At 38.5% G+C, this 115,343-nt stretch carries 94 protein-coding genes and 3 pseudogenes (1 of these 97 cut by a window edge); 69 read left to right on the top strand and 28 right to left on the bottom strand.

Going from position 1 to position 115,343, the window contains the following annotated elements; genetic code table 11:
- From MMY79_RS12365 to MMY79_RS12325, 9 genes and pseudogenes are all read left to right on the top strand, one after another.
- Positions 1-758 (top strand): annotated as a pseudogene (locus MMY79_RS12365) (type VI secretion system Vgr family protein) (its annotated part extends 1,981 nt beyond the left edge of the window); the annotation flags it as partial.
- A 95-nt stretch (positions 759-853) separates the two neighbouring features.
- Complete coding sequence (locus MMY79_RS12360; RefSeq protein WP_252608951.1) at positions 854-2,548, top strand: polymorphic toxin type 15 domain-containing protein; 1,695 nt, start codon at positions 854-856, stop codon at positions 2,546-2,548.
- A complete protein-coding gene (locus MMY79_RS12355; protein ID WP_252608948.1) occupies positions 2,548-3,252 on the top strand; it encodes a GAD-like domain-containing protein in 705 nt (234 codons plus the stop codon). The genes MMY79_RS12360 and MMY79_RS12355 overlap by 1 nt, the downstream gene beginning before the upstream one ends.
- Before the next feature lie 273 nt (positions 3,253-3,525).
- The gene (locus MMY79_RS12350; RefSeq protein WP_252608946.1) at positions 3,526-4,509 is read left to right on the top strand and encodes a PoNe immunity protein domain-containing protein; all 984 of its coding nucleotides are present in this window, start codon (positions 3,526-3,528) and stop codon (positions 4,507-4,509) included.
- Between the two features lie 163 nt (positions 4,510-4,672).
- Entirely contained in the window at positions 4,673-5,650 is a 978-nt protein-coding gene (locus tag MMY79_RS12345) for a PoNe immunity protein domain-containing protein (RefSeq protein ID WP_252608944.1), read from the top strand.
- Positions 5,651-5,702: 52 nt separating this feature from the next.
- Positions 5,703-6,761, top strand: a pseudogene (locus MMY79_RS12340) (RHS repeat-associated core domain-containing protein); the annotation flags it as partial.
- Positions 6,762-6,778: 17 nt separating this feature from the next.
- On the top strand, positions 6,779-7,294 hold the full coding sequence (locus tag MMY79_RS12335) for a hypothetical protein (RefSeq protein ID WP_252608942.1): 516 nt from the start codon (positions 6,779-6,781) through the stop codon (positions 7,292-7,294).
- A 215-nt stretch (positions 7,295-7,509) separates the two neighbouring features.
- Positions 7,510-10,296, top strand: a complete 2,787-nt coding sequence (locus MMY79_RS12330) for a type VI secretion system Vgr family protein (protein ID WP_252608940.1) — start codon at positions 7,510-7,512, stop codon at positions 10,294-10,296.
- Entirely contained in the window at positions 10,297-13,263 is a 2,967-nt protein-coding gene (locus MMY79_RS12325; RefSeq protein WP_252608937.1) for an ATPase, read from the top strand.
- A 3-nt stretch (positions 13,264-13,266) separates the two neighbouring features.
- On the opposite strand, the gene MMY79_RS12320 is transcribed toward MMY79_RS12325, so the two are convergent.
- Positions 13,267-14,283: an SUMF1/EgtB/PvdO family nonheme iron enzyme gene (locus MMY79_RS12320; protein ID WP_252608935.1), complete on the bottom strand. Its 1,017-nt coding sequence runs from the start codon at positions 14,281-14,283 to the stop codon at positions 13,267-13,269.
- An 824-nt stretch (positions 14,284-15,107) separates the two neighbouring features.
- Between MMY79_RS12320 and MMY79_RS12315 the strand changes: the two genes are divergently transcribed.
- The 18 genes from MMY79_RS12315 to MMY79_RS12225 all read left to right on the top strand — a co-directional run bounded on the left by MMY79_RS12315 (position 15,108) and on the right by MMY79_RS12225 (position 36,737).
- Positions 15,108-15,797 (top strand): hypothetical protein, encoded by a 690-nt coding sequence (locus MMY79_RS12315; protein ID WP_252608933.1) that lies wholly within the window; start codon positions 15,108-15,110, stop codon positions 15,795-15,797.
- A gap of 16 nt (positions 15,798-15,813) precedes the next feature.
- A complete protein-coding gene (tssB, locus tag MMY79_RS12310; protein ID WP_003651049.1) occupies positions 15,814-16,317 on the top strand; it encodes a type VI secretion system contractile sheath small subunit in 504 nt (167 codons plus the stop codon).
- Positions 16,310-17,791: a type VI secretion system contractile sheath large subunit gene (gene tssC, locus MMY79_RS12305; protein ID WP_252608931.1), complete on the top strand. Its 1,482-nt coding sequence runs from the start codon at positions 16,310-16,312 to the stop codon at positions 17,789-17,791. The genes tssB and tssC overlap by 8 nt, the downstream gene beginning before the upstream one ends.
- A gap of 49 nt (positions 17,792-17,840) precedes the next feature.
- The gene (locus tag MMY79_RS12300) at positions 17,841-18,344 is read left to right on the top strand and encodes a type VI secretion system tube protein Hcp (protein ID WP_003651052.1); all 504 of its coding nucleotides are present in this window, start codon (positions 17,841-17,843) and stop codon (positions 18,342-18,344) included.
- Positions 18,345-18,422: 78 nt separating this feature from the next.
- Complete coding sequence (gene tssE / locus MMY79_RS12295) at positions 18,423-18,899, top strand: type VI secretion system baseplate subunit TssE (RefSeq protein WP_252608929.1); 477 nt, start codon at positions 18,423-18,425, stop codon at positions 18,897-18,899.
- A gap of 16 nt (positions 18,900-18,915) precedes the next feature.
- Positions 18,916-20,727: a type VI secretion system baseplate subunit TssF gene (gene tssF / locus MMY79_RS12290; RefSeq protein ID WP_252608927.1), complete on the top strand. Its 1,812-nt coding sequence runs from the start codon at positions 18,916-18,918 to the stop codon at positions 20,725-20,727.
- Complete coding sequence (gene tssG / locus MMY79_RS12285; RefSeq protein ID WP_252608925.1) at positions 20,691-21,689, top strand: type VI secretion system baseplate subunit TssG; 999 nt, start codon at positions 20,691-20,693, stop codon at positions 21,687-21,689. The genes tssF and tssG overlap by 37 nt, the downstream gene beginning before the upstream one ends.
- Positions 21,686-23,092 (top strand): hypothetical protein, encoded by a 1,407-nt coding sequence (locus tag MMY79_RS12280; RefSeq protein WP_252608924.1) that lies wholly within the window; start codon positions 21,686-21,688, stop codon positions 23,090-23,092. Before tssG ends, MMY79_RS12280 begins: the two co-directional genes overlap by 4 nt.
- Positions 23,093-23,122: 30 nt before the next feature.
- Positions 23,123-26,944, top strand: coding sequence for a type VI secretion system membrane subunit TssM (gene tssM, locus MMY79_RS12275; protein WP_252608922.1), 3,822 nt, complete (start codon positions 23,123-23,125; stop codon positions 26,942-26,944).
- 37 nt (positions 26,945-26,981) lie between these two features.
- Entirely contained in the window at positions 26,982-27,941 is a 960-nt protein-coding gene (gene tagF / locus MMY79_RS12270) for a type VI secretion system-associated protein TagF (protein ID WP_252608918.1), read from the top strand.
- A gap of 2 nt (positions 27,942-27,943) precedes the next feature.
- Entirely contained in the window at positions 27,944-28,711 is a 768-nt protein-coding gene (locus MMY79_RS12265; protein WP_252608915.1) for an OmpA family protein, read from the top strand.
- 16 nt (positions 28,712-28,727) lie between these two features.
- Positions 28,728-28,991: a PAAR domain-containing protein gene (locus MMY79_RS12255; protein ID WP_005304032.1), complete on the top strand. Its 264-nt coding sequence runs from the start codon at positions 28,728-28,730 to the stop codon at positions 28,989-28,991.
- Between the two features lie 148 nt (positions 28,992-29,139).
- On the top strand, positions 29,140-31,821 hold the full coding sequence (tssH, locus tag MMY79_RS12250) for a type VI secretion system ATPase TssH (protein ID WP_252608912.1): 2,682 nt from the start codon (positions 29,140-29,142) through the stop codon (positions 31,819-31,821).
- A gap of 22 nt (positions 31,822-31,843) precedes the next feature.
- Positions 31,844-32,938 carry a type VI secretion system protein TssA gene (gene tssA / locus MMY79_RS12245; protein ID WP_174765447.1) on the top strand — a complete coding sequence of 365 codons (1,095 nt, stop codon included), beginning with the start codon at positions 31,844-31,846 and terminating at the stop codon, positions 32,936-32,938.
- Positions 32,939-32,954: 16 nt separating this feature from the next.
- On the top strand, positions 32,955-34,319 hold the full coding sequence (gene tssK / locus MMY79_RS12240; protein WP_042897397.1) for a type VI secretion system baseplate subunit TssK: 1,365 nt from the start codon (positions 32,955-32,957) through the stop codon (positions 34,317-34,319).
- Positions 34,320-34,336: 17 nt separating this feature from the next.
- Entirely contained in the window at positions 34,337-35,143 is an 807-nt protein-coding gene (gene icmH, locus MMY79_RS12235) for a type IVB secretion system protein IcmH/DotU (RefSeq protein ID WP_252608909.1), read from the top strand.
- 12 nt (positions 35,144-35,155) lie between these two features.
- Positions 35,156-35,776 carry a hypothetical protein gene (locus MMY79_RS12230; protein ID WP_252608907.1) on the top strand — a complete coding sequence of 207 codons (621 nt, stop codon included), beginning with the start codon at positions 35,156-35,158 and terminating at the stop codon, positions 35,774-35,776.
- Between the two features lie 7 nt (positions 35,777-35,783).
- Positions 35,784-36,737: a M15 family metallopeptidase gene (locus MMY79_RS12225; RefSeq protein WP_252608904.1), complete on the top strand. Its 954-nt coding sequence runs from the start codon at positions 35,784-35,786 to the stop codon at positions 36,735-36,737.
- Here MMY79_RS12225 and MMY79_RS12220 read toward each other — a convergent pair.
- Positions 36,734-37,591: a LysR family transcriptional regulator gene (locus MMY79_RS12220; RefSeq protein ID WP_252608901.1), complete on the bottom strand. Its 858-nt coding sequence runs from the start codon at positions 37,589-37,591 to the stop codon at positions 36,734-36,736. The two genes, MMY79_RS12225 and MMY79_RS12220, sit on opposite strands and share 4 nt — an antisense overlap.
- A gap of 147 nt (positions 37,592-37,738) precedes the next feature.
- On the opposite strand from MMY79_RS12220, the gene MMY79_RS12215 reads away from it, so the two are divergent.
- The 4 genes from MMY79_RS12215 to MMY79_RS12200 all read left to right on the top strand — a co-directional run bounded on the left by MMY79_RS12215 (position 37,739) and on the right by MMY79_RS12200 (position 41,375).
- Complete coding sequence (locus MMY79_RS12215) at positions 37,739-38,407, top strand: ankyrin repeat domain-containing protein (protein ID WP_252608898.1); 669 nt, start codon at positions 37,739-37,741, stop codon at positions 38,405-38,407.
- Between the two features lie 16 nt (positions 38,408-38,423).
- A complete protein-coding gene (locus MMY79_RS12210) occupies positions 38,424-38,906 on the top strand; it encodes a nucleoside deaminase (protein ID WP_252608895.1) in 483 nt (160 codons plus the stop codon).
- Positions 38,906-40,087: a cyanate transporter gene (locus MMY79_RS12205; protein ID WP_252608892.1), complete on the top strand. Its 1,182-nt coding sequence runs from the start codon at positions 38,906-38,908 to the stop codon at positions 40,085-40,087. Before MMY79_RS12210 ends, MMY79_RS12205 begins: the two co-directional genes overlap by 1 nt.
- 130 nt (positions 40,088-40,217) lie before the next feature.
- Positions 40,218-41,375 (top strand): crosslink repair DNA glycosylase YcaQ family protein, encoded by a 1,158-nt coding sequence (locus tag MMY79_RS12200; protein WP_252608881.1) that lies wholly within the window; start codon positions 40,218-40,220, stop codon positions 41,373-41,375.
- 38 nt (positions 41,376-41,413) lie between these two features.
- On the opposite strand, the gene MMY79_RS12195 is transcribed toward MMY79_RS12200, so the two are convergent.
- Positions 41,414-41,869, bottom strand: coding sequence for a GNAT family N-acetyltransferase (locus MMY79_RS12195; protein WP_252608878.1), 456 nt, complete (start codon positions 41,867-41,869; stop codon positions 41,414-41,416).
- 110 nt (positions 41,870-41,979) lie between these two features.
- Between MMY79_RS12195 and MMY79_RS12190 the strand changes: the two genes are divergently transcribed.
- Positions 41,980-43,458: a PLP-dependent aminotransferase family protein gene (locus MMY79_RS12190; protein ID WP_252608875.1), complete on the top strand. Its 1,479-nt coding sequence runs from the start codon at positions 41,980-41,982 to the stop codon at positions 43,456-43,458.
- A gap of 276 nt (positions 43,459-43,734) precedes the next feature.
- On the opposite strand, the gene MMY79_RS12185 is transcribed toward MMY79_RS12190, so the two are convergent.
- Positions 43,735-44,394: an epoxyqueuosine reductase QueH gene (locus MMY79_RS12185; RefSeq protein WP_252608872.1), complete on the bottom strand. Its 660-nt coding sequence runs from the start codon at positions 44,392-44,394 to the stop codon at positions 43,735-43,737.
- A 439-nt stretch (positions 44,395-44,833) separates the two neighbouring features.
- Here MMY79_RS12185 and MMY79_RS12180 point away from each other — a divergent pair, with 439 nt between their 5' ends.
- The 3 genes from MMY79_RS12180 to MMY79_RS12170 all read left to right on the top strand — a co-directional run bounded on the left by MMY79_RS12180 (position 44,834) and on the right by MMY79_RS12170 (position 46,387).
- Positions 44,834-45,127, top strand: coding sequence for a hypothetical protein (locus MMY79_RS12180; RefSeq protein WP_252608869.1), 294 nt, complete (start codon positions 44,834-44,836; stop codon positions 45,125-45,127).
- A gap of 199 nt (positions 45,128-45,326) precedes the next feature.
- The gene (gene soxR, locus MMY79_RS12175) at positions 45,327-45,794 is read left to right on the top strand and encodes a redox-sensitive transcriptional activator SoxR (RefSeq protein ID WP_252608866.1); all 468 of its coding nucleotides are present in this window, start codon (positions 45,327-45,329) and stop codon (positions 45,792-45,794) included.
- 158 nt (positions 45,795-45,952) lie between these two features.
- Positions 45,953-46,387, top strand: coding sequence for an I78 family peptidase inhibitor (locus MMY79_RS12170; protein WP_252608862.1), 435 nt, complete (start codon positions 45,953-45,955; stop codon positions 46,385-46,387).
- Between the two features lie 70 nt (positions 46,388-46,457).
- Here MMY79_RS12170 and MMY79_RS12165 read toward each other — a convergent pair whose 3' ends face one another.
- Entirely contained in the window at positions 46,458-47,081 is a 624-nt protein-coding gene (locus MMY79_RS12165; protein WP_252608859.1) for a hypothetical protein, read from the bottom strand.
- 542 nt (positions 47,082-47,623) lie between these two features.
- On the opposite strand from MMY79_RS12165, the gene MMY79_RS12160 reads away from it, so the two are divergent.
- Entirely contained in the window at positions 47,624-48,559 is a 936-nt protein-coding gene (locus tag MMY79_RS12160; RefSeq protein WP_004793151.1) for a dihydrodipicolinate synthase family protein, read from the top strand.
- Positions 48,560-48,616: 57 nt separating this feature from the next.
- Here MMY79_RS12160 and MMY79_RS12155 read toward each other — a convergent pair whose 3' ends face one another.
- A complete protein-coding gene (locus MMY79_RS12155) occupies positions 48,617-49,522 on the bottom strand; it encodes a DMT family transporter (RefSeq protein ID WP_252608856.1) in 906 nt (301 codons plus the stop codon).
- A 421-nt stretch (positions 49,523-49,943) separates the two neighbouring features.
- On the opposite strand from MMY79_RS12155, the gene MMY79_RS12150 reads away from it, so the two are divergent.
- From MMY79_RS12150 to MMY79_RS12125, 6 genes are all read left to right on the top strand, one after another.
- Complete coding sequence (locus tag MMY79_RS12150; protein ID WP_252608853.1) at positions 49,944-50,627, top strand: GntR family transcriptional regulator; 684 nt, start codon at positions 49,944-49,946, stop codon at positions 50,625-50,627.
- A gap of 179 nt (positions 50,628-50,806) precedes the next feature.
- Positions 50,807-51,739 carry a 4-hydroxyproline epimerase gene (locus MMY79_RS12145; RefSeq protein ID WP_252608850.1) on the top strand — a complete coding sequence of 311 codons (933 nt, stop codon included), beginning with the start codon at positions 50,807-50,809 and terminating at the stop codon, positions 51,737-51,739.
- Positions 51,736-52,839: an FAD-dependent oxidoreductase gene (locus tag MMY79_RS12140; protein WP_252608846.1), complete on the top strand. Its 1,104-nt coding sequence runs from the start codon at positions 51,736-51,738 to the stop codon at positions 52,837-52,839. The genes MMY79_RS12145 and MMY79_RS12140 overlap by 4 nt, the downstream gene beginning before the upstream one ends.
- Positions 52,840-53,070 (top strand): (2Fe-2S)-binding protein, encoded by a 231-nt coding sequence (locus MMY79_RS12135; RefSeq protein WP_000615330.1) that lies wholly within the window; start codon positions 52,840-52,842, stop codon positions 53,068-53,070.
- Positions 53,070-54,332 carry an FAD/NAD(P)-binding oxidoreductase gene (locus MMY79_RS12130; RefSeq protein ID WP_252608842.1) on the top strand — a complete coding sequence of 421 codons (1,263 nt, stop codon included), beginning with the start codon at positions 53,070-53,072 and terminating at the stop codon, positions 54,330-54,332. Before MMY79_RS12135 ends, MMY79_RS12130 begins: the two co-directional genes overlap by 1 nt.
- Positions 54,333-54,376: 44 nt before the next feature.
- Positions 54,377-55,129, top strand: coding sequence for an AraC family transcriptional regulator (locus MMY79_RS12125; protein WP_252608840.1), 753 nt, complete (start codon positions 54,377-54,379; stop codon positions 55,127-55,129).
- Between the two features lie 67 nt (positions 55,130-55,196).
- Here the strand turns inward: MMY79_RS12125 and abaF are convergent, their stop codons facing one another.
- The 3 genes from abaF to MMY79_RS12110 form a co-directional block, all read right to left on the bottom strand.
- Positions 55,197-56,486, bottom strand: a complete 1,290-nt coding sequence (gene abaF / locus MMY79_RS12120) for a fosfomycin efflux MFS transporter AbaF (protein WP_252608838.1) — start codon at positions 56,484-56,486, stop codon at positions 55,197-55,199.
- Positions 56,487-56,636: 150 nt separating this feature from the next.
- Complete coding sequence (locus tag MMY79_RS12115) at positions 56,637-58,217, bottom strand: aldehyde dehydrogenase (NADP(+)) (RefSeq protein ID WP_252608835.1); 1,581 nt, start codon at positions 58,215-58,217, stop codon at positions 56,637-56,639.
- Between the two features lie 152 nt (positions 58,218-58,369).
- Entirely contained in the window at positions 58,370-59,941 is a 1,572-nt protein-coding gene (locus tag MMY79_RS12110; protein ID WP_252608832.1) for an APC family permease, read from the bottom strand.
- A gap of 450 nt (positions 59,942-60,391) precedes the next feature.
- Here MMY79_RS12110 and MMY79_RS12105 point away from each other — a divergent pair, with 450 nt between their 5' ends.
- The 4 genes and pseudogenes from MMY79_RS12105 to MMY79_RS12090 all read left to right on the top strand — a co-directional run bounded on the left by MMY79_RS12105 (position 60,392) and on the right by MMY79_RS12090 (position 63,652).
- On the top strand, positions 60,392-61,771 hold the full coding sequence (locus tag MMY79_RS12105) for an L-serine ammonia-lyase (protein WP_252608829.1): 1,380 nt from the start codon (positions 60,392-60,394) through the stop codon (positions 61,769-61,771).
- Between the two features lie 59 nt (positions 61,772-61,830).
- Positions 61,831-61,929, top strand: a pseudogene (locus MMY79_RS12100) (gamma carbonic anhydrase family protein); the annotation flags it as partial.
- A gap of 323 nt (positions 61,930-62,252) precedes the next feature.
- Positions 62,253-63,038 carry a glycoside hydrolase family 75 protein gene (locus MMY79_RS12095; protein WP_252608827.1) on the top strand — a complete coding sequence of 262 codons (786 nt, stop codon included), beginning with the start codon at positions 62,253-62,255 and terminating at the stop codon, positions 63,036-63,038.
- Between the two features lie 56 nt (positions 63,039-63,094).
- A complete protein-coding gene (locus tag MMY79_RS12090; RefSeq protein ID WP_252608825.1) occupies positions 63,095-63,652 on the top strand; it encodes a hypothetical protein in 558 nt (185 codons plus the stop codon).
- Between the two features lie 495 nt (positions 63,653-64,147).
- Here MMY79_RS12090 and MMY79_RS12085 read toward each other — a convergent pair.
- A protein-coding gene (locus tag MMY79_RS12085) for an IS3 family transposase (RefSeq protein WP_252608823.1) occupies positions 64,148-65,532 on the bottom strand; the annotation gives its coding sequence in 2 pieces (ribosomal slippage) (positions 64,148-65,064 and positions 65,064-65,532; 1,386 coding nt in all).
- Between the two features lie 415 nt (positions 65,533-65,947).
- Here MMY79_RS12085 and MMY79_RS12080 point away from each other — a divergent pair.
- Positions 65,948-66,499 (top strand): TetR/AcrR family transcriptional regulator, encoded by a 552-nt coding sequence (locus MMY79_RS12080; protein WP_252608819.1) that lies wholly within the window; start codon positions 65,948-65,950, stop codon positions 66,497-66,499.
- 86 nt (positions 66,500-66,585) lie between these two features.
- Here the strand turns inward: MMY79_RS12080 and MMY79_RS12075 are convergent, their stop codons facing one another.
- A complete protein-coding gene (locus MMY79_RS12075; RefSeq protein WP_252608817.1) occupies positions 66,586-67,497 on the bottom strand; it encodes a LysR substrate-binding domain-containing protein in 912 nt (303 codons plus the stop codon).
- A 98-nt stretch (positions 67,498-67,595) separates the two neighbouring features.
- On the opposite strand from MMY79_RS12075, the gene MMY79_RS12070 reads away from it, so the two are divergent.
- Positions 67,596-68,192: an NAD(P)H-dependent oxidoreductase gene (locus MMY79_RS12070; protein ID WP_252608815.1), complete on the top strand. Its 597-nt coding sequence runs from the start codon at positions 67,596-67,598 to the stop codon at positions 68,190-68,192.
- A 57-nt stretch (positions 68,193-68,249) separates the two neighbouring features.
- On the opposite strand, the gene pobR is transcribed toward MMY79_RS12070, so the two are convergent.
- Entirely contained in the window at positions 68,250-69,065 is an 816-nt protein-coding gene (gene pobR / locus MMY79_RS12065) for an IclR family transcriptional regulator PobR (RefSeq protein WP_252608812.1), read from the bottom strand.
- Between the two features lie 141 nt (positions 69,066-69,206).
- Between pobR and pobA the strand changes: the two genes are divergently transcribed.
- The 8 genes from pobA to phnX all read left to right on the top strand — a co-directional run bounded on the left by pobA (position 69,207) and on the right by phnX (position 78,698).
- Positions 69,207-70,421 (top strand): 4-hydroxybenzoate 3-monooxygenase, encoded by a 1,215-nt coding sequence (gene pobA, locus MMY79_RS12060; RefSeq protein WP_252608810.1) that lies wholly within the window; start codon positions 69,207-69,209, stop codon positions 70,419-70,421.
- A 176-nt stretch (positions 70,422-70,597) separates the two neighbouring features.
- Positions 70,598-71,320: a UTRA domain-containing protein gene (locus tag MMY79_RS12055; RefSeq protein ID WP_252608808.1), complete on the top strand. Its 723-nt coding sequence runs from the start codon at positions 70,598-70,600 to the stop codon at positions 71,318-71,320.
- Between the two features lie 91 nt (positions 71,321-71,411).
- Positions 71,412-72,449, top strand: coding sequence for a putative 2-aminoethylphosphonate ABC transporter substrate-binding protein (locus MMY79_RS12050; protein ID WP_252608806.1), 1,038 nt, complete (start codon positions 71,412-71,414; stop codon positions 72,447-72,449).
- Positions 72,450-72,471: 22 nt separating this feature from the next.
- Complete coding sequence (locus MMY79_RS12045) at positions 72,472-73,674, top strand: ATP-binding cassette domain-containing protein (RefSeq protein WP_252608804.1); 1,203 nt, start codon at positions 72,472-72,474, stop codon at positions 73,672-73,674.
- Complete coding sequence (locus tag MMY79_RS12040) at positions 73,668-75,377, top strand: putative 2-aminoethylphosphonate ABC transporter permease subunit (RefSeq protein ID WP_252608802.1); 1,710 nt, start codon at positions 73,668-73,670, stop codon at positions 75,375-75,377. Before MMY79_RS12045 ends, MMY79_RS12040 begins: the two co-directional genes overlap by 7 nt.
- A 101-nt stretch (positions 75,378-75,478) precedes the next feature.
- A complete protein-coding gene (locus MMY79_RS12035; RefSeq protein WP_252608800.1) occupies positions 75,479-76,633 on the top strand; it encodes a TIGR03364 family FAD-dependent oxidoreductase in 1,155 nt (384 codons plus the stop codon).
- Between the two features lie 65 nt (positions 76,634-76,698).
- Positions 76,699-77,847, top strand: coding sequence for a 2-aminoethylphosphonate--pyruvate transaminase (gene phnW, locus MMY79_RS12030; protein WP_252608798.1), 1,149 nt, complete (start codon positions 76,699-76,701; stop codon positions 77,845-77,847).
- 35 nt (positions 77,848-77,882) lie between these two features.
- Entirely contained in the window at positions 77,883-78,698 is an 816-nt protein-coding gene (phnX, locus tag MMY79_RS12025; protein ID WP_252608796.1) for a phosphonoacetaldehyde hydrolase, read from the top strand.
- Between the two features lie 215 nt (positions 78,699-78,913).
- On the opposite strand, the gene MMY79_RS12020 is transcribed toward phnX, so the two are convergent.
- Both MMY79_RS12020 and MMY79_RS12015 read right to left on the bottom strand, forming a co-directional pair.
- The gene (locus tag MMY79_RS12020) at positions 78,914-80,164 is read right to left on the bottom strand and encodes an MFS transporter (protein WP_134261503.1); all 1,251 of its coding nucleotides are present in this window, start codon (positions 80,162-80,164) and stop codon (positions 78,914-78,916) included.
- A 61-nt stretch (positions 80,165-80,225) separates the two neighbouring features.
- Positions 80,226-81,377 (bottom strand): acyl-CoA dehydrogenase family protein, encoded by a 1,152-nt coding sequence (locus MMY79_RS12015; protein WP_252608795.1) that lies wholly within the window; start codon positions 81,375-81,377, stop codon positions 80,226-80,228.
- 330 nt (positions 81,378-81,707) lie between these two features.
- On the opposite strand from MMY79_RS12015, the gene MMY79_RS12010 reads away from it, so the two are divergent.
- Positions 81,708-82,925, top strand: coding sequence for a CaiB/BaiF CoA-transferase family protein (locus MMY79_RS12010; RefSeq protein ID WP_252608792.1), 1,218 nt, complete (start codon positions 81,708-81,710; stop codon positions 82,923-82,925).
- 186 nt (positions 82,926-83,111) lie between these two features.
- On the top strand, positions 83,112-83,957 hold the full coding sequence (locus tag MMY79_RS12005; RefSeq protein ID WP_000996082.1) for an IclR family transcriptional regulator: 846 nt from the start codon (positions 83,112-83,114) through the stop codon (positions 83,955-83,957).
- A gap of 63 nt (positions 83,958-84,020) precedes the next feature.
- On the opposite strand, the gene MMY79_RS12000 is transcribed toward MMY79_RS12005, so the two are convergent.
- Complete coding sequence (locus MMY79_RS12000; RefSeq protein ID WP_252608791.1) at positions 84,021-84,830, bottom strand: enoyl-CoA hydratase; 810 nt, start codon at positions 84,828-84,830, stop codon at positions 84,021-84,023.
- Between the two features lie 229 nt (positions 84,831-85,059).
- Between MMY79_RS12000 and MMY79_RS11995 the strand changes: the two genes are divergently transcribed.
- On the top strand, positions 85,060-86,031 hold the full coding sequence (locus MMY79_RS11995) for a nitronate monooxygenase family protein (protein ID WP_252608789.1): 972 nt from the start codon (positions 85,060-85,062) through the stop codon (positions 86,029-86,031).
- A 46-nt stretch (positions 86,032-86,077) separates the two neighbouring features.
- Here MMY79_RS11995 and MMY79_RS11990 read toward each other — a convergent pair whose 3' ends face one another.
- The 6 genes from MMY79_RS11990 to MMY79_RS11965 form a co-directional block, all read right to left on the bottom strand.
- Positions 86,078-87,262, bottom strand: a complete 1,185-nt coding sequence (locus MMY79_RS11990) for an MFS transporter (protein ID WP_252608787.1) — start codon at positions 87,260-87,262, stop codon at positions 86,078-86,080.
- A 64-nt stretch (positions 87,263-87,326) separates the two neighbouring features.
- Positions 87,327-88,169: an IclR family transcriptional regulator gene (locus tag MMY79_RS11985; RefSeq protein WP_009391028.1), complete on the bottom strand. Its 843-nt coding sequence runs from the start codon at positions 88,167-88,169 to the stop codon at positions 87,327-87,329.
- A 111-nt stretch (positions 88,170-88,280) separates the two neighbouring features.
- Complete coding sequence (locus tag MMY79_RS11980; protein ID WP_252608785.1) at positions 88,281-89,486, bottom strand: 3-oxoadipyl-CoA thiolase; 1,206 nt, start codon at positions 89,484-89,486, stop codon at positions 88,281-88,283.
- Between the two features lie 14 nt (positions 89,487-89,500).
- The gene (locus MMY79_RS11975; RefSeq protein ID WP_252608783.1) at positions 89,501-91,024 is read right to left on the bottom strand and encodes a 3-hydroxyacyl-CoA dehydrogenase; all 1,524 of its coding nucleotides are present in this window, start codon (positions 91,022-91,024) and stop codon (positions 89,501-89,503) included.
- A 61-nt stretch (positions 91,025-91,085) separates the two neighbouring features.
- Complete coding sequence (locus MMY79_RS11970; RefSeq protein ID WP_252608781.1) at positions 91,086-91,847, bottom strand: SDR family oxidoreductase; 762 nt, start codon at positions 91,845-91,847, stop codon at positions 91,086-91,088.
- A gap of 29 nt (positions 91,848-91,876) precedes the next feature.
- Entirely contained in the window at positions 91,877-92,665 is a 789-nt protein-coding gene (locus MMY79_RS11965; RefSeq protein WP_252608778.1) for an enoyl-CoA hydratase, read from the bottom strand.
- Between the two features lie 311 nt (positions 92,666-92,976).
- On the opposite strand from MMY79_RS11965, the gene MMY79_RS11960 reads away from it, so the two are divergent.
- Genes MMY79_RS11960 through MMY79_RS11935 form a run of 6 tightly spaced genes read left to right on the top strand, consistent with a single transcriptional unit; the run spans position 92,977 to position 99,432 of the window.
- Positions 92,977-94,131, top strand: coding sequence for an acyl-CoA dehydrogenase family protein (locus MMY79_RS11960; protein WP_092705456.1), 1,155 nt, complete (start codon positions 92,977-92,979; stop codon positions 94,129-94,131).
- 57 nt (positions 94,132-94,188) lie between these two features.
- Entirely contained in the window at positions 94,189-95,472 is a 1,284-nt protein-coding gene (locus MMY79_RS11955) for an MFS transporter (protein ID WP_252608776.1), read from the top strand.
- Positions 95,473-95,519: 47 nt separating this feature from the next.
- Positions 95,520-96,188, top strand: a complete 669-nt coding sequence (locus tag MMY79_RS11950) for a 3-oxoacid CoA-transferase subunit A (RefSeq protein WP_000608703.1) — start codon at positions 95,520-95,522, stop codon at positions 96,186-96,188.
- Complete coding sequence (locus tag MMY79_RS11945) at positions 96,188-96,841, top strand: 3-oxoacid CoA-transferase subunit B (protein WP_252608774.1); 654 nt, start codon at positions 96,188-96,190, stop codon at positions 96,839-96,841. The genes MMY79_RS11950 and MMY79_RS11945 overlap by 1 nt, the downstream gene beginning before the upstream one ends.
- 38 nt (positions 96,842-96,879) lie before the next feature.
- Positions 96,880-98,196, top strand: a complete 1,317-nt coding sequence (gene dcaP, locus MMY79_RS11940; RefSeq protein ID WP_252608771.1) for an outer membrane trimeric porin-like protein DcaP — start codon at positions 96,880-96,882, stop codon at positions 98,194-98,196.
- Positions 98,197-98,214: 18 nt separating this feature from the next.
- Positions 98,215-99,432, top strand: a complete 1,218-nt coding sequence (locus MMY79_RS11935) for an MFS transporter (RefSeq protein ID WP_252608752.1) — start codon at positions 98,215-98,217, stop codon at positions 99,430-99,432.
- 20 nt (positions 99,433-99,452) lie between these two features.
- On the opposite strand, the gene MMY79_RS11930 is transcribed toward MMY79_RS11935, so the two are convergent.
- Complete coding sequence (locus MMY79_RS11930; protein ID WP_252613519.1) at positions 99,453-99,902, bottom strand: PaaI family thioesterase; 450 nt, start codon at positions 99,900-99,902, stop codon at positions 99,453-99,455.
- A gap of 303 nt (positions 99,903-100,205) precedes the next feature.
- Here MMY79_RS11930 and MMY79_RS11925 point away from each other — a divergent pair, with 303 nt between their 5' ends.
- Together MMY79_RS11925 and MMY79_RS11920 are read left to right on the top strand one after the other, a co-directional pair.
- A complete protein-coding gene (locus MMY79_RS11925; RefSeq protein WP_252608749.1) occupies positions 100,206-102,008 on the top strand; it encodes an acyl-CoA dehydrogenase C-terminal domain-containing protein in 1,803 nt (600 codons plus the stop codon).
- 195 nt (positions 102,009-102,203) lie between these two features.
- Positions 102,204-103,007: a thioesterase family protein gene (locus MMY79_RS11920; RefSeq protein WP_252608746.1), complete on the top strand. Its 804-nt coding sequence runs from the start codon at positions 102,204-102,206 to the stop codon at positions 103,005-103,007.
- A 73-nt stretch (positions 103,008-103,080) separates the two neighbouring features.
- On the opposite strand, the gene MMY79_RS11915 is transcribed toward MMY79_RS11920, so the two are convergent.
- Entirely contained in the window at positions 103,081-106,563 is a 3,483-nt protein-coding gene (locus tag MMY79_RS11915) for an indolepyruvate ferredoxin oxidoreductase family protein (protein WP_252608744.1), read from the bottom strand.
- A 205-nt stretch (positions 106,564-106,768) separates the two neighbouring features.
- On the opposite strand from MMY79_RS11915, the gene MMY79_RS11910 reads away from it, so the two are divergent.
- The gene (locus MMY79_RS11910) at positions 106,769-107,710 is read left to right on the top strand and encodes a LysR family transcriptional regulator (RefSeq protein ID WP_252608743.1); all 942 of its coding nucleotides are present in this window, start codon (positions 106,769-106,771) and stop codon (positions 107,708-107,710) included.
- Between the two features lie 250 nt (positions 107,711-107,960).
- Here MMY79_RS11910 and MMY79_RS11905 read toward each other — a convergent pair whose 3' ends face one another.
- From MMY79_RS11905 to MMY79_RS11885, 5 genes are read right to left on the bottom strand one after another with little or no spacing between them, the layout of a single operon-like run.
- Entirely contained in the window at positions 107,961-108,863 is a 903-nt protein-coding gene (locus MMY79_RS11905; protein WP_252608740.1) for a hydroxymethylglutaryl-CoA lyase, read from the bottom strand.
- Positions 108,860-110,851, bottom strand: a complete 1,992-nt coding sequence (locus MMY79_RS11900; RefSeq protein ID WP_252608737.1) for an acetyl/propionyl/methylcrotonyl-CoA carboxylase subunit alpha — start codon at positions 110,849-110,851, stop codon at positions 108,860-108,862. Before MMY79_RS11900 ends, MMY79_RS11905 begins: the two co-directional genes overlap by 4 nt.
- 11 nt (positions 110,852-110,862) lie before the next feature.
- Positions 110,863-111,666, bottom strand: coding sequence for an enoyl-CoA hydratase/isomerase family protein (locus MMY79_RS11895; protein WP_252608735.1), 804 nt, complete (start codon positions 111,664-111,666; stop codon positions 110,863-110,865).
- A gap of 9 nt (positions 111,667-111,675) precedes the next feature.
- Positions 111,676-113,277, bottom strand: a complete 1,602-nt coding sequence (locus tag MMY79_RS11890) for a carboxyl transferase domain-containing protein (protein WP_231763633.1) — start codon at positions 113,275-113,277, stop codon at positions 111,676-111,678.
- A gap of 24 nt (positions 113,278-113,301) precedes the next feature.
- On the bottom strand, positions 113,302-114,474 hold the full coding sequence (locus tag MMY79_RS11885; protein WP_252608733.1) for an isovaleryl-CoA dehydrogenase: 1,173 nt from the start codon (positions 114,472-114,474) through the stop codon (positions 113,302-113,304).
- 144 nt (positions 114,475-114,618) lie between these two features.
- On the opposite strand from MMY79_RS11885, the gene MMY79_RS11880 reads away from it, so the two are divergent.
- Positions 114,619-115,236 carry a TetR/AcrR family transcriptional regulator gene (locus MMY79_RS11880; RefSeq protein ID WP_252608731.1) on the top strand — a complete coding sequence of 206 codons (618 nt, stop codon included), beginning with the start codon at positions 114,619-114,621 and terminating at the stop codon, positions 115,234-115,236.
- Positions 115,237-115,343 lie beyond the last annotated feature (107 nt).

Here is a 115,343-nt window from a genome sequence, read left to right as displayed (position 1 = left end):
GCCTCAATAACGCCAAAGCACTCAGTGAAGTTGCTAAAAACCAGCAAACTGATCCATTGGAAGTGCTTGAGAACTTAAAAACGTTCATAGAACAAATTGAAGAAAAAGATCAAGACAAAGCTGCCGCTTTTAAGCAAGCCTTGATGATATTAACTGCACCTAACAGTATTGCTCTAGCCAGTAATGAAGACATTCACTTAAGCGCAGATGCTCAGTTAAGTCAAACTGCTGGAGACAGCATTAATCTGTCTACCCAAAAGAATTTAATTGCACATGCCCAAAATAAAATCAGCCTTTTTGCAGCTCAAGAAGGGGCGAGACTCTATGCAGGCAAAGGCAAAGTCGAAATACAAGCGCAAGGCGACGGAGCAGATTTAATTGCCCGTAAAGCTGTTCAAATTATTTCAACAGAAGACAAAATTGAAATTAGTGCTTCTAAAGAAATCGTTATCACAGCGGGTGGATCTCAAATCAAGATTAATGGCTCGGGCATTTTCCCAGTTACGGGTGGCAAGTTTGAGGTAAAAGCTGGGCAGCATTTGTTTATGGGGGGAGGGAGTGTTCAGCCTAGGTTACCATCATTACCTGTTTTTGAATCCAAGCCACAGGATTTATTTTTAGAATATTTTCATGCTGATGGTACGCCCGCAAAAGCTTCTAAATATACGGTAACACTCTCTGATGGTTCTAAAAGAACTGGATTTTTAGATGAGAAAGGGCAAGCTTTTATTCGAGATGTTCCTGTTGGAAAGGCACAAGTTCTTTACGAAACTGTATTTAGTGAAAATGAGAAATCAGGTGCAGTTGATGACAGTTGGTTTTCTAATTTTATTCAAACCCAAGGTGTTAAGTAATGGTTGAGCAAAATAAAACACCTGAAACAGGAAATGAACAGTTTTGGCAAGGTTTAAGTGGTAAATCAGGATATATTCAACAAGAATTTATCCAATCTTCTGAGTTTCTAAGCCTTGCATTAGGTGAGTCTGAATATGGTGTAGCGAGACATGCACCTTTAGAAAAAAAAGATCAAACCCAATATGCTTATGTATCTAGTCATTTTTCAATTGAAGCATTACCTGAATCCGCAGGATTTTTAGATAAGTTTCAACATGCGATACAACTTGCATTTGCAGTAAAAATACAAACAGATATTAATCTTGCAAATAATATTAATCAGATAATTGACGAAAATATAGAAGATATTCAATATATTTTTGGATTTATCAGCGGTGATTTTAATAAAGATCCTACTGTTGCCCAAGTCATTGTGGGTGGCCTCATCAGTATGATCCCTGTTGCTGATCAGATATGTGATATCCGGGATTTATTAGCCAGTGTTATTATTTTATCAGATGAAAAAGAAAGAACATCTGAAAATTGGATGGGTTTAGCCTTAGTTGGAATTGGCGTAATTCCATTCTTTGGTTCAGTTTTTAAAACTATTGCTAAGTTGATTACTAGTAAAGTTATTAAAACAAAAGATGAGTTATTTAAAGCAATTGAGCAGTTGGAATCTTATTGTCGAAAGCTTGGTTATAAACCATTTTGGGGAGATAACCCTGAACGGTGGCTGAAAACAAAACCTTGGACGGAAATAGGTACAAATGCAAAACTAGTCCTTAATCAATATCTTGCAAAACTACAATCACTTTTACAAATGTATGGTAGTCGTAATACTGCTAAAATGACTGGGTTTGATGCTCTGGCAGATAAATACGCGGCTGCACTTAAAAGTATCATGGCTCAGGTTGGACGGTATATTGATGACCTTTGTCGTCAGGTTGACAATGCCTGTCATGAGATTATGAGACAACCAAAATTGAGTGTTGCAGGTGGACATGGCAATGGGATGGATATCCATATTGCTGGGAGTCCAAGTCAACCGACTCGAGCTAGCCATACGCAGCCATCTAATAAAATTGCTTTTGCTAAGATGAAAGAGCATAAGGTCGGATGTTTTGATCCAGTAAATACTCCTAAAGCTCGAGCCAATGCCCGTAAAAATATTGATTTAGGACATCCGCCACAAGCCAAGCGTGAAAATTGGTCAGAAGATCAATATTTAAAGTGGGAAACCGATCGCCAGTTAGAAATGCAGCAGAATGCTTTAAATAGTATGACGGCAAAAGATTACGAGAAAGGTCGAGAACTTTTTAAGCAAAATGGGCGAGGGAATGGTCTGGATCAGGTTCAAGCTAGAACAAAATACGAAAAAGAGCTTAAAGATAAATACTATGAACAATATTCTAAAGACCCTAATATTTCAGCAATAGATGCTATGACTAAATCTGAGAAAGATGCTAAAGATGTAATGTCGACCATGGCTGCCTTACATAATCCAGATCAGATAGCAGCAGGAATTATGAGTGATGCGCCTATGGATATTGGCTTAAAGAATGTAAATTCATCTATTGGTAGCGGCTGGGGCAATAAAGCGACTGGAGAAGCCGTGAGTCGTGCAGGATCTATTGATAATGCTGTTAAAGGAATTGATCCAAGTGTGAAAGATGCAACTAAACTCAATGTCAAATTAGCGAGATGTAAATAATGTTATCAGAAGTTGTGTTAAAGAAAATTACTGATCATCTGGATTTTTTTAATGTTCGATTTTCAAATATTAAAATAGGTAAAAAGCCAACGCCTGAATTTATTGCTCAGCATCAACATACTTATCCTGAATATTTATTTTATATTTGGGAAAAATTAGGTTTCGCATCCTTTGAAAATGGCGGATTTTGGCTTGTTAATCCCTTGGATTATGAAGATATTTTAGAGCTTTGTTTAAAAGATACTGATTTCCCCCAATATGATGAATTTTATGTCATTGGTAGAAGTGCTTTTGGTGATTTACATGTAATAGGTAAAAGTACGAGTTCAAAGTTGACAATAGATATTATTAATTTAAGAATTTACCCATCAATTAAAGATATTCCAAACGTAGAAGATATAGACCATTTAATTTCATTTTTATCTACTATTGTCATGAAGGCGAAGAATGAAGATATAGATATTTATGATAAAAATGGCAAGTTTCTTTTTGATCGTTGCTTAACAAATTTAGGTGAAGTCAACGATAATGAAATCTATGCCTTTGAACCTCCAGTTGTATTGGGTGGGCCGCAAGTTATTGAGAATATGAAAAAAGTAGATTTATTCCAATACATTCCTTTTGTAGCTCAGCTAGATAAGTTTCAAGTCATGTTGGATATTGCCAAAGAGGTTGATCGTTTGGGTATCAAACCGAAAGGTTAATTTTGCCTAACAAACTATATGCTATAAGAGTAATTAGAAAAGGGAGCTAGGCTCCTTTTCCTATATATAAATTCTTCAAATAAAATTTGATAGCAGCCTTACATAATCCTGATCAAATTACCGGAGGGATTGAAAGTAATGCAGCAATGGATACCCATTGAACTTTTGGGGAGCTGCAAAGATTGATGAAGCTTTAAACAATCGAGTTACTCGAGCGAACATTAAAATGATCATACCAAATAAAATTAATTTATTAAAAATGAGAGCTAAGTAGTGTCAGACTCCACAGACCAACGTAGGCAGCAATTTCTAACTGAAGATTATTATTTAAAAACTAAAGAATACAATGAGGAAGGAATTTCTCTATATCTAGAAAGTGATGCATTTGAAGATGATCAATATAATTGTGGTGAAGCAAGTCGTTGGACTGCAATTACAGATATATATACTTCTTTATTGTATCTTTCATATACTGCTGGGCATTCTATACAAGAACTTATCCCCTTATTTGAAAAAGTTATCGTCGGTTATGAGAAGCAATCAGAAGCATTGGCACTTTTTCATAAATCAGAAAAACCTTCTGTTATTGCTAGCCAAAATGAAACTTTAAATATATTAAGCCTTGCTTTTTTACTACACCATAATGATCTTTTTCTCCGTATTCATTCTCTAGTCAATGGTGAAGGAGATAGTCATACAGGCGAAGATGAAATCATTAATAAGTTTTTTAAGTTGAATGATTCTACTCATCCAACTGTCAATGAAGGAAATTTATTTGCTTTAGGTTATGCCAAGTTATGTGATGTAATTGATAATGTTCTAGTAAAAAGTGATAAGAAGCATTCAGTAGATCTTTTAGATGAATACTTATCAAATTGGTATCAAATGAATAAAAATGAAATTTGGTATAATAGTCACTTGGACTTAGAAAATAAAAGTTCCTATGTTGGTTATTGGGCATTTGAAGCTGCTGCCCTAGTTTATTTGCTTGATTTAGATGATAGCTCCCTACATAAACATTTGTTCTACCCTAAAGATATTGTACAGTGGGCTAGAAATCAAACAAAAATAAAAGCAGTAAATGATGATGTAATGCAAATAAAATTAAAAGGAGGTGAGAAATGTACAAAAACTGGTTACTGGCAAACACCTGCACAGCCAAATTTACGTCGGTATTTTGTTCAGGATGAAGTTCTTCCCACACTTATTGAAATGGATTGGGGAGAGGTATATTGGTATTGGGATGGTGAGAATTAATTGAATGCCCAATAGGGCATTCTTATCTACAAAAGATAGTTATAAAATGTAGTAAATGATCAAAAAAGTTTTGAGCTAGGAATAAATATAGGAAATTAATGAAACTTACATATATTAAGTTTTTAAAATTTAATTTTTGAAATTTATTAAATGTAAGGTTGAAATGATGTTTATTAATCAGCAAAGACAAAAAATGGATGGAAAGTATTATCTCTCTACCAGAGCTGCTTTAATAAATGCTATTCAAGACTTTTTAAGTGAATTTAATAGTGGTGAGGAAGTTGAAGCGGGGTGGATTGATTCTTATTCTATAGCTGCAAGATATCAATTTGATCTATTTATACTAGACTATACTGCTGGAAGATCTATTGATCACTTACGTGTAGATTTTGAGAGTGTTATAAATTTATTTAATGTTTTATCTGAAAAGCAAAGAACTTATTATAAAGATCCAAATTTTAGTGTCTTTGATTTAGAGTTGCTTGATGAGTATTGCTTATATATTTGGTTAATTAGTCTTTGTTATTTATTAAAAAGAAATGACTTATTGATGAGTGTTGCCAAATTAGTAGATGGAGAGACTCAAGAAAATGGAGGTAAAGACTGGATCGTTGAAGAATTTTTAGCTTTTTCTGATGATAATCGTTTTGACTGTTCTGATGTTCTTTTTCCCCAGCCTTACTTTGAGCTTTCAAATGCTTTTGTAAGGCAGGATAATAAGGTTTCTCTGAAGCATTTACATAAATTTTTAAAGAAATGGTATAAAGATTTAGCAGGTGCACCTTGGCATGATACCCATAAAGCTGATGGTGGATATTATGGTTATTGGTCTTTTGAAGCTGCTTGTGCCGTTATTTTATTGGAAATAAATGATGACAAAGGATTATACGATTATCTTTATTATCCTAAAGATTTAATTGCTTTCTATCATTCATTCAATCCAACAGCAGGAGAGGAAAATTTATTAAATAATTATAATAGAATAGCGATTAAAGCAGGTGATAAGGCTCCTCAATCGGGTTATTGGTTTACAGTAGCTAGTAATAATTCTCGACAATATTTTAATGCTGGAGAGATTCTTCCAAAAATTAAAAAACAAAACTGGGGAGAAGTTTACTGGCAGTTTGAAAAAAAAGAATAAGAAATTAAAATATATAAGTAATAAAAACCCAATTATTTAATGGGGTTTTATATCATAAGAGTTAGATGAAACGGGTTATGGATATAATCGTCTAGTCAATAATGTAGTTAAAGAATATTTAGACCAACAGTACCAATATGATGCTTTAGGCCGCCGTATTCAAAAGCGGAGTAAACATCACCATACAGGTCAAGAACAGAACATTATTTATGGATGGGATGAGGATACGCTTGCTTATGAGTCCACAGAGGAACTGACCAAGCATTACATCTATGAAAAAGACAGCTTCGTACCGATGTTCCAGGCAGTTTATTTAAGTCCGATAGAACTCCATCAAACTCCAGATTGGTCAGATAAACCTTATAACATACACCGTGACCCGCTTTGGAAAACTGAAAAACAGGGTAAAGAATTTGATGATGTATGGTTCTATCACTGTGACCATTTAGGTACCCCGCAAGAAATGACCGACCATACAGGTGCAATTATTTGGAAAGCCGAATATAAGGCATGGGGCGAGTGTAAAGCGGAAAAAGCTAAGTCAAATTTCTTTGAGAATAGTGAAATTATTTCAAATAATATCCGTTTCCAAGGGCAGTATTTTGATGAAGAGACTGGATTACATTACAATCGCTATCGATATTATTTGCCATATGTAGGGCGGTTTATTAGTAAAGACCCAATTGGATTGTTAGGGGGGCATAATGTATATGCATATGCACCAAACTCAATGGTCTGGATTGATCCTTTAGGACTAAATAATAGAAACAAAAATAAAAATACACAACATAAAAAGAGTAAAGAAGAAACTTGTGGTCAAGGTAGGACTTCTAGACAGGCACGAAGAGAAGTTATGAGAAAAGCTGGTATTCCAACATCTTCTACGCCAATTAAACAAAGGGTAATTCCTAATTGGGAACAATATATGTATAGTGTTAGAACAGGAGAAGGAGAAAAAATTATGATAGTTTCTCATCATCCTAAAGATAAAGAGCATCCATGTTCGCATTGGCATGCAGCTCCAGCTATGATGGATAATGGTCAAGTTAGGACTAATAATCAAGGTGCTTGGAAATATATTTCAAGTGGGCCAGTGGTTACTCATGACTAGTGATAAGGAGCGCATGAATGAAAAGAATTACAGCACTTAAGATTAAACAAAGACAAAATCTGAATCTATCAAATTTTATTAAGGATACTAATTTAAAATTTAAATTTTTAGATAGTTCAGATAAGTTGTCTGTCGATGAAAGTATTGATTTTTATAATGAAATATTGTCTGTAAAAAAATCAAATCAGATGTTGATAGAAGCTACAGAAACGCAGGATAAGGTTTTAATAAGTAAAAATATTATTAATTTTATTAAGAAGATTTCTGATGAAGATCTTTTATTTAATGTATCTTTTAGTCAATATGAAACATTTTTAGATGATGGCGAATACTATAATATTTCGCCTTTACCTGTTTTTAAATTGAACAAGGATCAAATTTCATTTTTATTTGATTGTTATATACATAACAATCTTTATTTTCTGGCAATTATTTCTGATAATTTTAAGTTAGTGTTAGATAGTTATGCTGGAAATACAAATTCATTAGAACCTGATTTACCAACGTATGAATATTTTGAGGAAATTAAGTAAATTAAAAATGAATTTCTTAGAATACTAAAATATTAAAAAATTTTAAAAGTGAATTAATAGCGTAAGTTGTTAATTCATTTTTTTTTATATTTATCACGGATATCATCTTCATCCACTCTTGTATTCATATGGTTAAGTTTTCCTTTACAAAATAGACAGATGTTTCTGTATTTTATAAAATAATGCGAATCCTGACAAAGTTTTCATAAAAAAAGATGTTATCTCATATACATAGAATTCTAGAAGATTTGGGTATCAGCTCGCAAAAACGCGTGCTTCATGTTCAGTTTTCTAATCCATCATTGAATACTCAAGTCTTTTTACAAAGTATTGAAGGGCAGCATCAGCTAAATGAAGGACTGACTGCCGATTTATTTTGTCTTTCTACCAATGCCCATATTTCATTAAAACAATTTATTGGTTGTCAGGTTGCAGTCGATCAAGTAACTGATCAGGGGCAATTATTTAGAGCTACAGGAATTATTACCGAAGCCAGTCAGGGGCAGAGTGATGGTTCATTAACATTGTATAAATTGAGATTACAAGACCCGACCGCGCTATGGCATAAACGCCGAAATAGCCGTGTATTTATGAATAAAAGTGTACGGGACATCACTGAAATTCTATTTACTGAGTGGCAGAACAAAAGCCCGTTCTTTGCTTCTGCCTTAACTTTGGATTTAAAAAACCTAAGCCAAGACTACGATATTCGACCTTTTATCATGCAAAGTAACGAAACGGATTATGAGTTTTTAACCCGACTTTGGCGTAGTGAGGGCATTAACTGGTTAATTGATGAAGCTCAGTTGTTTGTCACTAATAGTTCAGATGAGCCTCAACCGCAAAAATTACGTTTAATTGATAATACTGAATCATATTTAGCATTAGACCGAAGAAATATCCGTTATCACCGTAGTAGCGCTGTTGAACAACAAGATAGTATGACAAGCCTTGTGCCAACTCGAAGCTTGCAATCTACAGCCGTGCATGTGCAACGCTGGCAGGCTGATGCTTTATGTCAAGAAGAAGGCATGGGCAGTGTTCAGTCAAAGCATAATCATAGTACTAATCAGGATAATGCGAGTTTAAGTCTAGAACATGCATGGCATATTAGTCCTGCTTGGATGCAAGACTTAAATGAGGAAGACCAAGCCACTGCATCGGGCCACCAGCAGCTAGAAAAACTCAATCAAAATCTATCTGATTATTATGCTTCTCAATCAAAATATTTCCATGCACAAACCACGGTACGTGATGCGCAAGTTGGTTATTGGTTTGAATTGAATGAACATCCAGAAATAGATACGCATAGCGGGTCAGACAAAGAATTCTTGATTATTGGGAAAAGCTTCTATCTGCAAAATAATTTACCTAAAGATTTGCAACAGCAAATCAATCAACTTTTTAGTCAAAGCCAATGGCAAAACAATCAATCAGGGCCAAATGACCAGACTGAGCGTCAGGGTAATGAGCTCATTCTGTCGCGTAGAAATATTAAAACTGTTCCTGAGTACCATCCGTTAGAGCACCGTCCAGCAGCTTACCCGCAGCGCGCTAGAGTGGTGGGCTTGGAAGGCGAAAGTATCCATGTTGACCAATGGGGGCGCATTAAAGTCCGTTTCCTATTTACCCGAGCTGATGACCATAGCCATGACGGTGGAGCGGGAAGTAACGATAATGATACCGACTCAGCTTGGGTCGATGTGCTGACTCCATGGGCGGGTGCAGGTTATGGAGCACGCTTCTTGCCACGTGTTGGTGAAATTGTTGTCATCGACTTCTTTGACGGCAATATTGACCGTCCATTTGTGGTGGGCCGTATTCACGAAGCCGAACGTCACCCAACGCAATTCGATCAGAAAGGCCAGCTACCCGACACTAAAAAACTCAGTGGTATCCGCTCCGAAGAAGTCGACGGCAAAGGCTTTAACCAGCTACGATTTGATGACACTACAGGCCAGATCAGTGCTCAGCTACAAACTAGCCATGCGGCAAGCCAGCTAAACTTGGGGAACTTAAGTCATCCCAAAGACGGTGCGACAAGTGATGGCCGAGGTGAAGGTTTTGAGATAAGAACAGACCAGTGGGGTGCAGTCAGAGCAGGTACTGGTTTACTCGTTAGTACCCACAAGCAGGATCAAGCTCAAGGTGTACATCTAGATGCAAATGAGGCCAAACAACAAATAGAAGGCAGCCTCAATAATGCCAAGGCACTCAGTGAAGTTGCCAAAAATCAGCAAACTGACCCGTTAGATATGCTTGAGAACATTCAGACTTTCTTAGACGTTCTTAAACAAGAAGATCCTAAAAAGGCTGCTGAGTTTCAATCGGCAGTGATGTTGTTGGCATCTCCAAAAAGTATTGCTGTAAGTAGTAATGAGGATATACATCTCGGTGCAAATGGTCAGCTTACTCAAAGTGCTGGAGATAGCATTAATATTAGTACGCAAAAAAATATAGTGGGTCATGCGAGTCAAAAAATTAGTCTATTTGCCGCCCAAGAAGGTGCTCGGCTTTTTGCTGGCCAAGGCAAAGTAGAAATTCAGGCTCAAGGTGATGGCTTAGATGTCATTGCTCGAAAGGGCGTACAGATTACGTCAACCGAAGACACGGTTTTTATTACTAGTCCAACTGAAATTAATCTGACTGCAAGTGGTTCTCAAATTAAGCTGAATGGTTCAGGCATTTTCCCTGTTACAGGCGGTAAGCTTGAGGTGAAAGCAGGGCAGCATTTATTTATGGGCGGAGCCAAAGTGGCAACAAAAAATCCAGAATTGGCAATGTTGCCAGATTACCATTTAACTTATATAGCCAAAGATATAACTGGAAATCCATTGAAAAATAAAAAATATTTAATGATTTTACCGAATGGGGAGATGATCAGTGGTGTGACAGATGGTCAAGGTAAAACACAGAAAATCACAACCAGGGGCCCTCAGCAAATCCAAATTAGTTTAGAAGATCACGTTCACGATGGTTTTGTAACTTTTGAAGAAGAATAAATGATGAATAAGATTAAATTAAACCTATTTATTAATGTATTACCTGATAATGATACGATCGTTTGCCATGGAATGGATTATTCTGTAACTGAAAAGGGAAAACGGCCAGGACAGGTAAATAAACTAGCAATAGCCACAGGAAATGCTAAGAATCCTAAGCCTCTTGTGCAGCCGTTGGATTTGAACTCCATTTATAAAAATAAACCTATTCCAGCGCAGACAATAGCGCAAAATATGGCGAAATATAAAGATGCACAAGAAGGTATCAGCTTGAGTCAGAATCGAGAAGCTAAAACTGACATGAAAGGTTTTACTAAAGAAATGTATCTGCCAGTTGGTGAGTATGATCTTTGGATTAAAAGAAAGGATTCAGAGTGGGAAAAAGCTATTAATATTAATGGTAGCTCAGGTCTCCATATTAAAGAAGAAAAACAAGGAACAACTACTATAGAATATCAAATTAAACAATATTATCGCTATAAAATAGAAGGATTTAGGGGGACTAAACTAACGGATAATATTCCATTTGAAACTTTTACTTTTGACAAAGATGGTAAGGAGAAAAAAATTAATTTACCTAATGTCAAAATGAGTGTTGTAGATAAAAATGGTTTTACTCCACCTTTATATTCACCAAAAGGTGAAGTTATATTTGTAAAATTTAAATTCGTAAATATGTCTGCTCAACCAGAGAAAAAAGATATAAAGCATTTTGCAACAATTAGTAAAAAGAATTATGTCACTGTACAATTGAAGTCTGTTGCGAAGATAACAAAGCAAGATAAGAATACGACAGTAACTTTACAGGGCAATGGGAAACCGCCAGTCATTTTAAATATGCATCGAGAGGAAATGATAGTCCTTTCAGCAGAGGATTATGCTGAGTTTGAAAAAGAAAGCTCAAAATTAGACAAGTTATTTGGAAACTCTTTTGATGCTAAAAATAAATTAGCAGAAGCAATAAAATCTGGTAGTGTTTCTAATGTTAAAAAAGCAGAAGAAGAAATAAAAGAAGCAGAGAAAAAGATTGAAGAGGAGCTAAATAAAAACTTTAAAAAAGCGGCTGACCTAACAGAAGTCATTACTTTTGAAGCACGTCAAAAGAAAAATCCAAATGGTAACACGCAAGAGTTTGATTTCAGACGTCGGTATCTGCGTACTGACCGATATATGCAGTTACAGCAAAAGAAAAAGAATAAAGAGAGCTTTAAGGTAACGGTTTTAGGGACAGAGTTAAAGAAACTTAAAGATATAAAACAAGACTTTAAGAAAATTAACCAAGAGACTATTCATAATGAATTTAAAAAAGTTAGTTTAGATCTTGCGAAATATTCCAAGCAAACGGGAACTAAGGTTTGGGATTTCTCTGCTTTTAGTGCTGGTTTTGTCGAACAAATTAAGCTTTCAGATAACTTAACGGTTGATATTCAATCACAATGGTTAAGATGTGTTGGTGGTGCTGGTTTATCGACAAGTGCGAGCTGGAAACCCGAAAGTGGTGAGGTGAATGCTAAGGCGAATGTTAATGCTCAAGGCAAACTAGTGTTATTTGAAGGGAAGGCAAAAACCACCTATGTAATTCCATGTGATAAAGGTTGGATGCTGAACTTTGATGATATTGATCTGGGTGCATTTCGATTTATTATTGGCATGGAACTCTATGGTTTTGCAGGTGCAAAAGTGGCTGCGGGGATTGGTTTAGAGATAAGCTATAGTAAAAGTGGGCAGCAACAATTGGCTGCTAATGGTAGAAGAAATCGAAATCCTTCACTTGCCAATAATATGGGAGAAAACCGTCCAAGATTTGTGCCAATGGATCGAGATGAAACCATCATTCCTGGTAGTGGTGCAAGCTCCGAGGGACAAATTGAGGCTTTTGCTGGTGTAGAAGGAGGAATTAAACCATCTGGAGAGTTCCAGTGGCTTTCACCTGAAGCTAAAGATTTTAAACCTTTAGCAAGCTTAGCTGTCGATTTTGCTGTAAGTGCGGGCTTAGGGGCTGGAGTTAATTTTAAATTATTTTACTGGTTAGAACGTAAACAATTCCGTTTTAGAGCAAAAGCCGCTTTATGTGTTGGATTAGGTGCAAAAGGGGCGCTAGATTTCGTTATTGATTTTAGTCAGGTTCTTGAAGTACTAAGATGGGTGCATTATCAACTTACCCGTGCTCAATTTACCCTGTTGGGTTTTATCGCTGAAGATGCGTTTAGTAATTTAGGTCAATTAGCTGTGATCGCGTTAGGTAGAGACTCAATGACAGCCAATACTTTAAATAATATTGCTGGAGAGTTTAGAGATTTTAATGCTAAATATGCACTTGCAAAAGATTCTGTTGATTTGGCAAACAAAATTAAACGTCAATCTGAATGGGTGAAACAAGCTACGCCAGATGCAAAAGGAATGTTAATTTATCAAATGACAAGGCATAGTGAATACACACATGCTGCTGATATGCCTAAAACAGGAATTAGCCCTTTTTTACCTACACATAAAGAAGCGGTACTCGCAATTTTTGAAACCATTGCAACAGAAGGTGAGTGGTTTAACGTACTTCAAAGAATGTCTTTAAGGGGTATAAAATCAGAAAGGAGTATCCAAAGTTTAGAAAAACAATTATTGGTATATTTGCATGATGGATTCTGGTCAAGAACCATTGATTTCGTTAAAGAATATACTTTTAATTCAGATACCGTTGGTCGTGGTAGTGAATATGTAGAGCAATATGAAAAATTACGCTCTAAAATAGTGAAAACTATACCTTTACATGAAAAAGCTCCAATGAATAATCCAAGGGAGTTGAAAAAGTTAAGAGAGAAAATGGTTGAACAACCAAGTATTATTAATGCGGATGCTTTAGTTGCCCTAAATACAGAATCGGTACCGTCTATTGAGGTAGATGGTACCGATGCGGAACTATTTATTGCTGCAAATTATGAACAAAACTCGGATGGTTCATATACGGTGTAAGAATTATTTTATAGGCTGTTGAGTATTTGCAACACAACGGCTTGAATATGTTTCAAAATGAAAATTCTTTTTACCATCTGAAGTTGTGAATGGTTCCATAATTTCATGAGCTCTTCCAATTGCTAACCCATCCGCCATTACCAAATTGTCGGCGCCCATTGGCGAGGTACTGCGTAATACTTTTTCAGTACCTGTTTTTGGTCCAGTTGGGTTGTCGGTAGGAGACTGCTTGTAATAATCTTTAGCGTACCAATCATTCATCCATTCATAATTGTTGGTGACAAGATCATAAAAACCAAGAGGATTTGGTGGAGTTTTACCTAGAACAGGAATGTTACCTAAACTGTCTGGGCTATAATTTAAATAATAGTTGTCATATTGCTTTTTGGACCAAAGATTTTTTTCAGATTCTACTTTTCCTGTGTCTGTTGCAAAGGCTGTATATTGCCCTTTATTTCGAGCAACATATTCCCATTGTGCTTCAGTGGGTAAATCCATTGGAGTGCCTATTTGCTGCCCTAGCCATTGGCAATAGTTTTTGGCTTGTTGCCAAGAAATCCCCGCAGCAACTTCATGCCAAATGTTTGGATTATATTCTTTATTTGTTAGACTTTCAGGTTGACCACTAGCTTGGGTGTAAATATAAAAATCTTCTGTGGTGATTTTATAAGCATTCATATTGAAGCTGTTAAGTGTGACTTTATGCAGGGTTTTATTATTGTCCCCTGGAGAGAGAGGCTGGTTGTCAGGTTTTTCAGTATTACCTTTGGGATTTTTCACCGCCATACTATTTGGAACCATTTTTTCTAATTCTGGTGTTACTAGTCCAAAATCACCCATTAAGTAGCTACCACCTTCAACAAAGATCATATTCTTTTTGGTTTTTTCAACCAATTGCTGAATTTTTTGCTGAAGTTCTGGTGAGGGCTTTGATGACTTATGATTTGTCTCAGTAGATTTGGCACACGCGCTTAAAGCAAGGCTTGAAAATAAAACAACAGCTATATTCCGTTTCATCATTTTTTTGGAAATCATTAGGTTGAATATTGATGAAACTATTTTAGTAAGAGATGTGAAAGATATAAAGAGCGGTTTTGTTATTCAACTCAGTGAATAATGATTATAGTTTATTAAAAATTAAAATGAACTTAGATATTTTATAATTGAAATATAGATTAGATACCTTTTTGTAGAATTGAGCGTGAACCAATTGGCTATTCAAAAGAGGAGTCTATAATTTTTTATCATGCTTTTACAAAAAACAAACTTAATTTTTTTGCTTCTAGATTTTTTATGAAAATATATTGAAAAAGCATGCTTACAGCTAGGAGTGGTACTTTTTAACCTTTATCCTGAAAACTAAATTTATTTAAAAAGTATAATAGATAGACAGATTAGTCTTGACAATTTTTGTGGTTTTTGTATCTAGATTTTTACTTTAAGTTTTTATGATCTGTTCATAACCAAATAGAAGTGACTTGTAGTTAATGTAAACTTAAATATTGTTAAGAAAATGTTTCGTAAAAACTAAATAAATGATATTTATAATAATTTTTTATTTAGTTTCTATTTGCATTTATTTTATAAAAATCAATATCTTATTTTTAATTACAAAAAATAACAATATTATGTTTTCATGAGAATAACTTTATTAAGCTATATTTTATAACGATCTTAACTATTTACTTTTAGTTTAAGTTGATATGATTTTTATATAAGATATGTTTGTTTATATGATAAACTGCGCATAAATTTTTTGAATATAAGGTTTTTTTGCTGATTTTTTAATGTTTTATTAGTATTAATTTTTCAGTAAGACCTTGAATAAATAAGAAAACAGAGGAATGAAAGTTGTGTTGAAACGAAGTATTTTGATACTTTCTCTGACTGGAAACATTATCGGTCTATCATGTGCTCAAGCAGCAGAACTTGAGCCTGTAAAACTTAAAAAAAGTTGTATTAAAAAGAATCCTTTAGCAGAAGGTCAAAATGATCCTGAGCTATTGAATATTTTTAAACAAGTTTGTGATAGTGATAATATGCCTCAAAAAAATGATTTATTAGCTAAAGCAGCTATGCGGTTTTATCAAACCAATCAACCAGTTAAAGCATTGAATTTGGCAAGTCAATTGCAAAGTCAAAATATACGCGGTTCATTAATAACAGATGTTTTATTTTTGTCTGGTGTAAGCATTGCTAATAGTTCTTTGCAGCAAATGCGAAGTCAGGAAATGCGTTATTTAAGCAATGATGTAACCTATCCACCTGCTAAACAGTTAATTGAAAATATCCATACTTCAATGCCTGCACCTGATACTTCAAATGTTAAGGCTGCTACAGAAAGTGGCTCAGTTGATAACGAAAGAAGAAGTTATAAAAAACAAACTGTAACACGTAACAGAGCTACTGCTTCTAGAACAGTACCTAAACGAGTAGCAACTCCAGCAAAAGCAACTGCGGTTAAACCAAAAACTGCCCCTGTAGCCAATGTTAATAAATCAAAAAGTTCGCCTTTTGACCCTTTAATTAAATAATCAGGAATAGAATCTTATGGCTAAGAGAGAAAGCGTACAAAAGAAGCTTCAGCGAATTCGACCTCCACGTGTTCAGCTTACATATGATGTTGAAATTGGTGATGCAAAAGAAGCAAAGGAACTACCATTTGTTGTTGGTGTGATGGGTGATTTTTCGGCAGCTTCTGAGCTTGAACGTACAAAATTAAAAGATAAAAAATTCATTAATGTCGATTTAGATAATATTGATGAAGTTATGGAGTCATTGTCTCCAAGAGCAGCTTTTCAAGTAGATAATACGCTGACTGAAGAAGGCGGCAGAATTGCAGTTGATTTAACATTCAAGTCAATGGAAGATTTTCGCCCAGAAAATGTTGTTCAACAGGTTGACCCATTAAAAAAACTAGTTGAAGCACGTGAGCGTTTAACAGATTTAAGAAATAAGATTTCTAACAGTGAACGTTTAGAAGACTTACTTGATGAAGTGCTTAAGAGTACTGATCAAATCCGTAAATTAAGTGCGGAGGCTGATCATGAATAATGCTCAATCGGCAGCAATGCCTCTTGTTGAAAATGAACAAGTTAATCTTTTAGACTCGATTGTTGAAGAAAGCCGTATTGCCCGAAATGAAGAAGAACATTCGCGTGCAAAAAGCTTAATCGGTGAACTTGCCAAAGAAGTAATGGCAGGAACAATTACAGTTTCTGAAAATATGACTTTATCAATCGATAAGCGTATTGCGGAAATTGATGCACTGATTTCAAATCAATTAAGTCAGATCATGCACAATGAACAATTCCAAAAGATTGAGTCAACTTGGCGTGGTCTTTACTACTTCTGTCAAGAAACACCGTCTAATCCTCTCATTAAAATTCGTATGTTAAATACGACTAAAAAAGAGTTGGTTAAAGATTTTCAAGGTGCTACAGATTTCGATCAAAGTACTTTGTTTAAAAAAATCTATGAAGAAGAGTATGGGTCTTTTGGTGGTGCACCATATTCAGCATTGATTGGTGATTTTGAGTTTGATCGCACGCCTTCTGATATGTATTTGCTTGAGCAAATCTCTCACATTGCTGCTGCAGCTCATGCACCATTTATTTCTGCTGCTAGCCCAAGCATTCTTGGTCTTGAGTCATTTACAGATATTGATCGCCCTAGAGATGTTTCAAAAATCTTTGAAACGGCTGAATATGTTCAATGGCGTTCATTCCGTGATAGTGAAGATGCGCGTTATGTTGCTTTAACCTTGCCACATGTGCTTGGTCGTCTTCCTTATCATCCAAAGGAAGGAACAGCTACAGAAGGGTTTAACTTTGCTGAAGATGTTTCGGGTGCAAACCACAACGAATATTTGTGGATGAATGCTGCTTATGCTTTCGGTACTCGTTTAACAAATGCATTTGATATGCATGGTTGGTGTGCGGCAATTCGCGGTGTTGAAGGCGGTGGTTTAGTCGAAGGCTTACCAGTTCATACGTTTAAAACACAAGATGGTGAAGTGGTATTCAAGTGTCCAACAGAAATTGCGATTACTGATCGCCGCGAAAAAGAATTAAGCGATTTGGGCTTTATTCCTTTAGTGCATTGTAAAAATACGGATTACGCTGCTTTCTTTGGCGCGCAATCAACTCAAAAACCTAAAAAATATGACAATGATACAGCAAATGCTAACTCTGCTTTATCGAGTCAAATTCAGTACATCATGGCCGTTTCACGCATCGCTCATTATTTAAAAGCAATGATGAGAGATAAGGTGGGTAGTTTTGCTTCTGCTGGAAATGTTGAAGCATTTTTAAATGAGTGGTTGTCACAGTATGTATTACTTGATGATGGCGCTTCTCAAGAAGCGAAAGCTCAATACCCTCTACGTGAAGCGTCTGTAAAAGTTGTAGAAGATCCTGCTCAACCAGGTCACTACAAATCTGTGGTTTTCTTGCGACCACACTTCCAGCTGGATGAGTTGTCAGTTTCTTTGCGACTTGTTACTGAGTTACCTCAGTCCTCAAATTAATAAAGGTCAGCGAAAGAATAACTTTAAATTAAAAATAGGAAAGTTCTAAATGAAAGATATATACGTTGAGTTTCGCGGTAAATATAAAGTTGATGGCGAGTCTCGTGACTCTGAGCACAAAGGCTGGTTAGAAGTTAACTCTTGGTCTCACAACATTCGTCAACCTAAATCTGCTACTTCAAGTAGTGTTGGTGGTCATACTGCTGAACGTGTTGAACATTCAGATATGCTTTTTATTAAAGACCTAGATGCAACTAGCCCGAAATTATGGGAAGCATGTTCAGCTGGTTATACATTTGATGAAGTACAAATTGATTTTTATCGTGCAAATGGCGATAAACGTATCAAGTACTTACAAATTAAATTGAAGCATGTTCTAGTTTCTAGTGTAACTCCAACAGTTAACGAAGAAGGTGTTCCAACTGAAGCGTTTGGTTTGAAATACGCAGCTGTTGAGTGGACATATAACCAACAAGATATTAACGGTACTGCTAAAGGTGCTGTTACTAAGAAATGGTCACTTTCTAATAATACTGCTTCTTACGCAGCATAATTATTTAAGTGAATATTTGGTGGAGGCTGACATAAAGTTAGCCTCTGCTGTCTTTAAGCATGCTTGTTGTGAACTCGAATGAATTTAGATCGGCTTTATCCATATGGATTTCGTTCAACTTTGTTTGATCGTTTAATTCCTGAAAGTGAAGATTATGAAAAGGGTCTTTCTATTCAGCAATTAAGAGAATCGGTAGCAAAAGATTTAGAAGACTTGCTGAATAGTCGGGTCGCTAAATTGGATCACGTGGTCGATGATTATCCATTAGTTAAAAAATCGATACTTCAGTTCGGGATTATTGATTTTGTGGGGCTTTCTACAGCCAATCCGCTAGATCGAGACAAGATTTGCCAATCCATTGAACAATCAATAGCAGCTCATGAACCTAGATTAAGACAAATACGGGTAGAGATGTTGTTGGATGGGCACAATATGGGGGCACTATGTTTAAGTATTCAGGCCTATCTAAATATTCATCCACTGTATGAACCTGTCGTTTTTGATGCATTGCTAAAACCGACAACACAGCAATATGTAATTTCAGCGAGAACCTAAGCGTAGTGGGTGTGTTGTGATAGAAGAGCTTTTACCGTTTTACGAAAAACAACTACAAGAATTTGGTCAGCAATCTCGTGAATTTGCGCAAAAATATCCGAAAATTGCTCAGCGCTTATCTTTAAATCAAGAGCAGATTGATGACCCGCATATTGAACGTCTTATACAGGCGTTTTCATTAATTGCTGCTCGAATTGATAAAAAACTTGCTGATAGTTATGACGTATTTACACGCTCTTTATTTGAGGTCATGTTTCCTCAATATTTACGGCACTTTCCTGCTTGTTCGGTGGTCAGTTTCGAAGATATAAATAAAATTAAACAGCTCACAGAAGCGCATATTGTTCCTGCACATACCGTCTTAAAGTCGCGTAGTTTTAAAGGGGTTCAATGTGAGTTTAATACGACGCAAGAAGTCAAATTACTCCCGATAAGTTTGCAAGCTTTAGAATTTAGAAGTACACCTAGTGCACATATGCATTTAAGTCAAAATGCGACTTTAACTTTCAAATTTGAAATTTTTAACAATGCTCATTTATGTTTAACAAACGAAAAACTACCTATTTATTTAGATGCAATTTCTAATTTTCCACTTCAAGTACTAGACAGCATTTTTAAGAAGGGAACAACTTTTGCTATTAAAATAGGGCAGAAAGTTGTAGCACTGGATAAAAATCCATTTGAGTTAACCGGTTTTTCAGAGCAAGAAAGTCTATTGCCACTCGATCAGCATACTCATCATGCTTATCGTTTGCTGATGGAGTATTTCTGTTTTCCAGAAAAATTTAATTATCTAAAACTCGATTTAAGTTTTTTAAAGCTACTATCTATAGAAGAGAGTGATTTTGAGCTGCTTATACATTTTAAATTAAATTTAAATGATCAAGCGGTAGTCCGAAATTATTCTGAATTAAATGTCGCTAATTTTAAGTTGTTTACTACACCAGTCATTAATTTATTTGAAAAATACGCTGAACCTCAAAAAATTGTACACAAGCAATTAGAATACCCACTGATTACAGATGCACACCATCCTGAGTTTTATCAAGTCTATTCAATCACTGAAATGAATATGGTGCGTGAAAAAACCAGTCACGAAGAAAGCTATGTTCCTGTGCTGCCTTTCTTTGCGATGAGCCATTACCATGCAGACAAGGCTCGTTTTTTCTATTCGGTAAACTATCAAAAACTACAGCCCAATTTCGTTGAAATGGGATATTCAATTATTTCTAAAAATTTAAATCCTTCATCAACACGTTCGGATTTTATTAGTACAAAATTATTATGCTCAAATCGTGACTTGCCACATGAAGCATTGGGTCAGTCTAATAATATATTGAACCTCAATGATAGTAGTTTGGCTCGCCGTGCCATTGTTTTAAAAAGACCTACAAAACCATATCAATTTGGTCAAAGCCAGAGTGAGCAGTGGCGTGTTATTTCGCATCTTTCATTAAATAGTTTAGCTCTAATGAAAGGCGACGCTGTATCTCATATTAAAGAGTTACTTGCGTTATATAACTTACCGTTATCAAAAGAAAATTATCTAATTATTGAATCAATTAAACATCTTGAATTTTCACTTACTCACAAACTGGTAGATGGAAAGCCATTCCCAATGTTTGTAAGAGGGGTGAAGGCCGAGTTGCAAATTGATTCATCGGTATTTAGAGGGCATAGCCTATACATTTTTAGCCAATTGTTAAGTCGTGTTTTTAATTTAAAGGTTCAAATTAATAGTTTCGTTGATTTGGTTATTAAGGATTATTCATCTCAGCAGGAGTTATACCAATGCAGTCAGAACGTTGGTGGCAAGACTCTTCTATAACAGCTGAGTTGTTTACAAAGCCAAAGTCTTTTGAATTTATTCAAGCAACACGACTATTAAGACACGATTCAAGTCGTGCAGTTGGTTCATCTTGGAGTGATCATTTTAAGTTTGAGACATCCTTTAATTTAAATTTCCCTGCTACAGAAATTGAAAATTTAGAACTAACAGGCGAGCGGATTTATATCACGAACTTAATCGTTGGTCTTACGGGCATACAAGGTGCGTTGCCTTATACATATACGAATAAGATTAAGCAGGCTCCGCGTCAACAAAGAGCTGAAACTAAAGAGTTTCTAAGCTTATTTAACCATAAGCTTACTGCTCAATATGTACAGTCCAGCATTACATATAATTTGCCGATTCGATATGAGATCGAGCATAAGAATGATTATCTAGATATTCTGCATGCGTTGAATGGTTATGTGCGCTCGCAACATCAGCAAACAGAACTTGATGACTATTTTGCAGAGTTTTCTGGATTAATGCAGGGCCAGAATAATACAGTTCATGCATTAAAAACGATGCTGTCGTGTATTTTTAAACATGAAATTACGATTAAAGAATTCATACAAGAGTCTTTTAAGTTAGCAAGTGACCAATTAACAACTTTGGGTGGAGCTCAACCGAGCCTACTTGGTATTAATACATTTTGTGGGGAAACCATTCAACAAATTGATGGAAAAATTGAAATTCAAATTGGGCCATTAAAGCGCCAGCAATATTTAAATTTTCTACCAAATCAAGAATTAAGTTTAAAGCTTAAAAAAATTGTAGAAACTTGGTGTAGTCCAACTTTATCAATAGATCTTCGACTCGTATTAGATGAGTCCGAAATACAACCTATTTGCCTCACCCACAATAATCTGAGTGGTCTGGGGCAAGGTTCTTTTCTCATATCAAGACAACCGAAAGTGCATAGTCATGAAACTTGCTATAGCCTTGTAGGAGAGGGAATATGATTAAAAAAATATTACTCTCGTTCATCGCTATTTTTGCAGTCGTTAGTGGATTTATTATTTTCTACTGGCGTGATGTTCAATATAACCCTGATAAGGGGGATTTTTTCCTTTATTTCTTGCTATTACCAGCAATTATTACCTTGGTGATCTTATCGCCATGGTTAATTTATAGCGCTTATAAAAATTATAAAGACAAGAAAGAACAAGCTATAAATCAAGATAAAGATGATGCTAATCAAAAACAAACCGCAGTAACAGATGCACCACTCGAACAGTTAGATTTTAATATTTACTCTTCTTTTGCTGTACATGCACTCGGTGAGAATGAAAGCATTATTACGGAGCTGCAAAACTTTAAAAGTCCAGAGCTGGATGATCAACTGTTAAATTCTTATGGATTACCTCTTTTATCTTATCGAATTAAAGACTTGGATGAGGATAATCATGAGGAGAGTGAGTATGCATCTCCACGACAAGTTCGTATGATGTCATTGATAAAACAGCAATTAGAACAAAATATAGAAAACCTATATCTTTTTGCAGAGCATTTAAAACGCTCAACTTTATTTTATGAATCACAGCAAGCACGTGAATATCATATGCATCCAGCATGGGTTGATCCCGAGTCTGAATATGATGATCAAATGCCTGTAGTCGAAGTTTATCGTTTAAATCGTTTAAATCTACACATCCTTCTTTCTGAAGATTTATTACATATTTGGAATGATGACCGAAGTAATGAATTAATTTTAGAATTTTTTGCTGAGATTGGCATTCCTGCTCAAAAGATCCATATCGAATATCATTTTTTTGGAGAGCAACTGGCTTACCAAGAGTTGGTACACCTATTAAAGGGTATTCATAAAAGAGAACATGAGATGTTCTTTTTGCTCGTAGCCGATTCCGAAATAGATCAGGATCTAGTCGATGAAAAGTCTTGGATGATTAAAGATTATATTCCTGCTGAATTCGCAGCAAGCTGTTTACTGGCAGATCCTTTAGTAAAAATTCAAGAATTAGAGCCTACTAAAAATCTGAAAGTTGTTGTAGGCCAACAAGATACAGCGAAGATTTTTTCTAATTTTGAATTTCACGATTTACCTCAGCATGAGGGTGAAGAACCTTATGTGCTGGTATTGTCAGATCAGACCGATATAAAAGTTTCGAAAAAATTGCAGCAGCACTTTCTTCAAACACCTGTAGAACCACATCACTATATTTATGTGAAATCTTCATTAGGGCATACCCAACATTTAGCTGATATTTATGGCTTTATGCTGAGCATGCATTTCCCTGAACATATCATTCCTTTTGTCTTTGGTGAAAATACGGTGTCAGCACATACATTTGTGCAAAGTGTCACTGAAAATTCAGAAGATGATGTGATGGTGTTGAATAACTAATTTAAACTTTGGACTTAGAACGAGAATAGAATGCATACAATTTTAGGCTACTTGTGGCAGTACATCACGAATCCTAAAGCAATTATCGCCTTGTCATTGTTCGTGGCATTGATGTCTTCATATACTTCAATTCCTCGTCATATATTCTGGGCTTTAGCAACTGCCTATGCTTTGGGTCTTATTGTTTATGGTATCTATTGGCTTATTCAACGTAGAAAGCATGCTGCTCAGGGCGAAGAGTTAGCTGAAGCAATTGAAAAAGATAATCAAGCTGAATATGGCAAAAATAAAGATAAAGAAGAGCTGCAGCTTGTTAATCAACAAATGAAAGAATCTATTCAACTGATTCGTAAATCTAAGTTGGGTGATAAAAAAGGGAATGCTGCACTATACGAGCTTCCTTGGTATATGGTTATTGGTAACCCAGCCGCAGGTAAAAGTTCAGCTATTTATAATTCTGGTTTAAAGTTTCCTTTCGAAGAAACACATCAAAAAATGGTATCTGCTGGTTTAAGCGGTACTCGAAATTGTGACTGGTTTTTCTCTACTGAAGGTATTTTACTCGATACAGCTGGTCGCTATTCTGTTTATAGTGAAGATCATTCTGAGTGGTTAGGTTTCTTAAATATTTTAAAAAAGAACCGTTCTAAAGCTCCCGTAAATGGTTTGATTCTAATTGTTAGTATTGCTGAGTTAGTTAGTCAAAGTCCTGAAAACTCATTAAAGCTTGCTAAAAATTTACGTGCTCGTATTCAAGATCTAACCGAACGTTTAGAAGTAGTTGTGCCTGTTTATTTAGTCTTTTCAAAGATGGATTTGATTGCAGGTTTTACCGAGTTTTTTGAATTTTATGAAGCTCAAGAATATAACCAAGCTTGGGGCGCAACGCTTCCATATGAGCAGAGTTCTTCTCATAACGCGGTAGATTTGTTCGAAAAACATTACACCATTCTTTATGATGGTCTAAAAGGAGTAAGTTCGACACATTTAAGTCGCCGTCATTCGCAAAATATCTCACCAAGCGTAATGACCTTCCCATTAGAATTTAAAACATTAAAGCCAGCTTTAAAAAGCTTTATTGGTACACTTTTTGAAGATAATCCATATCAATTTCAACCTGTTTTTCGTGGGTTTTACTTCACTAGTGCTTTGCAGGAAGGTGTCATTGAAAGTCCAATGACGGAACAAATTGCACAAGAATTCCAGCTCACTCAGGTTGCTCAAAGTGATTTAAAAGATCATTCAAAAATTACGCCTAACCATGGCTATTTCTTAAATGGCTTATTTTCAGATGTTATTTTAAAAGATAAAGATCTTGTTAAGCAGCATGTAAATACGGGTAGAAAACGTCAACGTTACATTGCATTTATTGGTGCTTTAGCGGGCGTTTCAATTATTCTTGGCGTATGGGTTTGGTCATATCGTAATAACCAACAATTAATTGGTGAAGTTCAAGCAGATCTAAATAAAGTAGTTCAATTAGAAAGAGCTTCTGGTCAGCAATTGTCTACCCAATTAGAAGCTTTACTGATTCTTCAAAGACGTTTACAGCAGTTAGATGAGTTTGACGAAAATAGACCACTCAAGTTTAGTTTTGGTCTGTATCAGGGTAATGAGCTTCGTGAAAAGCTAAAAGCCGAATATTTAAAAGGTGTTAAGCAAATTGTATTGACACCGACACAGCAAAACATTGCTCAATATTTGCAACGTGTAAAAAATAATGAAGTAACCTTAAAAGCGAATCACACGAATGTTGAAATCAAGCAAACTGCTCAGTCTCAACAATATTTGGAACCTTCAGACACAAATCCTCAAGATGCTTATAACGCATTAAAAGCATATTTGATGATGAGTAATCCACAATACATGGATGCTAGTCATCTGAGTGATCAAGTTACACGTTTCTGGCGTTCTTGGTTAGACGCAAATAAAGGCCAAATGCCACGTGCAGATATGATTCAGGAAGCTGAACAGATTTTGTCGTATGCAATGACTTTGGCGAATGATAAAGAATTCCCAATTTTAGATGCAGATTCACAAATTGTTGATCAAACACGTCAAGTATTGCTCTCTGTTGTTCGAGGAATGCCTGCACGTGATCGTGTTTATAACGAAATAAAAATGCGTGCTGCGGTACGTTTCTCTGCGTTGACTGTAAGTCAGATTGTGGGTGAAGCAAATAAAAATGTTGTATTAGGTAGTTATGCATTACCGGGTGTGTTTACCCAAAAAGCATGGAATGACTATGTAGAAAAGGCGATTGAAGAAGCCGCAGATAAACCAACAGATAGTAAAGACTGGGTGTTAAATAGCCGTCAATCTGATGATTTAACTTTCTCTGGTAGTCCAGAGCAAATTAGAAAGCAACTGACAGCGCTCTATAAGCAAGAATATATTGCGGAATGGAGAAAATTCTTAAATGGTATTCATTATGCTAAAGCTGGCCAATTTGCTCAGCAAGTAAAAAATATTGATGTTTTAGGTGAGCCACAGAACTCTCCAATTAGAACATTAATTGAACGAGTAGCAATCGAAACAAACTGGGACAATCCAGTTGTACAAGCTGAGTTAGCAGCTCCACAAAAAGGATTTGTTGCGTGGTTTAAACGTAAGGTTTTAAATCATGATGATAAGGTTGCTAATCAAGTGGCAACTAACGCTCAGGGTGCTATTTCTCAAGAATATCAAATGTTCTATCAGTTGGTTCGCAAACGTGATGATCAACAGGGTAAATCATTGCTTGATGAATATATGACAAATTTAGCTCTAGTTCGTAGCAAGTTTAATGAGCTTAAGAATGCAGGGGAAGTTGGGCCTAATGCGATGACATTAGTCAAGCAAACCCTAAATGAGCAAACTTCTGTATTTAACCAGACGCAAAAAATTGTAGATGAAAAAATGGCGGTTGGTTTCAATGAAATTGATCAGCGATTACTACAAAAAATAGTAGTTAGCCCACTTACGCAGGCTTTCGAGAGCCTAATTACACCAACGCAAGACGAAATTAATAAATTATGGGTGATGCAAGCGTATCAGCCATTTACAGCAAATCTTGCTAAGAAATATCCATTTAATTCATCAGCTTCTTTGCAGGCGACAAGTAGTGAAATTGGTCAAATCTTAGGTGAAAACGGCAGTATTTCTCGTTTTGTCAAAGAAAATCTTGATCCATTTGTGATTCGTCGTGGTTATACCTTAACGTCTAAGACATGGAAAGATTTAGGAATTAGTTTAAATCCTCAATTCGTTATGAATTTCCAAAGATACGTTACGCCATCTAATGGTATGGCAACAGGTGAGTTGAATAGTCAAGCTCCTGCTGCACCTGCAACTAATCAATCTAACTTCCAGTTCTACCCAATTCCAAATCCACAATTGCTTTCATATACCGTGGATATTGATGGTCAGCGCATGACTTATGAAAACGGTGTGCAACAGTGGGTGAACTTTATTTGGCCAAATCAAGGCAGTATTCCAGGTGCTCGAATTACCGCTGTAGATTTACAAGGTCAAACGCATACGATTTTTGATGAGCCGGGTGAATACGGTATTAACCGCTTAATTGATAGTGCTCAGCGTAAAGAACAAAATGGTGGGTTTGAAATGCTTTGGCGTAGTAAAACTGATCCATCATTAGTTGTAAAAATGAATTTCCGTCTAATCAGCAGTAATTCAGGCAGTATTGGTTCAAGCCGTGGTTATGCGGGGATGCAACTGGTTGATAAAGTCACTGCGGATAAAGCAGCTCGTGTGGTGTCTGCTCAGCAGGCGCCAGCTCAAGCAGCAGCTCCAGCAAAAACAGAAAATCCTGTTGCAGCACTCGCTCAGCCTTCTGCGGGAGTTAAGCCATGACATGGAAAATAACCTCTATGCGAAAGGAGGAGCAATAATGCAAACATTAAAAACAACTCCTTTGTATTACGGCAAAAGTCCGGCGCGGGGCGACTTCTTAAAAACAAAAGGTCAGAATGCTCTAATTCAGTTGCTTGATCAGTGGATTACTGAAGCATTGGAATACGCAATGCAATCTGGCTCTTTTAAAGAGGCTTATAGAACATTACCTTCACTGGATTTCTTTATTGCAAATCCGAAAGAAAATATGTTTTTAGCGGCGAACTTACTCGCAAGTGAAGATAGTTCAGGTCGATCTTTTCCAATGGTACTAAGCCACCTATTAGAAATTGATTTACCGTATGATAATTTGCTATATGCACCATATAGCTATAAGCATGTACTCGTTGATTTATTCCAAAACAATCGAACTTTAAAAGGAATTAAAGATTCAGATCTGTTACTTGGGAAATTAGGTCACTTACAAAATCAAATTCAGGTTTTAACTGAACGCGAGTGTGTAGGTTTCTATGAAAATCATACGATGCATTCATTTGCTCAATTAATGAAACTCAGTATTTATGAGTTAGCGCAAAGTATGATTGGGCTAGGATTATTACTTCAGCCAATTTTACAAAATGGAACCAGTCGCTTAAATAAAGTTTTAATTTTGCCTATTAATAATCCTGCTTACAGTTATGAAATAGCAGCCTTTTGGGTCAGTATTATTTGTCGCTTTTTAAAAGAAGATAATACTGAGGTGTTGATAGGATTGTTACATCGAGAGCAACCCGTATTATTCTTTGGCTTTCAAGGGGCTGATATTTTAGCCTTGAGCGATATTTTTACTCAGAATATGGATAGTAAACATTGGGTTTCTTTAATAGAAGCTCAGTGGATTGATACTTATTTGGAGCAAAATGCTGGTTTAGCTACGCTAGAACAATCATTATGCCAACGCCAATTAAGTTTAAATCAAGGCTTAAAGCTATTTCGACAAACTTTTTTGGGTGAATAATAATGAATCAACGATATCAAACTAAACTTTCACAGCTCATAAAAGGCTGTTTTATCTATGCGATTGCTAATTATGCTTTGGCTCAGCCCATTGTTGTAGAAGGTGTGGTTCCTAACGAGGCGAGTAAACAGGCCATCTTATTAAAAATGCAGTCTGTTTATGGTGCGGATCAGGTTGTAGATAAAATACAAGTGAGACCCGTCGCTGCTCCAAATGGATGGAGTGATTCTGTTACACGAGTTATTACCCCTGACTTAAAAAAAGTTTCACAAGGTAAATTAAGTGTAAATGGTACTCGATTTGAGCTAAGTGGAAAAATGCTGAATCCAGCAGATATTCAACCTACAACTCAGTCTTTTCAAGGATTAGTTCAGCCACCATATCAACTATATTCGCAGTTATCAGTCAATCAGGCTGAGCAGAAAATCATTGATGATGCACTTAAAAATCGAATTATTGAGTTTGAATCTGGTAGTGCAGTTTTAACTGATGCGGGTCAAAAAATTCTAGATGAGATGGCTGTTGCCTTAAATAAAGTAGGCGGTAAAAAAGTCAAAATCGTGGGACATACAGATAGTTCAGGCGATGCGACTAAAAACTTAAAACTTAGCCAAGATCGTGCATTAGCAGTAAAAAACTATTTGATTAGTAAGAGTATTCCGGCAGACCATTTATCTGCGGAAGGTTTGGGTTCTTCTAAACCGGTCGCAGATAATACTTCTCCAGAAGGGAGGAAGAAAAACCGTCGAATTGAGTTTACTGTTCTATAAATATAAGGAGAAGAACATGGCTAGCCCTTACATTACGATTGGATGCCCAACAACTGGTGGAGGGCAAGTCATTTCAGGAAACAGTACATTTTTAATTGATGGAATAGCAATTGCCTGTGTAGGAGATAAGGCAACTTGTCCGTTACACAAAATAGTTGCAACGATTGTATCGGGAGACCCGAATATGCTTGTTATGGGTAAATCAGCAGCACGAGTAAATGACTCATTATCATGCGGCTGTAAATTATTACCAAAACAGAGTTTAGTAAATCAAGGGTAAGGGTAGAGATATTTTTATATAGATATAAATATCTACTAAAACATATTAACGCTTGAAATGATGAGTAGTTTGTCTGATAAAGCTGAATTTTGTTAATATACAGGCATTATGATTTTAAGCATTAAATTATTTAAAAATATTGAGAGTAATGATGAGTAATTTAAAAATTTTAATTACAAAACTTTCTACAGTTGCACGAACTGCTTTAGAAAAATCGGCTAATGCTTGTGTTATTCAACAAAATTACGAAATTGAAATTGAGCATTTATTCTTAGAGTTACTTAATCAATCTTTAGAGAATGATTTAAAGATTTTATTAAAGAAATATAAAATTTCATCTGAAGCTTTAGCTGATGATTTAAAAGAAACAATTTTTCAATTACCGAAAGGTAATTCGCGAACACCTATTTTTGCTAAATCTATTGTTCGTTTGTTTGAACAAGCATGGTTATTGGCTTCGGCTGAGCAAAATCCAGTTATTCGAAGTGGTCATTTATTAGTTGCGTTATTAACTGCACCTGATTTATATCAAATTGCAACGAGAGCTTCGAGTTTATTTGATCTCTTACCAATTGATTCAATGAAACATAAGTTTCTTGAAATTTGTGAGAAAAGTGTTGAACAACAAGATGAAACAAAAACGCTTTCTAGTGAAGCTGAACCAACAGATGCGACTCTAGCAAATACTAAAGCAGCTAAAACTCCTGCGCTTGATCAATATACGATTAATTTAACTGAAAAAGCAAAACAAGGCGGTATAGATCCAGTTATTGGGCGTGAATATGAAATTCGCTTAATGCTCGATATTTTAATGCGTAGACGCCAAAACAACCCAATTTTAACTGGAGAACCAGGCGTTGGTAAAACAGCTGTGGTCGAAGGTTTAGCTTTAAAAATTACTCAAGGTTTAGTACCAAACGCCCTTAAAAATGTCCATTTACATGTGCTTGATATGGGACTTTTACAGGCTGGCGCAAGTGTTAAAGGCGAATTTGAAAATCGTCTGAAACAAGTGATTCAAGAGGTTCAAGCCTCGGTTCATCCTATTATTTTATTTATTGATGAAGCGCATACTTTAATTGGTGCAGGTGGACAAGCCGGGCAAAATGATGCTGCAAATCTTTTAAAACCAGCACTTGCACGTGGTGAGTTACGTACGATTGCTGCAACAACATGGGCTGAATATAAACAGTACTTTGAAAAAGATGCTGCATTAAGTCGACGTTTTCAGGTGGTAAAAGTAGAAGAGCCAACCGAAGAGGTTGCGGTAGATATGTTGCGTGCGATGATTCCTGTCATGCAGCAGCATTTTAAATTACAAATTGATGATGAGGCGATCGTTACAGCGGTTCACTCTTCACATCGATATATTAGTGGTCGTCAACTTCCGGATAAAGCAGTTAGTGTTCTTGATACGGCAGCAGCACGTGTTGCGTTGACCCAAAATGCCCAACCTGTAAAGCTTGATCAGTTAAAGGCTCAAGAGCATAACTTAAAGCTTGAACACCAAATTTTAGAAAATGAACATCGTCAGATTCCAATTCATCATGAACGATTAGAAACTTTAAAAGCTAATTTAGAATCTTTGCAAAAAGAGATTGATGAAACTGAAGAACAGTGGAAAAAAGAATTAGAACTTGTTCATAAAATTCAGGAATTAGAAGCAGAGAATCATTCTAATGAATCTGAAGCTTATGATCAGATTAATTTACTGCGTAAAGATCTTGCTGAAATTCAAGGCCAGCAACCATTAGTATTTGAAAGAGTAAATTCTCAAATCATTAATGAAATTATTTCTGATTGGACCGGAATTCCTGTTGGAAAAATGGTTAATGATGAAATTAAACAAATATTAACGCTTGAAGATAAATTGGGCGAACGTGTAATGGGGCAAGATTATGCACTTACACAATTAGTTCAGGGCATTAAAACTTCAAAAGCAAGACTTGAAGATCCTAATAAGCCACAAGGTGTATTTCTTTTAGTCGGGCCAAGTGGTGTCGGTAAAACTGAAACTGCACTAACTTTGGCGAATGAATTATATGGTGGTGAGCAGCATTTAATCACCATCAATATGTCTGAATATCAAGAAGCTCATACTGTATCTTCGCTTAAAGGTGCACCTCCTGGATATGTGGGATATGGTCAAGGCGGTGTTTTAACAGAAGCTGTTCGCCGTAACCCTTACAGTGTTGTGTTACTTGATGAAATTGAAAAAGCACATAGTGATGTTCAGGAACTGTTCTATCAAGTATTTGATAAAGGTACTTTAGAAGATGGTGAAGGACGAGTAATTGACTTTAAAAACACCACTATTTTGTTGACTTCAAATGCTGGCTCAAGCGCGATTATGCAAGCGTGTTTAAATACGCCTGTAGAAGAATGGCCGACGGCTGAAGAGTTGATTGACCACTTAAAACCAAGTTTATATAAGCAATTTAAGCCTGCTTTTTTAGGTCGAATGAGAGTTGTACCGTATTTCCCATTGCATGACGATCTACTTGTACGAATTATTAAACATAAGTTAGGCAAGATCACAGCAAGAATTGAAAAACAATACGGTACACAAGTCCATTATTCTGAAGATTTGGTAGAGCTGCTTTTAAGCCGCTGTACAGAAGTCGATAGTGGTGCACGTAATGTTGATAATATTTTAAATTCGACTGTGTTACCTGCATTGGCTACAGAAATTTTAGTGGCTTTAGCAGAGCAAAAGTTGCCAAAAGTTATCATGATTGATGCTAAAGATGACGAAATTCAATATTTACTAGATCCAGTTGCGAAAGCTACTAAAAAAAGGACCAGTAAAAAGTTGAAGTCAGAAGTTTAAAATTGAATAGAGCTAAAATTAGATGAATATTGATATTTCTGAACTCCTTGAACCCATTAGCGATAGCTTACCTTGTGGTGATGACTTTTCATTTTCTAATGAATTTCATGAAATCAAAAAGGCGAAAACACAAGATGATCTATTGCTAGATCAAGGCGATTGGGTTGCTGAGCGAAAACAAGCCGACTGGGATTTTGTATCAAATAAAACGAGTGTTTTGCTAAAAGAGAATACTAAAGATATTCGTCTATTAACTTGGCTCTTAGAAGCTTGGACTCATCTTTATGGTTTTGAGGGTATGGCGAAAGGCTTAACTTTAAGCCATACCATGCTTAATCAATACTGGCAGGAAATTCATCCTGTTATTGAAGATGATGACTTAGATCAACGCATTGGTTTATTACAGGGTTTAATTAATCAGTTGCCTGGCTTGTTGAAGAAAGTCTCTTTAACCAATACAGTGCCTTATTACAATTTGCTTGATTACGATAATTTTCTATATCACGAGAACATTCGTCGTAAGCAAACTGAAGAGTACGATAGTCAGTCGGGACCATCGGAGTTAGAGCAGTTCGATCAAGCTATTTTTAATACGTCTAAAACTTTTCAATATTCTAATTATCAAGATTTTAGCTCAGTCTTAACCGAGTGGGATGTTTTAAAGCAAACCCTTGACCATTTAATGGGACTCGACTCACCAAGTTTTGGTGCAATTGATTCAGCATTTGAAACCATTCACAGCACATTACGCAAGATTTATAAAGCAGAAGCTTTTGGTACAGGGCTTACACCAGTCCAAGAGCAGGCGACTGTCATCACGAGTTCATCTATGGAAAATCAAGTGCCTGTACAAGTTGTTTCAGATCAGCCTGCTTTTCAGCCTCAAGCCCAAACACATTTGGCGAATCGTGAGCAAGCAATGAAAGTTCTGCAAGAAATCGCAGATTACTTTCAGGCAAACGAACCTCATAGTCCTGTGAGTTATATGCTTCAAAAAACCATTAAATGGAGTCAAATGCCGTTACATGAATGGCTAGCACAAGTCATTAAAGATGAGCATCCATTACAAATGGTTCAGGAAATGTTAGGTGTGCAGCCTAAAAATGAATACGAATAAAGATTGGTAAAGACATATGTTTAAAGCTGAAAAAGTCCTGTGGGGCGAAGGTTTATTTTTAAGACCTCAACATTTCCAAATTCAAGATACCTACCATGAACAACGCTTGAATCATACGGTTCGTGCGGTTGTACCTTTTTCGTATGGTATTCAGAAATTAAGTTTCGATGAGTCTCAATTGAGCACACATATTCTTGCTCTTGAGTCTGTAGAGATGATCTGGCAAGACGGTGAAATTTATCAGGCGCCTGCATATGACTTATTGCCTGAGCCAATTTTATTGGATGATCTTAATTTACGTGGTGAGATGCTAATTTATTTAGCATTGCCACTCTTGCAAGCAAATAAGCAAAATCTAATTGATCAAAACCAAGCACAAAAGGGCAGATATCAATCTCACCTTGTCGAAACGCATGATCTTTTTACTAACGCTACTGAAGCAGATATTAGTTTGCTACGTCGCCGTGCTGTTTTTAAATTATTAGATGTACATAGTAATCCAGACCATAATCTGGATGGTTTCTTATATCTGCCTATTGGAAAGATTAAACGTCAAAGTTCAGGTGCTTTTGAAATTGACCGAAAGTTTATCCCACCAATTTTGCATGTGGATGCATCTGAAACACTCATTTCAAATTTAAAAAGAACATTGAACGTTATTAAGGCAAAAATTAAGACGATTCAAACCAATAACCGAGAAAATGAACAGAAATTAATTGAATTCCGTTCAGGTGATATCGTTTCGTTCTGGTTAGTAAATGCGTTAAATACAGCTCATGCTGGTCTAAATCATTTTGTGCAATATCCACAAATTCATCCAGAGCGTTTGTTCTTCGAATTATTGCGTTTAGCAGGTTCATTATTAACTTTCTCGACGGCATATGATGTCGATCAGTTGCCTGCCTATAAACACCATAATTTACAGGAAAGTTTCTCGCAGTTAGATACGATTCTACGTGATTTACTCGATACGATTATTTCGAGTCGCTATATCAGCATTGCGCTTAAAGAGATCCGACCTTCATATTGGGTGGGAAGCCTTGAGACCGATAAGATTACTCGAGACACTCGACTTTATATTGCAGTATCAAGTAGCGCAATGCAGACACATGAATTGATCCAGATTGTGCCTTTACGATTCAAGATTGGTAGCACTTTAGATGTAGAGCAGCGTGTAGTTGCTGCATTGCCTGCAATTCCATTGCATCACTTAATTCAAGTTCCAACTGCAATACCAGTACGTTCTGGTGTGAGCTATTTTGAAATTGAACCACATCATGAGCTTTATCAGCGCATGTTAGATTCAGAGACGATTTGTATTTATGTTCCGGCTGGTTTCCAAGATATCAGTATTGAACTGATTGCGGTCATGAACGCTTAACGGTAAAGGAGAGAAAAATGTCACAATCCACAGGTGCTCCTTCTTTATTTGATGATGGGCAGATTGGAACGGGCGGGAACAACAATAGCCAGTCTCAAGCAAAACTACAGGCAATCAATCTTATTGATTTATTGCATGATGGCTTTTATTTGGTTTTTTTAATTCGAAATCAGTATGTGCCAGCAGATGCTCAGCAGTTCCGTGAAAAAATCTTAAATTTACTCAATCAATTTGAGCAACAAGCCAAAAAGTTACAATTTTCAGCTGATGATATTCATGATGCTAAATATGCATTCTGTGCTTTGATTGATGAAACAATCGTAACGCAACAAGACCCAAGTTATTTTAATTTGCAAAATTCTTGGTTAATTAGCCCATTACAATTGAGCTTGTTTGGTTCTCAGTTAGCCGGTTATCGCTTCTTTGAAATATTGGAGCAATTACGTAGCCGTGGAAAAGAACGTCTAGCTGCTCTAGAAGTATTTCATTACTGCCTTTTATTAGGTTTTCAAGGTAAGTACCGAATCGAATCTACGGAAAGTCTCAACCATTTAGTATCAAGAGTGGGGGACGAAATTGACTATTTGAAAGGGAAAAAAGTTGCCTTTTCTCCGTTCTCGGCCATTCCCGATCAGATACGAAATATTATTCATCGCGAAGTACCTTTCTTCTGGATTTTGATCTTTTTATTGATTTTTGCATTTCTTACCTTTGCAGGGTTAAGATTTATGCTGAATAATCAAAATGATAAAGCATTATCTAATTATCAAAATGTGATTTCTGCTCCTCAAGAGCAAGCACATATTACAATTTATTTACCTTGATGATGGTACGAAATGGCTCAGGAAAAACCAACTTCTATTCGAGTTTTACAATCGAATAAAAAAAAGCCGAAATCACCAATACTTTATATTGTCATTGGCGTTATTGCCGGGGTGTTTGTTAGCATCTCGCTATTCCTGTTCTTGTCTCAACCGCATTCGTCAGAATCAACAGCAATTGAGAGTAAATCAACAGAAGAACAGATTTTAAATCAAGAAACTGCTCATTCTTCTGATGAGCAAAATCAGGTTGTAGGCAGTCAAGACAACGAAACAGATTCAATGAGCCGTGATGGTTTTGAACAACCTAAAGATAATGAATTAAGTAATATCTTTAAACCTGCTCAGCATAAGCCAGCTACTGTTAATCAACAGCGAGTTTCGCCATTTGACGAACAACTCACGGGCGAAAAGAAAGTTCAGCCTGTACCCCAACTACAGACAAGTGCAGCTAAAACGGCTCAACCGAAGGTACAGCCGGCTCAGCAAAAGCCAGTGAGTAAACCGCCGCAGCAAGTGGCACAGGCTAAACCTGTTGTTGAGAATAAAGCTCCAGCCGAACCCGAAGCTGAGGTTGAACCACCTAAAGCATCGGTAGATATTAAAATTACACGAAGTCCTTTTGCTGTGAATTAATGAACAAATGATGATTTTTCTCATTTTCTTTTGCTTTACATGCTTGGCAATTGGTTTAGCGTTTTTAATGTCTTATGAGCTAAGGACGAGAAGCAAAGATTTTGTTTTGTCATTACTGCCACAAGGCCGTAAACAGCTTAATCAGGTTAGACAATTTGCTCAAACAATGAATCAGGCAGCTGCACCTGAAAAGCTGCAATCCCATTGGCATTTACAGCAGTGGTGGATTGTGATTGCTGGCTTTTTCTTGTTTGCTAGTATTTTAGTGTTTGCTTTTACTCGACCTATTAGCTCAACTCGAATTGAAGCTGAATATCTCAAAAAAACAGATCCTCAAATTTATGCACTTTTGGATGGTGAAATATTATCGCCACCACCAGAAGTGGATGAAAGCCTAATTGAAGCCGCAATTGTAGAGGCTACACAATTAGAGCAACAATATACTGCTCAAAGTAGTGGAGCTATTAATTCTTCACCTATTGATAATACGAGTTTCGATGGACGAGCTATTTTAGATACCAGTTTAGTAGATCGTAAGTGGAGCAAAATGAACCCACGTTATAAGCAGCGTTTACTCATGGTTTTTAAAATCATGAAGGAACAATATGGCTATGAGTTGGTCCTATTAGAAGGATATCGTAGTCCTGTGCGTCAAAATATGTTGGCAGGCAATCCGAACACAACAAGAGCAAAAGGGTATCAGAGTTATCATCAATTTGGTCTAGCAGCAGATGTCGCCTTTAAACGAAATGGAAAAGTGGTTATTTCTGAAAGAGACCCTTGGGCCATGCAAGGCTATCGTTTGTATGGTCAAGTTGCTGAATCGGTTGGGCTTACATGGGGGGGACGTTGGAAATCTATTCAAGATTATGGTCATACCGAGTTCCGTATGCCGGGCTTAAGAAAGACACAGGAAATGGCAGAAAAACTGATTGCTGAAAGTTTGAATGAGGTAAGTTAAACACTTATTGATGATTGAAAACGTTCTTGTAAAACAGTTGTCATCTTGTCTACAAGCTGGGAAATGATCCCAGCTTTTTCCCATGTATAAATTGAAACGACCATAGGGGGGACAGTCCCTAATGATTCATATCGACGTACTCGACGTCCGCGGGTTGTCACCACAGGCAATAAAGATAATCCTAAGCCAGTTTCAACACTAACTAACACGCTTTCTAGGCTACTTCCCGTAAAGGCAATATACCAACGTCGCCGTTCGCGCTCTAAGGTTGCGAACATTTCATCTCGATAAAGTCCGCCTTGAGGAAAGGTCACTAAACTCATGGGATCAGACCATGTCGTTGTTGAATTCTCACTTTCAAACCATGCCATTTCTTCTGGGAATGTAGCGTGGTGATCAGCACTGGCCGCAGGCTCTTTGACAATAATAATATCGAATTCACCATTCCGATAACGTTCTGTTAAGTTGCGACTCAAGCCAGAGGTTACGTCTAAACGAATGGAACGATGCTCTTTGGCAAATATACCAAAAACTTCAGCCATTGCGGGACTCATCATATCTTCTGGTAAACCAATACGAATAGGAATGCTTCCTGCCGGATCTTTAAGTAGCGCTTCAGCTTCCTGCTGAAGGGTCAAAATTCTTTGAGCATAACCAATCAGATATTCTCCAGACACTGTCAATTTGAAAGGCCGTGCTGTTCGATCTATAAGCGCATGACCGACAGATTCCTCAAGACGAGCTAACTGCTGACTAATTGTTGATTGAGTCAGGTGTAATCGATCGGCAGCTGCGGTAAAACTGCCAGTTTCAAAAATAGTGACGAAAGCACGTAAAAGGCGAGGATCAAACATTATGAGGTACTGCCATGCTTAAAAACTAATGAAATAAGTATTCATAATCTTAATACTATCGATTAAATAATTTAATTTCCAAATACTTTTGGTGAAGCTTATTCTAATTGCAAAATGTTTTGCCATAATTTTTATTGGGAGGCCACCATGCGTAAGTCACTGTTATGGATGAATCTGATCGTCGCGCTGGGGACTTTGAGTTTTACAAATATGACAAATGCAATGGGTGAGTATCCTTTACATCAGGCAGTGATAAATAATGACACTCAATCTATTAAGCAGATTTTATCTCAAAAAGCTTTAATTGATGAGCGAGATGAAACTGGTTCAACTGCTTTGATGGTCGCAACAAGAGCAAATAATGTACATGCTGCTCATATGCTGATAGAGGCTGGCGCTGATGTAAATGCAAAAGATAATATTCAAGACAGTCCATATTTATATGCTGGTGCGCAGGGATATTTAAAAATTCTAAGAATGACCCTCATGCATGGTGCCGATTTAAAAAGTATTAACCGTTACGGTGGAACTGCGCTCATTCCAGCAGCGGAACGAGGCCATGTCGAAACAGTTCGTACATTAATTGCCGCTGGTGTAGATGTTAATCATGTCAATAATTTGGGGTGGACTGCATTACTTGAGGCCATCATTTTGGGAAATGGAGAACCAAAATATCAACACATTGTAGAGCTTTTATTAAAAGCAGGTGCTGATCCGAACTTGGCAGATAAAGACGGCATAACTCCCTTACAACATGCGTGTTCACGAGGATACCGCGAAATTGAAAAAAGACTTCTTGCAGCTGGTGCAAAATAGAAAGTGAGAGTATGTGATGGAAAAAGGTGAACAGTTTTTACGTAAAGCGATTGAGCTTGCCTATAACAATATTGAAAAAGGTGGTAGACCATTTGGAGCTGTGGTTGTAAAGAATGGAGAAGTTATTGCTTCAGGCGCAAATCAGATTTTGACAACAAATGACCCAACTGCACATGCTGAACTACTGGCGATTCGTGCAGCCAGCCAAGTTTTAGGCTCTGCCAACTTAGAAGGCTGTTCTGTGTATGCAAGTGGACATCCATGCCCAATGTGTATGGCTGCAATGCGTTTAGCTGGTATAAAGTCGGTTAGCTATGCTTATTCTAATCAAGACGGGACACCATTTGGTCTGTCTACGGCTGAAATATATATTGAGCTTGCGAAATCGTTTGCTGAGCAATCCATGAAAATCCAATATATACCGATCAGAGTTGAAAATCGCACTGATCTTTATGCGCATTGGAAGAATTATCAAGCCAATCATTCAGGCTCAGAATAATGAAGCAGTCTGGAGTTTTTTTGACCCATCCCATGCTCATTGTGACAGTGGCTTTGGTTGGTCTTAATTTAAGACCTTTTATAACAAGTATTGGGCCATTGATTGCCAATATTCGAACAGCCACTGGCTTAAGCCTACAAGGGGTAGCACTACTCACTTTGCTACCGATGATGCTTATGGGGATCGTTGCATTTGTTGGGCCAATATTGCAAAACCATGTCGGCGAACGAAATGCCATTCTTGGCGCATTGCTGACCATTTGTGCGGGATGTGCTTTCCGATTTTTATTTCCTACTGCCGAAGGATTAATTTTTAGTGCCATAGTGATTGGATTCGGAGTCGCGATGATACAAGCGGCATTTCCCGGCATGATTAAAAGAGAATTTAGCCAACATATTGGTCCGATGATGGGGCTTTACTCAGCCATGCTTATGGGTGGTGGTGCCTTAGGAGCATGGTTAGCGCCTGTAGTTTCAAATATAACGGGTTTATGGTCTATAGGACTGGCTTTGTTTGCTATTCCAGCTTTGTTTGCATTTATATTGGCGTTGGCTTTTTTACCTACGAAAGTTAGCTCATCCATTCATCGTGCGCCTGTACGAAAGTTGTTGAATCAACCTCGAACATGGTTGTTAATGATGTGCTTTGGCCTTGTAAATGGTGGCTATTCATCAGTTGTAGCTTGGTTAGCACCTTCTTTTCAAGATCAGGGCTGGAGCGCAGCACAAAGTGGGAAATTACTTGCTCTTCTGGCCTTGAGCCAAGCAGCTTCGGCACTCATTTTGCCTGTTTTAGCTAGGAAATATAAAGACCGACGTCCATGGCTATGGTTTACGTTAGCAATGCAAATGATCGGCTTTTCAGGAATTGCTTTTATGCCTCAGTTCGCCGCTATGCTTTGGGCAATTTGTTTAGGTGTGGGCTTGGGAGGATGTTTTGCATTAACGCTTATTGTTGCATTAGACCATTTTGATGAACCCATTCATGCAGGTGCTTTATCTGCACTGATGCAAGGCGGTGGTTTTTTACTGGCCGCAATCCCACCGTGGATTATTGCAATCTTGCATGATCTTACGGGGGCTTATAAAGCAGGATGGCTTTTTCATTTAGCCAGTGTGATATTGGTTGTTATTTTGGTGATTCGATTAGCTCCTAAAAGTTATTTTAAGGCGAGTCTGTAAAATGTTGAGTTGGTCGAAATTCTTTTATAAAGAATTGTTGATGCTAAATCTCAAGCAAATTAGGAAATAGTGATAGGATAGAACTGAAAATTTTTCCGCTTCTAAATGAATACAACAATATTTGATTTCTATGACTTCTTCTTTGAAACAGCTCACTTTATTTAATCAAGGCTTAGGAAAAACCAGTCGATTTGCAAAAGGTGTGGACGGAACTTTACAGGCTATTGAGCATTTAGGATATGTACAGATTGATACCATATCGGTTGTAGAGCGAGCTCATCACCATATATTGTGGAACCGAGTGCCTGACTATGATTTAAATCATTTAAATAGTTTGGTTCGTGAGCGCCAGATTTTTGAATATTGGTATCATGCAGCGTCTTATCTTCCTATGAAAGATTATCGATATGCGTTGCCTGCCATGATGTCTGTCAGGAAAGGGGAAAGTCGTTATTTCAATAGAGGTGATCAGCACCTCATGAATGAAATTTTAGCCCGTGTTCGTACTGAAGGTCGAATTCGACTGCGAGACATTGATAAGAATAATAAGAAAAGTTTGGGAAATTGGTGGAATACAGGTCCAGGTCGCCGTGCTTTTGAGCAGTTATATATGCAGGGTGACCTGATGATCTGTGAGCGTAATGGAATGGAAAAAGTCTATGATTTGACCGAACGCTGCTTACCTGAAAACGTTGATTTAAGTATGCCTACGCTTTATGAATATGCGCAGTATTTATTTAATAATACGCTTCGAGCACATGGTGCATTTACATGGAAACAATTGGTTCATTTAAAGAAAAATGATTTAAAAGAAACTATGCGCATCGTTCTGAAGGAGAACATTGACGCAGGTGTAGTATCAGCAATTAAACTTGAGAATAGCCAAACTTTATATGTTGATGTGGCTGCTATAGAACAAAAGCTTACTACTGATTTAGGTTTAAAAATACTTTCACCTTTTGATAACTCGCTTATTCATCGTGACCGTTTAACTTCTTTATTTGAGTTTGATTATCGGATTGAATGCTATGTACCAGCAGCTAAACGCGTATATGGTTATTTTTGCTTGCCTATTCTTTATCAAGATGAGTTAGTAGGCCGACTAGATTGCAAAGCTCATCGGTCTATCAAAGAATTAGAAGTGATTAGCTTGTATCTAGAAAAAACAATCAAAGATAAAGAGCATTTCTTTTTTGAACTAGATCAAGAGCTCAAACGTTTCGCAGCATTTAACCAATGTTTAACTGTTAATGACAAAGTGATTAAGCTTATTCGTACTAAAATTTAAACACCAAAAGCACTCCAGCTTTTGGTGTTTCCACTTTTTTAGTTCAAAGGCATGCGATATTCAATAATCCCTGGTTTTTGTGCAATCCAGTCGTAAAGCTTTTGCGCTGTTACATTGGTTTCTTGAGTATGCCAATATAAACGGTCACAGTTGTGTTCAATTGCTTGCTTCTGCACATATTCAATAAGTTGCTTACCAATGTGTTGTCCACGAACTTCAGGTGAAACATAGAGGTCTTCTAAATAACAATAATTATTTTCTGCCCATGTTGAACGATGAATAACATAATGCACAATTCCCAAAACTTGCTCACCTTGTTTGGCAACAGCACAATAAACGGGTTCATTTTCATCGTAAAAGCGTTCCCAAGTCACTTTAGTGACATGCAGAGGTAAATTTACCTGATAAAAATTTTGATAAGCAAGCCAATATTTTTCCCATTGTGAATAGTACTGTTGCTGAATAGGCACGATTTGAATATCTTGATTTTGCATAATAATTACACTCTGTTTTAAAGTAAGGGAAAACGATAATTAGAGTGTAGTTTTGATAGTGGTATTTTTATAAGGTACACTTTTGATATTTTTTACAGTACCAGTTTGCTATGGCAGCTTCGATTTCGGCATCTTTCCCACATTTGATTTTGCCAAAAGGTCAGATTAAAGATGGGCTATATTCGGCTTTGCGTGATGCTATTTTAGATGGAAGGCTATCTGCCGGAACAAAATTACCCTCAAGTCGTGCCCTAGCAGAGATGATGTCAATTTCAAGAAATTCTGTATTGGCAGCTCTTGAACGATTATTTGATGAGGGATATTTATTTACCAAACCAAGTTCGGGTACCTATGTTGCTGAGGTTGTGCCAGATCAGTTAATACATGTTCAAGAAAATTCAAAAAAACCGTCTAAAAATAATCATCAATCCTTGAATATTAATCCGAATATGGAAGCGCTATTAACTTCATGGCGAGAGCAGTCATGGTCAAGTCAAAATAAAAAAATGTTCCATGTGGGTGTAGGTTGTGTTGATTTATTTCCTCATCAACTTTGGGGAAAGTTATTAAATCAAGCTTGGCGGCAGTCGTATTATCAGCTTGGTCAATTTCACGACCCGCGTGGCTATCTACCTCTGCGTCAGGAAATTTGTGAATATGTTCGCTCCACTCGAGGGCTAAACTGCAACGAAGAGCAAATTATTATCGTAAATGGAACACAGCAAGCTATTCATTTAACGGCGTATGCTTTACTTCAAGCAAATGATGAAGTGTGCTTAGACGAACCAGGGTATGACGCAGCTTTTAACATTTTCCGAAGTTTTGGTGCACAGGTAAATTTAATTGAAAGTGATGAAGAGGGAATGCAAATTTCGGACATTATTCATCGTTATTCAAAAAGCAAACTGGTCTATACAGCACCTTCACATCAGTTTCCTGTAGGTGGAACTTTAAGTCTCACTCGCCGTTTTGCGTTACTCGATTGGGCAGCTCAACAAGAAAAATGGATTTTTGAAGATGACTATAATAGTGAATTTCGCTATGGCACACATCCCATTCAAGCTCTACAAGGTTTAGATCAGCAGCAAAGAGTTATTTACTCTGGTACTTTTACCAAAATGATGTTTCCAGAGTTTCGTTTAGGCTTCATGGTTGTGCCTGAAGCATTGATCGAAATGTTTAGTGCAGCAAAATACTATACTGATGTTCGAAGTTCTTATTTAGAGCAAGTGGCTTTGTCTCAATTTATACAAAAAGGCCACTATGCTCGGCACGTACGTAAAGTTCGAAAAGCTTGCTATGAGCGCCAACAAGCATTGATTAAAGCGATTGATGAGCATCTTTCGGATGTGCTAAGTGTTCAACCCACAGATTCAGGTATCCATGCAGTGTGCTGGTTAAAAGGTGAGTGGACAGAGCAAGAATTTATTGATCAGTGTTCAGCTCTAAACTTGGCTGTTCAACCACTATTAAGATATTGTCAGCTGCCAAACAAAAAGGCGGCGGTTCTTTTTGGCTACGCAGCCCACACACCTAATGAAATTATTGAAAGCATTCAAAGAATTGCACAATATTTACAAGAAAAATAATAGTCTAAGTTGCGCTATTTAGATAAATTTAATTATTTTTTTAATGCTTAAATACGAATTTCTATGATGATCAATTGGTTATGTGAAAATAGAGATGTTATTAAAATTTTTAAAATTAATTTTAATTAATATTATTTTAAGCTAGCACAATTAATCTAACTACATCAAAGCTTATTTAGTACACCTTTTGGCCACATTCTCCAGATGTGGCCGTTTTTTTATTAAAAATAAATATAGTTCGCAATAACTTAATTAATTCTTAAAGAGAAATAAAAATTAATCTTCTTCCATGGCATTACTATAAAACTTAACACCCAGTTTAATACGATCACGCCCATTACCCATACGCCAGCGATTAGTATCTCTTAAAGAATATACACAGCCACAATATTCTTGTTGATAAAACTCTTCTCGTTTACTGATTTCAATCATACGGCTTGAGCCACCGTTTTTACGCCAGTTGTAATCCCAATACTGAATTTCAGGATAGTGTGCAGCAGCACGAATTCCGCAGTCATTGATTTGCGCCATATTTTTCCAGCGAGAAATTCCTAGCGAACTACTGATGAGACTAAAGCCGTGTTCATAGGCGTAAAGGGCAGTTCGTTCAAATCGCATATCGAAACACATGGTACAACGAATACCACGTTCGGGTTCATCTTCCATACCTTTAGCTCGAGCAAACCAATTGTCAGTGTCATAGTCTGCATCGATAAATGGAATATTATGCTTTTCTGCAAAACGAATATTTTCTTCCTTACGGATGAGATATTCTTTTACTGGATGAATATTAGGATTATAAAAAAATATTGAAAATTTAATGTCTGATTCAATCAATGCTTCCATAACTTCTCCTGAACAAGGAGCACAACAAGAATGAAGTAATAATTGATCATGTCCTGATGGGAGTGCTAATTTTAAACGTTGAATTGACATAATAAAAAAATTAAATTGTAATGCAATTTATTATATATTTATTTTTTATATAATGTGAAATGAATTATTTTTAATTTTAAGGTGAAATTAATTTAATATTTACTATTGCTATACTAAAAGCTAAGTCAAATAGAATAAAATAAATCATGTAATAAATATTAAATTCACCATTATAATTAAATTTTAAATTATTGTTAAACATACTATATAATTAAATAAATTATAGGTGGTTTTTATATATTTAAAAATAATAAACCTTAAGTATTTTTTGATAAGTGATTGATGTATCTGAATATAATTTTAAGTTTTTATTGTGATATGTGTCACAAATAAACCTTATTTTTTCAATTAAACCATTTCTTTAGATTTATATCTTTAATAAATTTATACTATAAAATTCAGTGTGTTTTTTTAATTTAAGCGTGTGATAATTTGAGATATGAAAGATTGGCAATGTAAGTATTGTAATGGTTACATTATGGTTAATCATTCAGAGATCAGCGTAGGAGAAAAAGTTTACTTTTTGGTATATAAATTTGATGCAAAGAATGAAAGGAAAAAATTATATAAAAAGGGAATTGTGATTGCACGTCACGATAATATACTTCACATTGAATCACGTAAAAAAACTTATAAGATCGAGCAAATTAAAGTCTATCCATTAGGCGCCCCAATGCCTTTCGTTTATAACATGTTTTGGATTTGTGGATGTCCCTGTACTCTACAAGACTAATTTCTTAAATTTAACTGATAGCAAGTTATTTTATAGATTGAACTGGGTTAATCATCAGATCCATTTTTTGTCATTGGCTTTTACAGATAAGATCTATCACTTGATAAAAGTGGCTCATAACATATAACAAAACCCCTGTTATTTATTTGACAAAATAAAGACGCGCTCTTATAAACCTCAAGTAAAGTTGAGGTCAATCATGATGAGTGAAAATAAAAGAGCTGACCCTAGTCGAGTTTTGACTGTGGGTGAAGTTGCAAAAAGAAGTGGAATACCTGTTTCGACCCTTCATTTTTATGAAGCGAAAGGTCTTATAAAAAGTATAAGAACGAATGGTAATCAACGTCGCTATCCCTTAATTATTTTAAGATATATTGCGATTATTAAAGTTGCTCAAAGGGTGGGTATTCCTTTAAATGAGATTAAAGAAGCCTTAAGTCAGTATCCAATAGGCAGCAAATTAACAGCTAAGCAATGGAAGGATTTATCGAGTCATTGGCGAGAAAACTTAGATGATCGAATTCAAAAATTAACTCGATTAAGAGATGAAATGGACTGGTGCATTGGCTGCGGTTGTTTATCATTAGAGCAATGTCCATTAAGAAATCCTGAAGATATTTTAGGACAAGACGGATCAGGCCCCCGAATTTTAGAAAGACCTGAATAGAATAGTTCAAAAATGGCTTTTAATTGGGAATATCTTAATTTCCAATCAATTAAATTTATTTTGCTAGAACAGACAAGTGAGTTTTTTATTGTAAACAAGTCATATGAAATATGAAATTTTTTGATATCTTTAGTTTTTTTAGTAAGAAGCAAAAAATTATGAAAAAAATTCTTTTTCTTGGCTTAGCGCTTGTTTCGTTAACGGCTTGTTCATCTGTACAACATAAAGATTCAACCCCACCAAAAATTGGTTCACCAAATCCAGCTAGTCAATATTGCGTTGAACAAGGTGGCAAATTAGAAATTAGAAATGAAGCAAATGGTCAGGTTGGGTATTGTCATTTACCAAACGGCCAAGTCATTGAAGAATGGAAGTTATTCCGTGATAACCAAGCGAACTGTGTAGCAGAAGAAGCTCAAAAATTAGTGGGGCAAACTGGTCTTACTGATGATCAAATTAAACAAAAAACCCAATCAGAAATTGTGCGTAAAGTGGCTCCAGGTCAACCAATGACGATGGATTATCGTACAAACCGAGTTACAGTGACCATTGATCCAGCTTCTAAAAAAATTACTAATGCAACCTGTGGTTAATTTTTTTTAATTAAATTTGCTAGTTCAAATTGAAATAAAAGCCTGCTGAAAAGCGGGCTTTTTTATTAATTTAATTTTGGGAATAGTGAATAACTGGATATTCTTTTTGTTGGGGCAGTTGTTGTAAAGCCTGATTAATTTTGATGAGAAAAATATCAACTTTATCTTGGCTTGGGTTATTGGTGTTGTACGAAGCTCTTTCTTGATAGTTAATTCCACACCCAATAATTTTGATATTTGTAGGATTAAAGCTCCAGTCGTTTTTATTTTTGATAGAAATATCTAAATCACTATCACATTCTTTCCAGAGTTTTAAAAATTGATTGGAATATACAGCAGGAGCTTCTTGTGCTCGGTAGGCTGTAAATCCCTGCATTTCGGAATTAGCAAATTGAAGGAGATGATTGGTGGGCATTCCTCCCCAAAGCATAGCGCTATCTTTTGGTAGCTTTATTCCTGTTATATGTTCTTCTTTAAGTGGTGCAGTTTGCTCATTTTTCTGTTTTGACTTTTGAGATTTATAAACCAGTTTTGTTCCAACAGGAACTGTTACCCCTTTGACGTGAGTGATTTGGGTTGTATAGAAATAAGGCGAAGTATCACGGTTACAGCCTGTTGGGTTATAACAGCCAATGCAACCACTTAATAATAAAACAGGAAAACTTAAAATACTTAATTTTAAAATTCGATCCATTTTTCTTGTCTTTAATTATGTCTAGAAATTTAATATATCAGCTTTTAAATCAATAATAAAAAAAGCCTCTAGCGGACTAGAGGCTCAAAAAACATCAGATGCGGTAACAGGTGAATTATGCATCTGAGTTAAGTAGGTTGTATCAAACCATGTAAAGCACTTTACCAGCAAAAATGAATAAAAATAGGGAGGTGCGACTAATGGCTAATGTTCTGCGGTTGTTTTTTGAGCGCCTATAAGCTCAGATTTAATTTCTCTTCTCAGCACTAATTTTTAAATTTCATAATTTTTTTAGATTCAATTTTTAAAAAAATATGGGATGAATCTTATTTTTAATTCTACTAATAAAATTACTATTTGATTTATATGGATTTTTACTCATTTAAAGAATTTAAAGGGAAAGACTATTCTTTTTGTTGTATATCGTATACGATATATGAAGAATGATTAAGCAGCTATTAATCCCATTCCATAACTTTTGAGATGGATTAACTCGAAAGTACGACTACCCAGAGTTTTATTTGTATTACTGAGGAATAATTATGAGTAATATCTTCACAGGATGTATCCCGGCGTTAATGACCCCATGTACTCCTAACCGTGAGCCAGATTTTGACGCGCTTGTGAAAAAAGGGCATGAGCTGATTGAAGCGGGCATGAGTGCGGTAGTGTATTGTGGTTCTATGGGTGATTGGCCTTTATTGACAGAAGCTCAACGCCAAGAAGGTGTAGCACGACTTGTTGCTGCTGGCATTCCAACAATTGTTGGTACTGGTGCAGTGAATTCAAAAGAAGCAGTTTCTCATGCAGCTCATGCAGAAAAGGTAGGTGCACAAGGGCTTATGGTTATTCCACGTGTACTATCACGCGGTGCATCACCAACTGCACAAAAAGCTCACTTTTCTGCCATTTTAAAAGCAGCTCCAAGCTTACCTTCGGTGATTTACAATAGTCCATATTATGGATTTGCAACTCGTGCAGATTTATTTTTTGAATTACGCCGTGAGTTTCCAAACTTAATTGGTTTTAAAGAATTTGGTGGCGCTGCCGATATGCGTTACGCAGCTGAATTCATTACTTCACAAGATGATTCAGTCACTTTAATGGCGGGCGTAGACACTCAAGTTTTCCATGGCTTCGTCAACTGTAATGCAACCGGTGCGATTACAGGGATTGGTAATGCTTTACCTAAAGAAGTTTTACTGTTGGTTGACCTTAGTAAAAAAGCTGCAGCAGGTGATGCAAAAGCCCGTCGCTTAGCACAAGAGTTATCAAGTGCATTAGAAGTTTTATCTTCTTTTGACGAAGGAACGGATCTTGTTCTTTACTATAAATACTTAATGGTACTTAACGGTGATAAAGAATATACCTTACATTTTAATGAGACTGATGCATTGAGCGAATCGCAACGTAAATATGTTGAAACTCAGTATGAGTTATTCCGTACGTGGTACCGTAACTGGTCCGCTGAAATCTAAGTAAGTATCCATAAAAAAAGAGGCTAACAATTTAGCCTCTTTTTTTATTTCTATGAATTACTTTTTGGTCAGAACAATAACGCAGAGAAAAATGAGAATTAAACCTAAATAACTATGCATTGTTAAACTTTCACCCACTACAACAACTGCTAATAATGCTGCAACTGGAATCTCAACTAAAGCTAGTGTCATAGCCTGACTTGCTGGAATTCGTTTAAGACCAAAGCTAAAAAATAAATAGCCCAAAAACATAGGAACAATCGGAATATAAATCGCAACCCAAATGTTAGTTGGGTAATCAAAAAGGTTTTGTGCTGTAAAGAATAATGTAGGTAGTACCAGCATTGCAGAGATACCAAAAATCACTCCCATGGCAGCTCTTGAGTCGACATCTTGGCGAATTAGGTTTCTCATTATCCAAGAATATGTTGCATAGCTAAGGCTAGAAAGTAAGCCAAAAAATACCCCTAAAATACGATCAGATTGTACGATTTGGTGTTGCGCATGATCACCTGCATAAGAGAGTAAAATAATTCCTAAAAAACCGAGAATAAAACTGATGAGCCATTTTAAAGAAAGTTTTCGTTTATCTAAAATCCATTCCAAAAGCACTGAAAACAAAGGTGCGCAGCCAATAGAAATCACGGTGCCAATAGAAACACCCGCTAAAGAGACAGATGAATAAAATGCAAATGGACAAAGAATTGAAACAATGACCGCAATAAGAACTTGGGATTTAAAGTTAAATAGTTTTTGGTAATTTTGTTTAATGGCTTTTAAGCTTAAAAACGTATGAATTAATCCACCAAAGCTCACAGAAATGGTAGCAATTACAAGTGGACTAATGCCTTTTGCAAAAGATGCCGCTGTACCTGCCGTACCCCATAGAAAAGCAGCAAATAGTACAGATAAGAAACCCGTATAATAATTCAGGGAAAATTTTGCTTCTGTTGGCGTACTCATATGAAGTGACTCAAACTTTAAAAGTTTTATGCAGCATGATTTTTACAAGATAAAAATTTTATCTTGCAGGCAATAACTCAGCTAAATGGATAGGAATCTTTTTGACAGTTGCCCATCAAGAGAACAGGGTAGTATGCTGCTATTTATTATGATTTGCTTGGTTAGATACAATAAAATGATGACGATTTCAGCATAGTCTAATAATAGTTTTGTGAATTAAATGGTATAAAGTATACTTTAGCTATTAATGCAGTTAAAAATTATTAGCTCCAATAAATAGAGAAAATGAGTTTTAGCAGCATTGAAATAAAGGTAAGCCGTGCCGAAAATAATGCTTGAAAAGCAATGATTTCATTATGGCGGATGAATAAAAATTATCATCCTTTTATTTGTGTCATATTTTGAGGTTAAGAGAATATTCGTGACGCTACCATCTTTTAATGTATCAAATCTTGGTGCAATGCCTTCGGTATCTGAAGTTATTGTCAAATATATTAGAGAAGCAATTATTGCAGGGCATATTGCTGAAGGTGAACCGATTCGTCAGGATGAAATTGCCAAACTTTTTAATGTTAGCAAAATTCCCGTACGTGAAGCTTTAAAGCAACTTGAAGCCGAAGGCTTGGTTGAGTTTATAAAAAATCGTGGCGCAATTGTGACTCGTATTTCTGAAGAAGAGTTGGCACAGATTTTTGAAGTCCGAGTGATGTTGGAAACGAAACTGATTCAGCTCGCCGTACCGAATATGACGGAAGAAACTTATAAAAAGGCTGATGAAATTTGTAATGCCTTTATTGATAACATGGATATTGGAAGCTGGACCACTCTCAATTGGCAGTTACATGCATGCCTTTATGAACCAGCACAGCGGCCGTATATGCTTGGATTAATTCGTTCTATTTACGATAAGATTGAGCGCTATTTAAGATTACAAATGAATGTTTCAGAAGGCAAATCACGTGCAAATGATGAACACAGAGAAATTGTGAAAGCCTGCAAAGCCAAAGACGTTGATTTAGCGGTTAAATTAATTGAAGAGCATATTAATGGTGTTTGCCAATCACTTTATGAACATCTACCTCACAATAAAAATGTGAAAAAATAAGTGCTACATTCTTAATCATTTCAGCGTTATTTGAATTAGGCCACTGGCCTAATTTTTTTGTCTTTAGTTTAGGTGAAGCAAGTTTTCACTATGCTGATTTCGTCATCGATTCATAAGAAAACGATCAAGCTTGCTGTTTTGAGATCAGTCATCCTAGAAAAAAATGTAAGGATACTTCTATGAAAACAGTAAAAATTTTGGACTCTCATACTGGTGGTGAACCAACACGATTAGTGCTTGAAGGTTTTCCTGATTTAGGTACAGGAGACATGGAAAGCCGTCGAAAAATATTATCAGAACAATATGACCATTTCCGTAGAGCAACTATGTTAGAGCCGCGCGGTAATGATGTTTTGGTTGGAGCATTATTGTGTAAACCAGTGAATCCTAAAGCGAGTGCAGGCGTAATTTTCTTTAATAACACAGGTTATCTAGGCATGTGTGGTCATGGCACGATTGGTGTAGTCGCTTCGTTAGCACACTTGGGGAAAATACAAGTAGGTACGCATTTAATTGAAACACCAGTGGGTGATGTTGAGGCGACATTGCATGAAGATCATTCAGTTAGCGTGAGAAATGTACCAGCATATCGTTATAAAAAAGCGGTCGAAGTTGATGTTGAAAAATATGGAAAAGTTACTGGTGATATTGCATGGGGTGGTAACTGGTTCTTCTTGATTAATGACCATGGTCAACGTGTTGCAAGTGATAATTTAGATCAACTGACTGACTATGCGTGGACAGTCAGACAAGCGCTTACGGCACAAGGAATAACTGGTAAAGATGGACAAGAAATTGACCATATTGAATTATTTGCAAGTGACACTGAAGCGGACAGTAAAAATTTTGTACTTTGCCCGGGCAAGGCATATGACCGTTCACCATGTGGAACTGGAACCAGTGCAAAAATTGCTTGCTTAGCTGCAGATGGCAAACTTGAACCAGGAAAGTTATGGAAACAAGCCAGCATTATCGGTAGCCAGTTTATTGCCTCGTATGAGCAAGCAGGGGAATATGTTATTCCAACCATTCGTGGTGAAGCTTACATGAGTGCCGAAGCAACTTTATTTATGGATGAAAATGACCCATTTGCTTGGGGTATTCAGCTATGAGAACCGATGCCATCGTCATTGGGGCAGGCATTGTAGGTGCGGCATGTGCTTATGAGTTAGCCCGACAAGGGTTAAATGTGCAAGTTTTAGATGCTCGTATCGGTGGTGCAACAGCTGCGGGCATGGGGCATTTGGTCATTATGGATGACTTGGAAGCCGAATTAAAACTTAGTCATTGGTCAGTTCAGTTATGGCATGAATTAGGGCACGAGCTTTCGGAAGAATGCGCGTATCGCCAAACACCAACTTTATGGCTGGCAAGTAGCTCAGAAGAAATGCAGATTGCCGAAGAAAAATATCAACGTCTCACTGCACAAGGCGTCCGTTGCCAACTTCGAAACGCAGATGAAGTTCGTCAGCTTGAACCTCACTTAAAGCACGGTCTTTACGGTGGATTAGAAGTTTTTGATGATGGCATTTTATATGCACCCTGTGCTGCTGAATGGTTGTTAAAACAATTCCCACAAAAGATTCAGTTTCAACAAGCTAAAGTTATTCATATTGAAGAAAATCGGGTTCAGTTAAGTGATGGAACATGGCTCGAAGCAGCACATATTGTTTTGGCTAACGGCATTCATGCGACAGATTTTTTTCCAGAGTTACCGATTGAACCTAAAAAAGGTCATCTGGCTATTACCGATCGTTATCCTGGATTAAATGTAAAACATACGTTAGTGGCTTTAGCTTATGCGGCCAGCACTCAAGCGACAAGTGGAATTTCGGTCGCTTGTAATATTCAACCTAGACCGACAGGTCAACTTTTTATTGGGTCATCTCGTCAGTTCAATACGGTTGATCCGACCGTAGAGCCAGAAGTGTTTACGCGTGTGCTTAAAGAGGCTGCTGATTATTTTCCAGCTTTGGCTGATCTTAATGTTATTCGGGCATGGACTGGTTTTCGTGCAGCTACTCCGGATTGCATTCCTGTTATTGGACGACATCCTGCATTTCAATCGGTTTATTTAGCGGTTGGTCATGAAGGACTAGGTGTAACCACTGCGACAGGTACAGCAAGACTTATTGCTTCCCATGTGTGTGGATTAACTTTTGATATAGATCCTGAACCTTTTTTACCACATCGTTTTATAGGAGCTGCATAGATGATTCAGCTTTTTATTAACGGACAATCAGTTTCTGTGATTGAGGGCACCAGTGTTGCTGCTGCTTTAGCACAAGCAAAGTCTTACAGTCGTCTATCTGTTTGTGGTGAAAAACGTACTCCATTTTGTGGAATGGGAGTTTGTCAGGAATGCCGTGTCAATATTAATGGACTCAGAGTGCTTGCTTGTCAGACGCTGTGCCAGCAAGACATGAAGGTGGAAACACAATAATGGAAAAACAATACGATGTGGTAGTTGTAGGGGCAGGCCCTGCGGGGTTGTCAGCTGCTATTGCAGCCGCCGAGAGTGGTGGGCGAATTTTAATATTGGATAACAACCCACAGGCGGGTGGTCAAATCTGGCGCGCTGGACCGATTTTTCCTGTACCTGAAATGGCGCAGCAGAAATATCAACAAATTGATGCTCATCCTAATATTGAATTTATATTTGGTGCCAAGATTGTCGCTGCACCTTTTGTAGGCCAATTGCTCGTTGAGCGATCTCATGACAGCCTAAATTTGTCTTATCGTCAGCTTATATTGTGTACGGGGGCAAGAGAACTATTTTTACCTTTTCCCGGGTGGACCTTATCTGGAGTAACGGGTGCAGGTGGTTTACAAGCTTTAATTAAAGCAGGTACACCTGTTAAAAATGAACGTGTTGTGATTGCAGGATCTGGACCATTACTCTTAGCAAGTGCGGACACTGCGAAAAAAGCAGAAGCTCAAGTTCTCTATGTTGCTGAACAGGCACCTTCATCTTCCGTTCGTAAATTTGCACTACAACTTTGGCGCTGGCCTGCAAAAATAATACAGGCGTTATCTTTACCTTATCGTTTATATCAACCTGACAGTTATGTGATTGAAGCGATTGGTCAGGAGCGTCTTGAACGAGTAAGACTACAAACACCGAAAGGAATTGTTGAAATTGAGTGTGATCGACTCGCTTGTGGGTTTGGTTTAGTACCGAATACTCAATTAGGGCAGTTAATGGGTTGTCAAATTAAGGACAATGCGATTGTGGTCGATGACTATCAACGTACATCACAGCCGCAGGTTTGGGCAGCAGGTGAGTGTACAGGTTTTGGCGGAAGTGAGCTGGCGATGGTTGAAGGTAGCATCGCAGGTTATGCAGCTATAGGCCAAAATGAAAAAGCCAGTCAATTATTTGCTCACAGACAACGGTATCGATTATTTGCACATTTGCTTGAGAAAAGCTTCAAATTGCGTGCTGAGTTAAAAACGCTTGCTCGTCCAGAAACTATTTTTTGTCGATGTGAAGATGTGACTTTTGATAAGGTTGCCGAGCGTAGTAATTGGATTGATGCAAAATTACATACACGTTGTGGAATGGGCGCATGTCAGGGAAGCACTTGTGCAACAGCTGCCGCCTGCCTATTTGATTGGCAGCTACCTAACTCTCGACCGCCATTACTTCCTACCCGTGTAAAAAGCCTTATGGCGATGTCTACTTCTCCTTTAAATCAAAAATGAAATGTTCTAGAGTAGACAAGTTATTACTTTGCCCGCTCTAGCTCATGACTTTGGTTCAAATTCCGAAACTAACCACAACTTTGGAAGATTTCTTAAAAAATCTGGAAAGTATTGAACCATTATTTGATGCTTTATCTTCGGTGGTATTTTTCATCAAAAATACTGAAGCACGCTATGTCTTTGTTAATCAAACATTAGTAAATCGCTGTGGTCTAAAAGATAAAACTGCGTTACTTGGAAAGACCTCGGAAGAAGTCTTTCCTCACTCTCTTGGAAAAATATATACATCTCAAGATCTACAAGTAATTCGTCGTGGTAAAAAGTTAACAGAGCAATTAGAACTGCATTTATATGCAAAGAACCAGTCGGGCTGGTGTTTGACTTATAAAGAACCTTTATTTGATGCGGATGGAAATCTAGTAGGAATAGCGGGTATTTCTAATGATTTAAATGTACCTGAAAATACACACCCTGCTTTTTATAAAATGGTTCAGGTTGAGGAATATATTAAAAAGAATTATGCCGAAACGATTACGTTGGCACACTTGACCGCAATTGCTGGTGTGTCGGTGGCTCAGTTAGAACGCTATTGCAAAAAAATATACCATTTAACGCCGCGGCAAATGATTAGCAAAATTCGTCTTCAGGTCGCCACTGAACTGCTTGCGACTGACTTACCGATTACTCAAATTGGTTTACGCTGTGGTTATACCGATCATAGTGCTTTTTGTCGTCAGTTTAAGTTGCATACAGGCATGTCACCTACCTTGTATCGTGCCTCTACCAAAAATATTTAGATAAAAAAATTGGGCTGTATAGAACAACCCAAAATCATTATTAAGCTCTTAATTTATATTTTAACGATTAATCTTTAAAAGCCAATGATCGGCCTTTGGTTTCTTTTACCAGCAAAATCGAGACTATAGATATCAGACTTGCGGCAACTAAATATAAAGAAATTGGAACCGAACTATTAAATTCTTTGAGTAAGGTCAAGGCAATTAATGGAGCGAGTGAACCTGCCATAATGGGTGCGACTTGATAACAAAATGAAAGCGCCGTATAGCGAATGTGAGTTGGAAATAACTCAGTCATTAACGCAGAGTAAGGCGAGTAGGTCATCGATTCAATAAATAGACCGAGCACAATCGCTAACATGATGAGCCAGTTATTGCCTGTATCCATTAACGGAAAGCCGACAAAGCCCCAAAATGCAGTGAGTACAGCTCCAATAAGGTAAATAGGTTTGCGGCCAAATATATCGCTTAAATGCCCCATAAAAGGAATAATAAAGAAATGGATCAGGTGAGCGCCGAACATAAGCAGTAAGATCTGCGAAGTATCTTTATGGACGACCAACTTTAAATAACTGATCGAAAAAGTAACCACCATATAATACAAAATGTTTTCTGCGAATCGGGCACCGATACCCGCAATAACAGATTTCTTATGATATTTTAAAACTTCAATAATCCCGAGTTGTTGCTTTTCAAGAAGCTGTTGTTTGGCCTGTGCTTCTTTAAATACCTCGGCATCGTCTACATTTTTTCGAATCCATAAACCAATCAGTACCACGACTGCCGAAAACCAGAATGCACAGCGCCATCCCCAATCTAGGAATTGTTCGGGTGAGAGGTTTTTTGAAAGTAGTAATAAAACCAGTGTGGCTACTAAATTGCCGAGCGGTACACCAGTTTGTGGCCAGCTTGCCCAATAGCCTCTGCGATCATCTGGACTGTGCTCTGAAACCAAAATAACTGCGCCGCCCCATTCACCACCAAAAGCAAAGCCTTGAATTAAACGCAGCATAACCAATAGTGTAGGTGCCCAATAGCCAATTTGATGGAAGGTCGGAATACAGCCCATCAAAAAAGTAGTTATACCGACAATAATCAGGCTAATTTGCAATAATTTCTTACGTCCAATTTTATCGCCGTAATGGCCAAATACGAGGCCACCAATCGGTCTTGCTAAAAAGCCAACGGCATAGAGGGCAAAGGCCGCCAAAATACCATCTATAGCGTTGCCCGTTTGTTGAAAGAAAAGTTCGCCAAAGACAAGGGCAGAAGCAGTTCCATACAGGAAAAATTCATACCATTCAGCTACGGAGCCGACCATAGAGGCCGCGACTACCTTTTTTAATGTTGTCGTCATATACCAATATCCTTATTTAAAATATGTTACGCATTGATTTGTTTGAGCATCTTGCTATTCATTTTTTGCACTTTTTTATTGAAATAATGTGCGGTGAGGCTTTGATCTAAAAAAAGGAGTTCATCATTGAGATAAACTCCTTCAAAAATGTTAAAGAGCAGCTTTACTCATTTCACCATTCACTAAGCGTTCAATACCAAGCGGATTGGCATTTTGAAGGGCAAGTGGTAATAAGTGATCTGGATAGTTTTGATAGCATACTGGTCGTAAATAACGCTCGATTGCTAATGTTCCTACCGATGTACCACGTGCATCTGAAGTTGCAGGGAAAGGCCCGCCGTGTACCATGGCATCACAGACTTCAACACCTGTTGGATAACCATTTAGAAGTAAACGTCCTGCCTTTTCTTCGAGTAATGGAATAATGGAGGAGAAGTTCTCAAAATCTTGCGGCTCTGCAATTAATGATGCGGTAAGTTGGCCACGCAGACCGCTTAACGCTAGAGCAAGCTGCTCTGCAGATTCAACTTCAATCACAATTGTAGTTGGGCCGAATACTTCTTCTTGAAGTAATTCATCCTGCTCTAGTAAAAGAGATACATCAGCTTTAAAGAGCTGAGGATAGGCTTGGTGGCCTTGTTGTGGTTGACCCGCTAAATGCTCAATTTTGTCATGTGCGAGTAATGCTTTAAGGCCATGTTCATAGCTTCTTAAAGTGCTTTTGTTAAGCATGGTTTGTGGTGGCTGCTGAGCCATTGCAGCCGTGAACTGCTCAAGAAATTGGCTAAATTCAGTTGATTTAATTCCAATAATTAAACCCGGATTGGTACAGAACTGACCGCAACCTAAAACCACTGAACCACTAAGTTCGGCTGCAATTTTATCACCACGCACTTTTAGAGCTTCGGGTAATAAAACCATTGGGTTAATGCTCGACATTTCGGCAAAAACAGGAATTGGCTCAGGGCGTGCAGCAGCTAAATCGCAGAGGGCACGGCCACCTTTGAGTGAACCTGTAAATCCAACTGCTTTAATTGCGGGGTGTTTTACCAGTGGTTCACCAACACCTTGACCATAAATCATGCTAAAGATGCCTTTTGGCATAGCGCATTTCTCAATTGCACTACAAATGGCATTTGCAATTGATTCGGCAGTTGCCATGTGGCCGCTATGTGCCTTCACAATGACAGGACATCCAGCCGCAAGTGCTGAAGCGGTATCGCCACCAGCAGTAGAAAAGGCAAGTGGGAAATTACTTGCACCAAATACCGCCACTGGCCCAACACCGATTTTATATTGACGTAAATCTGGACGTGGAAGTGGTTGACGCTCAGGTAAAGCCAAATCAATACGGGCACCTAAATAATCACCACGGCGTAATACTTGAGCAAACAGACGTAATTGGCCAGTAGTTCGCCCACGTTCACCGCGAATGCGAGCTTCAGGTAAAGCAGTTTCTTGACAGACAGTGGCAATAAACTGGTCATCAAGCGCATCAATTTCACTGGCAATTGTTTCTAGAAAAACAGCGCGCTGTTCTGGTGTGGTTTGTCTAAAAGCTGGATAGGCCAATGCAGCTGCTTGAGCTGCCTGATCAATTTCTTCAGGAGTGGCTTGAGCAAATTGATAGGGTAATGCTTCATCTGTTGCAGCATCATAACTTAAGACAAATTTACTGCCCGAACTTGAACGTTGACCTGCAATAAAATTTTGACCAGTAATATTTAACATTATCAATCTCACTTTAGAGTGAACGTCAAAAGTAGTTCTTCTGACGTTGGAGAATTATCAAAGCCTAGGTTTTACTTTCGAAAATATAGTATTTTGTATACGTTATTAGTCAAAAGAAAACTCCAACCTATATGTGTTTAAGCAAGTGATCGCTAAGCTTCATCATCATTTTTAATGAGTGCTTTTGGTAAACCTGAATTTATTCCCCAGTAGTAACAACCAAGAGAAATCACCATAACTAAAAGTGTGTCAAACGGAGCTGCCAATAGGTGTGATGCACCATCACCAAAGCTGCCAAGGTAAGAAACAATAATCATTAAAATGTAGTAAACAAGAAGCCAAGCTGATGACTTTAATTGTTGAGCTAGGCTGACTTCTTGGGTTGGCACATAGCGTTTAAAAATGACATAGAGTGCAAACAATACAATTTGTGCACCTAATAACCATGAAATGACATTCCAGCCAGACCAATAGACAATAAAAGAAGCAATCACGAAGGCAAGTGGGCCAAGAACAGTAAAGCCTTTTACATAGAATGGACGTTCAAGCTCAGGAGCATTACGACGTAAGGCACCCACTGTGACAGGAGCTAGGGCATAACTTAAAACTAACGCTGCCGAAACTACAGAAATTAATTTATCCCAAGATGGAAACGGCATAGTCCAAAATACAGAAAGTGCAAATGTTAACCATAATGCATAACGTGGAATGCCTGATTTTGGATCTACACGAGTAAAAATACGGAAGAACGTATTACTGTTCGACCATGCATAAATGACACGTGGAGTTGCAGCCATATAGATATTGCCGCAGCCAGACGGAGAGATAATAGCGTCTGAAACAACTAAAAGCGCTAACCATCCCAAACCTAATAACATGGCAATGTCGCGATAAGGTAATGGGAACTTGTCACTGAGTCCTGACCAACCATTTGCTAACATATCGGTCGGTACAGCACCCAAGAAAGCAACTTGCAGCACGACATAAATAATCGTTGCTAAAACGACAGATAAGATGAGTGCAAAAGGAATAGTAAATTGAGGACGTTTTACTTCACTGGCTACCGAAATAATCGGCGTTAAACCTAAGTACGCAAAAATAATACCGCCAGCAGATACGGCACCTTGTACGCCGTGAGCACCCATTGGGGCAAACTCGGTCATTGAAAAGTTTGCCGGTTTAAAGTGGTATAGAAGCGCAACCATCACTAAAACTGGAACCGCAAACTTCAATGCACTGATGAGGTTGTTGGCAATTGCAAAGGTTTTTACGCTGTAATAATTCAAAGCAAAAAATACGCATAAAAGTGCAAACTGAAACAACCATCCAATCGTGGTTGGAGACCGAACGCCATCGTGTATTTCTGTAAGTGAAGGGAACCATGCCGCTGCATATTCACGGGCAGCGACGACTTCAATTGCAATTAAACTTGAAAAGGCAATGACGGTCACAGAACCAAGTAAATATCCTTGTAAAGGACCATGTGAAAATACGGGATAACGGATAATACCGCCTGCTCGTGGTAAGGCTGCACCTAACTCACAATAAATAATTCCCAGAATTAAAACGGCAAAGCCCCCAATAATCCATGACAATATACCCGCAGGGCCGGCTTGAGAGGCCACATGACTTGCTGAAAATAACCATCCAGAACCGAAAATGGCGCCTAAGCCAATGAATGTAAGATCCATTAGAGATAACTGCTTTTTAAACTGACTTGTCATTACGTTTTCCTTAACGACAGAACTATTGTTCTTTCATATATCGTATACGATATATGGTTATTGGTAAATAGGGGCATTTTTATTCTATTTATTGGCGAAGAATGATCTAAATATTGTGTAAGTTATTGTTTTTAATTTTATTTAAATAATTTAAATTCCAAGTGAATAGCTTAAAAACCAAATTTTTTTTATAAAAAATTGGCAAAGGTTCGTTATTTTATTTGTTAAAAAGAACAATTCTTAAATATTTGTTGGATAATTTACCATTTAAATTAATGGAAAATTCCATTTTTTGGAAAATATTGAGTTAGAAATTGATTGTGTTGTTTTTAGGCGATGACCCATTTATTTTCAGTGCTTTATGGGCAGCTTAATGATAATTTTAGGAATATCCGAAAGGACACAATAACGACGAACATACGAATAATAATGAATTGAAGGTAGGACCCCGTGTTTATTAGTGTATTTGATCTTTTTAAAATTGGTATTGGTCCATCTAGCTCCCATACAGTTGGACCAATGCGAGCGGCATACAGTTTTGTGGGTGATTTATTGAAAAAAAATGATCTACAAAACACGGTTAGAGTTCAGATTAAGTTATATGGTTCGCTTGCAGCAACTGGTGTTGGTCATGCGACAGACAAGGCTATTCTGTTAGGCTTAATGGGCTTTGACCCTGAACATATCGATACTCAAGTAACTACAAGCTTGATTGAAGATGTTCTTGAAAATAATGCCATCCAGCTTAATCAGCAAAAGAATATTTCTTTTGACTATAAACGTGATGTGCTTTTTTTAGATGAATCTTTGCCTTATCACCCAAATGCAATGGAGTTGATTGCGTATAACGAGGTTCAAGAAATCTTATATGAAGAAACCTATTACTCGATTGGTGGCGGTTTTATTGTTAGTCAAAGACAATTAACACAAACCCAATCTGAAACCAGTGATGTTAAGGTTCCATATCCATTTCACAGTGCAGCTGAACTTTTAAGCTTATGTAAAACTCATCGTTTATCAATCAGTGAGTTAATGCTTGAAAATGAGAAAAGCTGGCGTAGTGAAAGTGAGATTCGCACCAAAATTATGGATATCTGGAAAGTGATGCAGCAGTGCATTCATAATGGATTAATTAATGAAGGAATATTACCGGGCGGATTAAACGTAAAACGTCGGGCTAAAAAAATTCACGATAAATTATTAAATAAGAAAAATTCAAACCTGATTGTGACGACTTTTCATGCCATGGAGTGGGTCAATTTATTTGCTTTAGCAGTAAATGAAGAAAATGCCGCTGGCGGCCGAGTAGTGACTGCGCCCACAAATGGGGCAGCTGGAATTATTCCAGCGGTCTTATATTACTACGTGACTTTTTCTAAAGATTTTTCTGAAGACAAAGTAGTTCGCTTTTTTCTAAGTGCAGCAGCAGTCGGCATTTTATGTAAGCTCAATGCATCTATTTCTGGTGCAGAAGTGGGATGTCAGGGCGAAGTAGGCTCAGCTTGTGCGATGGCTTCGACTGGTTTAGCCGAGATTTTAGGTGCATCACCTGAACAAGTGGAACATGCAGCTGAAATTGGCCTTGAACATAACTTAGGTTTAACGTGTGACCCGATTGGTGGTTTGGTTCAGGTGCCGTGCATTGAGCGAAATGCAATTGCAGCCGTAAAAGCCATTAATGCTGCGCAAATGGCGCTTCATGATGAAGGTGAGCATTTTGTGACGCTCGATAAAGTCATTCAGACCATGAAAGAAACTGGCAAAGATATGTCTGAGAAATATAAAGAAACTTCAAAAGGTGGCCTCGCTGTGAATGCCATTGAGTGCTAAAAAATGAGATGGGGCGAGGTGCCCCATCATATTTTAAACATTAAGCCGCGCGAGCCAGAATTGAACTTGCACAGCGATGTTTAAACTCAATGCAAGAAGTTCAGACTTTAACATTAGAAATAGAAGACCACCTTACCTATAAAGACTTTAGTTCTTAAAACTAACAGATTAATCAAGATAGTGTTTAATGGCTATTTTCCCGAATCTTAATAATCTATAAGACTTAAATTAGATCTTTTTTGTTTTTTAGGTTTTAATGTGATGTTTTTTTAGTTAATTTAATTAGTCTTGTGGATTTTAAAATTTTTAATAGTTTTTTTTATATTAATTGTTTTAGTTTTATGGGTATATAATTTAAAAAAATAAAGATAAGGGGCCATAATGAGTATTTTATAATAAATATATGGAGTACATAGAAATGCATAAAAGTTTTGTAATAATTACGATTACTTGTTTATCAACACTGACTACGGCAAAAGACATGGCCTGTGGTAATTCATCTGGTTCTGGGCAACCTTGGAATGTCGGTAGTGCTGTTCTATTCAAGTCAAGCGTATTGAATATCGATGCTGATGGTGCACCCAATTCTTATTTTGTAGATGGAAAAGGGTTATCTTATACATGTGATGGTGTAGTTGCTCTAGAGAATGGAAAAAGAATTACACCAAAATCAAATCCAAATAATTGGCAAGAAAAATGTAACGTTGCGTGGGCACGTGCGCAGAAAACCAATGATTATAGCCAAGTAGCTATATTTGGTTTTATGACTGATAAAAAAAATAAACCATTAATTCAACAAGATGGTGATCCATTTCCTAAAAAAGCCTATATAAGCCAAACGTCGGTAACGATTCCTAATACACCAAAAGAAACTCAACGACATTTTGTTGACGCAACAAAAATTCCTTATGTTGTACTTAATTCACAATTCGTTAAGAAATACAGTATAAAACCAGGAACAGTAGCTTTAGTTTATCGTGCGAAAACAAATAAATATGCATTCGGTGTATTTGCAGACGGAGGTGGATTAGGTGAAGCATCAATTAAGTTACATGAGGATTTAGGAAGTAATCCCATTAAAATACGCAATGACGTTAGTCGAGCTAAATCTCGTATTGATGACCCAGTGCTGACAGTTGTCTTTCCTCAGACTGTAGTGCCACCAATAGCTGAAACTCAGACTTGGTACAACAACATTCAACAAAAAGGCGCTGTTGTATTAAAAGAGTTTGGCGGTATTAATCAGCTTAAAAAGTGTTCTCAATAATTACAATTCTGTATTTAAGAGTTTGTAATAGTTGATGTTATATAAGGATATTTCTTATGTATCAATTAAATGCTGTAAATATGAAGTTGTTTGGTGGGCTATTTTGTATTATGACAATCGCTGTGACATCAGGTTGTACATCCTTTTGGGAGCTTAAATATGGACCTAATAAACCATCTATAAGTTTTGTGTCATTGAATGCGGTGGAAAGCCAAAACCAACCAGATAAAATTTACGCTTGGACAACTGACAGTAATGCTGCATATGTATTTAAAAATCCAACAAATGGGCTAGGAGTGCCATCCGCTTGTATTGTTAACGCAGATGTAGCGAAGTCTCGTAGTGTAGAAAATGCTTTAACAGCCAAGCTTGGTGAACTGACAGGAAAGTTGAGCGGAGCGGAACTTACTCAAACATTAAAAACTATTGAAAGCCTTACCAAACTTAGTGGTCGTGATAATGTGAATACCTCTTTCTTGAATGTTGCTTTATTTCATATCTGCATGGAAGCAGGAGCAGGACATTTAGACCAAGGCGCTGTCAAAGAGTTAATGAGTGAAGCCATCAAGGCTGCTACTTCGCTAAATAGCCATAATCAAACAACACAACCATAATTATTTTAGAATGGGCTATTAAAAATATAGTAGCCCATTTTTAATGTGGCTGTATAAAAATATTGTGGAATCATTATTATTGGATAAATTTCTATAATCAAATTTATATATCAGTAAGCAGTATTTGTGATTTTAAAAATTTAAGGAATATGAAATCATTTTTAACTTTTTTGAAAAAATATTCTTTATATCGTCGGATAATGTAAGCTTAGCTTTATATAAATATATTATAAACCAAATTTTAATAATAAAACTAAATTATTTAGCCTTACTTTTCTAATGATTTAATTTAAATCAAATGGCATTTTGTGTGCTTGACTGCAATAAATGTGAAGCTTATCCTTTGCCTGCTGGCCTACATTGCCAGCCGGCTTTGACAGGCTGAATGAAAGATCGCATCAGAGTTATTCCGTCTGAGGGATACTCTTATGTGTAAACTCCTAGTCTCCTCCCGTAGCGGTAGGATGAACTGACCCCATAAAGTTGGACAGTTAATTAAGCAGTTTTTAAAAACTGGTTTCTATATTGTACAGGGGATAAACCTTGTAACTTCACCTTGATTCTCTCATGATTATAATAATGAATGTACGTTTGTATGGTTTTCTCTAATTCATCAATTGATTGAAATTTTTCACCATGAAAGCACTCCGATTTTAATATTCCAAAGAAGCTTTCTATTACGGCATTATCTAAGCAATTTCCCTTGCGAGACATACTTTGAATTAAGCCATGTTGCTTTAATTGCTGCTGGTAATGAGCCATTTGATATTGCCATCCTTGATCTGAATGGAGAATTGGCTTTTCATGTCGCTTAAGTTTAGCCAAAGCATGAATGAGCATCTCTTTTACTAACTCATAATTGAGTTTGCGTTGGATTCGGAAGGTAATAATTTCCCCATTAAATAAATCTATGATTGGAGAGAGGTAAAGTTTTTCACCATTCACATTAAATTCCGTTACATCAGTTGCCCATTTCTGATTGGGACGATTTGCTTTAAATTGTCGTTGTAAAACATTATCGGCCACCATCCCGACACAACCACTTTTATAAGATCGATATTTGAGTACTCTGATACGTGATTTAAGCCCCATAGTTTTCATGAGGCGATATACACACTTATGGTTGATGATTATTCCTGCACTTTTCAGAGCAAGAGTAATTCTACGATAGCCATAACATCCTTTATGCTTATGATATATAGATTTAATCTGCTGTTTTAACTCAGTATATTTATCATTAGGGCACGCAGCTTTCATGTGGTAGAAATAAGTACTACGGGCTATCTTGGCAATATTGAGTAGTAGCTTTAATGGATAAATTTGCCTTAATTCCGAAATAACTTGAACACTGTCCGCAGTACAAATTGAATTTAAGTACGTTGCTTCAGTTTTAAGGCTTTTAGCTTTTTTAAAAAAGCGACCTCTGCGCGTAAAGCTGTAAGTTCATCAATAAGTTCTTGTTGAGACTTTTCTTTATCATCTCTTGTTGGTTTCACTATTTTGATTTTATCTTGCTTAGTCATATTGGTATAAGTCCGTTTAGTATTAAACCCAGCAATCCCTTCTTTATGATACTGAGCTAACCATCTTCTTAAAATAGACGTCCCGCTCAGATTTAACCGTCTTCTGACCTCTCTTACCGGTATCTTATCAAGAAGCATTTGTACAGCCTTGATTTTAAATTCTGGAGAATAATAAGCCTTTTGAAGTTTAACATTGAGACCATCTTCACCTTGCGCTTTATAGTTTTCAATCCATAACCTGATAGTTTGGAGATCAACATTAAACTCTTTGGAAAGAGTTTTATAGCCTTTACTCCCATCTAAGTAGGCTTGAATTACTTTTAGTTTTAACTCTTTTGAATGCTTTGGAACTGGCATTGGATGCACACCTTATAAGTTTAAAAAGTCTAACTTATGGGGGGCAGTTCAGGACGGGAGAGGGACACCTTCGGGTGTGCTGGTTATATCTTTCACCAGTCTGTCAACCCTCTTTCGTTCTGCCACCATAATTTCTATTCCTGTCGGCAGAACTCCCAATAAAAAGGAGTTGGCTTTGCACATCCATTATTTCTTGGCTCTCAATGCCAAAAACTATAACGACACAGCTTAAAATTTAAAGCAGCTTGATTGCCCTAAGGTTTTCAGGCTTTAAGTCGTTACGGCTCAAAAAACTTATTTGAACAACAAAACTTGAGATGTGCCAAGCACAGTCGTCATAGGCTTTGCTGTGCCTTTTTTTCTCCCCAAAAAAGTATCTCATTTAGAAACAACAAGAATTTATAACGGTAAAACGATGCCAAATTTAGTGCTTTCCTCCCGAGCCATACAAGTCGTAAATAAGTCGATTTATTTATTTCACCATCACGGATTTCATACGGTTGGGATCGATAGAATCGTCAAAGAGTCAAACATTCCAAAAGCGACTTTTTATAACTACTTTCACTCTAAAGAGCGATTTGTTGAAATCTGTTTGACTGTGCAGAAAGAGCGCTTAAAAGAAAAAGTGGTTTCAATTGCTGAGTACCACCAAGGCTTAAGCGTGAAGGATAAACTCAAGAAACTCTATTTCTTACACACCGATTTAGAGGGGCTTTACTACCTATTATTTAAAGCTATTTTTGAAATTAAACTGACCTATTCAAAAGCTTATCAAATCGCGGTGAGGTATCGAACATGGCTAATCAATGAAATTTATAGCCAGCTTATAAAACTAAAAACCGATGCGACTTTTCAGGATGCAAAGCTATTTTTATATATGATTGAAGGCACAATCATTCAGCTTTTAAGCTCAGATGGGGCAGTTGATCGGGAAAAGGTGCTGAATTGTTTTCTTAATGCTAAATAGAAGGTCAAAGCGTTTGAATATAAGCAATAAACTTTGGCTTCGTGTATTAAAAAAACCTTGATGAAATGCACAAGGCCTTATTTACTTTAAACTTGTTTATTCAGCTCAGGTGGTAAATGCTGTGCCAAATAATCGATTGCAAGGCGGGTTTTAAGTGGCATAAAAGGCAGCGTAGGCCATACCAAATGAATCGGAAAAGCAATGCTCGACATATTTTCTAACACTTGTACAAGCTTACCATCCTGTAATTCATTTTGAATGAGCCAATCGGGTAACCAAGCGATACCGGCTTCAGAAAGCGCTGCATTTTTAATGGCTTGTAAGTCATTAAAAAGAAGTTTTGCTTTGGGTTTAATGAATAAAGGCTCGGTATTTTCCTTTTGAAGTCGCCATTTTTGCATTTGACCAAAATGCGGATCGGCAATTGTGGCGTGATGGTCTAAGTCTGCAATATTTTTTACGGGACCTGCTTCATTTAAATAATCAGGTGAGGCGCAAAGCAGCATTCGATGCTGACCAATCGGTTTGGCGACTAACTGAGTTGTGTCAGGCAATGCCCCGATTCGGATGCATAAATCAAAACCGTCTTCGACCAAGTCTACAGTCCGATCATTAAATGAAATTTCTAACTGTAAGTCCGAATGTTGTTGAGCAAATTTAACCATGAGCGGGGCGACATAGAGTTGTCCGAAAAGCACTGGCACAGAAATTCGCAATCGACCTGTTGCGTTAATTTTCCTTTGGTCTAATAAAGCTGCTGCATTTTGAATTTCACTTAACGCTCGGCGGCTATGTTCATAAAACAAAGCACCTTCATCAGTCATACTGAGAGAACGTGTTGTTCTTTTAAATAAAGCAACTCCAAGCTGATCTTCGAGACGAGCAATATTTTTACTAATGGCTGAGCGGGTTAAATGCAATTGCTCGGCAGCTTTTACAAAACTTCCTGCTTCAACCACCGTCACAAATATGGAAATTGCACTTAACTCATGTTGCATGATTGTTGCCTAAAAGGAATCAATAGAAGTAAATAATATCACCACTGTTGAATTTATTATGGAGTTAATATGGCTTCATCAAAAATGTAGAGACGGTCATGGCTAAAATTTTGGTATTAAAATCCAGCATTATGGGTGAGAGTTCACAAACCAATCGTCTAATCGATGTAATGCTTGAACATCGAAAAGACCAAGGTTTGCAAGATGATATTACCATACGCAATCTAGCTGAAATGAACCTGCCTGTATTAGATCTGGAAATTTTTCAGGCGCTTCGTGGGGCTGAAAATATAAATCAAGACATTCAGCAGATTGTTGCCTTATCTGATGAATTAATTGCTGAATTAAAAAGTGCTGATTTATTGGTGATTGGTGCACCGATGTATAATTTAAATGTACCGACTCAACTCAAAAACTGGTTTGATTTGGTGGCACGAGCAAGACAAACATTCCGCTACACCGAAACTTACCCTCAAGGTTTGGTCGAAGGAGTAAAAGCGGTGGTGCTAAGTAGTCGAGGCGGTATTCATGTCGGTCAAGAAACTGAAGCAGTAACACCTTATCTCAAAGCGGTGTTAGGACTAATGGGCATTTATGACATTGAATTTATCTATGCAGAAGGCTTAGACATGCAAGCCTATCGTACTAATGCATTAGATTTGGCAAATCAGCAAGTCAAAGAATTCGCCGTTTAAAATCATGAACCGAAACTCTTGTACCTCTAATTAGAAAACAAGAGTTTCTAAGTCTATTTAAATCACATTTCTAAGTTCATTTGCCGTGTTGCGTAGCAATGGCAAAATTTGCTGAACTAAGTAATCTTCTTGTACACGATTAGTTTGAGACATGCAGTTCAGCGCTGCCACAGCCTGACCTTGTGCATTAAAAACAGGCACAGCAATCGCAATTACGCCAAGCTCATGTTCTTCTTTGGAAAGGCAATAATCCGATAACGAAATGGCTTTAAGCACTTCAAAAAACTTTGACTCATCTACAATGGTAAATGGGGTTAAGCGTTTTAATCCGTAAGTTTTTACCCATGCATGTTGAGCTTCTTCGGGCAGTGCTGCCAACAATACTTTCCCTGTCGAAGTTGCATGAGCAGGCAGTCGATTTCCTAAATGCATACCATAAGGGCTGACACGTAAATTATCTTGCTGCGGTAAATAGCTACGGGCAATTGGCACGACTTCGTTATCGTCTAACACCACAATCGAAAAAGTCAGAGACGTCTGCGCACACAAAAGATTTAAAAAGGATTGAGCAACTTTAGGCAGGTGGGCAGAGCTTAAATAAGAACTCGAAAAGCGCAGCACACGATGAGTAAGCCAAAAGTAATGTTCGTCTGTTTCTAAATAGCCTAAATATTTTAAAGTTTTAAGATAACGTCTTGCCGCGGTACGACTAATGCCAGTTCGCTCGGCCACTTGAGTGACATTGAGCCGTTGCCGATCTGTTCCAAAAGCTTCCAGTAAAGCCAAGCCTTTTGCTAACCCTGCAATGTAGTCTTCTTGACGAATTTTCTCATGCGAGTTTGGGTGCTCTAAAAAAGCATCGAGAGAAGGCATCCTTTCATTCCTGTTATTTTGGTTGTTTCTGTCCGCTATTCGGACAAACTAAATGATAAACGGTTATTTTCGTCTTGGATACATAGTGCACAAAACTTAAAGCCAGTAATTTAAAAGTCAGGATGAAACAAGGATGAAGTTATGGATATTTTAAAGACGCAGGTTGCAATTATTGGATCTGGACCAGCAGGGTTATTGCTTGGGCAACTTCTATATAAAGCTGGCATCGACCATATTATTGTTGAGCAACGTAGTGCTGAATATGTGGCTTCACGGATTCGTGCAGGAATTTTAGAGCAAGTTTCGGTCGACTTACTGAAACAAGCAGGTGTTGACCAAAATTTAAAAGACAAAGGCTTACCACATTCGGGTATTGAAATCTTAACCAATGGTGAATTACATCGAGTTGATTTGGCTGCACTCACGGGTGGCAAACAAGTAACCGTATATGGTCAGACTGAAGTCACCAAAGATTTAATGACTGCGCGTGAAGCAGAGCAGCTCACTTCATTTTATGAAGCTCAAAATGTACAAGTGAAAGATTTTTACACTGCACCAAAAGTTGAGTTTGAGTACCAAGGTAAAGCCTTTCAAATTCAGTGTGACTTTATTGCTGGTTGTGATGGCTACCACGGTGTCTGCCGTGCCAGCGTGCCCGAAGATAAAATTAAGACCTTTGAAAAAGTTTATCCGTTTGGCTGGTTAGGGGTGTTGGCCGATGTCCCACCTGTAGCCGATGAACTCATTTACGTACAGTCAGAACGTGGATTTGCTTTATGCAGTATGCGTTCTGAAACGCGTAGCCGTTATTATTTACAAGTTCCTTTAACAGATCACGTAGAAGACTGGTCAGATGAAAAGTTTTGGGATGAGCTAAAAAAACGCCTAGACCCTGAAAGCCGCGAAAAGCTAGTGACAGGACCTTCTATTGAAAAAAGTATCGCGCCGTTACGAAGCTTTGTGACCGAACCAATGCGCTTTGGAAAATTATTTTTAGCAGGTGATGCTGCGCATATTGTGCCACCGACTGGAGCAAAAGGCCTAAATCTCGCTGCCTCTGATATCGCTTATTTATCAAGTGCGCTTGTTGAATATTATGTTGAAGGTTCAGAGCAAGGGATTGATCAATATTCAGAGAAATGCTTACAACGTGTATGGAAAGCAGAGCGTTTTTCTTGGTGGATGACTCATTTATTACATCGCTTTGAAACTGAAAGTGAGTTTGATCACAAGATTAAACAAGCTGAGCTAAGTTATGTACTTGGCTCGATTGCGGGTAAAACTACATTGGCTGAAAACTATGTCGGTTTGCCTTATGAGATTAAGCAAATTGATAGTTTTAAGCACGCAAGCTAAAGACTAGATAAGAAATAAAAAGGGCATGAATATGCTCTTTTTTTATATAAAAAACTCAGAGGAAAGAAATAGACTAAGAGATTGTTTTGCTTAAAAGATCAGCATTAATAAAAGCTTTTGTCACATTTTTTCAGTATATTGCTATTAATTTCTTTATTTATAAATTCTAAGTTTGTATGGAACAGGACCAAGCACGCATACCTAAATATATTCCTATCCGCGATGCAATTGCCCATGATATTGAATCTGGCGTATTAGAAGCCCACGCAAAACTCCCCTCAGAAAGAGTGCTTTCGGAACAATTCCAAACCACTCGAGTGGCTGCACGTGAAGCTTTACTGGCTTTGGAAACTGATGGTTTGATTTATCGCTTGGACCGCCGTGGTTGGTATGTTCGTTCTCCGCGTATTATTTATCATCCTCAATCGACTAAAAACTTTAACCAGTTTGTGATTGAACAAGGCTATGAACCTTCGACAGAGGTGATCTCGAGTGAGCTAACAACGGCTACTTCTTGGGATGCCAAGCATTTAAAAGTTGAAAAAGGGTATCCGATTTATTCAGTTTGGCGACGTCGTTGTATTAATGGTCGACCTGTTTTGGTTGAACATTTACGTGTGAACGCCGAGCTTTTTCCTGAGTTTTTAACTCATGATCTCAAACAATCCATTACTTTACTCATGGCAAATCAATATAACTGCCATATCACTAGAGCCGATATTAACCTGTATCCAACGGCTTTGTCGGAACAACAAGCCAAAGCACTGCATGTGAATGTGGGTGCACTCGGTTTATATATTTGTCGTAGTAACAGAAATGAAAAAGGCGTGATTACCGATGTTGACCAAGAATATTGGCTACACGACGTTCTAGATTTACATTTCGAAGCTCGGGCATAAAAATAAAATCTGGTTTAAACCAGATTAATCAAACTGTCATATAAACCTGTTGAAATACGATCATCAAATAATTGCATTCGATGGTTTGCAGATGAAACAGTATGTTCAACAGACAATTAAACTCGGCACTGCATCAGTTTTAGGTGTGGTGGTCGCTATTCAAATGGGATGTTCATCGGCAACATCAAAAAACTCAGAAGAAATTACAGTCTATACGGCAGTGGAAGCCGACCAGCTTAAACAGTACCAAGAAGAATTACATAAAGCCTATCCAGAGCTAAAAGTAAAATGGGTACGTGATTCAACTGGTGTAATCACCGCTAAACTTTTGGCAGAGCAGAAAAACCCACAAGCGGATGTGGTTTTTGGTGTGGCTTTAACCAGTTTGCTGGTCATGGAAAAGAAAGACATGCTTGAGCCTTTTAAACCTGAAGGCATTCAAAATTTAAAACCGGAATTTGTCAGCCAAAAAACTGTACCGACTTGGACGGGTATGGATGCATGGGAATCTGCAATTTGTGTCAATAAAGTCGAATTAGAAAAGCGTAAGCTACCGATTCCAAAAACTTGGAAAGATTTAACCAACCCGATTTATAAAAATCTGATTGTCATGCCAAACCCAGCTTCGAGTGGAACAGGGTATTTAGATGTCACAGCTTGGATGCAGATCTGGGGTGAAAAGCAGGCGTGGGACTATATGCAGGCTTTAAATAAAAACATTTCACAATATCCTCACTCTGGTTCAAAACCTTGCAAGATGGCGGCACAGGGCGAAATTCCAATCGGTGTTTCTTTCGGTTATCCAGCCTTTAAATTAAAAGCAGAGGGTGCACCTTTAGAAGTAGTTTATCCAACTGAAGGTTTAGGCTGGGAAATGGAAGCATCAGCAATTGTGAAAGGAACCAAGAAATTAAGTAGTGCACAGAAATTTATCAATTGGTCGGTAAGCAAGGCAGCAAATGAAGCTTATGCACATAACTTTTCAATGGTGGCCTATAAAGGCATTGAAAATACCACCATGGACTTCCCCAAAAACCTTCCTCAAATGCTCGTAAAAAATGATTTTTATTGGGCGGCCGAGCAGCGTGAACGTATTTTGGCTGAATGGTCAAAGCATTTTGAAAAGTGATCTTTTGGATAAGGGCCTCATTATGCAAATTCCTTCTTCATTGCAATCATCGCTGTTGGGTCAAAACCAAAAGGGCGAGTTAGCAGGGCATTTATTGTCGACATTAACGACCTATAAATATCCTGAACACGGCCCTTCGGTTTTAGAAGTGGTGGATATCCAAAAAAAGTTCCAACACTTTCAGGCCCTAACGCATATTAATTTAGACCTGAAAGCTGGGGAGTTTGTGAGCTTTTTAGGGCCTTCAGGATGTGGTAAAACCACACTGCTACGCATAATTGCGGGTCTAGAAAAACCTGATTATGGCAAAGTCATAAAAAAGGGCACAGACATTACCTTGTTGAGTGCTGAAAAGCGTCACTGTGGCATTGTGTTTCAGAACTATGCGTTATTTCCAAACTTAAATGTAGAAGAAAATATTGCATTTGGCTTAGACAAAAAAAAGTGGGATAAGGCACAGCGTAGCCAAAGGGTTCAGCAGTTATTAGAACTGATTGAATTACCCGATATTGCTAAAAAATATCCAAACCAATTGTCGGGCGGGCAGCAGCAACGTGTTGCGCTTGCTCGGGCAATTGCTCCGAATCCAGATATTTTACTGTTGGATGAACCCTTGTCTGCTCTCGATGCACAAGTACGTCTAAACCTAAGACAAAAGATCCGTTCGATTCAAACGCAGCTTAATTTGCCAACCATTATGGTCACACATGATCAAGAAGAAGCATTAAGCATTTCTGACCGTGTTGTAGTCATGAATCATGGTGTCATTGAGCAAATTGATACACCGCACAATATTTACTACAAGCCACAAACCCAATTCGTTGCAAAGTTTATTGGCACCATGAACTTTTTGATTGCGACTTGTTCGATAGTTAATCAGCTCGAGATTTTGGGTTTTATTCCTCTAAATTTGGAACAGCAAAAACTTAAAGCTGGGCAAAACTACAGCATTGGTTTTAGACCCGAAGCTGTCGAGTTGGTTGATGATTTCGGTAGTGATAAAGAGTCGTTGTATTTGCCGGTTAAAGTATTAAGTACTGAATTTTTAGGTGCCAAGCGTCGTTTATTTTGCGCTATTCATATCGATGGAATTGAGCAGGCAAAACACCTTTTGCAAATTGAAATTGAAAATACCAAGTTCAAAACTTTGCAAGAACTGATGTTTATAAAAGTGCCTAATCAGCTCATCCATGTCTTTGACGAACACGGGTACGCACTATGTTAAATGAAGCTGCTTCAGCGGTTTTAAAAACACAGCCGCGTCGAAAAACTGAATATTCATTAAGATCAAATATTGCTTTGGCTATGGTCGCAATCGCTTTGACTTTAGCAATTATTGCTCCTTTAATGATGCTGTTTGAAACAGCTTTTTTTGACGAAAATCAAAAATTTGTTGGCCTTGAAAATTTTTATAACTATTTTTCAAGTCCAGCTTTACTCAGCTCTGTATTTAACTCGGTGTGGGTTGCTTGTGCTGCTACTGTCATTACAGTATTTCTTGCCAGTATTTATGCTTTTGCCCTGACCAACGTCAATATGAAAGGAAAAGGCTTCTTTAAAGTGGTCGCTTTTTTACCGATTTTAGCGCCGTCACTTTTGCCTTCTTTGGCATTGGTTTATTTGTTTGGTAAGCAAGGTGTGTTTAAACCTTTGCTGGGCGATATACAAATTTATGGCCCAATCGGTATTTTAATCAGTTATTGCTTTTGGCTATTTCCAGCAATTTTAATGTTGATGATGGTGTCTTTTCGCAGTGTCGATCAGCGTTTAATTGAGGCATCTTTGTCACTCGGCAAAAATATTTGGAAGACCCATTACCATGTCACGCTACCTGCAATTCGTTATGGACTCATCAGTGCAAGTCTGGTGGCTTTTATTTATGTGTTGACCGATTTTGGTATTCCAAAAGTCATTGGCGGTTCATTTAACATGATGGCGCTTGATGTCTATAAACAGATTATTGGTCAGCAGAACATGAGCATGGGTGCGGTCATTTCCATCTTGTTATTGCTACCCGCAGTTTTTGTATTCATTTTCGACCGGATACAAAGCAAGCGCCATGAACGGTTTCAAGCTTTTCAGGCTAAACCTTATGTCTCTGCACTGAATAAAAAACTTGAAGTCGTTCTAAGCCTATTTTGTGGTTTGGTTTCAGGTGCAATTTTACTGATTATCTTTACGGCTGTGTTGGCTTCATTTATCCAGTCTTGGCCTTATGATTTGTCTTTGACCTTGGCACATTACAGTTTTGAATATGTCGATGGCGGCGGTTGGGCTGCGTACTTCAACTCGGTTCGTATGGCACTGTTTAGTACGATTTTCGGAACAGCACTCATTTTTATGGTGGCGCTATTAACCGAACGTTTTAAAGCACATCCACTGATTAAAAACTATGTACAAGCTTTGGTTTTACTGCCACTCGCTGTGCCGGGATTGGTCTTAGGTATTGCTTATATTTTGTTTTTTAACCAGCAAAGCAACCCTTTAAATGTGCTGTATGGAACCATGACCATTTTGGTGATTTCAACCATCGTGCATTATTACACCGTGCCACATCTTACTTTAACCAATGCCATTAAACAGATTCCGCTACAACTCGATCAGGCAGCACAAACACTAGGAACATCGAAGTGGAAAACCTTTTGGAAAGTGTATTTGCCAATGTGTTTTCCGGCGCTATGCGATGTATCGGTCTATGTTTTTGTGAATGCCATGACGACTGTGTCGGCTGCGATTTTCCTCTATTCACCAGACACCAGTTTAGCGGCGGTGGCGGTTTTAAATATGGATGATGCAGGCGATACGGTTGCTGCTGTTGCTATGAGCATTCTCATTTTAACCACCTCATGTGTTGTAAAACTCATTCACTGGTTATTTACCAGAAAAATTATGGCAAGAAGTCAGCAATGGCGCGAAAGCGCTCATTAAGTTTTAGCTAAACACAATTTTTATTTAACCGACTGAAACGAAACGCTTTGTTCAACAAGGCAAGGGTTTATTCATCCTAAATTTCGCAAATTGGAAGTCTTATGAATAACGCAAAGTTTGATTTAATTGTTGTCGGCGCCGGTATTTTAGGTTTATCCGCTGCCATACAGGCGCAAGACCAAGGCTTAAAAGTCTGTATCTTCGAGAAAAATGCCAAACCTGTGGGTGCAACTCGCCGTAATTTTGGCATGGTCGGAACATCGACCTTAACCCATCCAGAGCAGCAGTGGCGAAACTACGCGCTTGAAACGCGTTCTTTTTATCAGCGTATTCAAGCTGAAACCGATATTTCATTTGCTCAACGCCAAGGTGTTTATCTCGCAAACACTGCACTTGAATGGCAGGTTTTAAATGAGTTTGCCGAGCGTGCAAATAACTATCAAATTCCAGTTCATTTGCTAAAGCATGAAGAACTGACCACACAATTTTCATATTTGAACCCCGAGCAGCAGTTTCAAGGCGGCTTGGTTTTTGAAGAAGATTATTCGGTCGAACCGCATGTGATTGGTCAGCGACTGTTGGCATATGCCGAAAGTAAAGGTGTAGAAATTTATACCAATGCTTGTGTTGTTCAAACTCAATATCAGCATGGAAGCTGTCACGTTCGTTTGGCAAGTGGAGTGACTTATCGGGCAAATAAAGTTTTGATCTGTCACGGTGAAATCATCGATGTTTTATATCCAGATCTCTTACAAAGTTTGAACTTGAAACGTTGTGGCTTACAAATGGCCCTGACTCAACCATTTCAACAAAAATTAAATGCTTCTCTTTATTCAGGCTTATCTATTTCACGTTATCCGGCTTTTGAAATTTGCCCAAGTCATGCTGAGCTGGTTAAAGCATCGCAACAGGGATTTATTAAAGAGTTCGGCATTCATATTCTGATTAAACAAAACGAATTTGGCGAACTGATCGTAGGTGATAGCCACGAATATCATTCGATTAATGAAGCGCCTCAATTTGAGCAGCGTGAAGAGATTAATGAGTTTATTCAAGCTTACTGCCACGAAAAATTAGGTCTGACTTTACCTCCAATTCAAAAACGCTGGAATGGTTATTACCTGACCCATGAACATGAGTTGGCCTGTGTCACTGAAGCTGAGAAAAACATTTTTCTGGTGAGTGCGATTGCCGGTAAAGGCATGACCACAGGGGCCGGATTTATGAAAGAAGTTTTAACACAAAATATTTATTAGTTTGTCATCTGGTTTAAACCAGATTGGTATATATTGAAATTAACGCGAAAGAAATGAGTAACATTATGAACATGCAACCACAACTCGATATGGACTTAGAGAACAAGTATTTACTTCTCACTCCAGGACCTTTATCAACATCGACAACAGTACGCCGCGCCATGCAAAAAGACTGGTGTACTTGGGACCAAGAATATAATTCACTTGTACAAGATATCCGCTCTCGTCTCGTCAACTTGGCAACCAGCCAACCTGAAAAATATACGGCTGTGCTAATGCAAGGCAGTGGTAGCTTTGCTGTAGAGTCTGTGATTGGATCAGCTATTCCGCGTGATGGCAAAATCTTAATCATTAATAATGGCGCATACGGTGTACGTATGGTGCAAATGGCACGTTGCCTAAATATTGAAGTTGTAGAGCTGAATTATTTAGAAACCCAGACACCAGATTTACAAGAGATTGAGTGTGTTTTAGAAGATAAAACCATTAGTCACGTTGCTTGTGTGCATTGTGAAACCACCACAGGAATTTTAAACCCAATTCAAGACATTGGCCGTTTGGTTAAAGCAGCAGGAAAAGTCTGGATTGTAGATGCGATGAGTTCATTTGGCGGTGTGCCAATGGATATGGCTGAGCTTGAAATTGATTTTCTGATTTCAAGTGCAAATAAATGTATTCAAGGTGTTCCGGGCTTTGGTTTTATTTTGGCAAAGCGTGATTGCCTAGAGGCATGTAAAGGTTTGGCACGTTCGGTCAGCCTCGATTTATATGACCAGTGGCATACCATGGAGCAGCATAATGGCAAATGGCGTTTTACCTCGCCAACTCATGTAGTACGTGCCTTTTATCAAGCATTACTTGAGCTTGAGGCAGAAGGTGGCGTTGCAGCACGTTATCAACGTTATTTACAAAACCAACAAACCTTATCGAAAGGTATGCAACAGCTTGGTTTTGAATTGGTGCTTGGTGAGCAGTGTCCACAATCACCCATTATTACCACTTTTCTTTACCCGACAGCTGAAACATTTAGCTTTCAGTCATTTTATGAAACGTTAAAAAAATCAGGCTATGTGATTTATCCGGGCAAAGTCACAGATCTTAACTGTTTCCGTATTGGCAATATTGGCGAAGTTTATATTCAGGACATTGAAGGCCTTCTTGCTGCGATTGCCAACTACTGCGAAAGCCACCCAAATCCAGCTGTAACAGCATAATTTTTATTAAATTATTTAAATTAGAGGAATACACCATGACGATCAACAATATACAAATTCAGGCTGTAGTTTTTGACTGGGCTGGCACAACAGTAGATTTCGGCTCACGTGCACCAATTTTGGCTTTTATGGCTTTATTTAAAGACAACAACATTGAAATTACGGTTGAAGAAGCGCGTGCGCCAATGGGTTTAGAAAAACGTGATCATATTGCTGCTGTTTTAAAAATGCCGCGTGTAGCATCTGTATGGCAGGAAGTATATGGGAAGCCTGCAACTGAAGCAGATATTGACCGTCTATATAAAGACTTTATTCCTTATCAGTTAAATTCTATTCCAAAATGTTCTGCTTTAATTCCGGGTGCATTAGCTACTTTTGAAAATATTAAAAAGCGTGGCGCAAAAATTGGCAGTAACACAGGTTATGCATTAATGATGATTGGCCGCTTGGTCAAAGATGCTGCCGATCAAGGCTACCGACCAGACTGTATTGTTACTGCCAGTGACGTGAAATTCGGTCGTCCATATCCTGAAATGTTATGGAAAAACTTAATTCAACTTGATGTATCCGACATCAAAACAGTTGTAAAAGTAGACGATACCGTGGTGGGTATTGATGAAGGTTTAAACGCAGGATGCTGGACGGTCGGGCTTGCGATTAGCGGCAATGAAGTCGGTTTAAGCTATGAAGAGTGGAGCGCATTATCGGCGGATGAGCAGATCATTCTAAAAGATAAGGCCTATCAAAAAATGAATGCGTCGGGTGCTCACTATGTGATTGATAGTGTCGCTGACCTGCCAAATGTTTTAGATGATATTGAACGTCGTTTGGGGCAGGGTGAACGACCTTAAACAAAGTTTAGGTCTATAGCTTTTTAAGCTTAGCTCCCTTGGGAGCTAAGCTTACCTAAAAAATTAAAATGAAGAGTAGATAAACTCTACATATATGGAAATAAGGATTAACTTTAATGAGTAGATTCCTTATTTCTTGCTAACGATCCAAAATATGTGTTTAGTTCGTTAGAAACATCAACCATATAGGTATATGACCTATGTGATAGATCTTTTTATGACTTTTGAGGGTCATATAATTTCTCTTTAATGAATAGGGCTGGTATCACACCACAAATCAGATAAGCTGCACCCATGACGACAAAACCTAAACCAATAGACCCGCCAGAGGCTAAGAAACCGATAGTTGCAGGGGCTAATGCAGCGCCTAAACGTCCGACATTATAAGCGCCACCAATGGCTGTACCGCGAATTGCTGTCGCAAAGCTTTCGGTCATATAAGTTGCATTTACGCCATAAGGGATGCCGTAGAGGAAACCAAAGGTGACCAATAAATATAGAATGTTGCTTGGTGAGTTATAAAACACGATTAGCGGTAGGAAAATAGCAGTACCAATTGCACCAAAAGCATAGGTAAAACGACGCCCTAATTTATCTGCCATCATACCCGCAAGAACTTTACCTAAAATCATGGCGGTATATGTACCTACCATATAGGCCGTCATTTCTTTAAACTTCATACCGAGTTCACTTTCAAGGTATGACGGCATCCAGTTATTTACGCCATAGTAACCAAACTGTAAAAAGCCTGCGGTTAACGCCCATAAGATAAACATATTACGGTTTCGTTTATCTTGGAAAATAAGCTTAAATGCTGAAGTTTTCGATGCGTTTTGCGCTACAACAGGTTGTTGTAGTCGTGACTTTTGCCATGCTTCTGGTTCTGGTACAAGAATATGCATGAGCACAGCAATAACAACGGGAATAATCGCAACATAAAACAGCATGCGCCAGCCATGATCAGGAATAATCCAACCTGCAAGCAAAGTCGCAACAATATAGCCTACCGTCCAGCCAGCTTGTAGCGTGCCGAGTACAGTTGTACGGAAACGTGTTGGTACATATTCGGCCATGAGGGTATTACAGGCAATATAAAGTGAACCCAAACCAAGTGATGCAAAAAATCTTAAAATACCAAATTGAAGAAAGCTCTGAGTAAAACCTAAGCCACAGGTGAGGAGTGAGAAAATTAAAATAGAAATAACAACAATGCGGACGCGACCAAATTTATCGCATGCCCATCCTCCAAAAATGCCTCCAACGGCCATTCCTGCCAATGTAAAACTGCCAAGCATACCTGCTTGTACTGAACTTAATCCAAAATCTGCCTTAATACTATTTAAGCTATAAGACAGCAGCATCAAATCTGCTCCATCTACTAATAGTGCTAGAAATGCAAAAATAAATGCTATTTTCCACGTATGAGGCTGTATACGAGAAAGACCTTCTTTGTAATTTGTAGCCATAATCCATTACCTACATTTGATTGAAAGCAGTTCAAGTCGTTTTGAAGTGCTTAAAATTTGATTAAGACGCAGCGCGAATCATGTTTCGGGCAATAATCATTTGTTGAATTTGGGTCGTGCCTTCATAAAGACGGAACAAACGGACATCGCGATAAAAACGTTCAATCGCATACTCACTGATATAGCCAGCGCCGCCGTGAATTTGTACGCAGCGATCAGCGACACGGCCACACATTTCGGTTGCAAACATTTTTGCGCAGGAAGCTTCAGTGCTAACGTTTTTTCCTGCATCACGTAGGCGAGCAGCATCTAAGACCATGCATTTGGCTGCATAAATTTCAGCTTTTGAGTCAGCTAGCATGGCTTGAATGAGTTGAAATTCCGCAATCGGTTGTCCAAATTGCTTACGTTCGATGGCGTAATTTAAAGAATCATCTAGCATTCGGGTTGCTGCTCCAACACTCAAAGCCGCAATATGCAAACGGCCTTTATCGAGTACTTTCATGGCAGTCTTAAAACCAACACCTTCAACACCACCAATCAATGCAGAAGCAGGGATGCGACAATTTTCAAAAATGACGTCACAGGTATGTGCACCTTTTTGTCCCATCTTTTTATCGCGTTTGCCAAGAAAAATCCCCAGAGTTTGGCTATCGACAATAAAAGCAGAAATACCACCAGCACCTTTAATATCAAAGTTTGTACGTGCCATGACTGTGAATACGCCAGCGTGAGGAGCATTGGTAATAAAACGTTTGGTGCCATTTAAAATATAAAAGTCACCCTCTTTTACTGCACTGGTTTTTAAAGAGGCCGCATCAGAACCTGCATCTGGTTCGGTTAAGCAAAAAGAACTGATCACTTCACCACGTGCTAAACGTGGCAAGAAAAATGATTTTTGTGCTTCGGTTCCGTCAATAATCAGGCCACTTGAGCCAATGCCATTATTGGTTCCAATTAGAGAGCGAAAAGCAGGAGAGGTACGACCTAATTCAAAAGCCACATAGACTTCTTCTTCCATTGTCAGTCCAAGACCCTCGTATTCTTCAGGGATAGTTAAGCCAAATAAGCCCAGCGCTTTCATTTGCTCAACAATATCTTGAGGAATTTCATCTGTTTCAGCGACTTCATTCTCATGAGGAATTAATACACCTTCAACAAATTGTCGAATCATATCAACAAGTTGATCTAAGGTTTCCTGATCTCGAATCATAGTCTCGTCCTTTTACTACATGCAAAAACTTCAATGTGATGTTCGTAAAATCACCAATATTTGAAGCGATAGTAATCAAAGGATGAATGCAAAACAACATATTTTGAAAATTAATTTCGCAATGCGGTACTTTGTTATTGATTTATCTTTAGCTAATTTATTGATTTATTTAAGCTATATTTTCTTATAAAAAATCATTATTTTTAGTGGAAAATTAAAGTTTGATTTTTAAAAAGAGGTATGTATATTAAAAGTATATATCGCTATGCGAAATTTTAAATGGATAAGTTTTCCTATAGGAAATAAGTCACAAAATATAGTGGGATGAAGATGGGTGCTTTAAATGGAATTCGGGTGCTTGACTTAAGTCGGGTATTGGCTGGGCCTTGGTGTGGACAGATTCTTGCCGATTTGGGTGCAGATGTAATCAAAATTGAAAGACCGAAAGTTGGTGATGATACCCGTTCTTGGGGGCCACCTTGGATGAAAGATGACTCAGGCCAAGACACTCAAGAAGCTGCTTATTATCAGTCTACTAACCGCAATAAACTGTCTGTTGCTATCGATATTGCGAGTCCTGATGGCCAAGAATTGATTAAAGCCCTTATTCAAGACACCGATGTCGTGATTGAAAACTACAAAGCGGGTTCTTTGAAAAAATACGGTTTGGACTATGAGTCTTTATCTGAGATTAACCCTAAACTGGTGTATTGCTCAATTACAGGTTTTGGTCAAAATGGCCCAAGAGCAGAAGAGCCCGGTTATGATTTTATTATTCAGGGCATGGGCGGACTCATGTCGGTTACGGGTGAGAGAGATGATTTGCCAGGTGGCGGTCCACAAAAAGTAGGGGTCGCATTTTCTGATTTAGCTACAGGACTTTACTCTACGATTGCTATACAGGCTGCTTTACTCAACCGTCATTTGACAGGTTTAGGCCAATACATTGATATGGCTTTGCTTGATGTCCAAATTGCCACAATGGCAAATCAGGGAATGAACTATCTTTCATCAGGAAATATCCCTAAACGTTATGGCAACGCACATGCCAATATTGTGCCTTATCAAGTGTTCAAAGCTTCTGACCGTGATTTCATTATTGCATGTGGAAATGACACTCAGTTTATTCAACTCTGTAGAAGTATAGGTTTACCTGATTTACCAAATGATGTGCGTTTTACCCGAAATGCAGACCGCATTAAGCATCGTGATGAAATTATTGAAATTTTATCAAATCACTTTTTAACAAAAACAGCTGATGAATGGGTAGATGCAATCTATGCGGCTAAAGTTCCCGTCGGTGTTATTAATAACTTGGAACAAGCTTTTCAAGAGCCGCAAGTGATTGCTCGAGAAATGTTAGTCGAGATGAACCATCCCCAACGTGAAAAGCTGAAGGTGATTGGGTCGCCAATCAAACTTTCTAGAACACCCGTAGAGTACAAAACAGCACCGCCGCTGCTGGGTGAGCATACGCAGGTCGTTTTGGGCCGAGTGGTTTCTTCAGACAAGTTAGTCGAGCTTAAAGAAAAGGGCGTAATTGGATAAGTGGCTTAAAAGCGGAAGGTTAAAATTATATTTAAAATCAGAAAATAAAATATTTAATCTTTCGCTTTAATGAGTTATATGAAGTTATTTTTTTGGTGCAGACTCGGATGTTTGCTCTTTTGCTATTTATAGAAAAAATAGATTATAATTTTCGCAGTGCGAAACAAAATATGGATTGGTATGACAATGAATGATGCAGTTGATGCAGAACAAACAGAAAAATTATTAGCACCTTTACGGCATGAATTATTACATCCGATTGAAGATATGCAGGATGAAAATGATCGCCAATTTATTACTGCATTGGCCCGTGGTTTAGAGCTATTACGTTGTTTTACGCCTAAGCATCAACATTTGGGCAACCAAGAGCTTGCTCAGATGACAGGTTTGCCAAAACCAACCATTACTCGCCTTACACATACCTTGTCACGTTTGGGTTATATCAAACAAGTACCAAATTCAAGCAAATTCCAGCTTTCAGTGGGTGTTCTTGCGTTTGGTTATTCGATGTTATCTAACGTGTCGATTCGCTCTATCGCTCATCCATATATGAAAAATTTGGCAGACTATGCTGGCGCTGCTGTTGCAATGGCAACACGCGATCGACTGAATATGATTTATCTTGATGTGGTACAAGGTAAAGGCAATATGACTATGCGTCGTCAAGTTGGAACTTATTTACCTATTCATTTAAGTTCGATGGGACGTGCCTGTTTAGCTGCAATGCCTGAAGATGAACGAGAGTTTTTACTTGATGCCATTCGTAGCAAGCACAAAGAAGACTGGATCAAAATTAATCGTGATCTAGACAAAGCTTTCAAAGATTACCAAGATTTTGGATATTGTTTTTCAATCGGTGAATGGCATAAAGATGTCAATTCAGTTGCAGTTCCACTTATTCATGAGCAACATGGTTTACTGGTGTTTAACTGTGGCGGTCCAAGCTTTATTATGAACCGTGAAAAACTCGAAGAAGATATTGCACCGCGTCTTTTACATATGGTGAATAATATTCGTACCGAGATTAGCTAAACGCATCTGATTTACTTATAAGAGCCAGCTTTTTTTTCAAGGCTGGCTTTTTAGTAGGTGTATTTAGACTGTTTGCTTGTGAAAGTTCGGTTTTCTTTTTTCTTTGAAAGCGTTTAATGCTTCTTTAAACTCGGAACCTTGTAAACAATCCGAGAAGATAGTTGACTCATGGTCAATACGATTTAATAAATCATCGATTGGCATATCTCTTAGCAACTTTTTACTCAGTTGTAAGGCTTGGCTTGGTTTGTGAGCGAGTTTGATTGCTATATCTTCAACTACCTGATCCAGCTCAGTTACTTCAAATATTTCATTTACCAGACCATAAATTTTTGCTTGGTCTGCCGAAAATTTTTCACCTAATAAAATAATCTCCGAAGCGCGAGCAAAGCCCAATAATCTAGGCAAGATGTAACTTGAACCTGCTTCAGGTACAAGTCCTAAGTTCACAAAGGGAAACTGAAAAATAGAGTTTTGGCTTGAATATACAAGGTCACAATGTAAAAGCATGGTGCTACCAATACCAATTGCTACACCATTAACTTTGGCAATAATCGGTTTTGGAAAGGTTGCTAAGCTTTTTAAAAAAACAATGGAAGAGGGTGGTTCGGAACTGGTTGTATCGCGTGTTTCGAATGCGTTGACATCATTGCCACTGGTAAATGAAGAACCTTCACCAGCAAGCACAACGACATGAACATCTTGATTTGTTGCAGCTTGATCTAATGCCCGACTTAGGGCTGAATACATTTCATAGTTAATCGCATTCTTTTTGCTAGGGTTGCTCATGGTAAGCGTTAGTATATGTTTATCTAAACACTCTTGAATTGTGCCTGTTTTTAGCTCATTTTGAGTTTTATTGTCCTGCTGCATTATTCATCCCTTTAAATAACTTTTCGTTTAAAATTTAAACTTATTAAAATGATGCTATCGAAAAATAATTCCGTTATCAATTATTTTGTTTTATATTGTGGTATAAAATTTTGTATTGTGAAATTTTAACATTAAGTCAATTAAATGACGACAGGATTTATGCGTAAATAAGCATCTAGCTCTGCTAAGGAAATGAGAAGCTAGCTATAGAACAGTGAGTGGAAAGAGTATGAAGACCAAAATTACAGAATTATTTGAAATCGAGCACCCCATTATTCAAGGTGGTATGCATTATGTTGGTTTTGCAGAGCTTGCGGCTGCGGTTTCAAATGCGGGTGGGTTAGGCATTATTACTGGCTTAACTCAGCGTACACCTGAAAATCTGGCAAAAGAAATTGCACGTTGCCGAGAAATGACCGACAAGCCTTTTGGGGTAAATTTAACCTTTTTGCCTACTGTGAATACCCCTGATTATCCGGGTTTTGTAGAAGCAATCATTAAAGGCGGGGTAAAGGTTGTAGAAACAGCGGGGCGTAATCCTGAACAAGTCATGCCATATTTAAAGGCTGCTGGCATTAAAGTAATTCACAAATGTACTTCGGTTCGACATAGCTTAAAAGCACAGCAAATTGGGTGCGATGCAGTTTCTGTAGATGGATTTGAGTGTGGTGGACACCCTGGTGAGGATGACGTGCCAAATATGATTTTATTACCTTTAGCTGCCGATGCATTAGAAATTCCATTTGTTGCCTCAGGTGGTATGGCAGATGGACGCTCACTCGCTGCTGCTTTAGCGATGGGAGCCGATGGAATTAATATGGGAACGCGCTTTATTGCAACTCGGGAAGCTCCTGTACATGCAAATGTGAAACAGGCGATATTGAATGCAACCGAACTAGATACGCGTTTAATTATGCGGGCTTTACGAAACACAGAACGTGTCATGAATAATGCGGCCGTAGAAAAAATCGTGGCAAAAGAAAAAGCGCTTGGTGAGAGCATTAAATTTGAAGATATTATTGAAGAAGTTGCTGGTGTTTATCCAAAAGTCATGATTGATGGTGATGTCAATGCTGGCGCATGGTCATGCGGTTTAGTTGCAAGTTTGATTCATGATATTCCGACATGTGATGAACTGGTTAGTCGAATTGTTAAAGATGCAGAAGATATTATTCGTGGCAGATTATTAGGGCTTTTATAGGATTTATCCTAGCCCTAAAATTAGCTATTAGCGTGATTTATTAAGATCAGCACAAGTTTGAACTGTGCTGTTTTTTTGCATCCCTCACACAATAATAAAGACATAAAATGGCAAAAATTAAGCCTAAAATACAGACACCGGTCCATCCAAAATGTTTCCAAGCGTAGCTTCCTGCTGTTGTGCCTAAAGCACCGCCAGCAAAGTAACCTGTCATATAAATCGCGTTAAACCGTGAGCGTAATTCTTGATTAAGTTTAAATACAATACTTTGGTTGGTGACATGTACAGCAGAAAGAGAAGCGTAGAGAATGAGTAAGGCAATAATGTAAAAAGCGAAATGGTAGGGTAAAAGTGAAAATAGTATCCAACTTAAAATTAGTCCGATGCCGCAATAAATCGAAATTTTATGAATATAACCTTGGTCAATAAATTTACCTGAAAAATTGGCAACGAAAGTTCCTAACACACCCACAAAACTAAAAAGCCCGATGGTAAAGTCACTAAAAAAATAGGGTGCTGGAGCCAGAAGCAACGACATGGTTGTAAAGGTTAAACTCACACAAGCAAATGTAAAACCACCAATATAAGTTCTGGTTCTTAAACGCCGATTTTGAATAAAAATCTTTGGTAAAGAGCGAATAGTTTTTACATAGTTTTCAGATTTTGTTGGTGGAAATAACCCGATATTACGATGCAAAATAAAGGCAATAACAAGTAATAGAAAACCACTGACCAGATAAATAATATTCCATGCAAAAAGAGTAGACATCAGCCCTGAAAGGGAACGAGCGAGTAAAACACCCATCATCAATCCGCTCAGTAAAAAGCCAACCACACGGCCGCTTTGTTGAATCGGAACCAGACTTGCAGCAAGAGGTAATAACAGTTGGGCTGAACTAGAAAATAGACCAGTAATGACGGTGCCAAGCAGTAAAAGATAAATATTGTGCGAAAAACCGCTAATAATTAATCCGCTTGAAGCCAATAACATAAAAACAAAGAGTAGCTTGCGCTTTTCTATTATGTCCCCTAATGGCATTAAGAAAAGTAAGCCACATGCGTAGGTGATTTGGGCTAGAGTCGGCACCCACGCTGTAGTCGTTTCAGTTAAATTTAGGCTTACACTAATTGAATGAATGAGTGGCTGACTAAAATAATTTCCACCTGTACAAATGCCTGCTGCAATTGCCATTAAAATAATGGTTGGGGTATAGAGTGCGTTTTTCATCATGCCTATAGTCATAATGAAAGAGGAACTTTAATCAACACAACCATGACTCTTTTAAGTATGGTTATTAGTGCGTTTCATTCAAAGCATCTTGAATATTGTGCACCATGTGGATTAAACGTGGTCCAATTTCACCTTCAAGTTTTTCTGGATTTAAATGAAAACTTGGTGCACCACAGTTAAAAACATAAAGACCATGTTTGGAGCTGACCAGAGGTACAGCCACCGAGTTCACTTCTTTATGCCATTCGCCTAAAGACAAACAATATCCATAATCTTGGTAATCACGGAAAGCTCGTTCTAAAGAGCGTTTTATGGCTGGCCAGTTTTCGGGGTTCTTTTGTTTCAGTGCATCGAGGAGAAAGTTGCGCTCACGTTCAGGAGTTGCAGCCAAACAAGCTCGACCCATTGAACTACTATGAAGTGGTAAGGTTGATCCAATTGGACGGCGCATATTTAATGCAGTTTCAATTTGCACAACATCGATATACACCATATTTAATCGGTCACGCGTTGCCATCGCCACAGGGGCCTGAACATACTGACTCAACTCTTCCATATATTGATGAGCAATATTACGAATCGAGATATTAGATAATGCTGCATATCCTAAAGATAAAACACCAATGTCTAATGTGTATTTGGTTGAATTAGGCAATTGTTTTAAATAGCCTAATGACACAAGGGTATTGGTAATACGTGCAATGGTCGGTTTAGGTAAACCCGTCATTTTTGCTAATTCTTGGTTACCAAGCACCTGATTATTTGCAGAAAAGCATCTTAAAAGTTCTAAACCGCGCGCTAAAGAAGCAATAAATTGCGGGTTGTTTTCCCGATGTATATGCGAAATAGGATCTAAACGTATCTCATCAAAATTTATTGGTTTTTCAGTTTCCGTGTTTTGAGACATTCGATCCTCAAATATAATTAAAGCAAAATAGTTTTGCCATTATATTTCGCTATGCAAAATAAATCCATTCATCACTGCACTGTTGTGATGAATGGATATCTGGATCAATGGTTATGAAACATTTTCAATCACCATCGCAAGACCTTGACCTACACCAATACATAGGCTCACCACTGCATATTTCTTTTTACGGCGAATTAACTCACGAGCTACTGTTAAGCTAAGACGAGCACCAGATGCACCAAGTGGATGACCAACCGCAATCGCACCACCGTTTGGATTTACACGAGGGTCATTAAAATCAACATTTAAACCTTTTAAGCAAGATAAAACCTGTGAAGCAAAAGCTTCATTAATTTCGATAATATCCATGTCATCTAAAGTAAGTCCCGCGCGCGCAACTGCTTTTTTAATGGCTTCGATCGGGCCTGCACCCATAATGCGTGGCTCAATACCGGCTGCTGCTGCTGACAAGATTTTTGCCATTGGTTTTAGGCCATATTTTTGACCTGCTGCTTCTGAACCAATCAAGAGGGCTGCTGCACCATCATTAATGCCTGATGCATTACCAGCAGTGACCACGCCACCTTCAAAGAGTGGTTTTAACTTTGTGAGTGCTTCAACAGTTGAGCTTGGGCGAGGGTGTCCATCTTCAGAAACGAGTTTAGGTGGCAATTTTTTGCCTTGGAAAACCTCAATTGGGGTAATTTCATCGGCAAAGAAACCTTCTTCTTTGGCTTTCTGATATTTGGCTTGTGATTGAGCTGCAAATAAGTCTGCTTGCTCACGGCTAATACCAAAATCGGCTGCGACGTTATCACCTGTTTCAGGCATTGAATGACCGCCGTACTGAGCAATAATTTTTTTATTTGGAAAACGAGAGCCAATGGTGGTGTCATAAATTTTTGCATCACGGCTATAAGCACTTTCCGCTTTACCCATTACAAAGGGAGCACGTGACATACTTTCTACACCACCTGCGATATAGAGTTCGCCTTCACCACAAGTAATAGCACGTGCTGAGTCAATCACAGCACCTAAACCACTAGCACATAAGCGGTTTACTGTCTGGCCCGGCACAGTGACTGGTAATCCCGCAAGTAATAGAGCATTCCTCGCCACATTACGACTGTCTTCACCTGCTTGATTGGTATCACCTAAAATCACATCTTCAATATCAGCACCCGGAACACCAGTTTTTTCTAGTAGTTTTTGAATGACAGTTGCGGCTAAATCATCAGGGCGAATTGAGGCAAGTTCACCTGCATGACGGCCAAATGGGCTACGTAAACCATCATAGATATATGCATTTAACATTGAGAAATTCCTTTTCAAGACTCGTGAGTAAAAGTAAGAGGTAAATGAAGTGCGACACGACGCTGTAACCACGGGCTAGGGCGGTAACGTGGGTCATGCGTAAGCGCTGTTATACGGTTCAGAATGAGTAAGATTTTTTGGCTGCCGACTTGATCGCCCCATTCAATTGGGCCAAATGGATAGCCTAAGCCTAGACGTACAGCGGCATTAATATCATCTACAGTGGCAACATTTTGCTGGGCAATATCACAGCCTAAATTAATGACCATTGCTAAAACGCGCTGCGCAACAAAGCCAATACTTTCATTAATCATACTCACCAGATTTCCATCTAAATTGAAAATAGAGTGAGCAGCCTGACGATATTCAGGTTTGGTAATGAGTGAAGGCATTAAGGTTCGATGCTTTGCAATGCCATAAAGCATGTCTATAGCAACAGCTTGTTCAGGGTTAATCCCTAGACGGGTAGTCGCTTGAGTTGTATCTTCACCATAACAAGCAAGTAAACATAAGCTATCTGTTTGTGGTTCCAGATGAGTGTCTAAGGCAATATTTTGCTGAGTTAAATAATCTTCAAGCAGTTTTTTATCGTCTAAAAAATCTGCCGCAATCCAAACTTTTGGATATTGCGCTAAACGCTCTACAAACTGAGCAGGTTGTTCACCTGTTTTTGAACCGGTTTCATAATTATAAAAACCTTGATTGACTTTACGTCCAAGTTGTTTGGCATCAAGCATTTGCTTGGTTAACGGGTTTGGTTTGTAGCGGGCTTCTTCATAGTACTGATGATAAATCGACTCCATGACCGGATGAGAAACATCAAGACCAGTTAAATCGAGTAATTCAAAAGGACCCATTCTAAAACCAACGCCGTCACGTAAAATTCGGTCAATTTCACTAATGTCACAAACGTTTTCATTTAAAATTTTGAGCGCTTCGGTTCCATAAGCCCGACCCGCATGATTAATAATAAATCCAGGGGTGTCTTTTGCCACAACAGGGCGATGACCAAATGCGCGAGACAGATCATTTAAGGCATCAATAATAAGTGGGTCAGTTTTTAAACCACGAATGACTTCGACCACTTTCATGAGTGGAACTGGATTAAAGAAGTGATAACCCACAACACGTTCAGGTTTTTTGCAGTTTGCAGCAATCGCTGTAATAGACAGAGAAGAGGTGTTCGAGGCTAAAATTGCATTTTCTGAAACGACGTCTTCAAGCTGCTGCATTAAGCTCTGTTTGATATCTAGACGTTCAACAATTGCTTCTACAATCAGATCGCAATTTTTTAAATCTTCAATTTGATGAGCAACAACTAAATGGCTATTTGCCTGAGCTGCTTGCTCAAGTGTAATTTTATTTTTGTCGACTAACTTTTGAAATGTGGCAGCTAGTTTTTCTTTGGCCTGTTCTGCTGCACCTGCTTTGGCATCATATAAATAAGTGGTATGACCTGACTGTGCAGCAATTTGAGCAATGCCACTGCCCATAATACCGACACCAATCACAGCCATGCTTTTAATATCATAAGTCATGTCGATCATCCTGATGATTAATCTATATTTGAAATTAAACGGAAAAATAGGGTTTGGTGATTTAGCTTAAGCATTGTTTATCACCATCAATTGGTAAGATTTGACCGGAAATAGAGCGGCCACTGTCTGATGCTAAAAATAGGCATAAATCTGCAATATGCTTTGGATTGACAAAATATTTGAGCGACTGATTTTTCAGTGCATTTTGGGTCACATCTTCAAGTGAGGTATGAGCTACATCGGCACGGGCCTGTAATACACGTTGAACTCGATCACCATCTACCGCACCTGGAAGAATAGCGTTAACCCGAATGTTATCTGCACCAAGTTCCATAGAGAGCGTTTTGGTAAAACCAATCAGCCCCCATTTTGAGGTGGAATAGGCTAATCTGTATGGATAGCCTAAGCGTCCAGCAATAGAAGACATATTAATAATCACACCTGCCTGTGCTTTCTTTAAAAAGGGGATGGTTAACTGGGTAATTAAAAAAGTGCTATTCAGGTTTAAATTAATGACCGTATTCCAATCTTCAAAACTTAGCTCATCTGCTGCAACGGTCGGGCCTGAAATGCCTGTGTTATTGACTAAAATATCAATAACGCCAAGTTTCTGAACTGCTTGGCTAAACATCAGCTTAATTTGTTTATGATCAGCTAAATCGCACGTATGTATATGCAGCTTTGGATAATCTTTCTGAAACTGTTCTAGGCTTTTAGCATTAATATCACAAACGAAAACTTCATCATGATTGTTTAAAAATGCTTCGGCAATGCATCGTCCAATCCCTGAACCACCTGCACTAATCAATACTTTTCTGGTCATATTCATTCCTTTGTTATTATGGTTTTGAGTTATTTACCTTGATAAGACGGTTTACGTTTTTCAATAAAAGCTTGAACGCCTTCATTTTTATCTTCGGTAGAAAACAGTAACTGGAATGCTTTTCGTTCTAGCGTTAAGCCTGCATTTAATGGAACATCTTCGCTCATTAAGGCAACTTCTTTAATTTGTTGCAGGGCAATAGGAGGCATTTTTGCGAGGCTTTGCGCCATTTGAATCGCAGTTGGAATCGTTTGGTCATCTTCTGTGACTTGTGAAACAAGACCAATGATATAAGCTTCTTCGGCTTTCACCATGGCACCTGTCATAATCATGCGCATGGCATGAAATTTACCGATAGCACGGAACAAACGTTGTGTACCACCAGCACCCGGCATTAAACCGACTTTAATTTCCGGTTGACCAAAGGTTGCACCTTTACCAGCAATAATAATATCGGCATGCATTGCAAGTTCACAGCCACCACCCAGTGCATAACCATTTACAGCAGCAATGACTGGTTTAGGGCATTGAGCAATCGCGTTCCAATAACGTTCTGTATGACGCAATAGCATTTCTGTGGAGGTTGCTGTTGCCATTTCCTTTAAATCTGCACCTGCGGCAAAGACTTCTTCGCCACCTGTGAGCACAACTGCATTGATCTCATCGTTAAAACTTAATTCAGTAAAAGCTTGTGCTAGTTGTTTGCGAACCTCTGTATTCAGTGCATTTTTTGCTTCAGGTCGATTTATTTTTACAATTGCTATTTTTTGAATAGAAAAGTCGACTTCTACGAAATTATTCCCTATTGATACACTCATTTTTGAATTCCTTGTTTCGCACATCAAAACTATATTCCTTTTATGATGCTTGTTTTGGAATTTATTTCAAGTCTTATTTAGTCTGTTCTAACGATTATGATCCATGAAATAAGCTAAGTACTTGATATTCCGTGTGGGTGATTTTTTAAATTTCGTTTAACGAAATTAATTTTCAAAAAAGCTTGAAATTGGTGTTTTTGTTCTCGTACTATGAAACACATCCGCAGTAAACAAGATTTAAAACATGGTATCCAGACAAGCTGGAGATGGCTGATGGGTGCGATGGAAATACATAAAAAGGGAGATCACAGATGATCCGTGATGAAGGGATGTTGGAGCAGTTACTTTCAACAATTCGAGATTTTGTAAAAAATGAATTGATACCTCGTGAAAACGAAGTGGTAGAGAAAGACAAAATTCCAGATGACATTGTGCAGCAAATGCGTGAGCTTGGTTTATTTGGCCTCACAATTCCTGAAGAATATGGTGGCCTAGGCATTACTATGGAAGAAGAGGTCAGAGTTGCATTTGAACTTGGGCAAACTTCACCAGCTTTCCGTTCTTTAATTGGTACCAATAACGGTATTGGCTCAAGTGCAATTTTGATTGATGGTACAGAAGAGCAAAAGCAAAAATATTTACCGCGTTATGCAAGTGGCGAAATTATTGGTTCATTTTGTTTAACTGAGCCTGAATCTGGTTCTGATGCTGCATCTTTAAAAACCAGTGCAGTAAAAGACGGCGATTTTTATGTATTAAACGGCACCAAGCGTTTTATTACCAATGCACCCCATGCTGCAACTTTCACCGTCATGGCTCGAACGAATCCTGAAATTAAAGGGTCAGGTGGTATTTCAGCTTTTTTAGTTGAGGCTAATACGCCAGGTATTACTTTGGGCAAAATTGACCAAAAAATGGGGCAAAAGGGTTCACATACCTGTGATGTAATTTTTGAAAACTGCCGTGTGCCTGCTTCTGCACTCATTGGTGGGGTAGAAGGTGTCGGTTTTAAAACGGCCATGAAAGTGCTTGATAAAGGGCGTTTGCACATTGGTGCATATAGCGTGGGTGTTTCTGAGCGTATGTTAAACGACGCACTGCACTATGCAATTGAGCGCAAACAGTTTGGTCAGCCTATTGCGAACTTCCAGCTGATTCAAGCGATGCTCGCCGACTCAAAAGCCGAGATTTATGCGGCTAAATGTATGGTTTTAGATGCTGCCCGTCGCCGAGATAATGGCGAAAACATTAGTACAGAAGCATCTTGCGCAAAAATGTTTGCAACTGAAATGTGTGGCCGTGTTGCTGATCGATGTGTACAAATTCACGGTGGCGCAGGCTATATCAGTGAATATGCCATTGAGCGTTTTTATCGAGATGTCCGTTTGTTCCGTTTGTATGAAGGAACCACGCAAGTTCAACAAATTATTATTGCCAAAAACATGATTAGGGAAGCTACTACCTAATAAAAAACAAATGCCATGAGGCATTGGATGCCTCATGTTCCTTCTGAGGATATGGACATGACAACAGAAACCGTTGCACAAAATACGGCTAGCAGTGAAGCTATCCAGACACCAAAAAAAATTTGGATTACCGCATTTATATTCGCTTTTTTAACATTGTTGTGTGATGGGGCAGACTTAGGTTTTTTGGCATTGAGCCTGACCAGTCTTAAAGCAGAGTTTCATTTAACGGGTGTACAAGCTGGAACATTAGGTAGTTTAACACTTTTAGGTTCAGCAATTGGTGGCTTGATTGGGGGCTGGGCATGTGACCGTTTTGGACGGGTTCGCATTATTGTGTTCTTTATTGCTTATTCTTCAGTTTTAACCTGTGCGCTGGGTTTTACCGATTCTTATATGCAATTTGCAGTTTTAAGAACTTTTGGAGCGATGGGTTTAGGCGCACTTTATATTGCTTGCAATATTTTAATGTCAGAAATGGTGCCAACCAAACATCGCTCGACTGTTTTGGCTACTCTCATGACGGGTTATACCTTAGGTTCTTTGTTAGCGACCTTATTGGCAGGTCATATTATTCCTGAACATGGCTGGCGTTTCCTGTATTGGATTGCGATTACCCCTTTGGTATTGTCAATTTTAATGCACTTTTGTGTACCTGAACCTGAGTCTTGGAAAAAAGCGCGTCAATTAAAAGCGCTAGAAGTTGCTCAAAGTAACCAACCTAAAAAACGTCAAAACCCATATCTTGAAATTTTAAGAGATAAGAAACATGGCACCATGTTTGTTCTCTGGATTATTAGTACAGGTGCATTGCAGTTCGGTTATTACGGGGTAAGTAACTGGTTACCAGCTTATTTAGAGTCTGATCTTGGCATCAAGTTTAAAGAAATGGCCATGTATATGGTCGGTACGTTCTTGATTATGATGTTTGCCAAAGTGATTGCAGGAATCGTTGCCGACAAATTAGGACGCCGTGCTGTATTCGCTTTCGGAACCATTGGTACAGCCTTATTTATTCCGGTCATTGTCTATTTAAATACACCAACCAACATTTTATGGATGATGCTGTTCTTCGGGTTCCTGTACGGTATTCCATACGCAATTAATGCCACTTATATGACGGAAAGTTTCCCGACATCTATCCGAGGTTCGGCAGTGGGTGGTGCTTATAACATTGGTAAAGTACTTTCAATTTTCTCTCCATTAACAATTGGTTATTTATCACAGAATGGTTCTATTGGCTTAGGACTTTTGGTGATGGCTGCGGCTTATTTTATCTGCGGTGTAATCCCATTGTTATTTATTAAAGACCGACTATTTAACCCGCAAAAGGCAGAGTGACAGATCAATCTGTCACCTTAAATTAAGGATGAAAAGGGACAAGTGAGATGATAAATAAAATCACCAGTGACATTGAACCGATTTTAAAAGCTATTCCTGATGGAGCAACCATCATGACAGGCGGGTTTGGTGTAACGGGGCAACCTGCTGAATTAATTGAAGCCTTAATTGATTTAGGGAAAAAAGAACTCACCATTGTAAATAACAATGCGGCTTCTGGTGATCGTGGTTTAACAAATCTGATTATTGCCGGTTGCGTTAAAAAAATGATTTGTTCATTTCCAAAATCTGCTGGATCAACCGTTTTTCAAGACTTATATCGCGCAGGAAAAATTGAGTTGGAACTGGTTCCGCAAGGTAATTTGGCATGTCGTATTCAGGCAGCAGGTGCGGGTCTCGGTGCTATTTTTACTCCGACTGGTTATGGCACCAAAGTTGCCGAGGGCAAAGAAACTCGAACCATTAACGGTAAAAACTATGTGCTTGAATATCCACTTGAAGCCGATTTTGCACTGATTTATGCCGATAAAGCTGACCGCTGGGGCAATTTAACTTACCGTAAAGCAGCCCGCAATTTTGGTCCAATTATGGCAAAAGCTGCCAAGACCACCATTGTTCAAGTGAATGACACCGTAGAGCTAGGAACGCTTGATCCAGAGTGCATTATTACACCGGGAATTTTTGTTCAGCATGTTGTAAAAGTAGGAGATATCTAATGTCAGTTCAAAAGCGTTCTCGTGAAGATATTGCCAAACTCATTGCCAATGACATTCCTGAAGGTTCTTATGTGAATTTAGGGATTGGCTTACCGACCAACGTTGCTAAATTTTTGCCAAAAGACAAAGAAATCTTTTTACATTCGGAAAATGGTGTCTTGGCTTTTGGTCCACCACCACAACCTGGTGAAGAAGACCAAGATTTAGTTAATGCTGGAAAAGAACTTGTCACTTTATTAGATGGTGGATGCTTTATGCATCATGGTGACTCGTTTGACATTATGCGTGGTGGCCATCTGGACATTTGTGTGATTGGTGCATTCCAAGTTGCTGTAAATGGAGATTTGGCAAACTGGCATACTGGTAAAGCAGATGATGTGCCAGCAGTCGGCGGTGCTATGGATTTGGCGGTCGGCGCAAAAACGATTTATGTCTATATGGAACATGTCACCAAAAAAGGTGAGTCCAAGATTGTAAAGGAACTTACATATCCAATGACAGGTGAGCAGTGTGTAAACCGTATTTATACCGATTTATGCATTATTGAACTGAAAGATCAAAAAGCTTATGTGACGGAAATGGTAGATGGCTTAAGTCTTGATGAATTACAGGCAGTCACGGACTGTGAGCTAATAGATGCACGTGTAGCCTAAATTACACACGGAAAAAACGCTTCTTTAAGGATTAAAAGATGAGAAAATTAATTTTAGCTGTAGCTTGTGCTACGGCTTCAGGGACTATTTTTGCAAATTCTTCAGATACTACAGAACAAAGAATTAATTTGTTAGAAACCGAGCTGCAAAAGTTAAAAGCAGAACTTGCAGCTCAAAAGCAAACTCAAAATAATTTACAAGTCAAACAAGTAAAAATTGAAGAAAACATTAAAAGAACTAAAGCAACTGTAACGGAGAAGCCAGTTGCTCCTTCGTGGGTCACTTGGACGGATAACGTTAAGGTTTACGGTATTGCTCGTATTGATGCAGCGGTCGATTTTAAATCATCACCTGACTCGGGTGGTAGAACGACCAGCAGTTTGTACCGAGCCCCTTTTGAAAGTGAAAAACGTTCAAACCATGCGCGTTCCGATGCCATGATTAATGCAAGTCGACTAGGTGTTTATTTTAATAGTCCTAATAAAGCGGTCACAGGGAATATTGAAGCCGATTTCTTTGATAGCTCTAACATGGGAACGGGGGATGGTAAATTCCGTATCCGTCATGCATTTTTTACCTATAAAGACTGGACCTTTGGTCAAACATGGTCACTCATGTCTAACATGGAAACCCGTACGGAAGCTGTCGATTACACGCAATTTGTGGGAACCTCGTATACGCGTACTCCTCAAATTCGCTATGACTGGAAAATTGATGCCAATAATGATTTAAAAGTAGCCTTGGAATATACAGGTTCGAGAGTCTCTGCATTTCCAACTCTAACGGGTCGCTATAGCTTTAAACAAGGGCCTTTAACGGCACTTGCTCAAGGGTTTATTAATGAAAAATCCGCAGATGTCGCAACTGCCACGGTTAAGAAAGTAAGCTGGGGCGCCGGAGGTGGCTTAAAATATCAATTAACACCTCAGCAGTCGGTACAAGCAAATTATCAATATATTGTCGGTGATCAAAAATTTATGCCGTACACCACCCAAAGTGGTTTGGCAAATTCAACAAGTTTAAATGCCGCGGGTGATTTTTCTTTAAACGAAGATAAAACAGATTTGGTTATGAATAAGTTGAATAGCATCAATATTGGTTATTCATATAAATTTAATGAGCAATGGCGTGCAAATTTATCAGCTTCAATGTTTGATTATGATGATGACACGGCTTATGCCAAACTCAACCCAGATGCTAACAAACGCTTAACGGACTACGCAGCTAACGTTTTCTATTCACCGATTGAGCAAATGGATATTGGTATGGAATATCATCAAGGCAAAAGAGAAGTGTTTGATGGCAGAACCGCTGATGTATCACGCGTAAACTTTGTATCGATGTATAAATTTTAAAATAGGGCGTAGTTAAAAATGGAAAAAATAGTTGAGCCCAATGCAGAAAATATACTGTCAAAAAGCTTTATTTTTATCATGGCAATGACATGTGGAATTTGTGCGGGTTCAAACTATTATAACCAGCCCTTAATCTATTCAATTGCAGAAGCATTAAAAGTTAATGCCGATCAAGTTGCTTTAACCATTGTCATTAGCCAACTGTCATATGCAGTTGGCCTTTTTATATTGGTTCCCTTAGGCGACTTTTTTGAAAAGCGAAGTTATATTTGTTTGCTCATGTGTTGTACAGGCCTTGCACAAGTAGGGCTATCCTTAAGTCAAACCTTGCCAGTTTTATATGGCTTTACCTTTTTAGCGACATTCTTTTCTATTGCGACTCAAGTTTTAGTTCCTTTCGCCGCAGGTTTAGCTAGCCCGAAAAAAAGCCCTCAAGTTGTAGGCACTCTCATGAGCGGTTTGTTTTTGGGAATATTATTGGCGCGTTCTATCGCAGGCTTACTTTCTACAGTTTGGTCTTGGCATACGGTTTATTTAATTAGCGGAATTGTCATTTTGGTGTTTGCTTGGATAATGTGGGTGAAGTTACCAATTGCACGTAAGTCTCACCAACTCAATATTCTACAGATTTATGGTTCATTATTTTCACTAGCAGCTCATCAGCCTCATTTATTGCGCCGTGGTTTTGCTGGAGGAATTGGCTTTGGTATTTTGGCTCTGATTTTTACTACCATGACTTTTATTTTGGCGAATGAACCATATCACTTTAACGATTTCCAGATTGGTTTATTTGGGATTGTTGGACTGGCAGGCGTATTTGCGACCCCTTGGGCAGGTAAGAAAATTGCAGCAGGGCTTGAGAATAAAATTGCAGTGATTTGCATGGGGCTATTAATGAGTGCATGGATACCACTATTTTTTGCACAGCAGTCTCTGGTTGCCTACGCTGTTGGGGTTGTTATGGCGTACTTTGGTTTGTCGGCATTTCATGTACTTAATCAAAATCTGGTCTACCGAATTTCGGCCGAGGCACGTTCTCGTATTAATTCAATTTATATGACCTTATATTTTGGTGGAGCAGCCTTAGGTTCTTTTATTGCGGTGTATGCATGGAAACATTGGGGATGGGAAGCTTGTGCCGCTTTAGGTTTAGCGATGGCAATATTAAGTTTTATGATTGATCGCTTAGATTTTTATGAAATGGGTAAGATTGCAAAGCATGAAAAAGCTCCATAAACAGGAGCTTCAATATTTTATTATTTGCGAATAATCATTAAGGTTGCCGAAGCAAAGGCATACACTTTGCCGCTTTCATCTACGATTTTTCCTTCGGTACTAATAATATTACGGCCCGCATTAATCAATTCGGCTATCGCATAGTAAGACGTATCAACCTGCATGGGACGGATCATTTTTACATTTAAATCAATGGTTCCATAGCCAACGCCATGTTCAAGTAGAGTATGAGCTGCGCTGCCTGTTGCTGTATCTAACGCTGTGGCGCAAAAGCCGCCGTGTACACCGCCTTGTATATTTCTATGTTCTTTGCGAGGAGTAACTTTATAAGTTGCTTTACCTTCGGATACTTCAACGAGTTTCATCGGTATGGTATGAGCCATAGGTGATGGGGAAATTTCACCATTTTTTAAAGCGGTTAAAAACTCAAGACCTGTGTATTTCTGGCTTTCCATGAATCGTCCTTGGATAATTAAGCAATCTAATCACGATACTATAAATTGAATTTTTACGGAATAAAATTTTGCAATACAAAATTAAATTTAATCTAATTAATTAATACTAATTACTTTTTATTCTATATTTGTATTTTAAAACATGTATTTATGTTTTGTATCTATTTCTGAGTTACGATAATTTTATTAAATTAGTGAAAATATATTTTGCTATAAGAAATTTTTTGATATTTTGGTGAGATTGAAACAATAAAAGTCCATTCAAGGAAAAAACGATATCTGCCTATTACACAGGTAGTAACGTGAAAGGAAAAAACTATGCCTTTATACAAAGCTCCATTACGCGATATGCAATTTGTGCTGCATGAAATGCTTCAAACAGAACAGAACTATCAAGGTTTAAGCAAATATCAGGAAAGCGTAAATCGAGAATTAATTGATCAATACTTAGAGGCAGCAGCAGATTTTTGTGAAAATGAATTGGCACCTATTAACCAAAATGGCGATCAGGAAGGGTGCCATTTAAATCAAGGCGTAGTCACAACGCCGAAAGGTTTTAAAGAAGCCTACCAAAAATATGCTGAGCTTGGGTTTACCTCACTAACCGCTGACCCAGAATATGGTGGGCAAGGCTTGCCGACCTTATTGCGAATTGCCATTTCTGAAATGTTATGTGGTTCTAATTGGGCTTGGGCAATGTATCCGGGCTTGTCTCATGGTGCAATGAGAACGATTGAGCATCATGGTACCGAACAGCAAAAGCAAAAGTTTTTAACTAAGTTGATTAGTGGCGTCTGGACCGGAACGATGTGTTTAACCGAATCACATGCGGGTTCGGACCTTGGGTTAATTAGAACTAAAGCAGAACCAAATCCTGACGGTAGTTATTCCATTACAGGTGAAAAGATTTTTATCTCGGCAGGCGAACACGATCTTTCTGAAAATATTATTCATATTGTTTTAGCCCGTTTGCCTCAAGCACCCGCAGGGACTAAAGGTATTTCTTTATTTATTGTGCCTAAATTTAATGTGAGTGACGACGGTCAGGTGCTGGACCGTAATAAAGTCGTTTGTAGTGCGATTGAACATAAAATGGGGATCCATGGTAATGCCACCTGTGTATTGAATTTTGATGGTGCGAAAGGTTATCTGATTGGCCCTGAAAATCGTGGGCTCAATTGTATGTTTACCTTCATGAATACCGCACGTATTGGAACGGCAGTGCAAGGGCTTGCTGCTTCTGAAATTTCATTTCAAGGCGCATTAAGTTATGCCAAAGAGCGGCTCGCCATGCGTTCGCTATCTGGTCCTCAATATCCTGAGAAAAATGCCGACCCAATTATTGTGCATCCCGCTGTGCGATCAATGTTAATGACGCAAAAAGCTTTTTCTGAAGGTGGCCGTGCATTGACTTACTTTTTAGCTCAGCATGTCGATATTGTGGAAAGTTCAAACGATCAGGAACAGCAAAAGCACTCCGATGAATTACTGGCTTTTTTAACGCCAATTGCTAAAGCTTTTTTAACAGAATCAGGCAATGAATCCGCTAAGCATGGTGTTCAAGTATTTGGTGGGCATGGCTTTATTGTTGAGCATGGTATGGAGCAGATTGTACGTGATGCGCGTATCTCAACATTGTATGAGGGAACCACCGAGATTCAGTCTTTAGATCTGCTTGCACGTAAAGTCCTCAAGTCGGAAGGCAAACTTCTAAAAAATATGACGGACTTAATTGATCAATTTATTGGTCAACAGCAATCAAATGAAGTGTTAAAACCTTATTTAGAAAAATTAGCTGAGCTTAAGCAACAATGGTTGTCACTGACCAAAACGATTGCCGACAAAGCAAAGCACAACTCAGAAGAAATAGGGGCAGCTTCAGTAGATTATCTTTATTTTTCTAGTTACGTCGTGTTCGCTTATTTGTGGGCGCGAATGGCACAAGTTGCCCATGAAAAATTAGAGGTGGGTACAAAAGAGGAAGCTTTTTATAAAGCAAAATTAACGACAGCTAAGTTTTTCTATCAAAAACTTTTACATCGTACACAGAGTCATGCCGCTTCTATTGAGTCTGGAGCTGAATCTGTGATGGAACTTGACCAAGATGCTTTTGCATTTTAATGACTAGTAATTTTTAGGATCGCTGGGTGAAATTGACATGCGTAATTTTACCTAGTGATTAAATTTGTAATTTTAGACTCATGAGTTTTTGGTAGGAAAAACCAGTTGAGCCAAAGAAATAGAGGGTTAACATAAGCATTAAAACATGAATTTTCATCAAATATTAATGTTGGATAAGGACTAAGGAAAGAAATCATGAATGCTTATTATCAGTTACTGAATAGAACAATTGGTCCTCAAGGCGAAGTTATTGCTCATTATTGCTCAACTGTTCATGCACAAGGGGCATGGAACCCTCATGAACAGCATATGGCCCCTGCAAGTGGCGTAATCGCAGCTGAGTTAGAGCAATTTTCGCCACGACAAGATATGCGCATTGGTCGAATTAGTTTTGATATTTTTGGACTAATTGCATTTGGTGAATTTACGATTAAGACACATGTGATTCGTGCGGGTAAAACGATTGAACTGATTGAAGCCGAAATGCAAGCACAGGGTAAAACTTGCATTGTGGCTAGAGCGTGGCGCATGTGCACTCAAGATAGTTCCGATATTGCTGGGCTTGAAGATCAGCCAGTTCATCACCCAGATACCTTTACCGAATGGACGGGTATGAAAAGATGGCCGGGTGGTTTTATCCAGACACTCGTCACTAAAACTGATGATCAACACCGCGCAGGTAAAGGTATTGTTTGGCTCAATAATGATAAAGAAATGGTTGAAGGGCAGTCGACGACAGATTTTGCCCATTTGATTGGCATGATAGATACCGCAAACGGAATTGTGCCTAGACAAGAAGGCGAATTTACGTGGGGCTTCCCAAATCTTGATTTGCAAGTTCACATGCACCGTTATCCGCAAGGTAAATGGTTGGGGCTGGAAACCGTTCAGCAATATGGTTCGGATGGTATTGGTTTAACCAGTGCAGTTTTACATGATGTGTATGGCCCATTTGGCCGAAGCGAACAGATTTTGACATTACGTAAAATGGCTAAATAAATATTTCAGTTAATAAAAAAGTCATCGCTAAGGATGACTTTTTTTATTTTCAGATCTAAATTACAAGCATTTCTTAGCTACGCACTTTAATGAGTGTTGGGGTAAGTTCATCCCAACGCTGTTTTGCAGCGTCCATTGCTTTCATTTTAATATGGCCATAACCACGAACTTCAGCTGGTAATTTTGCAATTTGTTCAGCGACTGCCAAGTTATGATTGTCTGGCGCTTCAACAAGTGCTTCAACAAATGCGATATAACGGTCACGCCATGCTTGTTCGTGTTGACGTTCTTCTTGACGTGCAAATGGGTCAAGGAAAGTTTCACGAAGCCATTGTAAGCGCGCAAGCATCATCATCGGGAAGCGCATCCAGTAACCAAACGCACGTTTACGAATATTTTGCAGGCCACCCAGTAAAGCTGGTGGAGCAAGGTGATATGTTAAACGTAAGCCTTTACCGAACTGGGTTTCAATTGACTCTTTGAAGCTTTTACCTGTTAAAAGACGTGCAACTTCATATTCATCTTTATACGCCATGACTCTATAAAGCTGAGTTGCAATGGTACCTGTTAACTCTTCTGGTAATTTTTTAGCAGCCAGCTCAACAAGGGTACGATATTTAGCTGCATAAGCTTCATTCCAATAGTCTGTCAGACGAGTAGAGCGGTCTTCAACAAGTTCAGCCAAAGTTTGCGGAGTTTTAGTTTTTGGCATTGCCGCAACTAAGCGTGCCGCTAAAGTTGGGTCACTTGCAAGATGACAACCCACACGGAAAGCTTCAAGGTTCTTTTCAACAGCAGTACCATTTAGGCGAATTGCTTTTTCAATGCTTTCACGTAATAGCGGAATGCGACCAGATTGCCAAGCCATACCAAGTAATAACTGGTTGGTATAGATTGAATCACCTAACAGTTGTGTTGCAATGCGAGCTGCCGGCAGAGAAACCAGTTGACCTTGACGTACACGACCACGAAGACGATCAATTAAATCGCTAATCGGTGCATACCAGTCACGAGATTTAATAAAGTCAGAAGTAGGAGTACTGTCTTCATTCACAATAACCAAAGCATCATCTTTTAAGCGAGATAGAGCAGCGTTACCACCAGCGACTACGGCATCTGCACCAATGAGTAGTTCACATTGTCCTGCCGGAATTTTGGTAGAAGAAATTTGTTCATCACTTGCTGCAAGTTGTACGTATGAATAAACCGTACCACCTTTTTGAGCAAGTCCAGCCATGTCCATAACACGGGTTGCTTTACCTTCTAGATGAGCTGCCATACCAAGCAGTGCACCGATAGTCACCACACCTGTACCACCAATACCACCGACCATAATACGACTTGGAATGTCATATAACTGAGGAATGATTGGTGATGTCGGCCAGCCTGCACTAATTCCTTCAAATTTAGCTGGACGTTTCATATCACGTGTATGAACAGTCACAAAACTAGGGCAGAACCCTTCGGCACAAGTGAAGTCTTTATTACAGCTACTTTGGTTAATTTGACGTTTAGTACCTAAAGCTGTCTCTACTGGCTCAATAGATAAGCAGTTTGATTTTTTAGAGCAGTCGCCACAGCCTTCGCAAATATCACTGCTAATGTATAAACGCTCAGCTGGGTCAGGATAGACATCACGTTTACGGCGACGGCGTTTTTCACTCGCACAGGTTTGTACATAAATTAAAGCGGTTACACCTGAAACTTCACGCAACTCACGTTGAACTTTATCGAGTTCATTACGGTGGCGAATTTCTACACCCAGTGCAATACCATCTTCTTCGTTTAATAGTTTAACTTCATCAGTCACGATGACTTGTTTTTTAATACCTTCGGCAGCGAGCTGACGAGTTAACTGTGCAACGCTCAAATGTCCATCTACATGCTGACCACCTGTCATAGCGACCGCATCGTTATAGAGGATTTTGTAGGTAATATTAATTTTTGCAGCGATGGATTGACGAATTGCTAAGTAACCTGAGTGGAAATATGTTCCATCACCAAGGTTGGCAAAAATGTGTTTTTCATTGGTAAAGTGCGATGCACCCACCCAGCTTACACCTTCACCACCCATTTGAGAGAATGTTTCGGTACCACGGTCAAGTGAAACTGCAATATAGTGACAACCGATACCACCTAGGGCACGGCTACCTTCAGGGACGACTGTTGAAGAATTATGAGGACAACCACTACAGAAATACGGTTTACGTTCAGCAAGATCAATAACACGTTTTGATTCTTGCTCTGCTTTTAGAAGTAAGTCGATTCTGCTTTGAATTTGTACTTTTAAGCTTTCTGGAATATCTAGTTTTAAGAAGCGAGCAGCCAGCATTTTTGCAATAGGTTCAGGCTGAAACTCATAGTGACCAATGAGTGGTGCTTCTTCAATAGAGGTACTCCATTCACCTTTCCCATCGGTGGCTTTACCAATCACATGTGGGCGTTTGCCATCAGGAAGTGAGTACAGCTCATCTTTAATTTGTGCTTCAATAATTGGACGTTTTTCTTCAATAACGATCAGTTCTTGCAAACCTTCTGCAAACTCACGAACGCCTTGAGGTTCTAAAGGCCAAATTAGACCAACTTGATAAACACGTAGCCCAAGCTGTTGGGCAGTTTCATCTTCAATACCTAAAATGCGTAGGGCTTCAATCGTATCTAAATAACCTTTACCACTTGCGGCAATACCAATACGGGCATTTTCACACGGCCATGTTACGGTGTTGATTTTATTCGCGCGGGCATAAGCCAAAACAGCAGGTAAGCGATATTTATAAAGACGTTCTTCTTGCTGAATGCCATGATCTGGCCAGCGAATGTTGACGCCGTCGGCAGGGAAATCGACATCTTCTGGTATCACCGGAGTAACTCGGTTAAGGTCAACATGAACTGAAGCAGAAGTTTCTACAATTTCACTAACCAGCTTCATTGAAGACCATAGGCCAGAAAAACGTGAGACAGCAATAGCGTGTACACCAAAGTCTAAAATTTGTTGAACGGATGTTGGGTAGAAAATTGGAATACCACAACCAATCATGACATGTTCAGACTGATGCGGGATTGTAGAAGATTTACATGAGTGGTCATCACCAAATAAAGCAACAACACCACCACGTTCAGAGGTACCAGCTAAGTTAGCATGGCGGAGTACATCGCCTGAACGGTCAACACCTGGGCCTTTACCATACCACCATGAAGACACTCCATCATATTTGCCTTGGCCTGAAAGGTTAACTTGTTGTGTACCCCAAATTGCGGTAGCAGCTAAGTCTTCGTTTACACCAGGTTGAAATACAACATTATGGGATTTAAGCAATCCTTGAACTTGCCAAAGGAAACTATCGTAGTTACCAACAGGAGAACCGCGATAACCAGAAATAAAACCAGCAGTATGATAACCATTAATCGCGTCACGGCGAGTTTGGGCAAGAGGCAACCGAACAAGTGCCTGAATGCCAGTCATATATGCTGTACCGTTATCACTTACATATTTATCTTCAAGTGACACATCCTTTGTTGCAATAATATTTGGAGTGACTTTTGTAGCTATATTCATTTATATCTCCTTAGAATTTTTAGTAGCTCGGACTACTTTCTTTTTTCAACATCCAGTTGAATATTTGGAGCAAGTGACATACGAAATAAAAAAAGATCGGTTCCTCTTCTTAAAAAAGAATTAGTGCCAATGTATGTACATTTAGTCATTGTGGTTGAACTAAACTGGTGCAACAATCCGTAATTTAGGAAAACATATTTACGTTATGCGCAAAAATCTCGATGGTGGACTATTGCATGCAATGCATGCATTCCTGAAAGTGATTGATAGCGGGAGTTTCACAGCAGCAGCTGAGCAGATGGATCTGACCACAGCACAGGTTTCACGTCTTATCAGCGAGCTAGAAACACGCTTAGGTACAAAACTCATACAACGCTCGACGCGCCAGCAGGCACTGACTGATATTGGTGCAGCTTATGCGGAACGTTGTCGACAAGTCATTTCAATGGTGGATGAAGCTGAATCAGAAGTCGCTGGAACAGCCTCAAAACCGAAAGGACGTTTACGTGTATTAAGTATGGGAAGCTTTGGGCATCACTACGTCTTTCCTGTCATGGCCGAGTTTTGCAAACATTATCCTGAATTAACCGTGGAATATACGACCTCACAGTATGTTCCAGACCTGTTGGCAAAAGGGGTGGATGTCAGTCTGTATCTGACTGAATCATTAACAGATTCTCGTTTTGTTGCACGCAGAATTGGTACTATCTTTTCTGTTTTATGTGCTTCGCCTGCTTATTTAGAAAAGCATGGAGTACCAAAGTCCCCAGAAGAATTAAAAGATCATGCCTGTTTACGCTTGGTAAACCCGTCGATTACGCCAGATTGGCATTTGTTAAATACAAGTGGTGAGTCTTATCAAGTCGACATTGGCGGGCAACTCATTGCAGATAACCCAGAGTTATTGTTAGATGTTGTGCAACAGGATATGGGAATCGCGTTATTGCCGATGTTTTCGGCTTTAGATGCAGTTCAGAATGGAAGATTATGCCATATCTTGCCAGAGTGGCGTTCGCCCGATATAGGGGTTTATACGCTATTGCCTTCACGCCATTTTATCGATGCTAAAACGCGTGCATGGTTAGACTGGGTGGAAGAATATATTTCGCCAAGAATTGAAATGGATGCTTCTTATTTTTATAAATAATCAGATAAATTTTTAAGGACTACAATTGAAAAAGGATGAAGAATAATACGGATTTAGAACAAAAATAGGGTAGAGAATGCTTCTGTTGAGAGAGGCATTTAATACAAAGATAAATGATAAATTTTAAAAAAATTGCATGAGAGATTAGTCCCAATTCCTGAATGAAATGAGATAAAGATTAGATGGGATGATCTGGTACTTCGCCTAATAGTAAGCCTTATACCAGATGCTGAGCTATTTTAATTTATGACTAGGCACACTTGGTTTGCCAATAAGCATTTGCATAATTGGACAAGCTTTTTCGGTTTAATACATTGCTAATATTTTGGCTGGCTTGCATCAATTTTTCTAGGTCAATGCCAGTTTCAAATCCCATGTGTGAAAGCAAATAAAACAGATCTTCGGTCGATACATTGCCAGAGGCACCTTTGGCATAAGGGCAACCACCAAGACCTGCAAGAGACGAATCAAAAACACGAATGCCTTGCTGTAAAGACTGATAAATATTGGCAATCGCCATGCCATAGGTGTTGTGGAAATGTCCTGCTAACACTGAGCTATCTAGCTCAGCCAGACAGGCTTGCCAAACCTTTTGAACTCGATCTGGTGTAGCCGTACCAATGGTTTCACCTAAAGATACTTCATAGCAGCCCATGTCATAGAGTCGTTTAACAACTTTTACGACTTGCTCAGGAGCAATTGCGCCTTCATAAGGACAATCGACAATACAAGAGACATAACCTCGTACACGTATGTTATGTGCTTTTGCAGCAGTCATGACATCACTAAATTTTTCAAAGCTCTCGTCGATTGAGCAGTTGATATTTTTACGGGTAAAGCTTTCAGAAGCTGCGGTAAACACCGCAACCTCTTTGCATCCTACCGCTTGAGCGGTTTCAAAACCTTTGATATTGGGGGTGAGCAGACTAAATTGTACATCGGTTGTTTGGGGTAACAGCTTAAATAGCTCATCACTTTGAGCCATTTGCGGCACCCATTTTGCGGAAACGCATGAACCGACTTCAATCGATTTTAGACCTGCATTAATCAGGTCATTAATGAAGTTTAAGCGTTGTTCGACAGTTAAAGCCTGCTTTTCGTTTTGGAGGCCGTCTCTGGGACCGACCTCCACGATTTTGACAAACTCACTCATGCAACTTCCTCCTGTGCAGGCTGAAATTCCACAAGCTCATCGCCAGCTTTGACCTGATCACCGACTTGGAAATAGGAATCTACAATCAAGCCGTCTTTAGGGGCACGAATGGTATATTCCATTTTCATCGCTTCAAGCGTCATTAAAATATCGTCTTTCTTCACGCTATGATTTGCGCTCACCAGTACTTGTGTGACCACACCAGGCATTGGGGCTTTTAAGTGACCTTCGTCAGCTTGGCTATCTGCTTGATTAAAGTCTTGGCGAATATAAGCAAACTTATAACTTTGTCCATTTTGGAACAAGGTAATGCCTTGCTGACTTTGGTTAAAAGATAGCTTTTGCTGAGTTCCATCAATTTGAACAGAGGCAGTATGTGCATCAATCAATTGACCTGAAATTGGGTAGCTTTGTCCGTTATATTCTGCGGTGAAGCCATCTTCATTTGAGGCAAACTTGATTTGGATATTTTGGTTTAAATAGTTCAGTTTAATGCTATGCTGATAGGCAATATTTAAACGCCAAAGTGGTTGAGCCTGCCAAAGTTGTTTTTGGCTTGAACTGTTGTTATTAAGTTTGCTTAGAAACTCAATAAATGCCGCTGCCACTACAAGTTCTGGTTTGATCTCTTCAGGGCTAAACAAGAAGTTTTGTTCACGTTGAATCAGGTTAGTATCAAGCTTGGCTTGTTTAAAAGATTCGCTACGAACAATCTTTTCCAGAAAGGCAATATTGTTGCCTAAGCCATCGACATGGAATTGACTTAAAGCATGCTGCATTTGAATGAGCGCAGCTTCACGGTTTTTACCCCATACGATCAATTTGGCAATCATTGGGTCGTAATACGTCGTGATTTCATCGCCTTCAACAATACCGCTGTCTACACGCACATATTGGTTTTGAGTTGGGTAGTGTAGATAGTCAATTTTACCGATTGCAGGTAAAAAGCCTTTTTCAGGTTCTTCGGCGTAAATACGTGCTTCGAGCGCATGTCCGTGAATTTGCAATTCGTTTTGTAGTTTAGGCAAAGGTTCGCCATAAGCGACACGAAGTTGCCATTCAACTAAGTCTTCACCTGTAATCATTTCAGTGACAGGGTGTTCGACTTGTAAGCGAGTATTCATTTCCATGAAATACGCTGTACCGTCTTGTTCTACAATAAACTCAACCGTACCGGCACCAACATAATCTACGGCACGTGCAGCATCAATTGCAGCTTGGCGCATTGCATCGAGCTTTTCGCTTGGCATTTGTGGAGCAGGGGCTTCTTCTAGCACTTTTTGGTGACGGCGTTGTACCGAACAGTCGCGTTCAAACAAATGTACATAGTTGCCATGTGTATCACCAAACACTTGTACTTCAATATGGCGAGGCTGAATCACATAACGCTCAATCAAGACATCATCATTACCAAAGCTCGATTTGGCTTCACGTTTACAAGAGGCTAAGGCATGCAGAAAATCTTCACTGCGTTCAACCAGACTCATGCCTTTACCACCACCACCGGCACTGGCTTTAATTAAAACAGGATAGCCAATTTGATCTGCCTGTTGTTTTAAAAAGTCGGCATCTTGGTTGGTTCCGTGATAACCCGGTGTTAAAGGAACACCTGCTTTTTCCATTAAAGCTTTAGAGGTCGCTTTTAAGCCCATCGCTAAAATGGCATCAACTGGTGGGCCAATAAAGCAAATATTGTGCTGTTGGCAAGCGAGTGCGAACTGGTCATTTTCTGAAAGGAAGCCGTAGCCTGGGTGAACCGCTTGGCTGCCTGTATCAATCGCTGCTTGAATAATACGGTCGGCTTGCAAATAACTTTGCGTTGCAGGGGATTGACCAATATAAACCGCTTCATCTGCAAGTTTGACATGTTGTGCATTTGCGTCTGCATCTGAGTAAACGGCAACCGTTGCAATACCTAATTTTTTAGCTGTACGAATTACACGGCAGGCAATTTCGCCACGGTTCGCAATTAAAATCTTTTCAAACATGATGATCGTCCTTAATTGTTGTTATTCGAGTTAGAAACCCAAGCAGGCTGCTGTTTATTTAAAAAGGCACTCAGACCTTCTTTTGCCTCACTACCTTGACGAACTTGAGCAATATGATGTGCTGTCTGTTGCAGCAAATCATTGCTCATGGTCTGGTTGCTCACCATTTGAATCAGTTGTTTTGAGGCCGCTTGAGCATGCGGGCCACCAAGTAATAGAGCATTAATAATTTCTTGAACTTTTTTATCTAAATCTTCGGCATCTGCAACTTCGTGGGCCAAGCCAATTTGTTTGGCATCACGTGCTGAAATTCGCTCGGCAGTTAAGAAGTAACGAGAGGCTTGTCTTGCACCAATCGCACGAATCACATAGGGACTAATGGTAGAAGGAGCAAGTCCTAAACGAACCTCAGAAGTTGCAAACTTAGCATCAGTACTGGCAATGCAAATATCACATGCCGATGCCAAACCCATGCCGCCACCAAAAGCAATGCCATGCACACGAGCAATAGTCGGTTGTTTAAGTGTTGCAAGTGCATCAAGCATTTGCGCAAGTTTTAATGCATCTGCTTCATTTTCTGCTGAAGATGCCTGACCTGCCTGTTTCATCCAGTTGAGGTCGGCACCTGCCGAAAAGCTTTTACCGCGACCCGCTAAAACCACAACACGAATATCATCACGTGTATTGATTTGCTTAAAGCAAGCTTGTAGCTCTTCAATGACTGTAGTATTAAAAGCATTGTGTAGTTCAGGACGGTTCAGCCAAACATAGGCAACCTGACCTTGTTGTTCGAGTTGTAAAAATTGATAGCTCATATACACCTCTTACATGCGGAACACGCCAAATTTGGTTGGCTGGATTGGAGCATTCATAGCAGCAGCAAGGCTTAAACCAAGTACCTGACGAGTTTGAGCTGGGTCGATTACACCGTCATCCCAAAGGCGGGCAGAAGCATAGTAAGGATGACCTTGACGCTCGTATTGTTCTCGAATTGGTTGTTTAAATTCATCTTCCTGTTGCGCTGACCACTCGGCACCTTTTTGCTCAATCTGATCACGTTTTAAAGTTGACAGCACGCTTGCTGCTTGTTCGCCGCCCATCACAGAAATACGAGAGTTCGGCCAAGTCCATAAAAAGCGTGGTGAATAAGCACGTCCGCACATGCCGTAGTTACCTGCACCAAACGAACCACCAATAATTAGGGTGAGTTTTGGTACATTTGCGGTTGCAACTGCCATAACCAATTTAGCGCCGTTTTTTGCAATCCCTTCATTTTCATACTGGCGACCAACCATAAAGCCCGTAATGTTTTGTAAGAATAACAATGGAATATTGCGCTGTGTGCATAGCTCAATAAAGTGCGCACCTTTTTGTGCAGACTCGGAGAATAAAATCCCGTTATTGGCAATAATGCCGACTGGCATACCATAGAGTGAAGCAAAACCAGTAATCAGTGTTGAACCAAAGCGTGCTTTAAACTCATCAAAACGAGAGCCGTCTACAATACGCGCAATCACTTCGCGAATGTCAAAAGGCTTACGTGCATCACTTGGGACTACGCCGTAGAGTTCAGATGCATCAAATAGTGGCTCATCAACTTGTTTATTTAAGTCGTTTGGCTTCTTGTTTAGGTTAGCAACAATGTTTCGTGCAATCGCAATTGCATGTTCATCATTTTCAGCTAAATGGTCAGCTACACCCGAAAGACGTGTGTGTACATCACCACCGCCTAAGTCTTCACTGCTCACCACTTCGCCAGTCGCAGCTTTTACCAGAGGAGGGCCGCCTAGGAAAATCGTACCTTGATTACGTACAATAATCGTTTCATCAGACATAGCAGGTACATAAGCACCACCTGCGGTACAGCTACCCATCACTACAGCAATTTGGGCAATACCTAGACTCGACATGCGTGCTTGATTGTAGAAAATACGTCCGAAGTGATCACGGTCTGGGAAAACCTCGTCTTGCATTGGTAAATAGGCACCGCCTGAGTCGACCAAATAAATACAAGGCAAGTGATTTTGTTCGGCAATTTCTTGGGCGCGTAAATGCTTTTTGACCGTAAGGGGATAATACGTTCCGCCTTTTACCGTTGCATCGTTGGCAACGATCATGCAAGTTATGCCGTTGACTTGACCAATACCTGCGATTACGCCCGCAGCAGGAACATCATCTTCATAAACGTTGTACGCTGCCAATTGACCAATTTCTAAAAATGCCGTACCAACATCAACCAGTTGATCAATACGTTCACGGGGTAAAAGTTTACCTCGAGCCAAGTGTTTTTGACGGGCATTTTCACCACCGCCTAAAGCAATACGCTGAGCAACTTGTTTTAGATCTGTGACCAATGTTTGCATGGCTTGCTGGTTTGTTTTGAAGTCTTCACTTCGAACATTAATCTTGCTTTGTAATTGGTTCATAAGATGCCTCCTTATTTATAATTATTATTTGGTTTCATTGAAGAGTTCGCGGCCGATCAGCATGCGGCGAATTTCAGAAGTTCCGGCACCAATTTCATAAAGTTTTGCATCGCGCCATAAACGGCCAGCAGGGAATTCATTGATATAACCGTTGCCGCCTAAAGTTTGAATTGCTTCACCAGCCATCCATGTCGCCTTTTCGGCAGAATATAAAATGGCACTTGCAGCATCTTTACGCAAACTACGGTCATGATCAGCTTTGTCACATGCAGCACCAACAGCATAGACGAGGGCTTTACATGCTAACCAAGTTGAATACATATCGGCAAGTTTGCCTTGCATAAGCTGGAACTCACCTAATGCCTGACCAAACTGTTCGCGCTGATGCAAATAAGGAATTACCACATCTAGACAGGCATCCATAATGCCTAAAGGTCCAGCACTTAAAACTGCACGTTCATAGTCCAAACCACTCATCAGTACTTTTGTGCCGTTACCGACACCACCGAGTACATTTTCAGCAGGCACTTCTACATTGTCAAAAAACAGCGGGTAAGTGTTAGAGCCACGCATACCAAGTTTGTCTAAGTGGTTGCCGTGACTGAAGCCTTTCATGTTTTTTTCAACTAGAAAAGCAGTCATACCTTTTGCACCAGCTTTCGGGTCAGTTTTTGCATAAACTACAAGTACATCAGCATCACCGCCGTTGGTGATCCACATTTTTGAACCGTTTAAAACAAAGTGATCACCTTTTTGTTCAGCACGTAATTTCATGCTGACGACATCTGAACCTGCATTTGGTTCAGACATTGCAAGAGCACCAACATATTCACCAGAAATTAATTTCGGTAAATATTTCTGTTTTTGTTGTTCGTTACCGTTACGGTTAATTTGGTTTACACATAAATTAGAATGGGCACCATAAGAAAGACCAATGGCTGCCGAAGCACGAGAAATTTCTTGCATAGCAATAATATGAGCCAGATAACCCATATTGGCACCGCCATATTCTTCAGAAACTGTCATGCCTAAAAGACCCATATCTCCGAATTTTTTCCAGAGATGTGCAGGGAATTTATTGTCTTGATCAACTTGCTGGGCAATTGGTGCAATTTCCTTTGTACAAAATGCGGCCACTGAATCTTGAAGCGCAATTAAAGTTTCATCTAGACCGAAATTCAAGCTGCGTAGGTTCATGATATTTTCATCCTATTGGTTATATTTGTTGTCCATAAAATATTTTGTGGGTATTTGAGATGTACCATACAATGATTTTTTAAAAAAGTGAATACAGATTCATAAAATGATTTACAATTCATTTTATTTGTTAGAGAATAAATTATGAGCTATAAACGATCATCTTTAATGCAAGAGCGGATGGAGCAAAATCGTAAGTCGATTTTGAGTTCAGCCAGAAAGTTAATTTCAGAGGGAGGGTTTAAAGACGCACAAATACAAACCATTGCAGAGCAAGCGGGCGTATCAAGTGGTCTGGTTTATCGCTACTTTGATAATAAGAGCCAAGTGCTTATTGAGGTTTTGTCAGAGGCTATTAATACAGAACTATTGGTGATTGATTCAATTACCGAAAGTGATTTATCGGCAAAGCAGAAATTACACAAGGCTGTGGCAACTTTTGTAAAACGAGCACTCAATAGTCCTCAGCTTGCATATTCACTCATGTTTGAACCTGTCGATTCAACAGTTGAACATGAGCGTTTTCGTGTGAAGCAATTGATTAAACAGAGTATGAAAAAAATACTTGCGGATGGAAATGCAAGTGGTGAGTTTGTCTTGGATGATTTAAACACAGCAGCGCTTTGTGTTGTTGGTGCCATGACTTATGTGGTCGTTGAACCCTTAGACCCAGCTCAAAATACAAAGTTTGATCATGCACACAGAGACTATTTTTCAAAACAGATTGCTGACTTTTGTCTGGATGCTGTGCAGAAGAAATAGGGCATATAAAGGATAGACATTACAAAGTAGGCGGTTTGGAAAAGTAGTTGCAGTAACAACAATTAGATCAGGTATGAAGAGAATTACAAAGAATCAAGGAGAATGAT

This window comes from Acinetobacter sp. XS-4 (genome assembly GCF_023920705.1).
GTDB lineage: Bacteria > Pseudomonadota > Gammaproteobacteria > Pseudomonadales > Moraxellaceae > Acinetobacter.
The sequence above is the reverse complement of the archived record's forward strand: the minus strand, read 5'-3'. Positions and strand labels throughout refer to the sequence as shown.

Bases quoted from the DNA above. Each gene is read 5' to 3' on its own strand.
- MMY79_RS12360 (WP_252608951.1), top strand. From the start codon at position 854: ATGGTTGAGCAAAATAAAACACCTGAAACAGGAAATGAACAGTTTTGG.
- MMY79_RS12355 (WP_252608948.1), top strand. From the start codon at position 2,548: ATGTTATCAGAAGTTGTGTTAAAGAAAATTACTGATCATCTGGATTTT.
- MMY79_RS12345 (WP_252608944.1), top strand. From the start codon at position 4,673: ATGATGTTTATTAATCAGCAAAGACAAAAAATGGATGGAAAGTATTAT.
- MMY79_RS12335 (WP_252608942.1), top strand. From the start codon at position 6,779: ATGAAAAGAATTACAGCACTTAAGATTAAACAAAGACAAAATCTGAAT.
- MMY79_RS12330 (WP_252608940.1), top strand. From the start codon at position 7,510: ATGTTATCTCATATACATAGAATTCTAGAAGATTTGGGTATCAGCTCG.
- MMY79_RS12325 (WP_252608937.1), top strand. From the start codon at position 10,297: ATGATGAATAAGATTAAATTAAACCTATTTATTAATGTATTACCTGAT.
- MMY79_RS12320 (WP_252608935.1), bottom strand. From the start codon at position 14,283: ATGATGAAACGGAATATAGCTGTTGTTTTATTTTCAAGCCTTGCTTTA.
- MMY79_RS12315 (WP_252608933.1), top strand. From the start codon at position 15,108: ATGAAAGTTGTGTTGAAACGAAGTATTTTGATACTTTCTCTGACTGGA.
- tssB (WP_003651049.1), top strand. From the start codon at position 15,814: ATGGCTAAGAGAGAAAGCGTACAAAAGAAGCTTCAGCGAATTCGACCT.
- tssC (WP_252608931.1), top strand. From the start codon at position 16,310: ATGAATAATGCTCAATCGGCAGCAATGCCTCTTGTTGAAAATGAACAA.
- MMY79_RS12300 (WP_003651052.1), top strand. From the start codon at position 17,841: ATGAAAGATATATACGTTGAGTTTCGCGGTAAATATAAAGTTGATGGC.
- tssE (WP_252608929.1), top strand. From the start codon at position 18,423: ATGAATTTAGATCGGCTTTATCCATATGGATTTCGTTCAACTTTGTTT.
- tssG (WP_252608925.1), top strand. From the start codon at position 20,691: ATGCAGTCAGAACGTTGGTGGCAAGACTCTTCTATAACAGCTGAGTTG.
- MMY79_RS12280 (WP_252608924.1), top strand. From the start codon at position 21,686: ATGATTAAAAAAATATTACTCTCGTTCATCGCTATTTTTGCAGTCGTT.
- tssM (WP_252608922.1), top strand. From the start codon at position 23,123: ATGCATACAATTTTAGGCTACTTGTGGCAGTACATCACGAATCCTAAA.
- tagF (WP_252608918.1), top strand. From the start codon at position 26,982: ATGCAAACATTAAAAACAACTCCTTTGTATTACGGCAAAAGTCCGGCG.
- MMY79_RS12265 (WP_252608915.1), top strand. From the start codon at position 27,944: ATGAATCAACGATATCAAACTAAACTTTCACAGCTCATAAAAGGCTGT.
- MMY79_RS12255 (WP_005304032.1), top strand. From the start codon at position 28,728: ATGGCTAGCCCTTACATTACGATTGGATGCCCAACAACTGGTGGAGGG.
- tssH (WP_252608912.1), top strand. From the start codon at position 29,140: ATGATGAGTAATTTAAAAATTTTAATTACAAAACTTTCTACAGTTGCA.
- tssA (WP_174765447.1), top strand. From the start codon at position 31,844: ATGAATATTGATATTTCTGAACTCCTTGAACCCATTAGCGATAGCTTA.
- tssK (WP_042897397.1), top strand. From the start codon at position 32,955: ATGTTTAAAGCTGAAAAAGTCCTGTGGGGCGAAGGTTTATTTTTAAGA.
- icmH (WP_252608909.1), top strand. From the start codon at position 34,337: ATGTCACAATCCACAGGTGCTCCTTCTTTATTTGATGATGGGCAGATT.
- MMY79_RS12230 (WP_252608907.1), top strand. From the start codon at position 35,156: ATGGCTCAGGAAAAACCAACTTCTATTCGAGTTTTACAATCGAATAAA.
- MMY79_RS12225 (WP_252608904.1), top strand. From the start codon at position 35,784: ATGATGATTTTTCTCATTTTCTTTTGCTTTACATGCTTGGCAATTGGT.
- MMY79_RS12220 (WP_252608901.1), bottom strand. From the start codon at position 37,591: ATGTTTGATCCTCGCCTTTTACGTGCTTTCGTCACTATTTTTGAAACT.
- MMY79_RS12215 (WP_252608898.1), top strand. From the start codon at position 37,739: ATGCGTAAGTCACTGTTATGGATGAATCTGATCGTCGCGCTGGGGACT.
- MMY79_RS12210 (WP_252608895.1), top strand. From the start codon at position 38,424: ATGGAAAAAGGTGAACAGTTTTTACGTAAAGCGATTGAGCTTGCCTAT.
- MMY79_RS12205 (WP_252608892.1), top strand. From the start codon at position 38,906: ATGAAGCAGTCTGGAGTTTTTTTGACCCATCCCATGCTCATTGTGACA.
- MMY79_RS12200 (WP_252608881.1), top strand. From the start codon at position 40,218: ATGACTTCTTCTTTGAAACAGCTCACTTTATTTAATCAAGGCTTAGGA.
- MMY79_RS12195 (WP_252608878.1), bottom strand. From the start codon at position 41,869: ATGCAAAATCAAGATATTCAAATCGTGCCTATTCAGCAACAGTACTAT.
- MMY79_RS12190 (WP_252608875.1), top strand. From the start codon at position 41,980: ATGGCAGCTTCGATTTCGGCATCTTTCCCACATTTGATTTTGCCAAAA.
- MMY79_RS12185 (WP_252608872.1), bottom strand. From the start codon at position 44,394: ATGTCAATTCAACGTTTAAAATTAGCACTCCCATCAGGACATGATCAA.
- MMY79_RS12180 (WP_252608869.1), top strand. From the start codon at position 44,834: ATGAAAGATTGGCAATGTAAGTATTGTAATGGTTACATTATGGTTAAT.
- soxR (WP_252608866.1), top strand. From the start codon at position 45,327: ATGATGAGTGAAAATAAAAGAGCTGACCCTAGTCGAGTTTTGACTGTG.
- MMY79_RS12170 (WP_252608862.1), top strand. From the start codon at position 45,953: ATGAAAAAAATTCTTTTTCTTGGCTTAGCGCTTGTTTCGTTAACGGCT.
- MMY79_RS12165 (WP_252608859.1), bottom strand. From the start codon at position 47,081: ATGGATCGAATTTTAAAATTAAGTATTTTAAGTTTTCCTGTTTTATTA.
- MMY79_RS12160 (WP_004793151.1), top strand. From the start codon at position 47,624: ATGAGTAATATCTTCACAGGATGTATCCCGGCGTTAATGACCCCATGT.
- MMY79_RS12155 (WP_252608856.1), bottom strand. From the start codon at position 49,522: ATGAGTACGCCAACAGAAGCAAAATTTTCCCTGAATTATTATACGGGT.
- MMY79_RS12145 (WP_252608850.1), top strand. From the start codon at position 50,807: ATGAAAACAGTAAAAATTTTGGACTCTCATACTGGTGGTGAACCAACA.
- MMY79_RS12140 (WP_252608846.1), top strand. From the start codon at position 51,736: ATGAGAACCGATGCCATCGTCATTGGGGCAGGCATTGTAGGTGCGGCA.
- MMY79_RS12135 (WP_000615330.1), top strand. From the start codon at position 52,840: ATGATTCAGCTTTTTATTAACGGACAATCAGTTTCTGTGATTGAGGGC.
- MMY79_RS12130 (WP_252608842.1), top strand. From the start codon at position 53,070: ATGGAAAAACAATACGATGTGGTAGTTGTAGGGGCAGGCCCTGCGGGG.
- MMY79_RS12125 (WP_252608840.1), top strand. From the start codon at position 54,377: ATGACTTTGGTTCAAATTCCGAAACTAACCACAACTTTGGAAGATTTC.
- abaF (WP_252608838.1), bottom strand. From the start codon at position 56,486: ATGACGACAACATTAAAAAAGGTAGTCGCGGCCTCTATGGTCGGCTCC.
- MMY79_RS12115 (WP_252608835.1), bottom strand. From the start codon at position 58,217: ATGTTAAATATTACTGGTCAAAATTTTATTGCAGGTCAACGTTCAAGT.
- MMY79_RS12110 (WP_252608832.1), bottom strand. From the start codon at position 59,941: ATGACAAGTCAGTTTAAAAAGCAGTTATCTCTAATGGATCTTACATTC.
- MMY79_RS12095 (WP_252608827.1), top strand. From the start codon at position 62,253: ATGGCCTGTGGTAATTCATCTGGTTCTGGGCAACCTTGGAATGTCGGT.
- MMY79_RS12090 (WP_252608825.1), top strand. From the start codon at position 63,095: ATGTATCAATTAAATGCTGTAAATATGAAGTTGTTTGGTGGGCTATTT.
- MMY79_RS12080 (WP_252608819.1), top strand. From the start codon at position 65,948: ATGCCAAATTTAGTGCTTTCCTCCCGAGCCATACAAGTCGTAAATAAG.
- MMY79_RS12075 (WP_252608817.1), bottom strand. From the start codon at position 67,497: ATGCAACATGAGTTAAGTGCAATTTCCATATTTGTGACGGTGGTTGAA.
- MMY79_RS12070 (WP_252608815.1), top strand. From the start codon at position 67,596: ATGGCTAAAATTTTGGTATTAAAATCCAGCATTATGGGTGAGAGTTCA.
- pobR (WP_252608812.1), bottom strand. From the start codon at position 69,065: ATGCCTTCTCTCGATGCTTTTTTAGAGCACCCAAACTCGCATGAGAAA.
- pobA (WP_252608810.1), top strand. From the start codon at position 69,207: ATGGATATTTTAAAGACGCAGGTTGCAATTATTGGATCTGGACCAGCA.
- MMY79_RS12055 (WP_252608808.1), top strand. From the start codon at position 70,598: ATGGAACAGGACCAAGCACGCATACCTAAATATATTCCTATCCGCGAT.
- MMY79_RS12050 (WP_252608806.1), top strand. From the start codon at position 71,412: ATGAAACAGTATGTTCAACAGACAATTAAACTCGGCACTGCATCAGTT.
- MMY79_RS12045 (WP_252608804.1), top strand. From the start codon at position 72,472: ATGCAAATTCCTTCTTCATTGCAATCATCGCTGTTGGGTCAAAACCAA.
- MMY79_RS12040 (WP_252608802.1), top strand. From the start codon at position 73,668: ATGTTAAATGAAGCTGCTTCAGCGGTTTTAAAAACACAGCCGCGTCGA.
- MMY79_RS12035 (WP_252608800.1), top strand. From the start codon at position 75,479: ATGAATAACGCAAAGTTTGATTTAATTGTTGTCGGCGCCGGTATTTTA.
- phnW (WP_252608798.1), top strand. From the start codon at position 76,699: ATGAACATGCAACCACAACTCGATATGGACTTAGAGAACAAGTATTTA.
- phnX (WP_252608796.1), top strand. From the start codon at position 77,883: ATGACGATCAACAATATACAAATTCAGGCTGTAGTTTTTGACTGGGCT.
- MMY79_RS12020 (WP_134261503.1), bottom strand. From the start codon at position 80,164: ATGGCTACAAATTACAAAGAAGGTCTTTCTCGTATACAGCCTCATACG.
- MMY79_RS12015 (WP_252608795.1), bottom strand. From the start codon at position 81,377: ATGATTCGAGATCAGGAAACCTTAGATCAACTTGTTGATATGATTCGA.
- MMY79_RS12010 (WP_252608792.1), top strand. From the start codon at position 81,708: ATGGGTGCTTTAAATGGAATTCGGGTGCTTGACTTAAGTCGGGTATTG.
- MMY79_RS12005 (WP_000996082.1), top strand. From the start codon at position 83,112: ATGAATGATGCAGTTGATGCAGAACAAACAGAAAAATTATTAGCACCT.
- MMY79_RS12000 (WP_252608791.1), bottom strand. From the start codon at position 84,830: ATGCAGCAGGACAATAAAACTCAAAATGAGCTAAAAACAGGCACAATT.
- MMY79_RS11995 (WP_252608789.1), top strand. From the start codon at position 85,060: ATGAAGACCAAAATTACAGAATTATTTGAAATCGAGCACCCCATTATT.
- MMY79_RS11990 (WP_252608787.1), bottom strand. From the start codon at position 87,262: ATGATGAAAAACGCACTCTATACCCCAACCATTATTTTAATGGCAATT.
- MMY79_RS11985 (WP_009391028.1), bottom strand. From the start codon at position 88,169: ATGTCTCAAAACACGGAAACTGAAAAACCAATAAATTTTGATGAGATA.
- MMY79_RS11980 (WP_252608785.1), bottom strand. From the start codon at position 89,486: ATGTTAAATGCATATATCTATGATGGTTTACGTAGCCCATTTGGCCGT.
- MMY79_RS11975 (WP_252608783.1), bottom strand. From the start codon at position 91,024: ATGACTTATGATATTAAAAGCATGGCTGTGATTGGTGTCGGTATTATG.
- MMY79_RS11970 (WP_252608781.1), bottom strand. From the start codon at position 91,847: ATGACCAGAAAAGTATTGATTAGTGCAGGTGGTTCAGGGATTGGACGA.
- MMY79_RS11965 (WP_252608778.1), bottom strand. From the start codon at position 92,665: ATGAGTGTATCAATAGGGAATAATTTCGTAGAAGTCGACTTTTCTATT.
- MMY79_RS11960 (WP_092705456.1), top strand. From the start codon at position 92,977: ATGATCCGTGATGAAGGGATGTTGGAGCAGTTACTTTCAACAATTCGA.
- MMY79_RS11955 (WP_252608776.1), top strand. From the start codon at position 94,189: ATGACAACAGAAACCGTTGCACAAAATACGGCTAGCAGTGAAGCTATC.
- MMY79_RS11950 (WP_000608703.1), top strand. From the start codon at position 95,520: ATGATAAATAAAATCACCAGTGACATTGAACCGATTTTAAAAGCTATT.
- MMY79_RS11945 (WP_252608774.1), top strand. From the start codon at position 96,188: ATGTCAGTTCAAAAGCGTTCTCGTGAAGATATTGCCAAACTCATTGCC.
- dcaP (WP_252608771.1), top strand. From the start codon at position 96,880: ATGAGAAAATTAATTTTAGCTGTAGCTTGTGCTACGGCTTCAGGGACT.
- MMY79_RS11935 (WP_252608752.1), top strand. From the start codon at position 98,215: ATGGAAAAAATAGTTGAGCCCAATGCAGAAAATATACTGTCAAAAAGC.
- MMY79_RS11925 (WP_252608749.1), top strand. From the start codon at position 100,206: ATGCCTTTATACAAAGCTCCATTACGCGATATGCAATTTGTGCTGCAT.
- MMY79_RS11920 (WP_252608746.1), top strand. From the start codon at position 102,204: ATGAATGCTTATTATCAGTTACTGAATAGAACAATTGGTCCTCAAGGC.
- MMY79_RS11915 (WP_252608744.1), bottom strand. From the start codon at position 106,563: ATGAATATAGCTACAAAAGTCACTCCAAATATTATTGCAACAAAGGAT.
- MMY79_RS11910 (WP_252608743.1), top strand. From the start codon at position 106,769: ATGCGCAAAAATCTCGATGGTGGACTATTGCATGCAATGCATGCATTC.
- MMY79_RS11905 (WP_252608740.1), bottom strand. From the start codon at position 108,863: ATGAGTGAGTTTGTCAAAATCGTGGAGGTCGGTCCCAGAGACGGCCTC.
- MMY79_RS11900 (WP_252608737.1), bottom strand. From the start codon at position 110,851: ATGTTTGAAAAGATTTTAATTGCGAACCGTGGCGAAATTGCCTGCCGT.
- MMY79_RS11895 (WP_252608735.1), bottom strand. From the start codon at position 111,666: ATGAGCTATCAATTTTTACAACTCGAACAACAAGGTCAGGTTGCCTAT.
- MMY79_RS11890 (WP_231763633.1), bottom strand. From the start codon at position 113,277: ATGAACCAATTACAAAGCAAGATTAATGTTCGAAGTGAAGACTTCAAA.
- MMY79_RS11885 (WP_252608733.1), bottom strand. From the start codon at position 114,474: ATGAACCTACGCAGCTTGAATTTCGGTCTAGATGAAACTTTAATTGCG.
- MMY79_RS11880 (WP_252608731.1), top strand. From the start codon at position 114,619: ATGAGCTATAAACGATCATCTTTAATGCAAGAGCGGATGGAGCAAAAT.